This window comes from Klebsiella sp. 141240, from assembly GCF_050600805.1.
Lineage (GTDB): Bacteria > Pseudomonadota > Gammaproteobacteria > Enterobacterales > Enterobacteriaceae > Klebsiella > Klebsiella aerogenes.
The window spans coordinates 1-98,542 of sequence record NZ_JAQIRK010000014.1 but is presented as its reverse complement, the minus strand read 5'-3'; the positions used below and the strand labels follow the sequence as shown (position 1 = coordinate 98,542).

The 98,542-nt window shown below is 53.5% G+C and carries 101 protein-coding genes, 1 other RNA gene, 3 pseudogenes and 1 other annotated feature; of the genes and pseudogenes, 55 read left to right on the top strand and 50 right to left on the bottom strand.

The window, feature by feature from the left end; translation table 11 throughout:
• Positions 1 to 367: 367 nt before the first annotated feature.
• The 6 genes from PGQ95_RS20815 to PGQ95_RS20790 all read left to right on the top strand — a co-directional run bounded on the left by PGQ95_RS20815 (position 368) and on the right by PGQ95_RS20790 (position 4,917).
• Positions 368 to 682: a BON domain-containing protein gene (locus PGQ95_RS20815; protein ID WP_015370060.1), complete on the top strand. Its 315-nt coding sequence runs from the start codon at positions 368 to 370 to the stop codon at positions 680 to 682.
• A gap of 125 nt (positions 683 to 807) precedes the next feature.
• Positions 808 to 1,374, top strand: coding sequence for a fructose-1-phosphate/6-phosphogluconate phosphatase (yqaB, locus tag PGQ95_RS20810; RefSeq protein WP_045395223.1), 567 nt, complete (start codon positions 808 to 810; stop codon positions 1,372 to 1,374).
• Complete coding sequence (locus PGQ95_RS20805) at positions 1,371 to 1,799, top strand: YqaA family protein (protein WP_047044328.1); 429 nt, start codon at positions 1,371 to 1,373, stop codon at positions 1,797 to 1,799. Before yqaB ends, PGQ95_RS20805 begins: the two co-directional genes overlap by 4 nt.
• 66 nt (positions 1,800 to 1,865) lie before the next feature.
• Positions 1,866 to 3,422 carry a glutamate--cysteine ligase gene (gshA, locus tag PGQ95_RS20800; RefSeq protein ID WP_213317207.1) on the top strand — a complete coding sequence of 519 codons (1,557 nt, stop codon included), beginning with the start codon at positions 1,866 to 1,868 and terminating at the stop codon, positions 3,420 to 3,422.
• 163 nt (positions 3,423 to 3,585) lie between these two features.
• Positions 3,586 to 4,101: an S-ribosylhomocysteine lyase gene (gene luxS, locus PGQ95_RS20795; RefSeq protein ID WP_015370064.1), complete on the top strand. Its 516-nt coding sequence runs from the start codon at positions 3,586 to 3,588 to the stop codon at positions 4,099 to 4,101.
• A 48-nt stretch (positions 4,102 to 4,149) separates the two neighbouring features.
• A complete protein-coding gene (locus tag PGQ95_RS20790) occupies positions 4,150 to 4,917 on the top strand; it encodes an AraC family transcriptional regulator (protein WP_087858684.1) in 768 nt (255 codons plus the stop codon).
• On the opposite strand, the gene leuA is transcribed toward PGQ95_RS20790, so the two are convergent.
• The 13 genes and pseudogenes from leuA to PGQ95_RS20725 form a co-directional block, all read right to left on the bottom strand.
• Entirely contained in the window at positions 4,914 to 6,572 is a 1,659-nt protein-coding gene (gene leuA / locus PGQ95_RS20785; protein ID WP_430919203.1) for a 2-isopropylmalate synthase, read from the bottom strand. The genes PGQ95_RS20790 and leuA overlap by 4 nt on opposite strands.
• Positions 6,573 to 6,709: 137 nt before the next feature.
• Entirely contained in the window at positions 6,710 to 8,248 is a 1,539-nt protein-coding gene (emrB, locus tag PGQ95_RS20780) for a multidrug efflux MFS transporter permease subunit EmrB (RefSeq protein ID WP_045395214.1), read from the bottom strand.
• Positions 8,249 to 8,263: 15 nt separating this feature from the next.
• A complete protein-coding gene (gene emrA / locus PGQ95_RS20775; protein WP_015370068.1) occupies positions 8,264 to 9,436 on the bottom strand; it encodes a multidrug efflux MFS transporter periplasmic adaptor subunit EmrA in 1,173 nt (390 codons plus the stop codon).
• A 131-nt stretch (positions 9,437 to 9,567) separates the two neighbouring features.
• Positions 9,568 to 10,098: a transcriptional repressor MprA gene (gene mprA, locus PGQ95_RS20770; RefSeq protein WP_015370069.1), complete on the bottom strand. Its 531-nt coding sequence runs from the start codon at positions 10,096 to 10,098 to the stop codon at positions 9,568 to 9,570.
• Between the two features lie 63 nt (positions 10,099 to 10,161).
• Positions 10,162 to 10,317: pseudogene (locus PGQ95_RS20765) on the bottom strand (hypothetical protein); the annotation flags it as partial.
• A 225-nt stretch (positions 10,318 to 10,542) separates the two neighbouring features.
• On the bottom strand, positions 10,543 to 11,538 hold the full coding sequence (gene proX / locus PGQ95_RS20760) for a glycine betaine/L-proline ABC transporter substrate-binding protein ProX (protein ID WP_087858681.1): 996 nt from the start codon (positions 11,536 to 11,538) through the stop codon (positions 10,543 to 10,545).
• Between the two features lie 14 nt (positions 11,539 to 11,552).
• A complete protein-coding gene (gene proW, locus PGQ95_RS20755) occupies positions 11,553 to 12,617 on the bottom strand; it encodes a glycine betaine/L-proline ABC transporter permease ProW (RefSeq protein WP_087858680.1) in 1,065 nt (354 codons plus the stop codon).
• Entirely contained in the window at positions 12,610 to 13,812 is a 1,203-nt protein-coding gene (gene proV / locus PGQ95_RS20750; protein ID WP_430919201.1) for a glycine betaine/L-proline ABC transporter ATP-binding protein ProV, read from the bottom strand. The genes proW and proV overlap by 8 nt, the downstream gene beginning before the upstream one ends.
• Before the next feature lie 345 nt (positions 13,813 to 14,157).
• Positions 14,158 to 15,120, bottom strand: coding sequence for a class 1b ribonucleoside-diphosphate reductase subunit beta (gene nrdF / locus PGQ95_RS20745; RefSeq protein WP_015370074.1), 963 nt, complete (start codon positions 15,118 to 15,120; stop codon positions 14,158 to 14,160).
• Positions 15,121 to 15,130: 10 nt separating this feature from the next.
• Positions 15,131 to 17,275, bottom strand: a complete 2,145-nt coding sequence (gene nrdE / locus PGQ95_RS20740; protein WP_430919199.1) for a class 1b ribonucleoside-diphosphate reductase subunit alpha — start codon at positions 17,273 to 17,275, stop codon at positions 15,131 to 15,133.
• Positions 17,248 to 17,658, bottom strand: a complete 411-nt coding sequence (gene nrdI, locus PGQ95_RS20735) for a class Ib ribonucleoside-diphosphate reductase assembly flavoprotein NrdI (protein WP_045395202.1) — start codon at positions 17,656 to 17,658, stop codon at positions 17,248 to 17,250. Before nrdI ends, nrdE begins: the two co-directional genes overlap by 28 nt.
• The gene (nrdH, locus tag PGQ95_RS20730) at positions 17,655 to 17,900 is read right to left on the bottom strand and encodes a glutaredoxin-like protein NrdH (RefSeq protein ID WP_015370077.1); all 246 of its coding nucleotides are present in this window, start codon (positions 17,898 to 17,900) and stop codon (positions 17,655 to 17,657) included. Before nrdH ends, nrdI begins: the two co-directional genes overlap by 4 nt.
• 183 nt (positions 17,901 to 18,083) lie before the next feature.
• Positions 18,084 to 18,515, bottom strand: coding sequence for a carboxymuconolactone decarboxylase family protein (locus tag PGQ95_RS20725; RefSeq protein ID WP_308957879.1), 432 nt, complete (start codon positions 18,513 to 18,515; stop codon positions 18,084 to 18,086).
• Between the two features lie 90 nt (positions 18,516 to 18,605).
• On the opposite strand from PGQ95_RS20725, the gene PGQ95_RS20720 reads away from it, so the two are divergent.
• Positions 18,606 to 19,964 (top strand): PLP-dependent aminotransferase family protein, encoded by a 1,359-nt coding sequence (locus tag PGQ95_RS20720; protein WP_430919197.1) that lies wholly within the window; start codon positions 18,606 to 18,608, stop codon positions 19,962 to 19,964.
• 76 nt (positions 19,965 to 20,040) lie between these two features.
• Here PGQ95_RS20720 and PGQ95_RS20715 read toward each other — a convergent pair whose 3' ends face one another.
• Positions 20,041 to 20,388, bottom strand: coding sequence for a DUF883 family protein (locus PGQ95_RS20715; protein ID WP_015370080.1), 348 nt, complete (start codon positions 20,386 to 20,388; stop codon positions 20,041 to 20,043).
• Positions 20,389 to 20,537: 149 nt separating this feature from the next.
• Between PGQ95_RS20715 and PGQ95_RS20710 the strand changes: the two genes are divergently transcribed.
• A complete protein-coding gene (locus PGQ95_RS20710) occupies positions 20,538 to 20,900 on the top strand; it encodes a DUF2002 family protein (protein WP_015370081.1) in 363 nt (120 codons plus the stop codon).
• Positions 20,901 to 20,964: 64 nt separating this feature from the next.
• On the opposite strand, the gene alaE is transcribed toward PGQ95_RS20710, so the two are convergent.
• Positions 20,965 to 21,414 (bottom strand): L-alanine exporter AlaE, encoded by a 450-nt coding sequence (gene alaE / locus PGQ95_RS20705; RefSeq protein ID WP_015370082.1) that lies wholly within the window; start codon positions 21,412 to 21,414, stop codon positions 20,965 to 20,967.
• 703 nt (positions 21,415 to 22,117) lie between these two features.
• Here alaE and stpA point away from each other — a divergent pair.
• Complete coding sequence (gene stpA, locus PGQ95_RS20700; RefSeq protein ID WP_213793435.1) at positions 22,118 to 22,519, top strand: DNA-binding protein StpA; 402 nt, start codon at positions 22,118 to 22,120, stop codon at positions 22,517 to 22,519.
• Positions 22,520 to 22,559: 40 nt separating this feature from the next.
• Here stpA and PGQ95_RS20695 read toward each other — a convergent pair whose 3' ends face one another.
• Positions 22,560 to 22,739, bottom strand: coding sequence for a hypothetical protein (locus PGQ95_RS20695; protein WP_087858676.1), 180 nt, complete (start codon positions 22,737 to 22,739; stop codon positions 22,560 to 22,562).
• A gap of 208 nt (positions 22,740 to 22,947) precedes the next feature.
• Here PGQ95_RS20695 and lpxO point away from each other — a divergent pair, with 208 nt between their 5' ends.
• Positions 22,948 to 23,850 (top strand): lipid A hydroxylase LpxO, encoded by a 903-nt coding sequence (lpxO, locus tag PGQ95_RS20690; RefSeq protein WP_045395192.1) that lies wholly within the window; start codon positions 22,948 to 22,950, stop codon positions 23,848 to 23,850.
• Here the strand turns inward: lpxO and PGQ95_RS20685 are convergent.
• The 3 genes from PGQ95_RS20685 to PGQ95_RS20675 form a co-directional block, all read right to left on the bottom strand.
• A complete protein-coding gene (locus PGQ95_RS20685; protein ID WP_063447421.1) occupies positions 23,847 to 24,368 on the bottom strand; it encodes a rhodanese family protein in 522 nt (173 codons plus the stop codon). The two genes, lpxO and PGQ95_RS20685, sit on opposite strands and share 4 nt — an antisense overlap.
• A gap of 9 nt (positions 24,369 to 24,377) precedes the next feature.
• Positions 24,378 to 24,677, bottom strand: coding sequence for an ArsR/SmtB family transcription factor (locus PGQ95_RS20680; protein WP_045395188.1), 300 nt, complete (start codon positions 24,675 to 24,677; stop codon positions 24,378 to 24,380).
• Positions 24,678 to 24,755: 78 nt separating this feature from the next.
• The gene (locus PGQ95_RS20675) at positions 24,756 to 25,361 is read right to left on the bottom strand and encodes an FMN-dependent NADH-azoreductase (RefSeq protein WP_087858673.1); all 606 of its coding nucleotides are present in this window, start codon (positions 25,359 to 25,361) and stop codon (positions 24,756 to 24,758) included.
• A 102-nt stretch (positions 25,362 to 25,463) separates the two neighbouring features.
• On the opposite strand from PGQ95_RS20675, the gene PGQ95_RS20670 reads away from it, so the two are divergent.
• Both PGQ95_RS20670 and PGQ95_RS20665 read left to right on the top strand, forming a co-directional pair.
• Positions 25,464 to 26,402, top strand: a complete 939-nt coding sequence (locus tag PGQ95_RS20670) for a LysR family transcriptional regulator (RefSeq protein ID WP_087858672.1) — start codon at positions 25,464 to 25,466, stop codon at positions 26,400 to 26,402.
• Positions 26,403 to 26,461: 59 nt separating this feature from the next.
• On the top strand, positions 26,462 to 27,058 hold the full coding sequence (locus PGQ95_RS20665; RefSeq protein ID WP_087858671.1) for an undecaprenyl-diphosphatase: 597 nt from the start codon (positions 26,462 to 26,464) through the stop codon (positions 27,056 to 27,058).
• Here the strand turns inward: PGQ95_RS20665 and PGQ95_RS20660 are convergent, their stop codons facing one another.
• Positions 27,059 to 28,840 carry a sigma-54-dependent Fis family transcriptional regulator gene (locus PGQ95_RS20660; protein ID WP_316424860.1) on the bottom strand — a complete coding sequence of 594 codons (1,782 nt, stop codon included), beginning with the start codon at positions 28,838 to 28,840 and terminating at the stop codon, positions 27,059 to 27,061. It abuts the gene before it with no gap.
• A 265-nt stretch (positions 28,841 to 29,105) separates the two neighbouring features.
• Here PGQ95_RS20660 and exaC point away from each other — a divergent pair, with 265 nt between their 5' ends.
• Positions 29,106 to 30,626, top strand: a complete 1,521-nt coding sequence (gene exaC / locus PGQ95_RS20655; RefSeq protein ID WP_015703226.1) for an acetaldehyde dehydrogenase ExaC — start codon at positions 29,106 to 29,108, stop codon at positions 30,624 to 30,626.
• A 69-nt stretch (positions 30,627 to 30,695) separates the two neighbouring features.
• Here the strand turns inward: exaC and PGQ95_RS20650 are convergent, their stop codons facing one another.
• Genes PGQ95_RS20650 through PGQ95_RS20620 form a run of 7 tightly spaced genes read right to left on the bottom strand, consistent with a single transcriptional unit; the run spans position 30,696 to position 37,614 of the window.
• Entirely contained in the window at positions 30,696 to 31,640 is a 945-nt protein-coding gene (locus PGQ95_RS20650; protein ID WP_015370095.1) for an oligopeptide/dipeptide ABC transporter ATP-binding protein, read from the bottom strand.
• On the bottom strand, positions 31,633 to 32,622 hold the full coding sequence (locus tag PGQ95_RS20645) for an ABC transporter ATP-binding protein (protein WP_430919193.1): 990 nt from the start codon (positions 32,620 to 32,622) through the stop codon (positions 31,633 to 31,635). The genes PGQ95_RS20650 and PGQ95_RS20645 overlap by 8 nt, the downstream gene beginning before the upstream one ends.
• The gene (ddpC, locus tag PGQ95_RS20640) at positions 32,622 to 33,515 is read right to left on the bottom strand and encodes a D,D-dipeptide ABC transporter permease (protein ID WP_372584999.1); all 894 of its coding nucleotides are present in this window, start codon (positions 33,513 to 33,515) and stop codon (positions 32,622 to 32,624) included. Before ddpC ends, PGQ95_RS20645 begins: the two co-directional genes overlap by 1 nt.
• Positions 33,516 to 34,535 carry an ABC transporter permease gene (locus PGQ95_RS20635; RefSeq protein WP_015370098.1) on the bottom strand — a complete coding sequence of 340 codons (1,020 nt, stop codon included), beginning with the start codon at positions 34,533 to 34,535 and terminating at the stop codon, positions 33,516 to 33,518.
• A 60-nt stretch (positions 34,536 to 34,595) separates the two neighbouring features.
• The gene (locus PGQ95_RS20630) at positions 34,596 to 36,158 is read right to left on the bottom strand and encodes an ABC transporter substrate-binding protein (protein WP_113374610.1); all 1,563 of its coding nucleotides are present in this window, start codon (positions 36,156 to 36,158) and stop codon (positions 34,596 to 34,598) included.
• A complete protein-coding gene (gene ddpX / locus PGQ95_RS20625) occupies positions 36,155 to 36,736 on the bottom strand; it encodes a D-alanyl-D-alanine dipeptidase (RefSeq protein ID WP_113374609.1) in 582 nt (193 codons plus the stop codon). The genes PGQ95_RS20630 and ddpX overlap by 4 nt, the downstream gene beginning before the upstream one ends.
• Positions 36,737 to 36,747: 11 nt before the next feature.
• Positions 36,748 to 37,614: a MurR/RpiR family transcriptional regulator gene (locus PGQ95_RS20620; protein ID WP_087858664.1), complete on the bottom strand. Its 867-nt coding sequence runs from the start codon at positions 37,612 to 37,614 to the stop codon at positions 36,748 to 36,750.
• A gap of 321 nt (positions 37,615 to 37,935) precedes the next feature.
• Here PGQ95_RS20620 and PGQ95_RS20615 point away from each other — a divergent pair, with 321 nt between their 5' ends.
• On the top strand, positions 37,936 to 38,697 hold the full coding sequence (locus PGQ95_RS20615; RefSeq protein ID WP_087858663.1) for a transporter substrate-binding domain-containing protein: 762 nt from the start codon (positions 37,936 to 37,938) through the stop codon (positions 38,695 to 38,697).
• Positions 38,698 to 38,747: 50 nt separating this feature from the next.
• Here PGQ95_RS20615 and PGQ95_RS20610 read toward each other — a convergent pair whose 3' ends face one another.
• Positions 38,748 to 39,356 carry a transporter gene (locus PGQ95_RS20610; protein ID WP_113374606.1) on the bottom strand — a complete coding sequence of 203 codons (609 nt, stop codon included), beginning with the start codon at positions 39,354 to 39,356 and terminating at the stop codon, positions 38,748 to 38,750.
• Between the two features lie 330 nt (positions 39,357 to 39,686).
• Complete coding sequence (locus PGQ95_RS20605; protein ID WP_113374605.1) at positions 39,687 to 40,481, bottom strand: SDR family NAD(P)-dependent oxidoreductase; 795 nt, start codon at positions 40,479 to 40,481, stop codon at positions 39,687 to 39,689.
• A gap of 325 nt (positions 40,482 to 40,806) precedes the next feature.
• Here PGQ95_RS20605 and PGQ95_RS20600 point away from each other — a divergent pair, with 325 nt between their 5' ends.
• The 5 genes from PGQ95_RS20600 (at position 40,807) to PGQ95_RS20580 (ending at position 44,791) form a co-directional block, all read left to right on the top strand.
• Entirely contained in the window at positions 40,807 to 41,589 is a 783-nt protein-coding gene (locus PGQ95_RS20600; protein WP_087858658.1) for an alpha/beta fold hydrolase, read from the top strand.
• A gap of 94 nt (positions 41,590 to 41,683) precedes the next feature.
• Positions 41,684 to 42,247 carry a peptidylprolyl isomerase gene (locus PGQ95_RS20595; protein WP_045395159.1) on the top strand — a complete coding sequence of 188 codons (564 nt, stop codon included), beginning with the start codon at positions 41,684 to 41,686 and terminating at the stop codon, positions 42,245 to 42,247.
• 41 nt (positions 42,248 to 42,288) lie between these two features.
• Complete coding sequence (locus PGQ95_RS20590) at positions 42,289 to 42,615, top strand: hypothetical protein (protein WP_045395158.1); 327 nt, start codon at positions 42,289 to 42,291, stop codon at positions 42,613 to 42,615.
• Positions 42,616 to 42,625: 10 nt separating this feature from the next.
• Complete coding sequence (locus PGQ95_RS20585) at positions 42,626 to 43,462, top strand: MBL fold metallo-hydrolase (protein WP_113374603.1); 837 nt, start codon at positions 42,626 to 42,628, stop codon at positions 43,460 to 43,462.
• A 114-nt stretch (positions 43,463 to 43,576) separates the two neighbouring features.
• A complete protein-coding gene (locus PGQ95_RS20580) occupies positions 43,577 to 44,791 on the top strand; it encodes an acyltransferase family protein (RefSeq protein WP_430919189.1) in 1,215 nt (404 codons plus the stop codon).
• Between the two features lie 218 nt (positions 44,792 to 45,009).
• On the opposite strand, the gene PGQ95_RS20575 is transcribed toward PGQ95_RS20580, so the two are convergent.
• Positions 45,010 to 45,897, bottom strand: a complete 888-nt coding sequence (locus tag PGQ95_RS20575; RefSeq protein WP_047044392.1) for a LysR family transcriptional regulator — start codon at positions 45,895 to 45,897, stop codon at positions 45,010 to 45,012.
• A gap of 411 nt (positions 45,898 to 46,308) precedes the next feature.
• Here PGQ95_RS20575 and PGQ95_RS20570 point away from each other — a divergent pair, with 411 nt between their 5' ends.
• The 15 genes from PGQ95_RS20570 to torA all read left to right on the top strand — a co-directional run bounded on the left by PGQ95_RS20570 (position 46,309) and on the right by torA (position 62,004).
• The gene (locus PGQ95_RS20570; RefSeq protein ID WP_045395151.1) at positions 46,309 to 47,736 is read left to right on the top strand and encodes a bifunctional 2-methylcitrate dehydratase/aconitate hydratase; all 1,428 of its coding nucleotides are present in this window, start codon (positions 46,309 to 46,311) and stop codon (positions 47,734 to 47,736) included.
• A 49-nt stretch (positions 47,737 to 47,785) separates the two neighbouring features.
• Positions 47,786 to 48,928: a hypothetical protein gene (locus PGQ95_RS20565; RefSeq protein ID WP_113374602.1), complete on the top strand. Its 1,143-nt coding sequence runs from the start codon at positions 47,786 to 47,788 to the stop codon at positions 48,926 to 48,928.
• Positions 48,925 to 49,905 carry a hypothetical protein gene (locus tag PGQ95_RS20560; RefSeq protein ID WP_430919186.1) on the top strand — a complete coding sequence of 327 codons (981 nt, stop codon included), beginning with the start codon at positions 48,925 to 48,927 and terminating at the stop codon, positions 49,903 to 49,905. Before PGQ95_RS20565 ends, PGQ95_RS20560 begins: the two co-directional genes overlap by 4 nt.
• 27 nt (positions 49,906 to 49,932) lie before the next feature.
• Complete coding sequence (locus PGQ95_RS20555) at positions 49,933 to 51,315, top strand: MFS transporter (RefSeq protein WP_047050258.1); 1,383 nt, start codon at positions 49,933 to 49,935, stop codon at positions 51,313 to 51,315.
• A gap of 184 nt (positions 51,316 to 51,499) precedes the next feature.
• Positions 51,500 to 52,123 carry a cytochrome c biogenesis heme-transporting ATPase CcmA gene (gene ccmA / locus PGQ95_RS20550; RefSeq protein WP_430919184.1) on the top strand — a complete coding sequence of 208 codons (624 nt, stop codon included), beginning with the start codon at positions 51,500 to 51,502 and terminating at the stop codon, positions 52,121 to 52,123.
• Positions 52,120 to 52,779 (top strand): heme exporter protein CcmB, encoded by a 660-nt coding sequence (gene ccmB / locus PGQ95_RS20545; RefSeq protein WP_015370111.1) that lies wholly within the window; start codon positions 52,120 to 52,122, stop codon positions 52,777 to 52,779. Before ccmA ends, ccmB begins: the two co-directional genes overlap by 4 nt.
• Positions 52,780 to 52,812: 33 nt before the next feature.
• Positions 52,813 to 53,559 carry a heme ABC transporter permease gene (locus tag PGQ95_RS20540; RefSeq protein ID WP_045366782.1) on the top strand — a complete coding sequence of 249 codons (747 nt, stop codon included), beginning with the start codon at positions 52,813 to 52,815 and terminating at the stop codon, positions 53,557 to 53,559.
• Entirely contained in the window at positions 53,556 to 53,780 is a 225-nt protein-coding gene (gene ccmD, locus PGQ95_RS20535; protein WP_006798167.1) for a heme exporter protein CcmD, read from the top strand. Before PGQ95_RS20540 ends, ccmD begins: the two co-directional genes overlap by 4 nt.
• Positions 53,777 to 54,253 (top strand): cytochrome c maturation protein CcmE, encoded by a 477-nt coding sequence (gene ccmE, locus PGQ95_RS20530; protein WP_032706309.1) that lies wholly within the window; start codon positions 53,777 to 53,779, stop codon positions 54,251 to 54,253. The genes ccmD and ccmE overlap by 4 nt, the downstream gene beginning before the upstream one ends.
• Positions 54,250 to 56,202, top strand: coding sequence for a heme lyase CcmF/NrfE family subunit (locus PGQ95_RS20525; RefSeq protein WP_430919181.1), 1,953 nt, complete (start codon positions 54,250 to 54,252; stop codon positions 56,200 to 56,202). The genes ccmE and PGQ95_RS20525 overlap by 4 nt, the downstream gene beginning before the upstream one ends.
• A complete protein-coding gene (locus tag PGQ95_RS20520; RefSeq protein WP_015370115.1) occupies positions 56,202 to 56,759 on the top strand; it encodes a DsbE family thiol:disulfide interchange protein in 558 nt (185 codons plus the stop codon). Before PGQ95_RS20525 ends, PGQ95_RS20520 begins: the two co-directional genes overlap by 1 nt.
• Entirely contained in the window at positions 56,756 to 57,223 is a 468-nt protein-coding gene (locus tag PGQ95_RS20515; RefSeq protein WP_087858644.1) for a cytochrome c-type biogenesis protein, read from the top strand. The genes PGQ95_RS20520 and PGQ95_RS20515 overlap by 4 nt, the downstream gene beginning before the upstream one ends.
• Entirely contained in the window at positions 57,220 to 58,086 is an 867-nt protein-coding gene (gene ccmI / locus PGQ95_RS20510; protein WP_308957871.1) for a c-type cytochrome biogenesis protein CcmI, read from the top strand. The genes PGQ95_RS20515 and ccmI overlap by 4 nt, the downstream gene beginning before the upstream one ends.
• Before the next feature lie 225 nt (positions 58,087 to 58,311).
• Positions 58,312 to 59,475, top strand: coding sequence for a NapC/NirT family cytochrome c (locus PGQ95_RS20505; protein ID WP_006798114.1), 1,164 nt, complete (start codon positions 58,312 to 58,314; stop codon positions 59,473 to 59,475).
• A gap of 9 nt (positions 59,476 to 59,484) precedes the next feature.
• The gene (gene torA, locus PGQ95_RS20500) at positions 59,485 to 62,004 is read left to right on the top strand and encodes a trimethylamine-N-oxide reductase TorA (protein WP_430919178.1); all 2,520 of its coding nucleotides are present in this window, start codon (positions 59,485 to 59,487) and stop codon (positions 62,002 to 62,004) included.
• A 180-nt stretch (positions 62,005 to 62,184) separates the two neighbouring features.
• Here the strand turns inward: torA and PGQ95_RS20495 are convergent, their stop codons facing one another.
• Together PGQ95_RS20495 and PGQ95_RS20490 are read right to left on the bottom strand one after the other, a co-directional pair.
• The gene (locus PGQ95_RS20495) at positions 62,185 to 62,571 is read right to left on the bottom strand and encodes a DUF7079 family protein (protein ID WP_430919176.1); all 387 of its coding nucleotides are present in this window, start codon (positions 62,569 to 62,571) and stop codon (positions 62,185 to 62,187) included.
• A 196-nt stretch (positions 62,572 to 62,767) separates the two neighbouring features.
• Positions 62,768 to 62,899, bottom strand: a complete 132-nt coding sequence (locus tag PGQ95_RS20490) for a hypothetical protein (protein ID WP_323128498.1) — start codon at positions 62,897 to 62,899, stop codon at positions 62,768 to 62,770.
• Between the two features lie 115 nt (positions 62,900 to 63,014).
• Between PGQ95_RS20490 and PGQ95_RS20485 the strand changes: the two genes are divergently transcribed.
• The 5 genes and pseudogenes from PGQ95_RS20485 to PGQ95_RS20465 all read left to right on the top strand — a co-directional run bounded on the left by PGQ95_RS20485 (position 63,015) and on the right by PGQ95_RS20465 (position 66,206).
• Positions 63,015 to 63,242, top strand: coding sequence for a DUF1272 domain-containing protein (locus PGQ95_RS20485; RefSeq protein WP_430919174.1), 228 nt, complete (start codon positions 63,015 to 63,017; stop codon positions 63,240 to 63,242).
• 309 nt (positions 63,243 to 63,551) lie between these two features.
• Positions 63,552 to 64,388: an AraC family transcriptional regulator gene (locus tag PGQ95_RS20480; protein ID WP_430919172.1), complete on the top strand. Its 837-nt coding sequence runs from the start codon at positions 63,552 to 63,554 to the stop codon at positions 64,386 to 64,388.
• Positions 64,389 to 64,463: 75 nt separating this feature from the next.
• On the top strand, positions 64,464 to 64,826 hold the full coding sequence (locus PGQ95_RS20475; protein WP_015370120.1) for a cupin domain-containing protein: 363 nt from the start codon (positions 64,464 to 64,466) through the stop codon (positions 64,824 to 64,826).
• Between the two features lie 199 nt (positions 64,827 to 65,025).
• Positions 65,026 to 65,562, top strand: coding sequence for a dihydrofolate reductase family protein (locus PGQ95_RS20470; RefSeq protein WP_020078145.1), 537 nt, complete (start codon positions 65,026 to 65,028; stop codon positions 65,560 to 65,562).
• Between the two features lie 150 nt (positions 65,563 to 65,712).
• Positions 65,713 to 66,206, top strand: a pseudogene (locus tag PGQ95_RS20465) (phage polarity suppression protein).
• Between the two features lie 632 nt (positions 66,207 to 66,838).
• On the opposite strand, the gene PGQ95_RS20460 reads toward PGQ95_RS20465, so the two are convergent.
• The 6 genes and pseudogenes from PGQ95_RS20460 to smpB form a co-directional block, all read right to left on the bottom strand.
• Complete coding sequence (locus PGQ95_RS20460) at positions 66,839 to 67,747, bottom strand: hypothetical protein (protein WP_430919169.1); 909 nt, start codon at positions 67,745 to 67,747, stop codon at positions 66,839 to 66,841.
• A gap of 2 nt (positions 67,748 to 67,749) precedes the next feature.
• On the bottom strand, positions 67,750 to 68,817 hold the full coding sequence (locus tag PGQ95_RS20455; protein WP_196338343.1) for an AAA family ATPase: 1,068 nt from the start codon (positions 68,815 to 68,817) through the stop codon (positions 67,750 to 67,752).
• Positions 68,810 to 70,006 carry a DUF262 domain-containing protein gene (locus tag PGQ95_RS20450; protein WP_196338344.1) on the bottom strand — a complete coding sequence of 399 codons (1,197 nt, stop codon included), beginning with the start codon at positions 70,004 to 70,006 and terminating at the stop codon, positions 68,810 to 68,812. Before PGQ95_RS20450 ends, PGQ95_RS20455 begins: the two co-directional genes overlap by 8 nt.
• Positions 70,007 to 70,014: 8 nt before the next feature.
• Positions 70,015 to 71,228, bottom strand: a pseudogene (locus PGQ95_RS20445) (integrase domain-containing protein).
• 166 nt (positions 71,229 to 71,394) lie between these two features.
• Positions 71,395 to 71,757, bottom strand: a transfer-messenger RNA (tmRNA) gene (gene ssrA, locus PGQ95_RS20440).
• 144 nt (positions 71,758 to 71,901) lie between these two features.
• Positions 71,902 to 72,384 (bottom strand): SsrA-binding protein SmpB, encoded by a 483-nt coding sequence (gene smpB / locus PGQ95_RS20435; protein WP_015370247.1) that lies wholly within the window; start codon positions 72,382 to 72,384, stop codon positions 71,902 to 71,904.
• Between the two features lie 153 nt (positions 72,385 to 72,537).
• On the opposite strand from smpB, the gene PGQ95_RS20430 reads away from it, so the two are divergent.
• Complete coding sequence (locus tag PGQ95_RS20430) at positions 72,538 to 72,975, top strand: type II toxin-antitoxin system RatA family toxin (protein ID WP_015370248.1); 438 nt, start codon at positions 72,538 to 72,540, stop codon at positions 72,973 to 72,975.
• Complete coding sequence (locus PGQ95_RS20425) at positions 72,965 to 73,255, top strand: RnfH family protein (protein ID WP_015370249.1); 291 nt, start codon at positions 72,965 to 72,967, stop codon at positions 73,253 to 73,255. Before PGQ95_RS20430 ends, PGQ95_RS20425 begins: the two co-directional genes overlap by 11 nt.
• Positions 73,256 to 73,318: 63 nt before the next feature.
• Here PGQ95_RS20425 and bamE read toward each other — a convergent pair whose 3' ends face one another.
• The 3 genes from bamE to nadK form a co-directional block, all read right to left on the bottom strand.
• Positions 73,319 to 73,657, bottom strand: coding sequence for an outer membrane protein assembly factor BamE (gene bamE / locus PGQ95_RS20420; protein ID WP_047044418.1), 339 nt, complete (start codon positions 73,655 to 73,657; stop codon positions 73,319 to 73,321).
• A gap of 147 nt (positions 73,658 to 73,804) precedes the next feature.
• On the bottom strand, positions 73,805 to 75,466 hold the full coding sequence (recN, locus tag PGQ95_RS20415) for a DNA repair protein RecN (RefSeq protein WP_045366812.1): 1,662 nt from the start codon (positions 75,464 to 75,466) through the stop codon (positions 73,805 to 73,807).
• Positions 75,467 to 75,552: 86 nt separating this feature from the next.
• Entirely contained in the window at positions 75,553 to 76,431 is an 879-nt protein-coding gene (nadK, locus tag PGQ95_RS20410) for an NAD(+) kinase (protein WP_015370252.1), read from the bottom strand.
• Positions 76,432 to 76,554: 123 nt separating this feature from the next.
• Between nadK and grpE the strand changes: the two genes are divergently transcribed.
• Complete coding sequence (grpE, locus tag PGQ95_RS20405; protein ID WP_015370253.1) at positions 76,555 to 77,145, top strand: nucleotide exchange factor GrpE; 591 nt, start codon at positions 76,555 to 76,557, stop codon at positions 77,143 to 77,145.
• 102 nt (positions 77,146 to 77,247) lie between these two features.
• Here the strand turns inward: grpE and PGQ95_RS20400 are convergent, their stop codons facing one another.
• On the bottom strand, positions 77,248 to 78,534 hold the full coding sequence (locus PGQ95_RS20400; protein WP_026612238.1) for an HlyC/CorC family transporter: 1,287 nt from the start codon (positions 78,532 to 78,534) through the stop codon (positions 77,248 to 77,250).
• A 17-nt stretch (positions 78,535 to 78,551) separates the two neighbouring features.
• The gene (locus tag PGQ95_RS20395) at positions 78,552 to 79,343 is read right to left on the bottom strand and encodes a cytochrome C assembly family protein (protein WP_015703199.1); all 792 of its coding nucleotides are present in this window, start codon (positions 79,341 to 79,343) and stop codon (positions 78,552 to 78,554) included.
• 166 nt (positions 79,344 to 79,509) lie between these two features.
• Here PGQ95_RS20395 and ffh point away from each other — a divergent pair, with 166 nt between their 5' ends.
• The 7 genes from ffh (at position 79,510) to PGQ95_RS20360 (ending at position 85,111) form a co-directional block, all read left to right on the top strand.
• Positions 79,510 to 80,874, top strand: a complete 1,365-nt coding sequence (ffh, locus tag PGQ95_RS20390) for a signal recognition particle protein (RefSeq protein WP_020078159.1) — start codon at positions 79,510 to 79,512, stop codon at positions 80,872 to 80,874.
• Between the two features lie 238 nt (positions 80,875 to 81,112).
• Positions 81,113 to 81,361: a 30S ribosomal protein S16 gene (gene rpsP / locus PGQ95_RS20385; protein ID WP_015370257.1), complete on the top strand. Its 249-nt coding sequence runs from the start codon at positions 81,113 to 81,115 to the stop codon at positions 81,359 to 81,361.
• 18 nt (positions 81,362 to 81,379) lie between these two features.
• Positions 81,380 to 81,928, top strand: coding sequence for a ribosome maturation factor RimM (gene rimM, locus PGQ95_RS20380; RefSeq protein WP_015703198.1), 549 nt, complete (start codon positions 81,380 to 81,382; stop codon positions 81,926 to 81,928).
• A gap of 31 nt (positions 81,929 to 81,959) precedes the next feature.
• Positions 81,960 to 82,727: a tRNA (guanosine(37)-N1)-methyltransferase TrmD gene (gene trmD / locus PGQ95_RS20375; protein ID WP_008806092.1), complete on the top strand. Its 768-nt coding sequence runs from the start codon at positions 81,960 to 81,962 to the stop codon at positions 82,725 to 82,727.
• Between the two features lie 39 nt (positions 82,728 to 82,766).
• The gene (gene rplS, locus PGQ95_RS20370) at positions 82,767 to 83,114 is read left to right on the top strand and encodes a 50S ribosomal protein L19 (RefSeq protein ID WP_002914145.1); all 348 of its coding nucleotides are present in this window, start codon (positions 82,767 to 82,769) and stop codon (positions 83,112 to 83,114) included.
• A 120-nt stretch (positions 83,115 to 83,234) separates the two neighbouring features.
• Positions 83,235 to 83,684, top strand: a complete 450-nt coding sequence (locus PGQ95_RS20365) for a DUF2946 domain-containing protein (RefSeq protein ID WP_113374586.1) — start codon at positions 83,235 to 83,237, stop codon at positions 83,682 to 83,684.
• 56 nt (positions 83,685 to 83,740) lie between these two features.
• Positions 83,741 to 85,111: a PepSY-associated TM helix domain-containing protein gene (locus PGQ95_RS20360; protein WP_430919166.1), complete on the top strand. Its 1,371-nt coding sequence runs from the start codon at positions 83,741 to 83,743 to the stop codon at positions 85,109 to 85,111.
• A 5-nt stretch (positions 85,112 to 85,116) separates the two neighbouring features.
• On the opposite strand, the gene PGQ95_RS20355 is transcribed toward PGQ95_RS20360, so the two are convergent.
• Genes PGQ95_RS20355 through PGQ95_RS20345 form a run of 3 tightly spaced genes read right to left on the bottom strand, consistent with a single transcriptional unit; the run spans position 85,117 to position 87,334 of the window.
• Positions 85,117 to 85,596 carry an OmpA family protein gene (locus tag PGQ95_RS20355; RefSeq protein ID WP_087858626.1) on the bottom strand — a complete coding sequence of 160 codons (480 nt, stop codon included), beginning with the start codon at positions 85,594 to 85,596 and terminating at the stop codon, positions 85,117 to 85,119.
• Positions 85,597 to 85,608: 12 nt separating this feature from the next.
• Complete coding sequence (dgcN, locus tag PGQ95_RS20350) at positions 85,609 to 86,832, bottom strand: diguanylate cyclase DgcN (RefSeq protein ID WP_087858625.1); 1,224 nt, start codon at positions 86,830 to 86,832, stop codon at positions 85,609 to 85,611.
• Complete coding sequence (locus PGQ95_RS20345; protein WP_026612240.1) at positions 86,825 to 87,334, bottom strand: YfiR family protein; 510 nt, start codon at positions 87,332 to 87,334, stop codon at positions 86,825 to 86,827. The genes dgcN and PGQ95_RS20345 overlap by 8 nt, the downstream gene beginning before the upstream one ends.
• A 343-nt stretch (positions 87,335 to 87,677) precedes the next feature.
• Between PGQ95_RS20345 and aroF the strand changes: the two genes are divergently transcribed.
• From aroF to PGQ95_RS20330, 3 genes are all read left to right on the top strand, one after another.
• Complete coding sequence (aroF, locus tag PGQ95_RS20340) at positions 87,678 to 88,748, top strand: 3-deoxy-7-phosphoheptulonate synthase AroF (protein ID WP_213793409.1); 1,071 nt, start codon at positions 87,678 to 87,680, stop codon at positions 88,746 to 88,748.
• Between the two features lie 9 nt (positions 88,749 to 88,757).
• A complete protein-coding gene (tyrA, locus tag PGQ95_RS20335) occupies positions 88,758 to 89,879 on the top strand; it encodes a bifunctional chorismate mutase/prephenate dehydrogenase (RefSeq protein ID WP_015703194.1) in 1,122 nt (373 codons plus the stop codon).
• A 68-nt stretch (positions 89,880 to 89,947) separates the two neighbouring features.
• Positions 89,948 to 90,820 carry an SMP-30/gluconolactonase/LRE family protein gene (locus PGQ95_RS20330; RefSeq protein ID WP_430919163.1) on the top strand — a complete coding sequence of 291 codons (873 nt, stop codon included), beginning with the start codon at positions 89,948 to 89,950 and terminating at the stop codon, positions 90,818 to 90,820.
• Here the strand turns inward: PGQ95_RS20330 and pheA are convergent.
• The 4 genes from pheA to bamD form a co-directional block, all read right to left on the bottom strand.
• Entirely contained in the window at positions 90,817 to 91,977 is a 1,161-nt protein-coding gene (gene pheA, locus PGQ95_RS20325) for a bifunctional chorismate mutase/prephenate dehydratase (RefSeq protein ID WP_045378394.1), read from the bottom strand. The genes PGQ95_RS20330 and pheA overlap by 4 nt on opposite strands.
• A gap of 25 nt (positions 91,978 to 92,002) precedes the next feature.
• Positions 92,003 to 92,127 (bottom strand) — a sequence feature (Phe leader region).
• The gene (gene pheL, locus PGQ95_RS20320; protein ID WP_100279143.1) at positions 92,079 to 92,126 is read right to left on the bottom strand and encodes a pheA operon leader peptide PheL; all 48 of its coding nucleotides are present in this window, start codon (positions 92,124 to 92,126) and stop codon (positions 92,079 to 92,081) included. (Overlaps the previous feature by 48 nt.)
• 113 nt (positions 92,128 to 92,240) lie before the next feature.
• On the bottom strand, positions 92,241 to 92,576 hold the full coding sequence (raiA, locus tag PGQ95_RS20315) for a ribosome-associated translation inhibitor RaiA (protein ID WP_002914111.1): 336 nt from the start codon (positions 92,574 to 92,576) through the stop codon (positions 92,241 to 92,243).
• A gap of 271 nt (positions 92,577 to 92,847) precedes the next feature.
• A complete protein-coding gene (gene bamD / locus PGQ95_RS20310) occupies positions 92,848 to 93,585 on the bottom strand; it encodes an outer membrane protein assembly factor BamD (RefSeq protein WP_015370268.1) in 738 nt (245 codons plus the stop codon).
• A gap of 131 nt (positions 93,586 to 93,716) precedes the next feature.
• On the opposite strand from bamD, the gene rluD reads away from it, so the two are divergent.
• From rluD to clpB, 3 genes are all read left to right on the top strand, one after another.
• Entirely contained in the window at positions 93,717 to 94,697 is a 981-nt protein-coding gene (gene rluD / locus PGQ95_RS20305; RefSeq protein ID WP_047077159.1) for a 23S rRNA pseudouridine(1911/1915/1917) synthase RluD, read from the top strand.
• A complete protein-coding gene (gene yfiH / locus PGQ95_RS20300) occupies positions 94,694 to 95,425 on the top strand; it encodes a purine nucleoside phosphorylase YfiH (protein WP_113374582.1) in 732 nt (243 codons plus the stop codon). Before rluD ends, yfiH begins: the two co-directional genes overlap by 4 nt.
• A gap of 129 nt (positions 95,426 to 95,554) precedes the next feature.
• Positions 95,555 to 98,128: an ATP-dependent chaperone ClpB gene (gene clpB / locus PGQ95_RS20295; protein WP_015703191.1), complete on the top strand. Its 2,574-nt coding sequence runs from the start codon at positions 95,555 to 95,557 to the stop codon at positions 98,126 to 98,128.
• Positions 98,129 to 98,542 lie beyond the last annotated feature (414 nt).

Below are 98,542 nucleotides of genomic sequence, written 5' to 3'. Positions count from 1 at the left end.
CCGTAGCTCAGCTGGATAGAGTACTCGGCTACGAACCGAGCGGTCGGAGGTTCGAATCCTCCCGGATGCACCATATTCTCCTTAGTAACAGCAATCTCAATGTTGCATGGTATGCGAAATTATCGCGAGTACCAGGGAGGATAACGTTGCGTTAGCAACGGCCCGTAGGGCGAGGCGCAGCCGAGTCATCCTCCCGGATGCACCATCTTCTCTTCAATAAAACTCTCCAATTTTCATCCCATCAGTACGACGCATTTTATCTCCCCGATAATCAACACATTTCTTATTGGCAAGTCGCTCTTTCCACTATAATTTATCCCTGTAGATCTACCTGAACCGGGTGTGATGAATGCAAGGAGAGAAATCAATGAAATGGTTCAAAGCAATACCTGCCTTTTGCGCAACGCTTCTGGTCGCCGTATCTCTGGCAGGCTGTGCCGGATCGTCCACCAAAGAAAGCACCGGCGGTTATATTGACGATACCGTGGTAACCACCAAGGTAAAAAGCGCGCTGTTTAACGAAAAAGATATCAAATCCTCAGAAATTAGCGTGCAGACCTTTAAAGGCCGCGTACAGCTGAGCGGTTTTGTATCGTCGGCTGAGAGCGCTAAACGTGCGGTAGAGGTCACCCGTCGCGTGCAGGGCGTGCGCGTGGTTGAGAACGACCTGCGAATCAAATAATACGGTTTTCGCTATCCCGAGTTGATTAAGGCGCCTGCAGGCGCCTTTGCTGTTTCTGGCCCCCCGCGACAAAACCCGCCTTTTGCGATACAGTAACGTTTCCTTATCCGGTTTGTGAGAACACGATGTACCAACGTTACGCAGGACTGATTTTCGATATGGATGGCACCATCCTCGATACCGAGCCGACGCATCGTAAGGCATGGCGTGAAGTATTGGGCCGTTACGGTATGCGTTTCGATGAGCAGGCCGTGGTCGCGCTCAACGGTTCTCCAACCTGGCGTATTGCCCAGGCGATCATTGAGCTGAATCAGGCTGATTTAGATCCGCATCGTCTGGCGCAGGAAAAAACCGTCGCCGTCAAAGCGATGCTATTGGATAGCGTACGCCCGTTACCGCTGATAGACGTGGTAAAAGAGTGGCATGGGCGTCGACCTATGTCGGTCGGCACCGGTAGCGAAAGCGCCGTCGCCGAAGCGCTACTGGCGCATCTTGGCCTGCGTCACTATTTCTCCGCGGTGGTGGCTGCCGATCACGTGACGCAGCATAAACCCGCGCCCGATACCTTCCTGCTGTGCGCGGAGCGCATGGGCGTCGCGCCGGAAACCTGCGTAGTCTTTGAAGATGCCGACTTCGGTCTCGAAGCGGCGAAGCGCGCGGGTATGGATGCTGTGGATGTGCGTCTGTTGTGAGCGACGCGCTGTCGCTCCTGTCGCTCTTTGCCAGCAGCTTTTTAAGCGCCACTTTACTGCCCGGCAACTCGGAAGTGGTGCTGGTTGCTATGCTTCTTACGGGGGCAAGTCAACCGTGGCTGCTGGTATTAATAGCAACAATCGGCAATAGCCTTGGAGGGGTAACTAACGTTATTCTGGGGCGCCTGTTCCCGCTGCGCAAGCAATCGCGCTGGCAGGAGAGGGCAACCGGCTGGCTTAAACGCTATGGCGCGGTGACATTATTATTGAGCTGGGCGCCTGTTATAGGCGATTTGCTGTGTTTACTGGCGGGATGGATGCGCATTTCCTGGGGACCAGTGCTCTTTTTTTTATGCCTTGGTAAGGCGTTGCGTTATATCGTCATTGCGGCGGCAACCCTTCAGGGCATGACGTGGTGGCACTAATTGGACTGATTGTTCAACCATTACAATTATGCTAATTCAAACGATTTCGACAGGCGGGAGGTCAAATTGATCCCGGATGTATCACAGGCGCTGGCCTGGCTGGAAAAAAATCCGCAGGCGCTGCAAGGCATTAAACGTGGGCTTGAGCGCGAAACGCTGCGCGTTAACGCCGACGGCACATTGGCCACTACCGGCCATCCTTTAGCTTTAGGTTCGGCGCTGACCCATAAATGGATTACCACTGATTTTGCCGAAGCCCTGCTGGAGTTTATTACCCCAGTGGATGGCGATGTCGATCATATGCTGACTTTCCTGCGCGATGTGCATCGCTACACCGCCCGCCAGCTTGGCGACGAGCGGATGTGGCCGCTGAGCATGCCGTGCTATATCGCGCCGGGCCAGGAAATTGAACTGGCGCAGTACGGTACCTCTAACGTTGGTCGGCTGAAGACGTTGTATCGCGAAGGGCTGAAAAATCGCTACGGCGCGCTGATGCAAACCATTTCTGGCGTGCACTATAACTTTTCGCTGCCGATGGCGTTCTGGCAGGCCAAGTGCGGCGTGGAAGACGCGGAAAGCGGCAAAGAGGCGATCTCGGCCGGTTATTTCCGCTCGATTCGTAACTACTACCGTTTCGGTTGGGTAATTCCGTACCTGTTCGGCGCGTCGCCGGCGATTTGCTCCTCGTTCCTGCAAGGCAAACCGACGACTCTGCCGTTTGAGAAGGCCGGAAACGGCATGTATTACCTGCCATACGCCACTTCTCTGCGTCTTAGCGACCTCGGTTATACCAATAAGTCGCAAAGCAATCTCGGAATTACGTTTAACGATCTGCACGAGTATGTGGCAGGATTGAAGCGGGCGATTAAAACGCCATCGGAAGAGTACGCTAAAATCGGGCTTGAGAAAGACGGTAAACATCTGCAGATCAACAGCAACATTCTGCAGATTGAAAACGAGCTGTACGCGCCGATTCGACCGAAACGGGTGACCCGCAGCGGTGAAACGCCATCCGATGCGCTGCTGCGCGGCGGCATTGAGTATATCGAAGTGCGTTCGCTGGATATCAACCCATTCTCGCCGATCGGCGTGGATGAGCAGCAGGTGCGCTTCCTCGATCTGTTTATGGTCTGGTGCGTGCTGGCCGATGCGCCGGAGATGAGCAGCAGCGAACTGCTGTGTACCCGCACTAACTGGAACCGGGTGATTCTTGAGGGCCGTAAACCGGGCCTGACGTTGGGGATTGGCTGTGAAAGCGCGCAGTTCCCGCTGGCGCAGGTGGGTAAAGATCTGTTCCGTGATTTACGTCGCGTGGCGCAAACGCTGGACAGCATCCACGGTGGCGAGGCGTATCAACAGGTGTGCGATGAGCTGCAGGCCTGCTTCGACGATCCGGAATTAACTTTCTCAGCGCGCATTCTGCGTTCTATGATTGAAGAAGGGATTGGCGGTACCGGGCGTAAGCTGGCTGATGAATATCGTACGATGCTGCGCAATGAACCGCTGGAAATTTTAAGCGAAGAAGATTTTATCGCCGAACGTGATGCGTCGGTCGCGCGACAGAAGAAAGTGGAAGCGGAAGATAGCGAGCCGTTCGAGGCGCTTTTAGCACGACACGCGTAGTAAAAAGCGCTACAAAAGAAAAAGGCCACATCACTGTGGCCAAACTTTCATCTCTGATTCAGGGATGATGATGATAATAAATGCGCGTCTTTCATATACTCAGACTCGCTGTTGAACGAAGAGTTCATTTTATTTTAAAAAAAATCACTATCGGAGGTGAAGAATGCCGTTGTTAGATAGTTTCACAGTCGACCATACCCGAATGGAAGCGCCTGCGGTGCGCGTCGCGAAGAAAATGAACACGCCGCACGGCGATCAAATCACCGTTTTCGATCTGCGATTCTGCGTACCGAACCAGGAAGTGATGCCGGAGCGCGGCATTCATACTCTGGAGCACCTGTTTGCTGGTTTCATGCGCGATCACCTGAACGGTAATGGCGTGGAAATTATCGACATCTCTCCGATGGGCTGCCGTACCGGTTTCTACATGAGCCTGATTGGCACGCCGGAAGAGCAACGCGTGGCCGATGCCTGGAAAGCGGCGATGGCTGACGTGCTGAAAGTCAAAGATCAGAATCAGATCCCTGAGCTGAACGTCTACCAGTGCGGAACCTACACCATGCACTCGCTGGAAGAAGCGCAGGATATCGCCCGCCACATCATTGAGCGTGATGTTCGCATCAACAGCAACGATGAGCTGGCGCTGCCGAAAGAAAAACTGCAAGAACTGCACATCTAGTGCGCCTGCGTCGGCCCGGCCATCGCGTCGGGCCGCTCTCCGCTTATCATGTCGACAACGCTCTCCTTTTCCTTCCTGCACCGCGCGCTGGTGCCATTTGCCCATGATTATGCCCACGGCGATAGCGAACCGATGCATAGCCACGACTGCGCTCAGTTATTGCATATTCTCAGCGGCGTGGTTCGGGTGGAGACGCCGGTCGGGTTCTGGGTCGTACCGCCGGGGCGCGGCGTCTGGCTACCGGCACATACGCCGCACGCGTTGCGCATAACCGGCAATGTGGCCGCACGGACGCTATTTATCGATCCACTGGCCCGTGCCGATCTGCCCTCTACCTGCCAGATCGTGCAGATCTCACCGCTGCTGCGTGAGCTTATCGTCGCGTCGCTGGCGCTGGAAGAGCGCTATTTCCCCGGCACCCGCGATGAACGTATCTATGAGCTGATGCTGGATGAAATTCGCGGGATGTCGGTATTACCTTTCGGTTTGCCGGAACCGCATAGCGATAGCCTGCGTCGGTTATGCCAGCGGGTGCGCGAAGCGCCCGGTGAACCGTGGGGCAGCCGTGAGGCAGCGCAAGCAGGCGGAATGAGCGAGCGTACGCTGAACCGCCATTTTCAACAGCAGACCAGCCTGACCTGGAGCGAATGGGTGCGCCGGGCGAAGCTGATGGAGGCGCTGGTTCGCCTGGCGCAGGGGCAGTCGGTACTACGGGTAGCGCTGGATCTGGGTTACGGCAGTCACAGCGCTTTTAGCGCCATGTTCCGCCGGGTAATGGGGACCGCGCCCAGCGACTATTTTCGCCCGTTGGATTAATCCCTGGCGTGAACGGCATTACACAACGCCTGTAACGACGCGCGGGCAACGTCATTATCAATGCCGACGCCCCATCGACTTTCGCCATTGGCAAAGACGCAGCGAATATAGGCAACGGAGCGGCTGTCGCTGCGCGCCCCGAGGGTATGCTCGTGGTAGTCCTTGATAACGAAATGACGTTTTAACAGCGCGCTCAGGCCGTTGGCGGCGGCGGATAACAAACCGTTACCACGTCCGTTCAGGCGGCGGGTTTCGCCATTCATCCGCAGAGCAGCCTGTAACGTCAGTTCGCCATCCTGCTGGCCGTCGCTCTGATAGTCGAGTAACGCCAGCGTCGGCTGCGCCAGCAGGCCGTAACGGCTGCGAAACAGCTGCCATAATGCGTTATGGGTCATTTCTTTACCATGGCTATCCGTTTCTTGCTGAACGTACTGGCTGAAGTCCTGCTGCAATGCCCGCGGCAGCTTAAGACCGTGGTTCTGTTCAATCAGCCATGCGCTGCCGCTTTTACCTGACTGGCTGTTAACGCGGATCACCGCTTCATAGCTGCAGCCGATATCCTGTGGATCGATAGGTAAATACGGCATTTGCCAGCGATCTCCCGGTTTACGGGCATCAAACCCTTTTTTAATGGCATCCTGATGTGAACCGGAAAAGGCGGTGTAGGCCAGACTGCCTGCCCATGGATGACGCGGATGTACCGGGAGCTGATTGCAGTTCTCGACGATCTCTACCACCCGATTCATCTGCATAAAGCGCAACTGCGGATCCACGCCCTGGCTATAGAGATTCATCGCCAGCGTGACCAGACAGACGTTACCGGTACGCTCGCCATTGCCGAACAGACAGCCTTCAACGCGATCGGCGCCGGCCATCACCGCCAGTTCGGCGCTGGCGACGCCGGTACCGCGATCGTTATGCGGATGCACGCTGATACACACATCCTGGCGGCGCGAGAAGTGGCGGCAAAAATATTCAATCCGATCGGCGTAGACGTTCGGCGTGTTGACTTCGACCGTTGCCGGAAGATTAATAATCATTGGCCGTTCGCCGCAGGGCTGCCAGATTTCCGCCACCGCTTCGCAGATTTCAAGGGCGAATTCCGGCTCGGTAAAACAGAAGGTTTCCGGTGAATATTCATATTGCCAACGGGTGTCCGGCTGCTGTTCGCAATGCTGACGAATAAGCCGGGTGGCGCGGGTGGCGAGCTCGATCACTTCGGCCTTTTCCATGCCGAAAACCAGCTCGCGAAACAGCGGCGCGGTGGCATTGTAGAGATGGATGGTTGCCTGTCGGGCGCCGCGCAGCGCTTCAAAGGTTCGCGCTATGAGTTCTTCCCGCGCCTGAGTCAGTACCTGAATGGTGACATCTTCAGGGATGCGCTGCTCGTCAATCAGCTGGCGCACAAAGTTGAAGTCGGTTTGCGAGGCGGAGGGGAAGGCGACCTCTATTTCTTTAAAACCGCACTCCAGCAACAGCTCCCAGAACTGCAGCTTGCGTGCGGCATCCATCGGTTCGGCCAGCGCCTGGTTGCCGTCGCGCAAATCGGTGGAAAGCCAGCGCGGCGCGGTAGTGATTTGCCGCTCGGGCCAGCGACGATCGGGCAGGGCGATAGGCGGATAAGGGCTGTATTTTTCGCAAGGATTGGTCAGCATGGTGTTCTCCTGTAGTCGGAGCTTTATCCTGCATGACATAACCCATCGGCGGCTTTAGCGAAATGGACAGAAGCTAGCGCGAAATGGACAAGGTCGCGGCAATAAAAAAGGGACCCGTAGGTCCCTTTTGTTGATACTTAGTGCGCGCCTCCGCCACCGCCGCCGGCGCTGAACGGCGGCCTGGCGAACCAGACCAGGCTTAGCAGCAGGATAAAGATCCCCGCCGAGACCCAGAAGATTTCGTTGGCGGAGATAATCAACCCCTGGTTGGTTATCTGCTGGGCAATCCAGCCGGAAGCCTGCTGCTGGGTCATTCCCATGCCCTGTAGTTGATCGTACATCTGCTGGGCGTTGGGGTTGAACGGCGTCACCGACTCGGTGAGCTGCGCATGGTGCAGCGCCTCGCGGTTGGTCCACATGGTGGTGGTAATTGAGGTACCGATGGAGCCGGCAAGGGTTCGGGTAAAGTTCGACAAGCTCGACGCCGCCGCCAGCCGCTCCGGCGGGAGGCCAGAGAGAGTGATGGTGGTCAGCGGCATGAAGAAACAGGCCACCGCAAAACCCTGGATAAACTGCGGCCAGGCCGATGCGCCGAAGTCCATTCCCGGTTCAAAGGTCCACGCGCGCCAGTAGAAGCACACCGCATACATAATAAAGCTGAAGGTCACCAGCCGCCGCATATCGAGCTTATGAGCAAAGCGGCCGATAATCGGCGACAGAATGACCGGGATCACCCCGACCGGCGCCGAAGCCAAACCGGCCCAGGTGGCGGTGTAGCCGTATACCTCCTGCAAAAGCTGCGGCAGTAATACAATGGCGCCGAAGTAGAGCATATAGGCCAGGCTGATACACAAACAGCCGATGGTAAAGTTACGCGACTTAAACAGCGACAGGTCGACTATCGGGTTATCGTCGGTCAGCTCCCAGACGATAAGGAAACTTATCGCCACCACCGCCACGATGGTCAGGATGATAATCTCGTTGGAAGCGAACCAGTCGAGCTCTTTACCGCGGTCGAGCATAACCTGCAGGCTGCCGATCCCGATAATCAGCAGCGCCAGCCCGACGCCGTCGATACGCCGCTGTTCGGTGCGGGTTTCGCGGCCGCGCAGGGTTTGCAGCGTCATGAGAACCACCGCCACGCCAATCGGCACGTTGATGAAGAAGATCCAGCCCCAGTGGTAGTTATCGCTGATATAGCCGCCGAGAATTGGGCCGCAAATCGGCGCGACGATGACCGTCATCGACCACAGCGCCAGCGCGATTGAGCGCTTCGCTGGCGGGTAGTTGCTGAGTAGCAGACTCTGCGATAGCGGGATCAGCGGACCGGCGACGATCCCCTGAATCACGCGGAAGAAAATCAGCATCGTCAGGCTATTCGACACCCCGCAGGCCCAGGAGGCGATGGCGAATGCCACCGTCGACCAGACGAAGAGTTTCACTTCGCCGACGCGCTTCGCCAGCCAGCCGGTAATCGGGATGGAGATAGCATTCGCCACCCCAAACGAGGTGATGACCCAGGTTCCCTGACTCAGCGACGAGCCAAGGTTACCGGCAATGGTAGGAATAGCCACGTTGGCGATAGTGGAGTCCAGCACCTGCATGAAAGTCGCCAGCGACAGCGCAATGGTCATGATGACCAGTTGCGCGCCTTCGAGCGGTTTTTGCTGTTGCATTACGCTCACCCCGAATTATCCGGCGTTGGCCTGGATGATACCGTCGATCAGTTTATTTACCGGCTCAAGGCCGATTTCACGGGCATTACTTTCATAGACCGGCGAGCTACGTACCTGGCTTGCCAGCATCTCGCCTTCGCGATTGCTGGTGTCTACTTCAACCAGCGTCGACAGGCCGATGCGCAGCGGATGTTGCGCCAGCTGTTTAGCATCTATCTCGATACGAACCGGCAGACGCTGGACGACTTTGATCCAGTTACCGGTGGCGTTTTGTGCCGGCAGCAGGGAGAAGGCGCTGCCGGTACCCATATCCAGGCCGACCACTTTACCGGTGTACTTCACGTCATCGCCGTAGATATCGCTGACGATGGTCGCCGGCTGGCCGATACGCATATGGGCAAGCTGGGTCTCTTTAAAGTTGGCGTCAACCCACAGGTTGGTGGCCGGAACCACCGCCATCAGCGGGGTAGTGGTGCCAATCTGCGCGCCAGGCTGCACCGAGCGGCGGGAAACGTAGCCGCTAATCGGGCTGACGATTTGCGTACGCTGCAGCGCCAGCCAGGCGTTGCGGACTTCGGTCGCCGCCTGCAGCACCGCAGGCTGCTGTTCCAGTTTGGTGCCCAGTACGATCGCCTGGTTGGCGTTGTACTGCTGAATAGCGACGTCGAGTTCGGCCTGGGCGCTGGCGACGGTGTCACGAGCGTGCTGCAGCTCTTCGCGACCAATCAGGTTCGCGGCGCCCAGCGGGATGCGGCGATTAAGGTCTGCCTGCGCCTGGGCGAGGGCGGTTTTTTTGACGTCAATATTCGCCTGCAGCTGCTTGCTGTTGATCATCTGCTGGCGAGTCTGACGCACGCTTGCCGCCAGCTGGGTTTTGGCTTTTTCAAACGCCTGTTGGGCGTCGGTCTGGTCGAGAGTAACCAGCGGATCGCCTTGTTGCACAAAGTCGGTGTTGTCGGCCCAGACCTTGGTGACGCTACCAGAAACCTGCGCCATGATCTGTACCTGGTTCCCTGCCACATAAGCGTCATCGGTCTCTTCATAATGACGCAGGACTAAAAACCAATAAATGCCGTAGGCTACGGCCACAATAACAAAGAGCAAGGTCAGGAGCAGAAGGGCGCCTTTGCGTTTCCCTTTCTTGCTGCCTGATTGCTGCGGAGTTTGGCTCGCCGCATTTTCGCTCATCTGATTCTCCACAATTTTACATTCTTATTATTTCACATCGGCTGAGCCGACCTGTTTACCAGAAAGGCCAGCAGAAGATCTGCTGGCCTGACCGTGTTCCTTGCAACTCAAAATGTTGTGCGGCTCCGTGCTTAGCGCAGGGATCCCGCCAGCGCGCCGTCTTCTTCCATTTGGTCGAGGCGGCCAAGCAGTTTGCGGGTGATGTGCTCCAGCTGGTCTTTTTCCGCAGTGCTCAAAGAAGACCACAGCTGGTGCAGGCAGTTGTGCTGCGGAGGTAATACCTCGCGCAAGAATTGATGACCTTTGTCGGTTAGCTGCAGATGCAGGCAGCGACGATCGTTGTCGCTTTCACGGCGCTCGATCCAGCCGCGTTTTTCCAGTTCGTCGGCAATGCGGGTGGCATTAGTGCGTGACGAACCCAGCGCACAGCTCAGCTCGGAAGGTTGAATGCTGTGATTTTCCTGAGACTCAAGCGTTATCAGCGCCATAAATAATGTCTCGTTAATCCCTTGCGCTTTCAGCATTTTGTTACGGTTTTCCAGCAGCTTACCCTGCATGTGCATACAGAGACGGGTGAGGAGAATCTCCTGGAAAGGGAAATCTTCATGGCGGCTGGCGCGGAATTTGAGCATCTGCTCAATGGGAGTAAACGAACTATCCATTTGGGTATAACCTCATTAATTACAGCCGATATAATAACTATTGTGACAAATAAAGCAAATGAATTATCGGTCACTATTAATACTTAAAATCTCCGGCGAGTCGCCGATTTTCCATGCCAAACCATAGGCTAAAGCGCTGAGTTGCGTAGGGATAATAATGCTGTTCGCCACCTGTAAGCTCAACCTGAACGCGGCGCAACCTACCCGTGTTGGTAGCCAATGGCGCTGACGTCGGGGAGCAGGCGTTTCCATATCGGTGACTTATTGATAACGCTGGTGAAAATTACGCCTGGAAAGATTTGTTCACCTTAGCAGACGGCGTGACGGCTTCACAATCGCTAAAATGGGAAATCAGAAAATCCCTTTTTAGGCATATCTGTTTCGTATTGGTTCTGGGGAAGGGCGGTCCCCACGACGGTAAACGCCGTGGGGAGAGGGGAGAAATTACTTTTGCGCCGCCAGCGCTTCTTTCACCCAGCCGTCGAACAGCTGCTGGTGGGCTTTAATCCAACCATCAACGTGGCCGTTGATGTCGGCTTCTGAGGCATGGCCGGCATGCATCATCGCGTTTTCGGCGTTGATATCGGCAATCGGCAGCTTCATTAGGCTAAATAGCTTCGCCGCCGCCGGGTTCTTCTCAGCCCAGGCTTTGTTGGCGACGATGTGCATGGTGTTCACCGGGAAGCCATAGTTGACGCCGTTCGGCAGCTTGGTGTCGATATCTTTCTGTTCTCCCGGCAGAGAGGAGAACGGCACCTGCAGCCAGACCACATCTTTACCCGGTTTCAGCACGTCGCTGACCCAGTACGGCGTCCAGGTATAATAAAGAACCGGTTTGCCTTCTTTATAACGGGCGATGGTATCGGCCATCATCGCTGCGTAGTTGCCCTGGTTATGGACCACTTTATTGTTCAACCCATAGGCATCAATCTGATGGTTGATGACCGCTTCGCAGCCCCAGCCGGGGGTACAGCCGGTGAGATCGGCTTTGCCATCGCCGTTGGTATCAAACAGTTTGGCGATCTTCGGATCTTTCAACTGGTCGATGGACTTAATGTGGTACTGCTCGGCGGTTTTCTTGTCGATCAGATAGCCCTGCGCCGCGCCGGTGACGAAGGTTCCTTCACGGTAAAATTTTTTATCGCCGCCCGCCGCCGCGTACATATCATCGTGCAGCGGTTGCCAGTTGGTGGCAATAAAGGTGGCATCGCCGGAGGCGATGGAGGTATAGGCGACGTTATAGTCGACTTCGCTCGGCTTTTCGACGGTATAGCCCAGTTTTTCCAGCGCGCGGCTGACCAGCAGCGTCTGGAAAGTTTCTTCTGAAATGGTACTCTGCGCCGGTTTCACGGTGATGCCTTTACCCGGCAGCTCGGCAGCAAACGCGCTGGTTGTGACGAGGGCGGTAAACGCTGTGGCAAGGAGTGTAGTATGTCGCATCGTTATTCCTTCTCTTATTTACAGAAAGGGCGGGTAATCAGCCCCAGAGGTCCGGTGGTGTACCAGCGGCGGTTACCGCGGCTGCGGGAATCGCGGCCGACGGCCTGCGTCAGGCGGTCAAGGATTATCGCGAGGATAACGATCCCGACCCCGCCGACGCTCGCCAGCCCCATATCCAGGCGGCCAATACCGCGCAGCACCATTTGACCGAGGCCGCCGACGGCGATCATCGAGGCAATAACGACCATCGACAGGGCCAGCATCAGCGTCTGGTTGACGCCGGCCATGATGGTCGGCATCGCCAGCGGCAGCTGGACTTTAAACAGCAGCTGGCGCGGGCTGGCGCCGAAGGAGCGTGAGGCCTCAATGAGGTCTGCCGGCACCTGGTTAATCCCAAGGATCGTCAGGCGGACAATTGGCGGCAGGGCGAAGATAATGGTCACCACCACCCCCGGAACGTTGCCGATACCGAACAGCATGACGATCGGCACCAGGTAGACGAACGCCGGCGTGGTCTGCATCGCGTCAAGTAACGGGCGGATGATTTTCGCCGCTCGCGGGCTACGCGCCAGCCAGATCCCCAGCGGCAGGCCGATTATCATGCAGAACAGCAGCGCGGTAAGCACCAGCGCCAGGGTGACCATCGCCTGCGACCATGCGCCGATAGCGCCGATGGCTACCAGCGAGACCAGAGTGGCTATGCCCATGCCGACGCTGGAGATCTGCCAGGCGATCAGCGCGAAGAGAATAATCGCCACCGGCGCCGGCATTCCCAGCAACAACTGCTGGAAGGCGCTGAGAATATAATCCACCGGCACGCGGATCCCCTGGAACAGCGGACGGAAGTGCAGCACGATCCAGTCGATGGCGTGGGTGACCCAGCTATCGAGCGGGATCAGCGTTTTATGGAACGGATCCATAATATTGAAATGTTCTGGCTGCGGCGCAGGCGCGCTGTTAAGCCAGTCGGCTCCGCCGCCGTCAGCGGGCGCCGGTGTTGGGTTGCCCCAGGCGTCGGCGGACTGCGCCGCGTTATCCGCTGGCGCTGCGGTATCCCATGGGTTTGATTGATCAGCCATTGTTTGCCCCCTCGCGATCTAAAGCCTGTAGCAGCATGCGTTTTGAAATAATGCCGAGATACTGGTGCCCTTCATCCACCACCGGGACGGCGCAGGGCGCCTGGCCAACGTGGGAGAGCAGGTCGCTGAGCGGCGTTTGTGCCTCCACCGCCTGCGGGGAGTCAATTAACGCCGCATCGAGCCCCTGATTTTCGCTCAGCGCGCTTTTCAGGGAGTCGATGGAGACAATGCCGACAAACTTATTACCGCGTTCAATGACGTAGCCATATTCACGGTCTTCATCCTGCAATAATTTCAGCGCTGAACGCGGGCCGAAACCGGGGGTTTTACGAATCAGGCCAACCGGGCTACGGCGGGCTATATCCTTAGCGCTAAATACCTGGCTAATATCGACGCCGCGGAAGAAAGTACGAACGTAATCATTCGCCGGGTTATTTAGAATTTCGTCAGGGGTGCCAATTTGCACCACTTCGCCATTTTGCATAATGGCAATACGATCGCCAATACGCATAGCTTCATCGAGGTCGTGGGAAATAAAAACGATGGTACGTTGATGCTTCGCCTGTAATTTGGTGAGCTCATCCTGCATTTCGGTACGAATTAACGGATCAAGCGCTGAGAAGGCCTCATCCATGAGCAGAATATCGGGATTGATCGCTAATGCGCGGGCTAAGCCGACGCGCTGGCGCATCCCGCCGGAAAGTTCGTCGGGATAGGCGTGAGCGTAATTTTCCAGCCCCACCTGACGTAGCGCATCCAGTGCTTTCTGCTGGCGCTCTTCGGAGGAGACGCCGGCTAGTTCCATACCGAACGCGGTGTTATCCAACACGTTCATATGCGGCATCAGGGCGAATGACTGGAACACCATCGCAATCTTTTTCCTGCGCACCTCGCGAAGCTCGGCATCTGAGATTTTGGCGATATCGACGCCGTCAATCAGCACCTGTCCGCGGGTGGGTTCAATCAGGCGATTGAGAAGGCGAACCATGGTGGATTTCCCTGAACCGGAAAGTCCCATGATGACGAATATCTCGCCTTCTTCAATGGCCAGACTGGCGTCTTTAACGCCAAGCGATAGCCCCGTTTTTTCCAGTATTTTCTCTTTGCTAAGTCCTTTTTCAATATATTTGAACGCGCGTTGCGGGTGCTCGCCAAATATCTTATAGAGATTCTTGATTTCTAATTTAATTGCCATGCAATAAATGATTTCCTGTCTTTAATTATATCGATATCGTACCTGGTGAAGATTATTACCTTTTTACACCCTAACATACTGAGATTCTGTGACAACCCTCGATGTGAATAGCTAGCCAAAATCTGAATAGGGATCTCTGGCTGAATTGCCCGTGATATAAGGGCTGAGCCATCATATACGGCTGGTGATATTTTTTGATTATGCATGAATAATGAATGGGGAAATTGGCTTAAATGAAGGAAATATGACGAGGGAATGGCCAGTGGATTATTTGTGTGATAATAAAGAATAATGTGAAATAGATCACTGGAGAATATGTTGATATATTCCCCAGCGATTGCGAGGTTAAAAGTCCCAATCGTCGTCGGCGGTCGCTTCAGTTTTACCCATGACGTAAGAAGAACCGGAGCCGGAGAAAAAGTCGTGGTTTTCATCGGCGTTTGGCGACAGCGCCGCAAGAATTGCCGGGTTCACGGCGGCCATTTCCGCCGGGAATAGCGCCTCATAGCCAAGGTTCATCAATGCTTTATTGGCGTTGTAACAGAGGAACGCGTTGACGTCGTCAAGCCACGGGCTGTCGGCATACAGTTCGCGGGTATAAGCCAGTTCGTTATCGTATAGATCCATCAGCAGATCAAAGGCGAAATTTTTCAACTCCTCACGCTTTGCGGCGCTGACGATTTCCAGCCCTTTTTGATATTTATAGCCAATATAGTAACCGTGCACCGCTTCGTCGCGAATAATCAGGCGAATTAAATCGGCGGTATTGGTCAGCTTGCCGCGGCTGGAAAAATGCATCGGCAACCAGAACCCCGAATAGAAGAGGAAAGATTCGAGGAACACGCTGGCGATTTTTTTCTTCAGCGGCTCATCGGCCTGGTAGTAATTGAGCATCAACTGCGCTTTGCGCTGTAGCGGAGCGTTCTCCTCGCTCCAGGCGTAGGCGGCATCGACATCTTTGCTCTGGCACAGGGTCGAGAATATCGAACTATAGGAGCGGGCATGCACCGCCTCCATAAAGCTAATGTTCGACAGCACCGCCTCTTCATGTGGAGTGAGGGCGTCGGTCATCAACGCCGGGGCGCCGACGGTATTCTGGATGGTGTCGAGCAGCGTCAGCCCGGTAAAGACGCGGATGGTCAACTGCTGCTCCTGAGCCGTCAGGGTCTGCCAGTGCGGAATGTCGTTGGACAGCGGCACTTTCTCCGGCAACCAGAAATTACTGGTCAGCCGGTTCCACACTTCGAGGTCTTTATCATCCTCGATTTTATTCCAGTTAATGGCGCTGATGCGCGATAAATGGGTCATCCTGTTCTCCTTACAGCGCGCAGGACACGCAGCCTTCGATTTCGGTACCTTCCAGCGCCAGCTGGCGCAGGCGAATGTAATACAGCGTCTTGATACCTTTCTTCCACGCGTAAATTTGCGCTTTGTTGATATCGCGGGTGGTGGCGGTATCCGGGAAGAACAGCGTCAGTGACAGCCCCTGATCGACATGTCGCGTGGCTTCGGCATAGGTATCGATAATTTTTTGCGGGCCAATTTCCCAGGCATCCTGATACAGCGCCAGATTGTCGTTAGTCATAAACGGCGCCGGATAGTACACGCGGCCGGTTTTACCTTCTTTACGGATCTCGATTTTCGCCACAATCGGATGAATGCTGGAGGTGGCATGATTGATGTAAGAGATCGAACCGGTCGGCGGGATCGCCTGCAAATTGCGGTTATAAATGCCGTAGCGCATCACGTCGTCGCGTAGCTGGCGCCACATCTCACGATCGGGCAGGGTAATCCCCGCACGGGCGAACAGTTCGCGCACCGTGGCGGTTTTCGGCTGCCAGTCACCCTGCAAATACTGCTGGAAATAGTCGCCGCTGGCGTAACGCGACTGCTCAAACCCGGCAAAACGCACGCCACGCTCGCGCGCCATTGCCATAGAGGTGCGCAGGGCGTGCCAGGTGACGGTGTAGAAGTAGAGATTAGTGAAGTCCAGCCCTTCGGGGCTGCCGTAGGCGATCCCCTCACGGGCCAGATAGCCGTGCAGGTTCATCTGTCCAAGGCCGATGGCGTGCGATGCGGCGTTACCCGCCGCCACCGAGGGTACCGAGCGGATATCGCTCATATCGGAGACCGCCGTCAGGCCGCGGACCGCTACTTCGACGGTGCGGGCGAAGTCCGGCGAATCAATAGCGTGGGCGATATTCAGCGAGCCGAGATTGCAGGAGATGTCCTCGCCAACGGTGGCGTAATCGAGATTTTCGTCAAAGGTGGAGGCGCTGTTGACCTGCAGGATCTCCGAACACAGGTTGCTCATATTAATGCGCCCGGCGATCGGATTGGCGCGGTTCACCGTATCCTCGAACATGATGTACGGATAGCCGGATTCAAACTGAATTTCCGCCAGCCGCTGGAACAGATCGCGGGCGCGGATCCAGCGTTTGCGAACGCGGTCATCGGCCACCAGTTGCGCATACATCTCGCTGACCGCGATATCGCCAAAGGCTTTGCCGTACAGCCGCTCAACGTCATAGGGCGAGAACAGCGCCATCTGCGCGTCTTCTTTCGCCAGCTGGAAGGTGATATCCGGAATGACTACTCCCAGCGACAGGGTTTTGATGCGGATCTTCTCATCCGCGTTTTCCCGCTTGGTATCGAGGAAACGTAAAATATCGGGGTGATGGGCATGAAGGTAAACCGCGCCGGCCCCCTGACGCGCTCCCAACTGATTGGCGTAAGAGAAGGCGTCTTCCAGCATTTTCATCACCGGCACCACCCCGGAGGATTGGTTTTCGATACGTTTAATCGGCGCGCCCGCTTCGCGCAGGTTGGAGAGCAGGAACGCCACGCCGCCGCCGCGTTTCGACAGCTGCAGGGCGGAGTTCACCGCCCGGCCGATAGACTCCATATTATCTTCGATACGCAGCAGAAAGCAGGAGACCAGTTCGCCGCGCTGCTGTTTACCGGCGTTGAGGAAGGTCGGTGTCGCTGGCTGAAAGCGCCCGGAGAGGATCTCGTCGGCCAGCTGTCGCGCCAGGGTTTCATCGCCCTGCGCCAGGGTCAGCGCCACCATGCAGGCGCGGTCGGCGAAATGCTCCAGGTAGCGTTTGCCGTCGAAAGTGCGTAAGGCATAGCTGGTGTAGAACTTCCACGCGCCGAGGAAAGTACGGAAGCGAAAACCGTGTTGATGCGCGTGGGCGAAGAGGGCCAGCACGAAACGACGTTCATAGCGGGCCAGCACTGCCGGATCATAATAACCTTCGTCGCTCAGCCATTGCAGTTTCTCCTCCAGCCCGGCGAACGGTACGCTGTTGGGGCGCACGTGGCTATGGATAAATGCTTCGACCGCCTGTTGGTCCTTTTCCAGGGGAATGCGGCCATTGCTGTCGTATAAGTTCAGCATCGCATTGAGGGCGTGGAAATCAGACGCCCCGGCGGTTACGCGTTCTGCGGTTGTCGTTGCCAAAATTCGCTTACTCCTTTACGCACGTTGTCGACATCTTGCTGGGTACCCATCAGCTCAAAACGATACAGATACGGCACGCCGCATTTCTGCGCGATGACCTCTCCCGCCCGGCCATAGGCCTCGCCGAAGTTACGGTTACCGGCGGCGATCACGCCGCGAATCAGCCGGCGATTATGCGGGTCGTTTAAAAAGCGGATCGCCTGGCGCGGCACGGCGCCTGCCGTTCCGCCGCCGCCGTAGCTGGGGACGATGAGAATATAGGGTTCGTCTACCTGAATTCGCTCGCGCTCGTTGAGCGGAATGCGCACGGCAGGCAGCGCCAGACGCTGCACAAAGCGATGCGTATTTTCAGAGCTGCTGGAGAAGTAGACGATGAGGCTCATAGGCTGGCCGTAGCCGCGGCGGGACGCAGTCGATTAATCATATCGGGGCGGAAGCCAGACCAGCGGGTTTCCCCGGCCATCACCACCGGTAATTGCTGGAATCCCTGCTCGCGCAGCATGTCGATGGCTTCCGGGTGTTGGTCGATATTGACCATATCGAAGGCGAAACCGCGGCTCTCCATCGCGCGTTTGGTGGCATGGCATTGCACGCAGTCATTTCGAGTGTAAATAATAATGCGCATGATTCGTATTTCCATTTAAGATAACAAGACGGCGTAAAACATCGCGCCGAACGTTATGGGCTTACCGTTCAGGAAATACTAGATGTAGTTATTTAAAACTTCAACCACGCAATATATAGAGTTTTTCGATAAGTTATCCCCCACCAACTAGCCTGGCGGGGGAGGGAAGTCGATACGCGAAAATTACATCCGCATCGCGATCGCCAGACGGTTGAAGGCGTTCATCAGGCTGATGGCGAAGGTTAAATCGCTAATCTGGCGGGGCGTAAAATGCTCTTCTAAAGGCAGGTACACCTCATCTTCGGCGTGGCTGGTTGCGATATCGGTTACCGATTCCGCCCATGCGAGGGCCGCGCGTTCCGCGGCGCTGAAATGGGCGCTTACGCGCCAGCCTGCCAGCGCATCCAGTTTGCTCTGGTCAACGCCGGCTTTGCGTAGCGCTTTGCTGTGCATCTCAAGGCAAAAAGCGCAGCCGTTAATTTGCGACACCCGCAAATAGACCAGCTCCACCATCGTGCTGCCCAATTCGCTTTTTTCCAGCGCTATGCTGGCCTGAACCAACCCCTTATAGATTTCCGGGCTAAGTTCGCTATACGGCTGACGTAATGTGGTCATCTTGCAGTTCTCCTTTCTAAGACCCGGGCAAAATAGCACTATAATGGACTGCATTAGATAGCCATATTGTGATGAAAAAAGCAGACCATAATGGAAGCCAAAAAAGTGCCGCACTACCAGCGTATCGCCCGCCAGCTGAAATCAGCGATTGAGAATGGCGAGCTGGCGCCGGGAAGCCGTCTGCCCGCGAGCAGAGTTTATGCGCAGGAGCTTGGCGTATCGCGGGCGACGATTGAAAATGCCTGGGGCGAGCTGGTGGCCCAGGGCTGGCTGGAGCGCCGCGGCCAGGCGGGCACTTTTGTCAGCGAGCGCCTAAGCCCGCGGCAGGTCACGGCTCAGCGCCCGGCGACGGGCCGGGGATCCGTAGCGCCGCAGCCTTTTCAAATGGGGTTGCCGGCACTGGATCTTTTCCCGCGCGGGCTGTGGGCGCGGGTGATGGGGCGGCGGCTACGGACGCAATCGCGCTTCGACCTCGCGCCCGGCGATCCCTGCGGCGAACCGGTTCTCCGTCAGGCGATTGTCGACTATTTGCGCCTGTCGCGCAGCATCGAGTGCCAGCCGGAGCAGGTTGTGATTAGCGGCAACTATGCGGCCTCGATGGCGTTGATTTTGCGTACCCTTGCGCAGCCGGGGCAGCATATGTGGATGGAGGATCCGGGATATCCGTTCATTCGCCCAGTGGTTAGCGCGGCGGGGGTCAATATCGATCCGGTACCGGTTGACCAACAGGGAATGAATATCGACTGGGCGCAGGCACACTATCCTCAGGCGCGCTTTGCGCTGTTAACTCCAGCGCATCAAAGCCCGCTCGGCGTGGCCCTATCGCTGGAGAGACGTCGACAGATATTACAGTGGGCGGCGCAGCGCGATAGCTGGATTATTGAAGATGACTACGACAGTGAATTTCGCTACCAGGGGAAGCCGCTACCGCCGCTGAAAAGCCTCGATGCGCCGCAGCGGGTACTGTACGCCGGGTCATTTAGTAAATCGATGTTTCCCGCGCTGCGCGTCGCGTGGCTGGTGGTTCCGCTGCCGTTGGCGGCGCGGTTTCGTTGTCAGGCCGAATTGAGCCACTGTAATGTGCCGACCTTATGGCAGCAGACGTTAGCGGACTTCATCAATGACGGGCATTTCTGGCGTCATCTAAAAAAAATGCGCGCCAGCTACGCGTTGCGCAGGCAGTGGCTGGAGTCGGCGCTGCAGGCGCAGGGTTTTCAGGTGGTACCGCAGTCCGGCGGGATCCAACTGGTGATGGCGGTGAAGGGGGACGATCGCGAGCAGGCCCGTCGCTGCCAACGTGCCGGGCTGGCGGTGCAGGCGTTGAGCGACTGGCGCATGCTTAGCCGTGGTGAGGGCGGGCTATTGATGAGTTTTACGAATATCACGTCGGCGGTGATGGCTCGTGAAGTCGTAGGCGAACTTAAACAAGCGCTGGCCAGCGTGAAATAATAAAAAACCCTGCGCACCATTGGGACGCAGGGTTAGACGCGTATTTGTTATCTTCACATGTAGTCTATCGATACTATTATCGACGCAAATTAAGCAAAACGCCAATAAACACCCCAACGGCGGCGGCGGCGCCAACGCTCTGCCAGGGTTTATCACGCACGTAGCTGTCGGCGCAGCCGGCGGCATCGCGGGCGCGTTCAACGGTATCATAGGCTGCCTGGCGCAGGCGGGTATTGCCGTTCAGGCGGGCGCGCGTCTCTTTCAGCAGCGACTGCGCTTTTTTACGCGCGTTCTCAGCTTCATCTTTCGCATCGCTACCCCATGATTTCAGCACTTCTTCCAGCGTATCCGCTAATTGGCTGACTTCGTTATGAATATCCTCGGCGCTTTCATCAATGTCGTTGCGGTTCACACGGTTAGCCATTGGTTTCTCCCTTTGTTCCATTCGAGTGATTAAGTGTAGGACATGATTTTGCATTATGCTTTTGCGGGAGTTTATGGAATTTTCTGAAAGCGCTGCTATTCGTGAATAAGGTAAGGTAAATGTGCGGTAAAAGATAACGAGGAATCAGTATGTATTTAAGACCCGATGAGGTGGCGCGTGTTCTTGAAAAAGCCGGCTTCACCATGGATGTTGTGACACAAAAAGCGTATGGATATCGCCGTGGCGATAATTATGTTTATGTGAACCGCGAAGCGCGCATGGGGCGTACCGCTTTAGTTATTCATCCGGCGCTTAAAGAGCGCAGTAATTCACTGGCTGAACCTGCCAGCGAGATTAAAACTTGTGACCATTATGAACAGTTCCCGCTCTATTTGGCGGGTGATGCGCAGCAGCATTACGGCATTCCACATGGTTTTAGTTCGCGGATGGCGCTTGAGCGTTTTCTGAATGGGCTGTTTGGCGAAGCGCAGCCGCAGATGTCTCACGGCTGAATAGTCTAATGCGGGCTGCTTTGAAGCAGGCGACTGGCAGCGACCAGTCGCCGAAAGAGGGGGATCAGGCTTTAGCTTGCTGATAAGGGCTGACGCGGAACAGGCGGCGGCAGAAGTCGAGGAAGTAGCCGTACACCGCGCCCATCATCATTGATACCAGAATGTTTGAACTGACCGCGGCGGCAATTTGATGCCAGTCCGCGCCTACCGACAATAGAATCAATACATACACCGGTGACTGGAAAGTCACATACGCGACGACATCAGCAATGTTTTTCATCCATCCCGAGGTGCTGATCCGGCGCGCCTGGCGCATGGCGAAGTCGCGATAGAAACCATAAGGCACTGCAATAATAATGTTGACCGGGATCGCGACCAGTCGTGAAGATAACGACTGCTCAAAGGTCATTCCGGAGAGGAAAATTTCGATCATCATGTTGACAACGGTGCAGTAGACCACCATTGCAAAGGTGTCTGCTACCGCATGACGCAAGCGGGATTGAGCAGAGAACATCGGTATGCTCCTCGAAAATGAAGTCAATAACGCCGAAAAGTGCGCATGGTGTAGCGGTTTTGGGCTGCCTGTTTTGATGTGTGTAGAGTATATCTCTGTGTTGTAAGTGACAACTAGCTATAAATTTTTATTTATCGCCTTTTTGTCGATAAAACACTCTGTGAACTGGCGTTTTTCTCAGCTTGCGCTACTTTTGTTCCTTTAATTGATTATGTTGTTTAATATCAATTAGATATGATTTTGTTTTGTCAGGGGGCGAGTACGCATGGCATGAGAAGTAGGGTTGGTAAAGCGGATGCCTGATTGCGTTATGTGATAGTGGTCACTATTGGCGTTATTTACCGTATAAATGCCGATTTTCCAGCATTTACTGCTGCATGCAAAGTGTGTGTTTTATTCTGATTATATGAATTTTAATTCATTACCACAAAGCCATTGGCGTTCCCCTGCATGGGCGTTGATTTTATAACTCACTGACGTGGCTATAAATATATTATTATGTCGCGCTATGCATTATTCATCTGCGCTAGTCAGAGTTTGTGTTCTATTTCGATATTAACCGCCAATAAATTTTAGTGAGTCTATGGGCGCAAACCTGTTCATATTTATTTGAATAATCAAAGGCTGGAAATATATATACATATATATTAAACTGCCCAGGTAATTCTTGTTTTATTTTTTCGATTTGGGATTTTTGATCTTTATGTCTTTTATGTTACAAAAACTGAATAATATTCGCTCACTGCGTGCTATGGCGCGTGAATTCTCCACTGACGTGCTTGAAGAGATGCTGGAAAAACTCAGGATCGTCACTGAAGAAAAACGTGAAGAGCAGCAGAAGATGCAACAGCAGCAGGCGGAATATCAGGAAAAAATTAATACCTGGTTGGAATTAATGGTTGCTGATGGTATTTCACCTGATGAATTAGCGCTGCATGAAATGGCCCCGGCGAAAAGCAGTAAAAAACGTCAGCCGCGCCCGGCTAAATATCGTTATACCGATCATACCGGCGCAGAAAAAACCTGGACTGGTCAGGGACGTATGCCGAAGCCGATCGCTTTGGCTGTCGCGCAAGGGAAATCGCTTGAGAGCTTCCTGATTTAAACAACGTTTGTTTCAACGGTGGGGAAACCCACCGTTTTACTTAGCAGACGCCGAAATCGCCTTCTTCTGTATAAGGCGTGACATCAACCGCTTTCAGAGTAAATTTCTCACCCTGTTCGTTACTTGCCTGAACAACGATCAGACTATCGCCATTCACTTCCACTACCTTCAATTTTGGCCCGCCGACGCGCGGTTGTACCAGATCGCCTGTTGCAAACATGGTGTTTCTCCTGAGCATGGGTAACAACTAAGAACCTAAACGATAGCTCAACGACGCTGACGGATTCAATGGTCGTGCTGCTTTTTGTTAAAACAATTTATGGGTAGATGTATTATCTTTGTTAATGGTTTTTGTGGCGCTGCGGTGAGGGAAACTTATACTGTTGGCGCGGAATGATTCAAAACAGAACATGGTCAGATAAGCGAATATGAAGTATATCATTTTACTGATTATTATAATTGCTGTGCTCTACGTCCATTATCGCGGAAAAGTTCGCTATCGTTTCTGGCGTCAGCTTTCAGACCATTCAACTTTTACTGCCCCACTTAACGGGTTTATGTACCTCTTTTCACGTGTGCCGAACACCCCGTTTCTGCGTCCTGAAACGTTTCCGGAGCTTGCGATATTACAAAAGAACTGGCTGGTTATTCGTGAAGAGGGGATTAACCTGCAGCGACTGGAGCAAATAAAAGCGGCGGAAAAATATAATGATGCCGGATTTAACTCATTCTTTAAAACCGGTTGGAAACGGTTTTACCTGAAATGGTATGAAGATGCACATCCCTCCGCCAGCCAGCTGTGTCCAAAAACGACCGAACTGCTGCGCGGTATTCCTTCGGTTAAAGCTGCGATGTTCGCCACGTTACCCGATGGTAGCCGTTTGCCTCGCCACCGCGATCCCTATGCCGGGTCGCTGCGTTTCCATCTTGGGCTGGCGACGCCGAATGACGATCGCTGTTTTATTGAAGTGGACGGCGAACGCTATAGCTGGCGCGATGGCGAAGGTGTGCTATTTGACGAAACCTATATTCACTATGCGGAAAATACCAGCGGTGAGAACCGGCTGATTCTGTTTTGCGATATCGAACGGCCTATGCGTTACCGTTGGGCGCAGAAGGTAAACCACTGGCTGGGGCGAAATTTAATGAGCGCCGCCGCCGCGCCGAACGATATCGGCGACCGTACCGGCGGGATTAACCGCAGCTTCCGTTACATTTATCAAATCCGCATTGTCGGCAAGCGATTGAAAAAATGGAATAAAACGGTTTACTACATTGTCAAATGGCTATTGTTTGGCGGCATTGCGCTACTCATCTGGCAGGCATTTTAACGTCGGTTCCACGGCATGACCGCCAGCAGGCGCGCCATGCCGCAGAAACCGGTGAGGCCAGCGAAAGTGAGCCCCGCGCCAACGAAACCACTCAGCAAGAAAAAGCCGCTGTTGACGGCGTATCCCAGCACTACTCCCAGCAAAATCAGCGCGCCGGCGGCGATTTGCACCTGGCGCATTAGCGGCAGCGGCTGGGATTTATCTTCGACTATCGGCAAACCCGCCGCTCGCCATGCCTGAATACCGCCAGCCAGCAGCTTAACCTGCGCGGGCGCGGCGGCGGCGGCCAGAAGGCTGGCGTTATTTTGCGTGCGCGAGCCGGCCTGGCAGTGAAAAATGATTGTTTCTCCCGGCTGCGCATTGAGCGCCGCGCCGTGAGTCAGTTGCTCTAATGGCAGTAGCGTCGCCGCCGGAATATGCTCACGAGCGTATTCGTCGGCAGCGCGGATATCAATCAGCCGCGCGCCCTGGGCGATAAGCGCCTGGGCTTCGTTGGCTGTAACGGTGGCGATAGTCATAAGGACTCCTTACGGGCAGTAAATGGTTTTCAGCGTGGCGATGACCTGCTGAACGGCGGGATGGGTAATGAAATAGCGCAGGCGCTGCGCATCACGTTCGCTGTCGATAAGCCCCTCATCGCGCATCCGCGCGAGATGTTGAGAGGTAGCGGAAGGGCTCAGGCCGGTGATTTGCGCCAGTTCTCCCGCGGTTGTACGCGGGGCTTCGCAAAGCATGCACAGAATCAGTAGCCGGTGGGGATTACTCATCGCTTTCAGCAGGACAGCGGCTTCCCCGGCGCTGGCCTGCAGTTGTTGTGCTGTGGTCATTTTATTTTAGTCTTTTCTAAATTTAGATTATTCTAAAATAAAAGCAGACCCTTTACCAGCCCGCAGAAGCAGCGGATCTCACGCCAGCTGAGCGGCCCTGGCAATATGCTGGCGGGCGTGGGCGATGCCCGCGTCGCGGCCGTGCGGGCGAATATCCATCCCTTCAGCATAGATAAATTCGACGTCGCTAATCCCCATCAATCCCAGCACCGCGCGCAGGTAAGGGGTGACCGCATCGCTGGGTTGCCCGTCATGGACGCCGCCGCGCGAACTAATAACCACCGCACGCACGCCTTCAACCAGCCCCTGCGGCCAGGTCTCGGTATAGCGGAAGGTTTCCCGCGCTCGCGCCACCAGATCGAACCAGTTTTTGAGATCGGTTGGCACGTTGAGGTTATACATCGGTGCGCCGATCACTAGCAGATCGCTAGCCTTTAACTCGGCGATGAGTGAATCAGAGAGGGCAACTCCTTGCTGGATCGCCGGGCGCGTATCTTGCGCGCCGCGCAGCGCGGCAAACAGCGCGCCATCGAGTTTCGGCAAGGCGAGGGTGGTCAGATCGTGTTCGACAACCGAGTCCTGATGGCCGGCTTCGCGGCGAATCTGCATATATTCATCTATTAGCTGGTTAGTTAGCGACGCCGGGCCGTTGATGCTGGATTTTAAAATCAATACGTTACTCATGACGGACTCCTCATAAAGTTGATGGTCCGCAGGGTAACACTGTCTTTTTTTCTCCAGTAGTGACATTATTTTTTATAATTGTATCTACTCAGGAACCAATCAATGCGCAGTGACTTGAACGCGATCCCGGTGTTTGTCGCCGTCGTCGAATGCGGTAACTTTGCGCAAGCCGCAGAGAAGCTAAACGTGACGCGATCCGCCGTCGGCAAGACGATTTCCCGGCTGGAGCAGCGGCTCGGCGTCGCGTTGTTCCAGCGCACTACTCGCCGGCAGGCGTTGACCGAAGAAGGCGAGGTTTTTTATCTACAATCCCGCCGGGCGCTGGATAACCTGCGTGATGCGGAAAATGAAATACAGCGTGGAAAAACCCAGGTACAAGGGCGACTGCGAATCAGCCTGCCTGTGCTGTTTGGCCAGCGCTGCGTGGCGCCGATCTTGTTTCCTCTTAGCCAACGTTATCCTGAGCTTAAGCTCGAGCTGTCGTTTAGCGACCGCCAGGTCAATCTGTTTGAAGAAGGATTCGATATGGCGATACGGATCGGCGCGTTGAGCGACTCCAGCTTTCTTAAGGCCCGGCGTTTAGGCCAGCATGGCATGATTCTCTGCGCATCGCCGTTATATCTACGACATCGGCCAGCGCCGCAGGCGCCGGAAGAACTACACGGGCATCTTACCATTGGCTATCTCTACGCCGGGCAGATGCAGAAATGGCATCTGCGCGATGCGCAGGGAGCGGCGATCGCGTTCCGCCCGCAGCCCGGGCTGGCAATGGATGATTTCGCCGCCATCGCCGCGGCGGCGAAAAGCGGACTGGGAATCGCCTGGCTGCCGGATTGGCTGGCGGCAGACGAGATAGCGCGGGGAGAACTTCAGCAAATATTGCCGTCGTCCGTCAGCGGCAGTTTTGCGATTAGCGCCGTCTGGCCGGAAGCGGCATGGGTACCGCAGAAAATTCGCGTAGTGGTAGATGAACTGCTGGCGCGGCTGCCGCAGCAGTTAGCTGGTGGAGAAAACCAGGAGGATTCTTCAGCGCCAGGTTAATCCTGGCTTAAGGTATCCCGGCGATAATGACAGCATGATGACTGTGACGAGAACTCGCCATGAACCTGTTAGAAACGTTTAACCAGAGCGCCTTCCTCGCGCTGAATGCCGGGCCTGGTACGCCGGACAGCCTATTGCTGCTGGCGCGATTCTCCGCCAGCTGGATTATCCTTTTAGTCCCGGCGATATTGCTCGGATTATGGTTCCTCGGCGGTCGTCAGGGACATCGACAGGCGCTGTTTTGCGCCATGACGATTTTGATAGCGTTAGGGCTTGGGTTTGCCTGCGGAACGCTGTGGTTCCATCCGCGGCCGTTTATGATCCCGCTGGGCCATACCTGGATAAGCCACCCGGCGGATAACTCTTTCCCAAGCGATCACGGCACCGTGATGTTCAGCGCCGCTTTCGCGCTGCTATCATTACGCCTGCGCGGCATGGGGCTGCTGGTGCTGGCGGCGGCGCTGCCGGTGGCGTGGGCGCGTATTTTTCTCGGCGTCCATTTCCCGCTGGATATGCTGGGCGCTGCGTTGATTTCAGCACTGGGCGTCTGCGTGGCGAAAGTGGTCTGGCAACGGCTGGGGCAGACGCTAGTGGCCTTGTGCGAAGCGCTGAGTCGCCGTCTCTTCTCCTGGCTGCCGGCGCGCTTTACGCCGTAGTCACTTCCTTTGTACGCGCGCGGCCCGCCGATACAGCGTGCTGCGCGCGACGCCTAACGCCTGCGCCGCTTTACTCACGTTGCCGTTAAAGCTGGCCAGCGTATCGGCAATCAGCTTTGCATCATGTTGTTGAAGCCCGCCTGGAGCGCTGGTTTGCGGCGCGCTTTGATACTCCTCCGGCAGCGCCGCGACGCCCAGGCATTCGCCATCGTCCGCCAGCGCCAACAGAACTTTGAGCAGGCTTTGCAACTGACGCACGTTACCCGGCCAACGGCATAATGTCAGTTGATTAATCAGGGCATCGGAGAGAGTGATATGGCGTTCTGCCGCGCCAAGCGAGCGCCACAGCGCTGGAATAAACTGCTTGAGTTCAGGCCATTGGCGTAGCGGCGGGATGGTAAAAGCATACTCGCGCAGGCGATAGAGCAGGTCTTCGCGAAATGCGCCTTCGGCGACGCGCTGCGCGAGATGACGGTGGGTGGCGCAAATCAAGGCGAAGTTCACCGGCGCGCTGCGATTCCCGCCCAGCGGCATGACCTCTTTTTCCTGCAGCACCCGCAGCAGACGGGTTTGCAGAGCCAGCGGCATATCGCCGATTTCATCGAGAAACAGCACCCCGCCATCGGCTTCGCGAATTTTGCCGATATAGCCGTTTTTATTCGCGCCGGTAAAAGCGCCCGCCTGATAACCGAAAAGCTCCGATTCAATCAGCGATTCGGGGATGGCCGCGCAGTTGATGGCGACGAATTTACCGCTGCGCCAGCGGCTATGTGCATGTAGTTCGCGGCTGAGGAACTCTTTACCGCAGCCGGTTTCTCCTTCGATACACAGCGCGATACCGGCATTGAGCAGGCGGACCATTTTCTCGCCTTCGCCGGACGGGCAAAACGGCAGGTTAAGCGCTGGTTGCGCGGGGACAGCGACGCTGGTGCAGGTTGGCGCACGCAGGCGGTAGTAGTAGCCACGTTGCTGGAAGGTCATCGGCAGCGGCACGCTAACCGCCGTTTGCGTCAGGCGGGGGAACAACTGCTGGAAGGTCATTTGCCCTATCTGACCGGACTGCAGGCCCAGTTCGCGAATGGCCAGCCGATTGGCCGCGGTCAGCAGGTTATCGGAGAAGACCAGCAGCAGCTCTTCGGCGCTATCGAGCTTCTGCACCCGCGAGTGCAGGCTCATTAACCACTGCTGCGGATGCAGGCTCTGTTTCACCCACAGATATTCAATCTGTTTGGCCGCCTCTTTAATCCACGCCAGAGAGTGGGGATGCGGGATATGCGCCGGGCCGGAAATATCCAGCGCCCCGGCAATCTGGCCATCGGGGCTCTGTAGGGGGACCGCCGCGCAGTACAAATCCTGATTACGGGTTAAATAGTGTTGGCGGCCTTCGACTTCACAGCTGTCATCAATCGCCAGCGCGGTACCGATAGCGTTGGTGCCGCGACCGCTTTCGCTCCAGATATTGCCAGGCTCCAGCGCGAAGCTCTGCGCTTTTTTCATTGCCGCGCTATTGCCGAAGGTTTGGAGCACCAGCCCGCTGGCATCGGAAAGAATCACTACCGATTGCAGCCCGGCAGCACGTTGCGCCAGCGGCGTCGCCACCGGTTGCGCCAGCCGTTGCAGGCTGCGGTTGCTTTCCAGCACGTCGGCCAGTTCGCCGCCGCGCAGGCGCGGAAACTCGTCGCTCGTTGGCTGCAGGCCGTAGCGCTGGCTGCGTTGCCAGGAGTCGCTCAGCAGGGCGCTTGACTGCGTCTCGGCGGTGATAGTGAACGGATTTCCTTGCACGGCGCACCTCGTGGTCGGCTGGGTTGTGTTGCAATATTGTAGCTATTTGGTTTTCTTGGTGTTGCGATTCGCAACACAGAAGCGGGATCTTGTGCGACAAAGAGGACGCGAATCGGCAGAGGGATATATGTAATTATTTGGAAGTTATGAATTTTATGTGAAGTACGCAAAATTGGCATAACCCCTGCTACAGGAGAAAGCGTGCAGCGGACAATAGCAAAAACCACTACGCCGCTGCGCCTTAACCCTACAGAAGGAGATTGCAATGCGTTATGTCCATCCTGGCAAACCGGGCGCTTTGGTTTCATTCAAATCGGCCTACGGCAACTTCATAGACGGTAAATTCGTCGAGCCGTTAAGCGGCGAATATTTCATGAATACTTCTCCCGTCGATGGGAGCAACATTGCGCAGTTTCCCCGTTCCGACGCCAAAGATATCGATTTGGCCCTTGATGCGGCACACCGGGCGGCGGACGCTTGGGGGCGAACCTCGGTACAGCAGCGTTCTCATCTTCTGCTGCAGGTCGCTGACCGCATTCAGGAGAACCTCGAGTATCTGGCGGTAGCGGAGAGCTGGGATAACGGCAAACCGATCCGCGAAACCCTGAACGCCGACCTGCCGCTGGCGGTCGATCATTTCCGCTATTTCGCCGGCTGTCTGCGCGCGCAGGAAGGCAGTACCGCCGAAATTGACGACACCACCGTGGCTTATCATTTCCACGAACCGTTGGGCGTGGTCGGACAAATTATTCCGTGGAACTTCCCGCTGCTGATGGCGGCATGGAAACTGGCGCCCGCGCTGGCGGCAGGCAACTGCGTGGTCTTAAAACCGGCGGAGCAGACGCCGCTGAGTATTACTTTGCTGATGGAAATCATCGGCGATCTCTTCCCGGCAGGGGTGTTGAACGTGGTGCAGGGCTTTGGCAAAGAGGCCGGCGAAGCGCTGGCGACGAGCAAGCGGATCGCTAAAATCGCTTTTACCGGTTCGACGCCAGTAGGCCGTCATATTATGGCCTGCGCGGCAGAGAATATTATTCCCTGCACCGTTGAGCTGGGCGGCAAATCGCCGAATATCTATTTCGCCGACGTGATGGATGGCGAGGAGGAGTTTATTGAGAAGGCGGTGGAAGGGCTGGTACTGGGCTTCTTCAATCAGGGGGAAGTTTGTACTTGTCCATCGCGCGCGTTGATCCACGAATCGATCTATGAGCCGTTTATGGAGCGGGTTATGGCGAAAGTGATGCAGATCCGTCGCGGCGATCCGTTTGATACCGAAACGATGATCGGCGCTCAGGCGTCACGTCAGCAGTTCGATAAGATCCTGTCGTATATCAAGATCGCTCGTGATGAAGGCGGGCAGATCCTCACCGGCGGCGATCGGGCGAGCATTACCGCCGAGCTGGATAGCGGCTTCTATATTCAGCCGACGCTGATTAAAGGGCACAACGAGATGCGCAGCTTCCAGGAGGAGATCTTTGGCCCGGTCATCGGCGTGACTACCTTTAAGGACGAGGCGGAGGCGCTGGCTATCGCGAACCAGACGCAGTTTGGTTTAGGGGCCGGGGTATGGACGCGGGATACCAACCTGGCGTACCGCATGGGGCGTGGCATCAAGGCCGGTCGAGTGTGGACCAACTGCTATCACGTTTATCCGGCGCATGCCGCGTTTGGCGGCTATAAGCAGTCCGGCGTCGGGCGAGAAACCCACAAAATGGCGCTGGAAGCCTATCAACAGACCAAAAACCTGCTGGTGAGCTACGGCACCGCGCCGTTGGGGCTGTTCTGATTCATTTATAACGGCTAACCCGGGGGCGGCGTAACCGCCTTCCCCGGGCTACAGGACTGGCGACCGGTCTCATCTTATTGTTTGCGCTTTCCAGCAGCGGACCTGCGCGCCATTCGCTTGTGCCTCCAGCGGCTGCGGCCGTTCGCAGCCCTGGCTGGCGTAAGGACAGCGTTCCCGAAAGTAGCAGCCCGTCGGCAGCCGGCGGTTACCCGGTAGTTCGGTATTGCGCACACCTTCGCCTAATGGCGAACCGATGCGCGGTACCGACTCCATCAATAGCCGGGTATAAGGATGCGCGGGATTATCCAGTACCTGCCGGGCCTCCCCCATCTCAACGATTTGCCCGAGATACATCACCGCCACCCGATCGCTCATATGGCGTATCACCGAGACGTTATGCGAAATCAGCACGTAGGTGAGATTCTGCCGCTGCTGCAGTTCGACCAGTAGATTAAGGATCTGCGCCTGCACCGAGATATCCAGCGCCGAAGTCGGCTCATCGAGCACGATTATCTCCGGCTGTGACGAGAGCGCGCGGGCGATGGCGATACGCTGGCGCTGGCCGCCGGAAAAAGCGTGCGGCAGCCGATCGAGATATTCGCTACGGATCCCCACCTGTAGCGCCAGCTGCTCGGCGAGATCGCGACGCGCCTTTTCAGGCATGCGCGATTGGATCCACACCGGTTCGGTGATGGTGCGCCAGACCGGTAGCCGCGGATCCAGCGATGAGAGCGGATCCTGAAACACCATCTGCATGCGTCCGCTCTGGTTTTCGCCGCGCGCCGGCGCGCGGGTGAAGTGGCCGGAAGAGGGCTTTAACATGCCCATCAGCAGCTTCGCCAGGGTGCTTTTCCCACAGCCGGATTCGCCAACGATTCCTAAGGTTTCGCCGCGCCTGGCCGTCATATCCAGTCCATTTAGCGCATAGACGCGTTCGATGACTTTCCCGCGCCAGTTTTTCTGCGCGGCAAAGGTCAGGTGCACATCATTGAGGGTTAATAGCGTTTCAGACATGGGCGTTCTCCCGTTGCGGGTACCAGCAGGCAGCCTGTCTATCGGCGGCGCTATCATGAGTCTGCAGCGTGGGGGTGATACCGCAGGCTTCACCCGCGGCGAAGCAGCGTTCGCGGAAGGCGCAGCCGGCGGGAAGACGCGCCAGATTCGGCACGGTGCCGGGAATGGAACGTAGCGGCATGCGCGGTTCTCCCTTATCAGGAGCGCTGTTTAACAGGCCAATAGAGTAGGGATGCTGCGGCTGCTGCAGTACTTCTCCGGTGTTGCCGCTTTCAATGACCGCGCCGGCGTACATGACGTACAGCCGATCGCACACCTGAGAGACCACTGCCATATCGTGGCTGATAAACAGCACCGCCGTGCCGGTCGCCCGGGCCTTTTGCTTCAGCAGGCGCAGTACCTGACGCTGCACGGTGACGTCCAGCGCGGTGGTCGGTTCGTCGGCAATCAGCAGGTCGGGCTCGCAGGAGAAGGCGATAGCGATCATCACCCGCTGGCGCATGCCGCCGGAGAGTTCGAAGGGATAGCGCTTGAGCACGCTTTGCGGATCGGCAATTTGCATATCCGCCAGTAGTTCGACGGCGCGGGCGCGCGCTTCACGCAACGACATGGAACGGTGCTGGCGGATGACGTCTACCATCTGCTTACCGATGCGTCGGGTGGGGTTAAGCGCGGTCATCGGCTCCTGAAAAATCATCGCGACCTTGCTGCCGCGAATATCGCGTAGCGTTTTTTCCGTCAGGTTGAGCATATCGTGGCCCATCAGGGTGATAGCGCCGCTATGAATATGATAGCTGCCGGCGGGAAGCAGTCGCATCGCCAGCATCGCGGTCACCGATTTACCAGAACCCGACTCGCCCACCACGCCGACGATTTCACCGCGATCGATGTGCAGCGAGATATTATTCAGCACGTTGACCTGGCCCTGATAGACCGGGAAACTCAGGCGAACGTTATCGATAGTTAAGACCCGATTTTCCATTAGTTGCGCCCTCCGGCTTTGGGATCCAGTAGATCCTGGATGCCATCGCCAAACAGGTTAAAGCCGACGGCGGTGATCAGGATCGCCGCGCCGGGGAAGGCGCAGTACCACCACTGATCGAGCACGTAGTTGCGGCCGTTAGCGACCATCGCGCCCCATTCCGCGGTGGGCTGCTGGGCGCCGAGGCCAATAAAACCGAGCGTGGCGGCCATCAGGATCGCGCTGCCGATATCCAGCGAGGCCTGCACCACCAGCGGCGGCAGGGCGTTACGCAGAATATGCCAGCTGATCAGATGCCAGCGCGAGGCGCCAAACGTCACCGAGGCCTCGACGAAAGTATGCTGACGCACGACCAGCGTCTGGCCGCGGGCCAGCCGCACGTAAAATGGAATACGCACGATGGCGATCGCCAGCATCGCGTTGAAAAGGCTCGGACCTAACGCCGCCGCCAGCGCCATGGTCAGCACCAGAGACGGAATCGACAGCATAATGTCCATCAGACGCATAATCAGCGCGTCGCTGCGCCCGCCAAGCACCCCGGAGAGACAGCCCAGCAGCGAGCCGCTGATCCCGGCGATCAATACCACCGCCAGCCCGGCGGCTACCGACTGCTGGCTGCCGATCAGCACGCGGCTGAACAGATCGCGGCCGACCTCGTCGGTACCAAACCAGTGAGCGAACGACGGCGCCTGCAGACGCGCGGCAAGGTTGATAGCGTTAGGATCGTGCGGCGTCAGCCACGGCGAGAAGATCATTAAAAACAGCATGATCAGCATGATCGCCGCGCCAATTAGCGTTAGAGGACTTTGGCGGATCAACCACCAACGACGCTTCCAGTGGCCGCTTTTTTCAGCCTTTGGCCGTGGAAGCGGTTGTTCCTGAGTCATCATCACTTAGCTTTCTCCCCGACCCATGCGCGGGTCGATCCATAAATAGAGCAGGTCGACTACCAGATTGACCAGTACGTAAGCAAAGGAGACCACGATGGCGAAGCCCATCACGGCGGGGAAATCGAGCGCCTGAATCGAAGACACCACGTAGGCGCCCATCCCCGGCCAGGCGAACACCGTTTCCGTGAGCACCGCGCCGTACAGCAGATCGCCCAGCGCCAGCCCGAGCACGGTGATGGAGGGGATCAGCGCGTTGGGTAGCGCATAGCGCACCACAATGGTGAATTTCGGCAGGCCGCTGGCCAACGCGGTCCGAATGTAATCCTCATTGAGCTGTTCGAGCATCGCCGAGCGGATCTGCCGGGCGACGATGCCAAGATGAACGAAGGCAAGGGTGGCCGCCGGCAAAATGAGGTGCTGCAGGGCATTGAAGAAGACCTCGATATTGCCTTCCAGTAGTGAATCCAGCAGATAAAAGCCGCTGACACGGGTGGGCGGATCGAACCAGTCATCGAGCCTGCCGCTGCCGGGTAGCCAATCGAGCTTGCCGTAAAACAAGACGATCACTCCGAGACCGAGCCAGAACGCCGGGGTTGAAATGCCGGTCAGCGCCATCAGGCGCACCAGGTGATCGGTCCAGCGATTGCGGTATACCGCCGACAGCACGCCGAGCGGGATACCGACCAGCAGGGCAATCAGCAGCGCGCAAAAGGCCAGCTCCAGCGTCGCCGGGAAGAAGGTTTTCAAATCTTCCAGGACCGGGCGGCCGGTGCGAATCGAGGTGCCGAGATCGCCGTGGAGCAGGGCGTCAACGTAGCGGGCAAACTGCTGCCAGAGCGGTAAATCCAGCCCCAGCTGCTGGCGAATATGGCGGACGATTTCATCGCTGGCGCGATCGCCCGCCAGCAGCCGCGCCGGGTCGCCGGGAATCAGGTGCGAAATAATAAACGTAATCACGCAGACGCCGGCGACGACTAAAATCAGCCCCCAACAGCGCTGTCGTATTAAACCCCAGAAACTCATGATGGCGCTCCTCGGCCGGGCCTGCGACGGCCCGACCCGACAAGATGGAGAGACGGCCCGCTACTTGTGCATGTCGGCGATATTGTAAATCTGCTCAAGCATCGGGTTGAAAACGAAGCCTTTCACCTCTTTGTTCATGGCGACCTGATAGTTTTTCTGGAACAGGTAGACGTAGGCGGCGTCATCAATGACGGTCTTTTGCGCCTGCTGATAATCTTTGGTTCGCGCCGCCTGATCGGTGGTGGCGACCGCCTGTTTCAATAACGCATCAACCTGCGGGTTGTCGTAGAATGCGCGGTTTCCCGGCAGCCCTTTTTTGTCCGACTCGAACCAGTAGTTCATAAACATATAGGGATCGGCGAAGTCCGGGCTCCAGTTACCGATAGCGATGTCGTAATCACCTTTACCCACGCGCTCGCGCATGGTGGCGTTGGCCAGTTTCTCCAGCTTGACCTGGATACCCAGCGCCTGCAGGTTGGCCTGAGTGGAGAGCGCAATCGGCTCCCAGTTCGGATCGTTATCGGAGTAGAGGAACGTCAGCGTTTTCGGCTTATCCGCCACCTTATCCAGCGCCGCTTTGGCTTTGTCGGGATCTAATGAATACTGCATGGCGCTGGCGTCGTAGCCCCACATGCCATCGGGGATCGGCCCGCGCATCTGCTTACCGTTACCGCCAAGAATGCCGTCGACCATGCCTTTATAGTCCGTTGCCCACGACACCGCGCGGCGCAGATCCGCCTGGTTCATCGGCGCTTTGCTGTTGTTGAGATACAGGTAGGTGACGCGCAGCGCCGGGTAGTCGTAGACCGCGACCTTGTCCTCTTTCTTCAATGCCGCAAACTGATCGACCGGCAGGGCGTCGGCGATATCCAAATCGCCCTTGGTCAACTGCAGACGACGGGCGGCGCTTTCGCCGATGATTTTCACCGTGACGCGCTTAAAGGCCGGCTTGTTGCCGCTGAAGTGCGGGTTGGGCACCAGCACCAACTGTTGCCCTTTCTGCCAGCGCTGCAGGCTATACGCGCCGGAGCCCGCGGTGTGCTCGGCCAGATAGGCGCGGGCGTCATCGGCGGCGTTGGCTTTCAGCACCGCCGGGTTAATGATGGAGGCGCCGTCATTGGCGAGGGTATGCAGGAACGGCGCGAAAGATTCCGGCAGCGTGAAGCGAACGGTGGCCGGATCGACGGCATCCACCTTCAGCCCGCTGGGAAACGCCTCCGATGGCCCCTGTTTAATGCGCATTAGCCGTTCGAAAGAGAGTTTGACCGCCTCTGCCGTCACCGGCGAGCCGTCGTCAAACTGCGCGCCTTTGCGCAGAGTGAAGGTCCAGGTTTTGCCGTCGTCGGAGGCCTGCCAGTTTTCGGCGAGATCGCCTTCGACATCGGTTGAACCTTTGCCATTATCGGTTTTGTATTTGACCAGCCGCTGATAGGCCGGGTAGGTCACCGTCCAGTCGTTGTTATCGATGGTGACGGCCGGGTCGAGCGTTTGCGGGTCGGCGGCTTTGCCTATCACCAGCATATCTTTCGGCACCGCGGCAAAGGCGGAGGGGACAGCGGCGCAGAGCGCGGCGGCTAACAGTAACGGGCGAAAACCTACGGATGCTGGGCGAGTCATGTTCATGGTGAAACTCCGTCAATCTGAGCGGGGGAGAAACAGGCGAAAACATCATCGAGTAGCGGATAACCGGCCGCGTCCGGTAGTTCGAAGTGCCACCATTCCGTGGTAATACCTTTAAATCCGCCGCCGAACATAATGGCGTTCAGCAACAGGCGATTGCGCTGGGCCTCCTGCGCTACCGCCGGGTGGTAGGGATGAGAGCGATCGTCCATTTCGTCAAAGGCGGTGCCCATGTCGAGTAGGTTGTTGTGGTCATCGAGTAGCGTTACGTCGATGGCGGTGCCGCGGCTGTGGTTGGAGCCGATATTGGCCGGTACGACATAATCCTGGTTCGGGCAGGCATTCCACAGCAGTTGCTGGGCGCGCTGTGGACGATAGGCGTCAAGCACCAGCAGGCGATAGCCCGCCAGCGCGGCGATGGCGATAGATTTCTCCAGCGCGGCGGCCGCGTCGGGGTGCAGCAGGCAGCGGGCTTCGCGATAAATCGGTTGGCCGGTAATGTTATCTGCGGTGGCGTATTTCAGGTCGACAGGCAGCGTGGGAAAACGCGCGGCGATATCCACCAGGGAAAGATGGCTCATCGAAAATTTCCTTAACGTTCAAACTGACCAAATTCCTGCTGCAGCGCGCGGTTCGCGGCAAGGCGGCTGGAGAGGCTCGGCCCCAGCCGTTCCACCACCGCGGAGAGCAGCAGATTAAAAAGACAACCGATCGGCGCCAGTGAATCCCAGAAGTGGCCGGTATCGGTTTTCACCTGTAATAAATCAACCGGATAGTCGCGTGCCCATGGGCACCAGATATCGGTGACCAGCGCGGTGGCAACCCCGCGCTCGCAGGCGACCCGGCAAAACTGGCGCGCGGCGACGGAGTAAGCGCGGGTATCGGTCAGCACCACATAGGGGCGCTGGTATTCAGAATTTAATGATTCCAGCCAGCTACCGGAGCTGCCGTCGGCGTAGGTCACGCGCGGGCGCAGGTATTCCAGATGGCTGAAGAACGTGTTGGCGATGCCGCGGGTCGACTGAATGCCAATGATGATAACCGCGTCGGCTTCGGCGATGCGTTGACTGACGCGGGCGAAGATCGGTTCCTGCGCCAGTTGATAGACATAGCGAATGGCATCCAGCTCCATCTGCAACGACAGGCTGGCGCGATCCGGCTGCGCCTGCTGCTGTGACCAGGAGTCAAGCCGGTCAATCACTCCCCATTGGCGGTAGGGCGTTGAAGCGGGCTCCTTCAGGCTGTGCTTCACGTCATCGAGATTACGATAGCCCAGCTTGCGCAGATAGCGGCCTACGGTTATCCCGCTGGTGCCGGTGGCCTGCGCAATGCTGTCGGCGGTCTCAAACGGGATATGCTCCCGATGGCTTAACAACCAACTGCCAATACGCTTTTCGCTCGGCGTGAGCTGGCTGAAAGTGGATTCAATAATGTGAAACAAGCCGTTGCTATCGTTCATCTCTGCCCTTAATGATAGTTCGCTCTCATTTAACAGAATTCTGATACTCAATTAACAAAGCACGATGCGTGCCAGCTGTGCCAGAAAGCGCTGTTTCCAGCAATATCGCGAATGTAATGGGGAAGTGTCGGATCTTGAGCGTAGATTTTGGCGATTCATTGCACAAAGAAGGTGCAATGAATCCTGGTTGTGCATCACAAAAATAAAACATATGGTTAACAAGGTGGTTATAAGCCGGAGCGGTAGAGAGATATTTTTGCTTGCCGTCAGAGACAGACAGAGTGATAACCAAAAACCTGATGATTAAAAAAGGATCATGAAATGAAAGTGAAGGCGGTGCTTGCCCTGACGCTATCCCTGGCCGCACTGGCGGGCCAGGCGCGCGATATGCAGTCAATTCAACAAAGCGGCGAGTTAAAAGTCGGCGTGCCGGGGGACTACGCGCCGTTGGCCTTTCATAACGGCGCCGGCGAACTTATCGGCTATGACGTCGATATGGCGCACGATCTGGGGAAAACGCTGGGGGTGAAGGTGACGTTTATTATCACCAGCTGGCCAACGCTATCGACTGATTTAAAAGCCGATAAGTTTGATATCGCTATGGGCGGCGTAACGGAGACGGCGGCACGGGCGAAAGATTTCTCCCTGAGCCATCCGGTTGTGGCCAATGGTAAAATCGCCCTGGCGAACTGCAGCGCCGCGCCAGCGCTCGGCAGCCTTGAAAAAATCGACCAGCCGAATGTGAAGGTGATTGTGAACCCCGGCGGTACCAACCAAAGTTTCGTTGATGAGCATATCAAGCATGCGCAGATCATCCGCGTGCAGAACAATGTCGATAATCTGCAGGCGCTGCGGCAAAAAACGGCCGATATGATGGTGACCGACCTGATAGAAGGGGATTACTACCAGAGTAAGGAGCCCGGCGTGTTCTGCGTGGCGAATGAGAAGCCGTTCCCCGGCACCGCCAGCTATAAGGTCTATATGATGAATAAGGATAATCCGGCGCTGCTTGAGAAAGTGAACCAGTGGCTGGATAGCCAGGATAAAAATGTGCTCAAGCGGAAGTGGAAAATTCAGGGGTAATTCATGATTCGCGCAGCCGCCAGAATGCGACATTCTGGCGGCGCAGTGGATTAGCTTTTCTGCCGCGCCTGATAGCGGAAGTAGCAGTAGTAGCCAATCGAGGCGGTCAGGCAAAGCATGTAGCCGAACGATTCGCTACCCTCTTCAACGGTGTTTTTCACCACCCGCGCGTAATTTTCATCGAGTACGGCATACCATAAGCCATGCATGCCGAACAGCCGTGAGAAGACCAGAATCGCCAGCAGGCCGCTTATCATCATGCCGTAGTAGGGCGTGCGGGTGTATTGCGCCAGTTGCGACAGCGTTTGACGAGCGTGGCGCAGCGGAGCGATCAGCGCGGCTATCGTCGCTGCCAGCGCGAACCACACCCAGCTACCGTGAGTAATAAGATCAAACAGCGCATCCAGTTCGCGGATCAGCATCGCCAGGAAGAAGCCGCCAACGAGGATATTACAGTAGCGCAGGAGCTCATATTTTTTCGCCAGCAGGAAGTGAATCAGCACGATTATCGTCAGCACGACCTCCTGCACCACCTCGGTAAGCGAAATCTCCGGAATATCGTTGCCAAACACCCGGATATCCATCCATAGACAAAGTACCGCAATGGCGGAAGCCGCCGCCGCGCCGAGAAAGAAAAGTAAGCTTCTGATGACAGACATTAACACCACTATTTATATTCAAAACAGTAATGATAAATATCGTGAATGTGACTTCCTGTTCACTTTGTGCGACATCGCGGCGTGTTTTAAACCTTTTGAGCTATTTAGCGCTAAATAGCGCAACTGCAGGTGAGAAAGGGGAGCTTTACTCCCCCCAGACTGCTGACAAAGAAGGAAAAAGCGTGGTTTTTCCTTCTTTGTGGTTATCAGCCGAAAACCAATAAATTGATTTTCCTTGTTATTTGTCTCTTGCAATCTGTAAGTCCAACGGTTGCATGAGGTTTGTCATCAATCTCAGGGGAGCTTTGCTCCCCCTGCTTAGCGGGCAATTCAGACAATATCATCGACCACGCCGCCATCGACCCGCAGCGCGGCGCCGGAGGTGGCAGAAGCCTGCTGCGAACAGACGTAGACCACCATATTGGCCACCTCGTCCACCGAGGCTGCACGCTGAATAACGGAAGCGGGGCGCTGCGCCATAACAAACTCTTTCGCTAGTTGTTCCAGCGGCTTACCGGTGCGGGCGACTTCCTCTTTCATCATTTCGGCAAAACCGTCAGAAAGCGTTGGGCCTGGCAGCACGCTGTTTACGGTGACGCCGCTGCCGGCGACGTATTTCGCCAGCCCGCGGGCCAGCGACAGCTGCGCGGTTTTGGTCACGCCGTAGTGGATCATGTCGGCGGGAATATTGCGTGCCGATTCGGAGGAGATAAAGACCACCCGTCCCCAGCCTTTACGCACCATGGCGGGCAGCAGCGCGCGTGACAGGCGAACGCCGGACATCACGTTGGTTTGCCAGTAGTTTTCCCAGGTGGCGTCATCGGTGGCGTAAAAATCCTGCGGGCCGTAAATACCGGCGTTATTCACCAGGATATCGACTTCATTCACCGCCTGCAGCAGTTGACTCACCCCGGCGGCGTCACTGAGATCGGCCACCGCGGGATAGGGCCTGAATCCCGGCACCTCCTGTTGCAGCCGCGCCATCGCCGCATTAACGCTATGTTCGCTGCGGCCGTTGATAATCACTTCCGCACCGCTGGCCGCCAGCCCCTTCGCAATGGCGTAACCAATACCGGCCGTGGATGCCGTCACCAGCGCGACTTTCCCCGATAAATCAATATTCATGGTTGAGCCTTTTTTATGGAATGGAGTAGTAAGCGTAGCAGGTGGGAATTGGGGGGCTTTACCACATCAACAAATTCGATAGCGATATCGAAATTATCCGTTAGAGCACAGGATTAAATTACTCTAATAATACTAGCAGTACTAACAAGATAAGAACATTTATCCGATGTTAATGCGGGAAATAACCTCACGTTTTTCCTGATGAGTGCGCTTGCGGGATAGCTTAAACAGATAAACATTCCTTTGGTATAACCGTGCGTCTGAGCCTGTGTACCGGCATCCGGAGTCAATGATAAAAGTAAAAATAAGCATACGGAGATTTTAAATGTTTATCCGACCACTGAAATTAACTCAGCATGTCGATGTACAGGGCCCAGAAAATGCGACGACAGTGATTCTTCTTCACTCGTTAGGAACGGATATGCATCTTTGGGATCTGCAAATGCCGCGATTAACCGAGCGTTATCGAGTAGTCCGCCTGGATATTCGCGGACATGGGCTCAGTGCCGTCGACGCGTTGCCTTTTTCAATGGAAGATCTTGCCGATGATGTTATTGCTGTCGTCGATCATCTGAACATCAATAAGTTCTATGTCGTCGGTGTTTCAATTGGCGGCACGATAGCACAATGGATTGGCTTCAAATTACCGCAACGCGTACAGGGGATGGTGATTATTGATACTTCGCTGGTGAATGCCGCTCCGCCCTCGCTATGGCGCGCAAGGGCGGAGGATGTTTTCCAGCATGGTCTTGAGCACCTTGAGAGAGGAATTATCAGTAATTGGGTCACGCCGCAATTTATCGACTCGCCTGAGGCTGACGGTCTGAGGAAAATGCTGCGCAATACAACGGTCGAAGCTTTCTCCGGGTGTTCTTTAGCTATTGCCGATACTGATTTGACTAATATGGATATCCATGGCGTTAGTGCGGTTATAGTCAGGGGAGCGGAAGATAAGCTGACTCCGCAAGACTACGCGCAACGTCTGGCGAAAAAGCGTAATGCCGAATTACATGTTATCCCCGGCGCTTCACATTTACCTAATTTAGAAAAACCGGATGCGCTTACCGATGAGATCATTACATTTATTGAGAAAGCGCAAACACATTAATAGATCAATGCCGCGATAAGGGGCCAATCAGCGCGGCTAATGAGCAAATGCAGCGACAGGCGGTAATTTCTGTCGCCAGAATGGAGTAAATGATATGAATCGTCGGTTATTTATTGGCGGCTGCCTGGGATTATGTGCGGGCGCCGTCGCGTTGCCTGCCGCGTTAAAATGGCTAGGTTCTGCAGATGATACTATTGAGATGGAGTTGGATAGTGGTATCGTCACGATAAAGTTATTTTCTGATATTGCCCCTAATCATGTGGCGCGGATTAAGACACTCGTACAGTCTAAATTTTATGATGGTATGCCTTTTTCCAGGGTTATTGATGGGTTTATGGCGCAAACTGGTGAGCCGCTACAAAATACACGGTTTGATCCCCGCGTAATGCCAAAACTGGCTGCGGAGATTAATCATTTGCCGTTTGAACGCGGCACTATTGGCATGGCCAGATCGCGAAATCCGCACAGTGCTTGCCATCAATTTTTTATTACCTCAACCCGCGCTCGATATTTAGATCAAAACTATACCGTCGTTGGTCAGGTTACCAAAGGAATGGAATGGGTGGATAAACTCCGCCGTGGTGATGCCGAGTTGGGCACGGTGGTTAATCCGGATGTGATTAAACGCATGCGTCTGGTGACTACCCATACCGTGTAGTTCCACGTTGCTAAAATACCTGTTGCAGGAGTAGTTTCTAAATGCCCAGTATTACTGTATCTACATCAGCAAGATATCGGTTGGATTCCGCCGCCTTTGCTGAATTTTCGATTGCCCTGGCAAATTTAGCCAAAGAGATACTGCAAGCGAAAGACAATAATATCCACATTACTTATCTCACTGCTGAAATCGGCTATGGTACGCCGGTTTATGTCGAGGCAAAACTCAGACAAGAAATATTTCGTAGCGAACCGGTGATGAATGAATTTTTACATCAGGTAGATTTGTTAATTAAAGAGAGGATCGGCGTTGTGGCGAGAATTCGCTGTTTCCTTTATCAAGCCAATAATATTTTCGCTAAAAATTAAAGGATAAAATATGAATGAAAAATTGCCAATGAAGGACCTTGGGGATGTCTTAGTGACTGCGGTTAGCGATGGCTACTTGCAGGTTGACTTCGGGCTACTGGCAAATGTAGATGAAACGGAGTGCAGGGCCATTCAGCAAAAATCCTGTCCTGAGGAACCAAATTCAGTTCATATCAATACCTTTTTAGTGCAGCAGCAGGGGAAGAATATCCTCATTGATAGCGGTGCTGGTGGCATTAAAGGTTGGGGGGGCGGTTTAGTTAAGAATTTAGCTAAACTGGGCTTGCAACCAGATGATATTGATGCCGTTCTACTCACTCATGCTCATCCCGATCATATTGGTGGCCTGGTTAATGCTCAGGGAGAAGCTATATTTCCTCGCGCGGAGTTATTCATCAGTCGTGATGAATATGATTATCTGCAAGACGATAACCAGTTTGCGACGGTCAGCGATCGCGTTAAAGGTAATTTCCTGTTGGCGCGCAGCGTTTTTAAACAGTATCAAGATCGGCTTCAGTTAATTGATGATGGTGAAGTGCTTGCCGGCATACGTGCTATTCCCTTGAAAGGCCATACACCTGGACATACCGGCTATAGCATTGTCGGGAGTCATAACAGCCTATTGATTTGGGGGGATATTGTGCATTTCCCACATATTCAGCTATTAAAGCCGGATGTCACTATCGCCTTTGATTATGATCCACAGTTGGCAGCGGAGACGCGTGCGCGCATCCTTGAGATGGCCAGCTCCGATCAAGTTCTTGTTGGCGGTATGCATTTTGGTCTGCAGGGTTTTGGTTATATTAAAAAGCTTAACACAGGATATTGCATTATTACCGATGAGTAATAGACATTAATCTGAGTCGATACTGCTTTGCCGTTATTAATTTTTATACCAGTAATCATCTTTCTATTTCAGAATAACTTGGTGATATAAAAATACCATCTGTGGAGGAGTGTAATGAGTTCTGTAATAACAAAAGAAATGAGTAGTGATAAGCTTTACGGTGAAGCACATATCACGCCAGGGATGCAATCAATAGCGGCAGGAGCATTTTCAGTGCGGCCTAAGCTTCCTTCCATCACCGGAAGCAGGTTTTGGGCTGCTTTTTTAGTTTTTTTATTTCATGCATCACTGCCCAGCGATCTCGCCCCATTTGCCAATCCGACGATTCAACATATCTATACCGTTATTGTCGGTAAAGCTGGTTGGCTGGGAGTGTCATACTTCTTTATTTTGAGCGGGTTTATCATGGTATGGTCCGCGAAAGATACGGATACCGTTGGTGATTTTTATCTGCGGCGTTTTGCTAAAATTTATCCAACACATTTCCTGACATGGTTGGTTGCATTTTTAATTGGTGCAGTCAGTGTTTATCAATATAAATTATGGTCGACCAATCTGCTGTTGGTGAATACCTGGTTTAACGATGTACATTACTTTTTTGTTGGTAACCGGCCGAGTTGGTCTTTATGCATCGAAGCGATGTTTTATCTCTCTTTTCCATTCCTTTACCGGATTATGAAGACGATCCCGACAAAGCATGATTTACTTGCCCTGTTGTTGGTCACAATGACATCGTTAGCAGTCCAGGTTGCGATCTATCTGTGGGCTGAACCGAATAAAATGATGGGAGCATTCCCTATTTCTCAACATCATTTCTGGATTTCGTATATTTTCCCTCCGGCACGTATTTTTGAGTTTCTGGCCGGTATGTTTGCTGCACGACTACTCATCAATGGCCGGGCAATTATGTTGTCGAAAACGGTATCACTTGCCTTACTGGTGGCAACGTATATTGCTTCTATGTATATTCCATACCAATTTAGTATGAGTGTCGTATTTATCATTCCTGTTTGCTTGTTAATTACCTCTTTTGCCAGCGATGACTTGAAAACCAGGAAAACTGCATTGAATTCGCCAACCTCGGTTTGGTTAGGAGAGATCTCTTATGCATTCTATATGGTTCATTTCTTAGTACTGTTTTATTTTTTGAATTTAACGGCAGGGAGAAAGTTTGATTTAGCTGAAGGAATAGGGCTTATCGCTGTTGCTCTGGTTCTGTCAATTGCTTTCGCCGCTTTTTTATACAAATACTTCGAAGTACCAATGATGAAAACGATTCTGGCAAAGTTTCGGGAAAGAAGGTTGGTCAGCCTGGGCGAACCCTCATGATGACAGATTGAATATTCAGCATTTCTGGTGGGAGGCATGCGTCAATGAGATGCACTCCCACGCTTTACTGCTTAATCAGTATGAAAGCCATAGCTTTCTACAAGATTTTCCTTGAATGACAACATATCCCCGCTAATCACCTTTACCGATCGTCTTCAATAGGTAGGTGTATTTTATAATGTGGTGCGAGCATAATTTATGCAGTTCAGATGAGTTAGTTAATAACCGATATCGCGCAGCCGAGGATCCTGGAACACAGAGGTCATCATACCGGTGAATTTGGCGATATCCAGATAGGCACAGTCTGTTCGGTACACCAACTCTATTTTGAAGTCATTGAACTGCCCGGAGAGCTGATGAATCTTAATCTTGCTCTTAACTTCACTACTAATAGAACAGCGCAACACCAACGATACCCCTTTACCCGCGGCAATGCTTGAGAACAGCACTGGATAAGATCCGCATTCAACGACACGTTTTGGCGTGATATTGCCTTCATTGAACAGCACATTGAAGTTGCGCGTAGACGTTGCACATTTTTTACTACTGAGCAAAAAGACTTCGCCATCCAGACTGGAGATATCAGTAATGGGAGGTTGATTTTTCTCGGTGATAATTACCAGCTCGCTTGAGAGCAATATGGAACGTGCATGTTGTGTATTGGAAAATCCGGCGCCAATAATTACCGCATCAAATTCGTTTTTATCAAAGGCGCTGAGCAAACTAATTGTGTTGCCGATTGATATATCGATGTTCCAGCCCAGCTCCTGGCCTAAATCAATCAAGGAACTAATAATATAGGGGGGTAAACATTCAATTATTCCAACTCTTATCGTCAACTGACTGCTTTTAGAGTAGGAAATGTTGTTTTTGCAATCGTCCGCCAGGTTCAGAATTTTGAGTGCATACTCATAAAGTATCTGGCCTTGCGCTGTGGGAGTGCATCCTTCGGTTTTCCTGTCTAACAGGGTGACATCCAGGTTGTCCTCGAGACTTCGTATTCGGTGGGAAATGCTTGATTGCACTCGATTCAGGCGCTCTGCGGCTTGGGTTATATTCCCTGTCTCCACCACCGTCACGAACGCAAGAAGTTCACTTAGCTTCATTTGAGACCTCATGCTAAAAGTTAGTTTAATGTTGCAATTGTATTTATAATTTGTGACGTTTGTTTTGTCATCATGTTTCTAATTGCCAGTGTTGGTAGTGCTGGCCAGAGAGCGTCACAGCGAAGACGTTCGACATCAATAAGCTTATTCGTATATCAATTCGTATGTCCTGAATCTCCATTGCAATGAGCCATGCTCTGTTGAATATCATTAAGGTATCAATCTTTTCGATGAATACCTCGATTTTATTCGCTGGTTTTTTATTGCTGCGCCAATTACGATTTAATCAGTAAGGCCAATTATTCATTTTATAATCAAGTGGTTACGCATCCTCTTGTATTCAGTTATCTCGCTTTTCTGGCCTTTATTACTCGTATTGATGAAACCTTCATTTCGTTTATGGGATAAAACATGGCGCACGCTGAGTTTGATAAAATAATGATCGATCTGGTTGATTATGCCTACGAGCAAACAGCCTTTAATAATGAGACGCTCCGGATGGCGCGTTTTTGTCTGCTGGATTCAATTGGCTGCGCGATAGCCGCCTCTACAGATGCCGACTGTTCCAGACTCATGCGCAGCGCGCAATTCAGTCGCAACCCTCAGGGGGTCCCGGTCATGGGGACGCCATTGCGGTTAGGGCCAATCGAAGCGGCTTTTCAAATTGGTTCGATGATCCGCTGGCTTGAGTTTAACGATACCTGGCTTGCGCAAGAGTGGGGACATCCGTCCGATAACCTTGGGGCAATCCTGGCCGCTGCCGCGTGGCGGAGCCTCTCCGATAGCGCCCAGCCAGAGGTGAGTATGGCGGCGGTTCTGAACACCATGGTCAGGGCGTATGAAATTCATGGCGTACTGTGCCTGTCGAACTGTTTTAATGCGCTAGGTATTGATCATGTCGTGCTGGTCAAGGTGGCTTCGGCGATTGCAGCTGCACAGATCATGGGATTATCGAAGGATCAGGCGCTGAGTGCGCTTTCCAACGTGATAATTGATGGCCATGCGCTCAGAACTTACCGACATGCACCTAATGCAGGCACCCGTAAATCATGGGCCGCCGGCGATGCCACAGCTCGCGGACTGCAATTGGCGCTGTTTGCCCAGGCAGATGAGATGGGGTATCCGACGGCGTTAACGGCTAAACGCTGGGGATTTGATGATGCGGTGCTACGCGGTCAGTCGTTCAACCTGACGCGAGATCTCTCAGACTTCGTCATCAATAATATATTGTTTAAAGTTCCCAATCCTGCTGAATATCATGCTCAGACCGCGGTCGAGGCGGCAATTAACCTGCGTGAAAAAATACTTGCCGCCGGTTATTCACCTGAATCAATCGAATATGTTCGCGTAGAAACGACGCGTCCGGCGATTCAAATTATTGATAAATCAGGTGTGCTGAATAACTCAGCCGATCGCGACCACTGCCTGCAATATATGGTAGCGGTAGGGCTACAAACTGGAAATCTGACGATTAGGGATTTCCATGAGCCATTGGCCTGCGATCCGCAACTGGAAGCCTTACGCCACAAAATTACCTGCACTGAACGTCCTTCTTTTACCGAAAGCTACTACGACCCAGAAAAACGCGCGATCCCGAATGCGCTGTACATTAAATGTCGTGGAATGACGGAGGAGATTGCCGAGCTTATTGAATATCCGCTTGGTCACGTCCGCCGTCGTGAGGAGTGTTTTGACGCACTGCTAACCAAATTCCATCTGAATCTTTCAGACAGCCCGCTACGCGATCGGGCGGACAGACTGGCCGATATCCTGACCACTGGCCCGGCGCTTGAGACTATGTCTGTTAATGAGTTCCTGAAACTTTTTTCCTGGCATTAATCCATTTCTGAATCATTGACATAAATTTATAACGCTAAAGGTGAATGAAGTGAAAAAGGCAATACTGGTTGGCTGTGGCGCAGAGATTGGCGCAAATCTGTTGATTCAAAACGATCCGCAGAATGATGGTTTCGTGGTGCAGACCGTAGTAACGAATCCGCCTGCTACTGATAAACACTATCCGGAGTTACGTCCGATTGATGGCATTGTGGCGCGTCTGGCGATGGCGCAACCTGGCATCCAGTCCCGGGTCGAGATAATCAATGACGATACGCTGCAAATTGACGGTCGTGAAATTCATTTCTTCTTTGGCGATTTAGCCAAAGTGTGCCCACCCGTTAACGGGCGCTTTGATATCGGTTTTATTGCCACCAGCAAACAGGATATGGATCAGCACAGTCCTGTGGCTCGCAACATGCAGGAGCTGGCCAATGTAGTTCTGGGTGTCGCTGAGGCTGATAGCCTAAAAAGTATTTATGGCTGCCTTGGCGATCTGACGAGTGACGATATCAGTACGATTCAGCGTAAGGTAGTAAGTTCTGGTATGTACTGTCTGGGTTCCTGCCAGACCAATGGGATGCATGCTTCATTACGTGTTGTGGTTGAGGCACTAAATGCTATCCACGGCAACGCTTCGCAAATTGTGTCGGTTGAAACCGATATTGTGCATCCAGATACGCCGAATGGCGTACTTGGCACTCGCTCCTTTGAAGGCCGTATGCAGGATGCTCGCGACAATCTGCGTCCCAGCTTCTCGCAAATTGCCATGAGCCAGAAAAAAGTTATGCCGTGGGCGCCGTTGGTGAATACGGTGTCGCTTCGCGCGCCAGTTCATGCCCCTGGCTATCAGATTAACCGCTTTATCGTCGAAGATAACGGTGCTTTAACGACTGGTTTAATTGAAGCTGCCATTGAGCGCGTGAACAAGCAGCATCCTCATGTAGTGATGGCCTCGCGGTCGCCTCTTGGGGGACGCGCTTATGCTTATGAGCGCCGCTGTTCGACAATTCTCTCTGACGCTAACCATTTACTCATTCTTCGACCCGCATATCTGGCGAAGCAGAATCTGAGCGAAGTGATTATCCAGTCCTTTGTTAACAATTCGGTAGGGTATACCGCAGTTGTTCGCGCCGTTGCGCGCAATATTGCCCAAGGTCTACCGGTGGCGACCTTTCAGGAGATTGAAAAATGACACGTTCCCATACCGTTGATTTTTTAAATTCTGGTTTTGTGGTGAAAACCGCCATGTCTCCTGATTTCAATAGCAAGCTAAAGGCTGAGGTTGAGCAAATCCGCGCGTTACATGCTCTTTACCCGGAGCTGATGGTGCCGGTGTTACACGAGGGGGTTGCCGCCGGACGTCAGTTTTATGTTATGGAAAAGAAAGCCTCACTTCCGCTATCGGCTATCGTGCTTGATGAACAAAGAACGCTCGCGGCGCGACGCAAAATAGTTCTGAATGCCCTGGAGAACATCCAAACCGCGATTGGACTGGAGATAGAAAACCAACCTGCACGGGGCAGCGATATGCCAGCCAGGTTGCAGGAGGAGTGGGAAGCTACGCGATTTGCGCACGATCTGTTTGATAAACCGGTTTTACTGAATGGCGTCCGTTTTAGCATTACCGCCAGAGAGGTTATCGAAAAAGCGATCGAGATGGCGCGTGGTGAAGAATTCCGATCGGTAGAAAAGGCTCATTTCAATTTTCACTTTGGCAACGTGCTTTATGACGAAGAACGTTCATTGACTCATTTCATCGATCCTGATTTTTCCGTCAGTGGCCTCGATCCCCTTTTCGGCTTTTCGCGCTTTGCTTTTTCGTTCTGGCATGAGCTGGCAGCCGAGGTTGAAGACGCAGTGAAAATGGTTCCGATGTCTGACGCGCTCATGTTTGTTCTGGCGAAACAGGATTACGGCAATATTCTCAGCGAAATTCCGGAAATTGGCGGTATTTCCGGGCTGCTGCCGATAATGGGCGAGAATATGCGTCATCGCTTTTATGTCCTCACCGCTTACTGCTTCCTCAGGAGCATCCGTATTAATGGCAGCAAGCAGCCGTGGAAAACGCCGCGCTCTCCGGTTATCGCCCGGCCTGAGGAGGTACTTATGCTTGGGATGCTGACCTATCTCGAAGGGGCAAGCGTCGCGAGCGAAAGTCTGTGCGCGTAATTTCATTCTAATAAAGGACCTGCGGATATGTCGTTGGTAAGTAGTAGTACTCTTGATCAAGGTTTTGAGGCGCCGAGGCGCTATTTAGCCGCCGCGGCCATATTAATTGGCGTGCTGATGGCGGCGCTGGATAGCTCTATTGTCAATATCGCATTGCCCACCATTGCCAGTGCGTTACAGGTCGATTCGGCGTCCAGTATCTGGATCACCAACGGCTATCAGGTAGCCAGCGCGGCGACGATGCTGATTTGCGCGTCGCTGGGCAGCAGAATCGGTGAGAAGCGTTTTTACACGGCGGGAATGGTGTTATTTACGCTCTCTTCGCTGGGCTGTAGCCTTGCGCCGACCTTTGGCGTACTGGTTACCATGCGGATACTACAAGGGGTAAGTTATGCGGTCATGATAAGCGTGGGGCTGGGATTATATCGGGTTATTTTTCCACCTCGCGCGCTAGGAACGATATTCGGGCTGAATGCGCTGGCCTTTGCGGTTGGCACGGCAATCGGTCCGGCGTTGGGCGGACTTATCATTTCGTATCTTTCCTGGCCGTGGCTTTTCTATATCAATATCCCGCTTGGCGGCGCTGCGATTATTTTCTCCCTGATTTCATTAGGGGCGGATAACGAAAAGGAGAAGGGCTTTGATTGGGCAGGGGCTCTGAGTTCGGCAGCGGCATTGGGCTTGATGGTGGTGGCAGTCGATCAAATTGGCCGCTGGGAGAGCCTGACGCTTATCTATTGCGCGGCGGCGTCAGTGGCGTTATTTGCCTTCTTTATTATCGTCCAGACGCGAGCAAAGCACCCCTTATTGCCGCTTGATATATTTCGTTCACGGCAATATAGCTTTGCGGTGCTTTCATCCGTCTCTATGTTCGTGGCTCAGGGAATGGCGCTGGTCGGCTTACCGTTTGTGTTGCAACATAGCTATCACTATTCAGTACTTGAATCGGCGTTTATCTTTACGCCGTGGCCGGTAGCTGTCGCCTTCTGCGCCCCGGTAGCGGGAAGACTGTCAAACCGTTTTAATCCGACGCAAATTTCTACCGTCGGGGTGGTTATCTTTTGTCTTGGCTTAGGGTCGTTGGCGCTATTGCCGCACGCCGCGACGGTGAATGATTTCTTGTGGCGCGTTGCCGTTTGCGGGGTGGGGTATGGCTTATTCCTGCCGCCAAACAATAAGGAGATGTTTGCCAATGTCTCAGCAAATCGCACGGTAACGGCCTCCGGCGTGCTATCAACGGCCAGGACGACAGGGCAGTCCATCGGTGCGGCGCTGGTGGCGATGGTCATTGCGCTGTTGAACGGCTTAACCGGCCCAGGCGGCGCACAGTTTGCCGTTTATGTGTTTGGCTTCGCCTGCGCTATTGCGGCAATATCCTCTATTGCCAGCACTTTACGCTTGCATCGCTAAAGAAGGGAATGCCGGTAGTGGTGAAAATGCAACCGCTATTGGCACGTTCGATTATGTGTTTTTAGCATTTTTACCCGCTTAGTTCCGGTATAAAAATTTTAATACATTCAGCAAAACAGATTGTTTTCTTTCGTTATAATAAGGCACTTGAATGCGCTGACGCCCGGACTGGACCTGCTTTCTGATGCTGGAAATACAAAATATCGCCTGCCTGCGGGATGAACGAACCCTTTTTACCCACTTATCGTTTTCGGTACAGCCCGGCGAGATTATTCAAATTTCAGGCCCCAACGGCGCGGGAAAAACCTCGTTATTACATCTCTTAACCGGGTTATCGACGCCAGAAGAAGGGGAAATTCTCTGGCAGGGCAAACCGCTGCGGCGCATTCGCGATGGCTGGCATGCGCAGCTCTTATGGCTCGGTCATCAGGTGGGGGTGAAAGGGGCGCTAACGGCGGACGAAAATCTGCGCTTTTACCATCCTGAGGCGACCATTGAGGCGCGCTGGCAGGCGCTGGCGCAGGTTGAGCTGGTGGGCTTTGAGGATGTTCCGGTAGCGCAACTCTCCGCCGGGCAACAGCGGCGCGTCGCGCTGGCGAGACTATGGCTCAGCCGCGCGACGTTCTGGATTTTAGATGAACCCTTCACCGCGCTCGATGCGGCAGGCGTACAAACGCTGACCACCCGGCTGGAGCAGCACGTCGGCCAGGGCGGTGCGGTCATCCTGACCACCCATCAACCCCTGCGCCCGCTCTGCGTTCCCTTACGCACGATTATGTTGAGCGACGATGAGGCGGTCGCGGCATGATCAAGCAGATATTCTGGCGCGACCTGCGCCTCGCCTTTCGCAATTACGCCGAAATTATCAACCCGCTGTGGTTTTTCCTGATTATTATCACCCTGTTCCCCCTCAGTATCGGCCCTGAACCGCAGCTGCTCCGGCAGATTGCGCCGGGCATTGTGTGGGTGGCCGCGTTACTCTCTTCGCTGCTGGCAATGGACCGGCTGTTTCGCGATGACTGGCTGGATGGCTCGCTGCAGCAATTGATGCTGATGCCGGTGCCGCTGTCGCTGGTGGTGCTGGCAAAGATCGCGGCGCATTGGGTGGTCTCCGGGCTGCCGCTGCTGATAATCTCTCCGCTGATCGCCATGTTATTTGGACTTTCGACGGCGGAGTGGCAGGTGCTGGCCCTGACGCTATTGATGGGCACGCCAACGCTGAGCTTTATTGGCGCCATCGGCGTGGGGCTGACCGTCGGCCTGCGGCGCGGCGGCGTATTGCTGAGCCTGCTGGTGCTGCCGCTGATGATTCCGTTACTGATTTTCGCCACCGCCGCCGTGGGCGCGGCGCAGATGCAGTTGCCGGTTGACGGCTATATGGCCATTCTTGGCGCCTTTCTGGCGGGAAGCGCCACCTTAAGTCCGTTTGCTACCGCGGCGGCACTCAGAATTAGCGTGCAATAATTCCCGTTCCCTCGGGGCAATGAGGCAAAAAAAATGTGGAAAGTGTTACATCAACTCGCCATTCCAGAGCGCCTGTATAGCGTATGCGGACGATTCATTCCGCTGATGGCTATCCTCAGCGCGCTGTTTCTGGTGGTGGGCTGCGTCTGGGGATTTGTCTACGCCCCGGCAGATTATCAACAGGGTGAAAGCTATCGCATCATGTATCTGCACGTTCCGGCGGCGATGTGGTCAATGGGGATTTACGGCTCAATGGCCGTGACCGCTTTTGTCGGCCTGGTCTGGCAGATGAAAATGGCGGATAAAGCGGTGATGGCGATGGCGCTGCCAGGCGCGGTTTACACCTTTATTGCGCTGGTGACCGGTTCCGCGTGGGGAAAACCGATGTGGGGAACCTGGTGGGTCTGGGATGCGCGTCTGACATCCGAACTGGTCCTGCTGTTTTTATACGTCGGGGTGATTGGCCTGTATCACGCTTTTGACGATCGCCGGCTGGCCGGGCGCGCCGCCGGGATACTGGTGCTGGTTGGGGTGGTCAACCTGCCGATTATTCATTATTCCGTGGAATGGTGGAACACCCTGCATCAGGGCTCGACCAATATGCAGAAAACCATCGACCCGTCGATGCGCATGCCGTTGCGTTTAACCATTTTCGGTTTCTTATTCCTCTTTATTACTCTGACATTAATGCGTATGCGTAATTTAATTCTGTTGCAGGAGCGCCGCCGTCCGTGGGTCGTGGCGCTGGCTGGCGCTAGTAAGCGCGAGGAGAACTCATGACCAGCGCTTTTCACTCCTGGAGCGATTTCTGGCAGATGGGCGGCTACGCCTTTTATGTCTGGCTGGCGGTTGCAGTGACGGTCATCGCGCTGCTGATTTTGTTCATCCACACCCGCTGGCAGCGCCGGGCGTTGCTGGCGGATGTACGCCGGCAGATGGCGCGCGAGCGGCGGGTATCGGCGGCGCGTAAGCAAAGCACAATGAAGGGAGATGCGTTGTGAATCCTCGGCGTAAAGTACGTCTCTGGCTCGCCTGCGGAGTGATTGGGGGGCTGGCGCTGACCGTTGGTCTGGTGATGTATGCATTAAGCTCCAATATCGATCTCTTCTATACCCCAGGCGAAGTGATATACGGCAAACGGGAAAATGGCCAGAAGCCAGAGCCGGGGCAGCGTCTACGTATCGGCGGCATGGTGATGCCCGGCAGCGTGAAGCGTGACGATAAAACCCTCGATGTGACCTTCAAACTTTATGATGCCCGCGGCGTCGTCGAGGTGAGCTATACCGGGATCCTGCCGGCGTTGTTCCGCGAAGGGCAGGGGGTTGTAGCCCAGGGGACGCTGCAGGACGGAACGCATATCCGCGCGAAGGAAGTGCTGGCGAAACACGATGAAAATTACACCCCTCCGGAAGTGAAAGAAGCGATGGAAGAGAATCATCATCCGGCTGAGAAGCCACAGGGAGCCACGCAATGATCCCTGAAATCGGCCTCTTCCTGCTGTGCCTGGCGCTGGGCATTTCCTGCCTGCTGGCGCTATTTCCCTCCTGGGGCGCGATGCGGCAGGATGCGCGGATGATGGCGCTGGCGAAGCCGCTGTCGGTAGCGATGTTTGCCGCCATCCTCGGGGCGTTTCTCATTCTGGTGTATGCCTTTGTGGTGAATGACTTCACCGTTCTGTATGTCGTCAGTAACTCGAATACGCTGCTGCCGGTGTGGTATCGCGTAGCGGCGACCTGGGGGGCCCACGAGGGATCGTTGCTGCTATGGGTATTGCTGATGAGCGGCTGGACCTGCGCGGTCGCGGCCCTGAGCCGTAATATTCCGCTGGAAGCCTCTTCGCGCGTGCTGGCGGTGATGGGGATGATCTCTTTCTGCTTTCTGGCGTTTATCCTGCTGACCTCAAATCCGTTCGTGCGCACGCTACCTGATTTCCCCATCGAAGGGCGCGATCTGAACCCGATGCTGCAGGATATCGGGCTGATCTTCCACCCGCCGATGCTGTACATGGGCTATGTGGGCTTCTCCGTGGCTTTCGCTTTCGCCATTGCGTCGCTGATGACCGGGCGTCTTGATAGCGCGTGGGCGCGCTGGTCGCGCCCGTGGACGCTGGCGGCGTGGAGCTTTCTGACGGTCGGTATCGTGCTCGGGTCCGCATGGGCCTATTATGAGCTCGGCTGGGGCGGCTGGTGGTTCTGGGATCCGGTAGAAAACGCCTCTCTGATGCCGTGGCTGGCGGGAACGGCGCTGATTCACTCGCTGTCGGTCACCGAAAAGCGCGGCAGCTTTAAATCCTGGACCGTGCTGCTGGCGATTCTGGCGTTCTCGCTGTGCCTGCTGGGCACCTTCCTGGTGCGTTCCGGGGTACTGATTTCCGTACACTCCTTCGCTTCCGATCCCACGCGCGGCATGTTTATTCTGGCGCTGTTGGTGATCACTATCGGCGGTTCGCTGCTGTTATTCGCCATCAAAGGCGGCAAGGTCCGTTCCCGGGTGCGTCACGAACTGTGGTCGCGCGAGTCGCTACTGCTGGGCAACAATGTGCTGCTGATTGCCGCCATGCTGGTGGTACTGCTGGGGACGCTGCTGCCGCTGATACACAAGCTACTGGGGTTAGGCAGCATTTCTATTGGCGAGCCGTTCTTTAATTCCCTCTTTATTGCGCTGATGATCCCGTTCTCGCTGCTGCTTGGTATCGGGCCACTGGTGCGCTGGCGTCGCGATGAATTCCACAAGCTGCGTAAGCGGCTGCTGATTGCCGCGTTGGTCTCTATCGTGCTGGCTGTTGTACTGCCATGGCTGATGCAGGATCGTATTAAAGCCATGACCGTGGTTGGCCTGCTGATGTCGCTGTGGGCATTTGTGCTTACCGTGATGGAAGTGGTGGAGCGCGCCACCGACCGCCACCCCTTCTGGCGCGGGCTGACCCGCCTCGGACGCAGTCACTGGGGAATGGTCGCCGGCCATGTGGGGCTGGTGGTCACCGTCATTGGCATCGCCTTCAGTCAGAATTACAGCATTGAACGCGATGTGCGAATGAAGCCGGGCGATAGCGTCGATATTCACCAGTATCACTTTGTGTTCCGTGACGTGCGGGATATCACCGGGCCGAACTACTTTGGCGGTGAAGGGGTGATCGAAGTTTCGCAGAATGGCCGTCACGTGAGTACGCTGCGGGCGGAGAAACGCATTTACAGCAGCAGCCGGATGGAGATGACCGAAGCCGCCATCGACGGTGGGCTGGCGCGCGACCTGTACGCTGCGCTGGGTGAAGAGCTGGCCGACGGTAGCTGGGCGGTGCGCTTGTACTATAAACCTTTTGTTCGCTGGATCTGGTTCGGCGGGATGTTAATGGCGTTTGGCGGCGTGCTGTGCATTCTGGACCCACGTTATCGCTTACGTAAATCACTGCCGGAGAACGCGTGATGAACCGCAAAGTCTTATATTTACCGCTGGCTATCTTCCTGATTCTGGCGGCGGCGCTGATGTGGCAACTGATGCGCAATAGCGACGGGGACGATCCTACTGTGCTTGAATCTGCGCTGGTGGGTAAACCTCTGCCGGATTTCCGCCTGGCGTCGCTGGAAAAACCGGATGTCATGCTGGATCCCTCTAACATTATCAATGGTAAACCAGTGCTGATTAACGTCTGGGCCACCTGGTGCCCCACCTGTCGGGCGGAGCATCAGTATTTGCGCTCCCTGGCGGCGCAGGGTATTCGCATCGTTGGCATCAACTATAAAGACGATCGCCAGAAAGCGGTGAACTGGCTGCACGAATTGGGCAACCCGTATGCGCTGGGAGTGTTTGACGGCGACGGCATGCTGGGGCTGGATCTTGGCGTGTATGGCGCGCCGGAAACTTTCCTCATCGACGGCAAAGGCATTATCCGCTACCGCCATGCCGGCGATGTGAACGAGCGGGTCTGGCAGCAGGAGATTCTGCCGCTGTGGAATAAATATAGCCAACAGGGGGGCGCGTGAAATTTCTGCTCATCACTTTACTGACGGCGCTGCTCTCGTTTCAGGCGCTGGCGGCGATTGATACCTATCCATTTAAAGATGAAGCCCAGGAGCAGCAGTTCCGCCAGTTGACCGAACAGCTACGCTGCCCGAAATGCCAGAACAACAGTATTGCCGATTCGAACTCGATGATTGCCGCCGACATGCGCAAAAAGGTCTGGCAATTGATGGAGCAGGGACAAAGCAATCAGCAAATCACCGATTACATGGTGGCGCGCTACGGCAACTTCGTGACCTACGAACCGCCGGTGACCCCCGCGACGATTATCCTCTGGCTGCTGCCGGCTTGTTTCGTTGTGGGCGGCGCGCTGGTGATTTTCCGTTTAAGCCGTCGCTCACGGGCTGAACGCATCAGCGAGCTGAGCGCGCAGGAACAGGAACGCTTAAAGGCGCTGCTTGATGACAATAAAAGGACCCTGAAATGATTGTCGCTTTGCTCATCATGTTGGTGTTACTGCTGGGAACCGCGGCGCTGCTGTTTATTCCGTGGAGCGGCAGGCAGCGCGTTGACCGCAATACCATGAACCATATGATTTATCGGGCGCGCCTGCAGGAGCTTGATGAGGACATTTCAGCGGTGAACGCGGCGCAGCAACAGCAGCTGGTTGACGATTTACGCTTGAATTTATTGGAAGATTTGCCCGAATCTGCCGAAACGAATCACAAAAATAGTAGTTATTGGGTGTATATTCTTGGGGTTATTATACTAACCTCTTTATGCGTAGGGGTTTTTATCCGAACGAGTTACATGACTCGCGTGGTTGAGTGGCAGCAAGTCGTCCAGCAAACGCCGCAGCTGATGCAGCGGGTGATGGATCCACAGGGCAAACCGTTGTCGGAAGAAGAGCTGTTTCGACTGGCGCTGGGGCTACGCACCCGCCTGCAGCAATACCCGGCCGACCAGCTGAGCTGGACGATGCTCGGCAGGCTGCAGCTGGTGCTCAATAATCCAGGAGCCGCGTTACAGGCGTTTGATAAGGCGCGACAGCTGGCGCCAGGCAACGCCGATGCGCAACTGGGATATACCGAAGCGTTACTTCACTCTACGGATCCCAACGATAGCCGTGAAGCCCAGCAACTGCTCGATACGTTGCTGAAGAATAACCATAACGATGTACGGGTGCTTAGCCTGGCGGCGTTTAACGCCTTTGAGCACCAGCAGTATGACAAAGCGATCGCGGCGTGGCAGCTGATGCTGCAACTGTTACCGGCGGATGATGTTCAGCGAGAAATTATCATTCGTAGTATTGACCGCGCGAAAAAAGAACAAGCCGCTACACTGAAATAATTAAAATAACGTGAGTATTGCTCGAAGGCATATTGGATTTGCAATGGGTTATCGCTCTGAAATCACAGGATAATCACCCCCGGCTGATTATCCTGGCTCCGAAAATCTCCATAAATACAGTTGGATTAGAAGGTGAGTGCAATCGTTATAGATTTATTTATATAACGATTGCCATCTGGCAGGGACTTTTGCGTCTTTCATTTAGGAAAAGGGTTAAATAATAAGATGAGTAAACTTTCACTGGAACGCTCTGGTAGGCGAAAAATTATATTTATCGCCTTGCTGGTTGGGATCATTATTGGCGTGGTATTGCTGGCTGGTACCGCGACTATTATGCATAAAACCAGCGATACCGAATTTTGTGTGTCATGTCATACCATGCAGCAGCCTCTGGCGGAATATCAGGGCAGCGTGCATTTTCAGAACGATAAAGGTATTCGCGCCGAGTGCGCCGATTGCCACGTTCCTCATCAGCCGATCGATTATATGCTGACCAAAATTGGCGCCCTGAAAGATGTCTGGGGTGAAATGACCGGCAAAATCGACACCCCGGAAAAATACGAGGCGCATAAACTGGCGATGGCCCAGAGCGTCTGGGATGGGTTGAAGAAGAGCGATTCGGCGACCTGCCGTTCCTGCCACGACTATAAAGCGATGGATATTCTGGCGCAAACCCCTGAAGCCCGTAAGCAGCACCCGGTCGCGATCAAAGAAGGCGAAACCTGCATCGACTGCCATAAAGGCGTGGCGCATATTCTGCCGAACATGAGCGGCCTGGCGGCGGCAGGGGCCAGCGAGCTCGCTAACGCGGCGGCGAAAACCCCGGCGACCGCGACCACCCTTTACACCATTCAGACCCAGCCGTTCTGGCTGAGCGAGAAAGCGGGCGACCATAACGACGGTAACCTGATGGCCTCCACTGAAGTGAAAGTGGTGAAACGTGAAGGCGACATGGTGCTGGCGGATGTTCATGGCTGGCAACAGGATGGCGTCACCGAAGCCTTCTACGCCGCGCGCGGCAAACGCATTATGAGCGCGCTGCTGGGCGAAGAAGCTCGCAAAGCGTTAAAAGTGTCTGGCTCCGTTACCGATGAAGAGACCAAACAGGTCTGGCATGAAGTCGATCTGCAGGTCTGGCTGCCGGCGAAAAATCTGATTGGCGATCAGCAAAAAATCTGGAGTTACGCTTCTGAATTAATGGCTAACAACTGTACCGGCTGTCATGGCCTGACCGAGTTGAATCGCTTTAACGCCAACCAGTGGATTGGGGTGGTTAAAGGTATGTCCGGCCGTACTTCACTGACTCAGGAACAGGTTCGTCTCCTGACCCAGTACGTACAAAAACATGCGAGCGACATGCCAGCAGCGGCCAATCAGGACAAACAATAAGGAGCCATGATGAAAAAGAATAACGATTATGACATGGCGGATCAGAGCCAGGAACCCGGTATGAATCTGACGCGTCGCCGTTTTCTGGCTGGCGCCAGCGCCCTGATGGCGGCGCCGCTGCTGGCGGGGCTGTGGCCGCGTTCGGCGCTGGCGGAGGCCATCAGCCAGGCGATGCCGCAGTTTATCGCATTGCGCCAGGCGGAAAGCGGGATTCTCACCGGCGCCCACTGGGGCGCGTTTGAAGCCATCGTCCGCGACGGCAAAATGGTTGACGTTCGCCCGATCAAAGACGATCCGTATCCCAACGAACTGATTACCATGGCGCCGTATCAGGTTCACGCCGAAAACCGGATTAAATATCCGATGGTGCGTAAAAGCTGGTTAGAAGGCGGAGCGAAAAACAGTAAGCCAGAGCTGCGCGGCCGCGATGAGTGGGTCCGCGTCAGCTGGGATAAAGCCCTGCATCTGGTGGCGAGTGAAATCAGCCGTCTGCAAAAAGAGCATGGCCCATCATCTATTTATGCCGGTTCTTACGGCTGGAAAAGCGTCGGGATGTTCCATAACCCGAGAACGCTGCTGCAGCGCATGATGAACCTGGCGGGCGGCTTTGTCGGCTATTCCGGCGACTACTCCACCGGCGCGGCGCAGGTGATTATGCCGCACGTGGTCGGCTCTGTTGAAGTTTACGAACAGCAGACCGCGTGGCCAAACGTGATTGATAACAGCGAGCTGGTGGTGATGATCGGTTGTAACCCCATGATCACGCTGAAAAACAGCTGGAACCTGCCGGATCACGTCGGCCAGACGGGTTTTGAAGCGCTGAAGAAAAAGGGCACCCGGATGATCTGTATCGACCCGGTGCGCAGCGACAGCGCGCGTGAGTTAGGCGCCGAGTGGATCGCCCCGCGCAGCTACACCGACTGCGCGCTGATGGCGGGGGTGGCCCATACGCTGCTGGCAGAAAATCTGCATAACCCAGATTTCCTGAAAACCTACACCGTAGGGTTCGATAAATTTGAAGCTTACCTGAACGGTAAAGAAGATGGCGTCGTCAAAGATGCCAACTGGGCTGCGGATATCAGCGGCGTTGATGCTGAGACCATCAAGCAGCTGGCGCGAGATATGGCGAAGCATCGCACCATGATCATGGGCGGCTGGGGCATTCAGCGTCAGCATCATGGCGAACAGGCCCACTGGATGATGGTGACGCTGGCGGCGATGCTGGGGCAGATTGGCCTGCCCGGCGGCGGTTTCGGCTTTAGCTATCACTACTCTTCCGGCGGTAGCCCAACCGCGCGCGGCGGTATTCTGGCGGGGATCTCCGCCGGTAGCCCAACGTCGCCGGCGGCGAAAGATATTACGCCGTTCCCGGTGGCGCGCATCGCCGATGCGCTGGCGAACCCAGGCAAGACCATCGACTATAACGGCACGAAAGTCACCTATCCGGATATTAAAATGGTGTACGTGGCGGGCGGTAACACCTTCCACCAGCATCAGGATACCAACAACCTGGTGAAAGCCTGGCAGCATCCGGAAACCGTGGTGGTGAACGAACCGTACTGGACGGCGACGGCGAAACACGCGGACATCGTACTGCCGGTGACCACCACCTACGAGCGCAACGACATGGACATGGGCGGCGACTATTCGCAGCTTTATGTCTTCCCGCTGCGCCAGTGCGTACCGCCGCAGAACGAAGCGAAAAACGACTTTGATGTCTTTGCGGGGATTTCCGAGATCCTTGGGGTGCACGAGGCCTTTACCGAAGGCAAAGATGAGATGCTGTGGTTGAAGGGCATGTATGACGAGATGAAAGCCCAGGCGCGCAACGCCCGCGTGGCGCTGCCGCCGTTTGATATGTTCTGGGCTTCCAACAACTACATTCGCTTCCCGATCCCGCAAGAGAACACCCAGTGGGTGCGTTTCGCCGATTTCCGCGAGAACCCGCTGCTCAACCCGCTGGGGACGCCGTCAGGGAAAATCGAGATCTACTCTGACGCCATCGCTAAAATGGGCTACGAGGACTGCAAAGCGATTCCAACCTGGATGCCGCCGCACGAGTGGTATCGCGGGCCGGAAGCCGAGAAATATCCGCTGTCGCTTAATACCGGTCACCCGATTAACCGTCTGCATTCGCAGCTCGATAATACGCCGCTGCGCAAGAAATACGCGGTAGCCGATCGCGAAGCCATCTGGATCCATCCGAAAGATGCGAGCGCGCGCGGCATCAGTGAAGGCGATCTGGTTCGCGCCTTTAACGATCGCGGGCAGATCCTGGTCGGAGCGGTGATTACCGATAACGTTCGCGAAGGTGTGGTGCGCATCAGCGAAGGGGCATGGTTTGATCCGGCCGACCCGTCACAGCCGGGATCGCTGTGTAAAAACGGTAACGTCAACTGTCTGACCTTTGACGTGGGCTCCTCCAGCCTGGCGCAGGGGAACTGTGGCCAGATGTCGCAGTTGCAGATCGAGAAGTACACCGGACCGGCGCTGAAAAACACCGCGCACGATGTGCCGGTAGGCGCGTAACCCGCAGCTGACGTTTGAAAGACAAAACGGACACTTCCGTGAGGGAGTGTCCGTTTATCTGGTGAAAGTGAATATATTCGCGGCATCGCTAATTCCACAACGTTTTATTTCCAGTACTGCATGAGCTTGGTTTTTGGGTGTATACCTAAATGTATGCCAATCGCTTCGCTTAAAACCCTTTCAGAAGCATTTACCCAGCTCATCGAAAAGCTTGGTGAGTTCATCCTGAATATGTTTACGTCGCTGTTTCAGCAGTAAGTGGGTTGGAATAATGCGCTCGATAATTGTCGGCTTCTTATATACATACTCTGTAACGAGCTGTTTAATATCTTCCTCTGACCAACCGTCCATCACCGGCGTTGGGTTGTAGAGAAGATTTGACTGGAGGGCAGGGGCAACCTCCTCATACAGAATCACAAAGATCTCTTCCCGGCTTAAACCAGACTCCTTTAACTTCTGCGCCATCCATCGGTAGTCGTAGTCCTGGAGTTCGCGTCCGGTAAACAGCTCCGATAATGCGTGCCAGACAGGAACGCGGGTCATCAGTTGAGCTTCTGTTAGTTGCATATTAGTTTCTCCCCTGTGGCCGGCAACACCCAATGGCCGATGCTACAGTGTATGTCAGATATCGGAATAAACGGTAGTCAGAAATAGCACCGGACTTACAGGGAAAAAATATCTGGCCTGAATATAAATAACTCGATACTCTGAAATAATATTAACAGTAAGCGATCTTCTTAATGCAGATTAGAACTTACTGAATTCAAGTGGACGAGAACCTGCGCCTGAATTTGCCCTTGAGTTTATTGGCTTTTAATGCGCTACTGATAGCCTTTTCCGCATGTTGTACAGAATAAAATGATGATACAGACCTCATCTGAGGGCTTCGCGCCAGACGTTCCAGTAACTATATGTAAAAAAAAACAATAACATCATATATCGCAGAAGGAGATACGGATAGTTGGCTTTTGGTATATCTAATGATGCCCCTTTAACAATAAGAGAGAACCATGCTTGAACTCCGTCCTAATTGTGAATGCTGTGATAAAGATCTGCCTCCTGAATCGAAAGAGGCATACATCTGTTCATTCGAATGCACATTTTGCATCGATTGTGTGACCCAACGGCTTAATGGTCAGTGCCCGAACTGCGGAGGGGAACTGGTGCGACGTCCAATACGCCCTGAAGCAGCTCTCCGGCGACATCCTGCATCCAGTCAGCGTCACTATAAACAGTAGAGATGAAAACTATGTTCGCTCTTTGCTTATAACGTCCTAAGTGATCCTGCTAGCCGTCCGCTGAGTACCAGAAACGGATCTTATGTATTGGGGCTCCATCATTGTATTGCTTTATGCAACTGCTGATTATGGTTGCTATGGCAGGCATTTTTCCACCGGAAAAAAAGCCGCAACCCAAGATTACAAGGATTTCCCTAAGTTTGAGATGCCCCTTCCTGAAAGATTTCGAAGAAAAACCTTTACGCACTTTCATCATACTTCTTTCAAAACTGCACCCTAAACGTTTATGGTGTGGATTCTCCTACAATTATGAAACAGATGTTATTCATGCCGAATGCGCAAAAGAATAAAGACTGGGTTAAACTTGCACACACGCCAGGGAAAATAGAGCGCCTGGAGGCGTATTTCAGCGGGCATGGTTATGAACCTCATCGTCACGATACATATGCGATCGGCAGGACATTGTCTGGTGTGCAACGTTTCCGTTATCGTGGCAGTAAACAACATAGTTTACCTGGTGGGACGATGGTCTTACACCCGGATGAAATTCATGATGGAGAGGCAGGAACGCTCGAGGGATTTCAGTATCGGATGTTTTATATCGAGCCCGCTTTAATTCAGAAAATTTTAGGCGGCAAACCGTTACCATTTATTCACAGCGGGATCTCATCTGATCCCCTGTTGTTTGCCGCTACCGGGCCGCTTTTAAAAGCGCCAGAAGATTCTATTGATACTCTTGAAGAGGAGGATGCCCTTTACGATCTTGCCCAGACTTTGGCAGTCGTGTCAGGGCAGCGATTTCGTCGATGCCTTGTAGACTATCAGTCGGTCGAGCGCGCTCGCGAATATATACAATCTGAATTCAGCCAGAACATCACGCTGGATACGTTGTCCTCCGTCTGTGGTAAAGATCGCTGGAGCCTGAGCCGGGATTTTCGAACTCTTTTCGGAACGAGTCCTTATCGCTACGTAACAATGCGCCGTCTCGCATACTGTCGACATCTGATTCAGTTAGGCCTGTCACTTACGGAGTCTGCGTTGGAGGCGGGGTTTTCAGATCAAAGTCATATGACACGCCAGTTTATAAAAGCATATGGCATTTCACCGGGTCGTTGGCAAACATTTATTCAAAAACGCCGTCCCTGAGTTGCACGATCGTTCAATACCGGTACCGCAATATTATTTATCCTCGGCGTTTCTTAGCCATTAAGGAATGTCATCATGTACTCACCTGTAAACTTGGAACAGAAGTTCTCTCTCTTCGATACTCACTGGCAACCAAAAGTCATCGCGCAGATGAACGACTACCAATTCAAAATCGTGAAAATAGCGGGCGACTTTATCTGGCACTCACATCCGGAAACCGACGAATCCTTTATCGTAGTTGAGGGGGTTTTGCGTATTGATTTTCGTGACGGGTATGTTCTTGTCAAGCCAGGAGAAATGTTTGTTGTACCTAAAGGTGTTGAGCATAAAACGTCAGCTGAGACGACGGTAAAAATGATGATGATAGAACCCTGTGGTGTCAGGAATACCGGGCATGAAGGTGGGGAACGCACCGCAGAAAACGATATTTGGATTTAATTTGGGGAGATTTTAAGCCAGCCGATCGGCTGGCTTAAATAGTAGAACACAGGTACATCGGCTTTTCTCTTCACTCAGCTTTGCCTCATGCCTGGAGCGGACGTTGCTAACCTGGTGATGTGGCTTTATCGGTGCATATCAATATCGCTAATATTGCTAAACTCAACAAGATATATGCAACCTGAATACGGAGCTCTTGATGGTCACCACACATGTTTTCATTGCGGTCAGTCTTGATGGTTATATCGCCCGACAGGATGGCAATATCGACTGGCTGTTGAAGCGCGATGATCCGACAGAAGATCATGGCTATGCCGCGTTCATCGCGGACAAAGATTGGATCATTATGGGGCGAGGTAGCTATGAGAAGGTGCTGACCTTTGACGAATGGCCTTATGACCGACCCGTGCTGGTGCTTTCCCGGCAGCTAACTGATACTCCCGTGCCCGAAGCGCTGAAGGGTAAGGTGCAGTTTTCATGTTTCACGCCAGGGGAGGCTCTTGCTCACCTGAAGGAGAAAAATGTGCACAGGGTATATATCGACGGCGGGCAGTTAATACAGTCATTCCTGCGCGAAGGCCTGGTTGCCGATATCGTTATCACTACCGTTCCTGTCCTGCTCGGTTCGGGAAAACCGCTGTTCGGAGTCCTGCCCCATGATATCGATTTGACGCTATTATCCAGCCGCAGCTTCCCTTCGGGTCTGGTGCAGTCGCACTATCGGCTGATGTCATAAGCTGAATCTGAGCATAGTGGCGACCTCCGCCGATAACCGCTGTGGTGATTGTGAGATCAGCCGAAAAGGATGCCATCTCTACAGAGACACGTGACCACTGTGACATTGCAGCAGGTCTTTGAGGCCTGTCAGACAAACAAAAACACCTAGCTGAAACGTAAAGCCGAACTGGCAGACCTTGAACGGGAATACCGTGAACAGCTCCTTGCCGGTGACGAACAAATCCCGTGTATAATGCAGGATTTACGCGACAATATTGACGTGAAAAAAAGGGAGATTAATCAGGCCGCCGATCGCTATATCCGCTCACATGAGGAGGTGCAGCTGTAAGCATCCGCAATCGGCTCCATGACTTTATGCATCAGCACGGCGCGGAGCTGGTCCCTGAGCTGATGGGATATAACGAACATCTCCCCGCAGTAAAACAGAGCGCCATGCAGCACTCGGTTGATTATCTGCGTGAAGCCCTGTCGGTGTGGCTGGCCGCAGGTGAAAAAATTAATTATTCCGCGCAGGACAGCGATATTTTAACGGCCATCGGGTTCAGGCCTGATGCAGCCTCGCGGGATGATAATCGCCAGATATTCACCCCGGCACAGAACCTGATTTATACCCGCCTACGTGCAGAACTGGCCGCATGGTAGCACGCAAACAAATCCGCGAAAATTCCGCTATTTTTCCCGAAAAAAGCCATGCATACTTAAGGTGCATGGTTTTGCATGCAAATCCCCATATTTTATTTCCCCCACCACGCCAGTACCGATGCGGCTTGAGCCGGTTCGTGCATCTGCATTAAAAGCGACTTCTTAAGCGGGCGGGCGTGGCGGGGAGAGCATTGCGCGCCAGCAGTAATGTGCATATTTTTACTGTTGTTGTTGAGATTCAAACAAGAGAGCTATAAGTAGTGACAACAAGTTATTGGTAGGTAGGGGGATGTGGGATACTTACAGGACGAGGGGGGCTCGCATCGTGAAGGCATACTTATTGGCGTCATGATCGCAACTCATAGATTTTAGAACGAATTATATGTGTACGTGCAATAATCTATCTTTGCAAATTAGATCCTGACACGTACTCTTACATTAAAATCGGCCCACGATGTAGATTGTGTGATATTTAAGAAGAAATTATTCTGCCGCTATACATGTGAATATTGTTACTGATTTATTTATTTGAAAAAAAAAGTGCTGATTTTTATTAGGGGGGATTCTATTAAAATGAATAGGTGCCACTTATCATGAGTGATTAAAGTGGCAGCTTAATATTGAGGTGCTAATTAAGTTGATAAGTGTTTGCACACAATGCCAACTATTAGATGACCTTCACTTAATTTATTTATTTTTTCGCTCAGGCTTGAGCCTATATGAAAATGGATTCTACCTTTTTCTCTACTGAGTTTGGTGTGTAATTCAAAGAAAAGAGCCTCCTCATTTATTTTTTTTGTTCTTTCTTTAACTGCATCTTGGTTTCGTTTTGTACTACTGCTTTCTCTAGATAGTTCTACACCATGAGAAAGTGCTTTTTGCTCAAACTGTTCTGGATCTATAAGGTAGTCATATTGTGCATGATCATTAAGATATGATAAATGCTTTATAATAACCGAAAGTTTTGTGTCGTTTTTTTCGCTAATATCTGTTTTAGAAAAATCTCTCGCATCATCGAGAAAATATATATTAGGAAAGCATTTCTCTAGATAACTATCAAATTCGTCTAGACCCATATTGTGGTAAATAGGAAGTTTTCGGAATAAAGAAAGTATTTTATCTTGGCAGTCAATTAATATCATAGAACTATCATCCCACCAAGGTAATTCTTCATTTTCTTTATATAAAAGGCCGCCTGTCTTATTATAGTGTAAAGCCGCGTGAGCTTCTGAATTATATGCGTGATTTTCAGGTTTGTCTATTTCATAACTATCAGTTTCATCAATGATTCTTGCCAGTCTTAAAAGGTAATCCCTTAAATCAGGATCTTGAGTTAAAGGGCCATATAAGATGTCACATAAATTATCGTGACCGCATTTAATTATCCATATATTTGAGGTGAGAGAGAGGCTTGAACGTCCGCAGCTTTTCTTAACAGCTTCGGCCAATTCTAAGAAACACTTAAGTTCTTTGGAGTTATCTTGAATATTAGCACATAACTCCACCACCCACCTCTCATCTAAGTAGTTGATTATATTCATTTTTATTTTTTTGCTAATTTAGATAAATTAATTGTGCTTTGGTCAAAGAAACCTTCTGGCCAGCTTGTGAGCTTCCCATCTTCTTTTATTCTGATTTTCTCTATTTTTGTATCCTTATCTTTCTCACGCGTAAAATAATAAATGATACTTTTTTGAGCCAGTGTAGCACCTACGTTTTTGACTGCTAATCGAACGCCATCAATAAAATGGTCACTATGTGTTTCAACAATTATCTGGACACCACAAGAAGATGCTATAGCTAACAATAATCCGAGAGCTGTTTGGCCTTTTGGGTGCAAATGCGCCTCAGGATTTTCTATTATTAAAATTTTATTTTTATTAGAATGCCATGCTTTCATTTTTGACTGCTTGAAGCTATCTAGGGGAGCCTCTGAAGACATTACTAATGCACTTAACACGATCGGGAGTGAATAACTTATTCCAAACCCTGTATTAGTTGCTCTGAAACCATTAACCCCTAGATGGGAAATATCTTGCTCTTTCGTAACGGAGAAATTCAAATCAACACCAGGTGATATTTCTCCCATCCAGTGATTAATTTGATGCTTTAACGTATTTCCTGTTGAATTAGCATGGCGAAGTTTTTCAGGTATTATAACACTTTCAAATTTTGAGTAATAATCTGCAAAGTACTCACCTTTTTCACCAACAGTAATATCATCAATATCCTGAGGCATAATAGGTAATGTTACGCATGGACCATGTCTATCAGCTGAGATATATTCTACCGAAAACCTATCTATTCTTGTTCTGTGTTTGTTTATATTTTCTCTTAGTGATAGATATAGATAGTTTTTCATTTCTTTACTAGAAAGAAGAATCTGCACAGGCTTTTGTTGAGAGGTCAATTTTGATTTGAGATCGGTAAACCCACCAAATCCTTGAATATAAGGTGAGTGGTCTTTATCTACTAATTTGCACATTCTTATTGCTTGTAGAACTGAACTTTTACCACTGCTATTTAGCCCAGTGAGTACAGTTATGTTAGAAAGTTCTAACTTTGAATAGATAAAGGATTTAAATGATTTTAAAACAAGTTTATCAAGCATTGATTACTCTCTTTAGTAAGTCCAAAAGACAATCTTTACGAAATTTAGCGCCTTGTACTCCAGCACCATGTCGGCTTATTGAATTCATAAACTCATAATTTTTAAGAAGGTCTTTATATTCATTCAGTAAAATATCTTTTTTCAAGATGATTTCGTCATATGAGTCTTTTTTAGCTCTTGTTAATAAGTACAACCATAGTTCGAAAAGAGATTTGTTAACGGGTGTTTTTCTGGTATCTCCAGGTAACGATTTTCGAAAAGAATGTTCTCCAAAAATCTCATATGTTCGGTGCAAACCTAATTCGAACGTGTTAATGATAACGTCATCCTCAGGTATATCAATTAAAGGGAGTTCTTTAATTTTCTCATTATTTAAAGCTTTCATTGTGTTTGATAAAAAATCATCCATATCTCCATAATAATTATGGTAGCCGAATAATGTAAAAGCTAAATACCTTAGTATAAGCTCTCTACCAGCCATTCTGTCATCTTTGACTGTTCTACCTACAACATCATTATAAACATCATTTTCAACCATGGATTTCAATAGTATGCTGGCGCGCCCTTGATATAACGCATGTCTAATCTCTTGATTTGATAGCCGCATTCCACCTGTGTTGATTCTCTTGAAAATATTTCTCTTAACTTTTTCTGGTGTTTCAGGGTTTATAATGATGAATGATAGTTCAGTCTCCATAATATTATTGATTATTTTTATATTTTCATCATTCTTCTCTAAATTAAAATAATCATAGCCATCATATGGAGTGCTCCAGAACTCTAATCCAGATAATTTAAATCCTTTACCATCATAGTCTGGTCCTAAAATAAAATCTTTAATAGTAGTAAGGCGCTGCAATCCATCAACAACTTCCCATACACCATTTTTATCTTCAGAAACATAAAACATCGGTAATGGAATCTTCAGCATCATTGATTCAATTAACTGACTTTTCCTTTTTTTATCCCAAACATAACTACGCTGAAAATCTGGAGCTAGTTTTATTGTATTATTTTTTATACGGCGTAAGACAGTATCCAATGCTACTGTCTTAGGAGTAATTGAGATTGAATCTGTATCGAATGGCTCCTTGTCGGAGTTGTCATCCTGAGACATCTCGTCTTCGAGTTCTACGCCTGAGTAGACCCCTTCTCCTGCTAATTCCTCAATTCTATCGAAGTCGCTCATAATTTTATCTACTTACTTGGTTTAACTATTTCCGCCCACCAACTCATCAACTTTCTCCGTTGACTCAAGTAGGTTGACCTGTTGTATGCTCTACGAACTTCATTTTTATCAATATGCGCAAGAGCTGATTCAATGATATCAGCATTCCAACCATGTTCGTTCATGGCCGTACTTGCTATAGAACGTAATCCGTGAGCGACCAGTTTCCCACCATAGCCTATGCGTTTAAGTGCCGCATTAGCCGTCTGACTATTCATATTTTTTAGGATCATTTCTGCTTGGGAAAACATACTCCCTATGTTTACTGATAGGTTCCATTGTATCAAGTAATTCTAATGCTTGTGCTGATAATGGGACAATATGTTCTCGCTTAACCTTCATTCGTTCGGCGGGAATCATCCAGAGTTTGGCATCGAGATCGATCTCTTCCCATCGAGTACCGGAAGCCTCAGAAGGGCGCACAACTGTCAGGAGCTGCCATTCAATAAGGCAACGAGTCGGAACGGATAGGTTTGACATGACCAAAGAACGCATCAGCGTAGGTAATTCTTCTGGTCGTAGCGTGGGCATGTTCTGCTTTTTGGGTTTCTCAAATGCCATTCCAACACCTGATGCAGGGTTAGCATCAATCAGGCCGGTGTTGACTGCGTAAAACATTATTTCGTTAATGCGCTGGACCAAGCGACGAACAGTCTCTAATGCGCCGCGCGCTTTTATTGGCTCCAGTGCTTCGACAATCGTTCTGGCTTTAAGATCCTGCACTGGTATTGCTCCGATCGCAGGGAACACGTCTTTATCTAGTGAGCGCCAAGTCTCTTTCGCATAATCCTCTGTGACGCTTCTGCTTTTTAACTGGAACCAGTTAGCGGCCACAGTTGAGAAAATGCTATCAAGCTCAATCTGACGCTGTTCTGATGCCTGCTCTTGTTGCTGCTGCGGATCTATCTCTTGTGCGAGCGCGGTTAAGTGCTGGCGCGTAACTGACGAGCGGCTGCGACAGTAAGAGCAGGGTATGAGCCGAGACTCAAATTGGTTCGGCTGCCATTGACCGGACGTTGATAGAGGAAGCTCCAGAGTATTTTACCGGTGGTTTTGACGAGCAAGAACAGGCCATCACCATCATTAAGGGTGAAGTCTTTTCCCGAGATTTGGCTTTAAGGATTTCGTTGTTAGTGAGGGGGGGATAAGCGCCATGTCTGGATCCCTTCCATAATTGATACACGTTTAATGGACCACAGTATAGTGTGTACCTAAACGTGGACCGATTTTCTCTGGGTTTAGCCGAATATCCTCGGACAACGATAGGCACAAAAAAACCCGCAGGGCTTGCGCCGTGCGGGCTCTTAGGACTTCATCGGATGACTCTGGTAATCACCGATGGAGAATTTTGGTGGAGCTGGCGGGAGTTGAACCCGCGTCCGAAATTCCTACATCCTCGGTACTACATGCTTAGTTTGTCTTTACATTCGCACGCCAGCTGCGGACAGACACGCCACTAACGAACTAGCCTGATTAGTTTTAGCACTTCAACCCCAGGCAGGGCATCCGCGCGATCTCTTTTGGGTTTGACCTCTCTTGATCCCCGTCCTAAGAGCGGAGGCTAGGGAGAGAGGGCTCTAAGCAGGTTATTAAGCTGCTAAAGCGTAGTTTTCGTCGTTTGCGACTATTTTTTTGCGGCTTTTTACGAGGCCAACCGCCCCTCGGCATGCACCTTGGGTTTCGCGAATCCCGTCGAATCCAGAATCAGCCCCAATGTGTACTTGAAGTATAACAGATTTGTGAAGGTGGTTTCCAGCCCCCGAAGCGAGGATTCTGGTGGCATATCGAATGAAAAAGCAGCGACAACAGCAATATAGCGTGGGGCCAGGGGTAGCTGGCCCGCAGAGAGGGGGAGATTACCGGCCGGCGTTCTTCATGATGCGCGCCTTATCGACCGCCCATTCACGATCTTTCACGTCGGTGCGCTTATCGTGTTGTTTCTTACCTTTCGCCACGCCGATTTTCACTTTGCACCAGGCGTTCTTCCAGTACAACGACAGGGCGACGACGGTATAACCTTCGCGGTTGATGCGGCCGTATAGCGCATCGAGCTCGCGCTGATTGAGCAGCAGCTTGCGGGTACGGGTCGGATCGCAAACGTAATGCGTGGAGGCGACCGCCATTGGCGTAAAGTTGGCGCCGAAAAGATAGGCTTCGCCATCTCTCAGAATGACATAGCTATCGCCGATGTTGGCTTTGCCGGCACGCAGAGATTTCACTTCCCAACCCTGCAGCGCGAGGCCTGCCTCGTATTCATCTTCGATAAAGTATTCGTGACGGGCGCGTTTATTCAGCGCAATGGTGGCTGATCCAGGTTTGTGGGCTTTTTTCTTAGTCATAATGTCCTGAAGTCATCGCTAGTTCTAAACATTGTTACCTCAATCCTTCCTGCGAGGCGTAATGGGCTATCTTAGCACGAGTTATGGTACAGCGTTTTTTTTAGCAGCAGATAAATGATATTATTTGTCCCGTGTTTAAATGTGGAACCTGCTATGCCTCAGATTAGCCGTACTGCGCTGGTGCCTTTCAGCGTGGAACAGATGTATCAACTCGTAAATGATGTGAAGTCCTATCCCGATTTCCTGCCTGGCTGCACCGGTAGCCGAGTGCTGGAGGCCGGGCCGACGCAAATGACGGCGGCGGTTGATGTGTCCAAGGCCGGCATCAGCAAGACTTTCACGACGCGTAATACGCTGACCGATAACCAGAGTATCCTGATGAGCCTGGTCGATGGGCCGTTCAAAAAGCTGATTGGCGGCTGGAAGTTTATTCCGCTCAGCCCGGATGCGTGCAAAATTGAGTTTCATCTCGATTTTGAGTTCACCAACAAGCTGATTGAAATGGCTTTTGGTCGCATCTTTAAAGAGCTGGCCGCCAATATGGTGCAGGCGTTCACCACGCGCGCCAAAGAGGTGTATCGTGTCGGCTAATATTGTGGTTGAAGTCGCCTATGCGCTGCCGGAAAAACAGTACCTGCAACGCGTGAAGCTGCAGGCTGGGGCGACGGTCGAGCAGGCGATTATCTCAAGCGGCATTCTGGCGCTGCGCGAAGATATCGATCTGGCGAAGAATAAAGTCGGCATCTACAGCCGTCCGGTCAAGCTGCACGACGAAGTCCATGATGGCGACCGCGTAGAGATTTATCGCCCGCTGATTGCTGACCCGAAAGAGCTGCGTCGGCAGCGGGCTGAAAAGCACGCTGAGAAATAAGCGGGAATGCACAATTAAAAAAAGCGCTCATTGAGCGCTTTTTGCATTTCTACTGGCCTGAGATTACTTGGTCAGCGCCGGTTTGTTATCAATGTTGGTTAACACACCGCTGCTGTCGAAGGTCAAGGTCAGGGTCTGCTGGGTCACTTTCTCATGGCCCGGCTGCTGGCGGAAAACGTAGAACCAGGTGTTGCTACCAAATGGATCTGACATCATCGGCGTACCCAGCGCATAAGCAACCTGCTGTTGTGTCATGCCGACACGAATTTTTGCGACATCGGTTGGTGCCAGATAGTTACCCTGGTTGATATCAGGACGGTAAACCACTCGTTCCAGAGTGGAACAGCCTGCGGTCAACATAAGGAGAACCGCTGCGGCAGCAGTCAGCGTTTTACAGCGCATAGTGATTTGATTCCTTTTTGGGCCCGAGCAATACGTGGCTCATCTGTAATATGCCGATAATAATAGACCTTTGCCCGGTTGGGAACCTTCGACTGCAGGTCTATTGGCAATTTGCTGTTCACTATGACTCTGTGAAAATCAAAAAGTTTACGCCGCAAGCAACTCTTTCGCGTTCGCCAGGGTGTTGCGGGTCACCTCGCTACCACCCAGTAGACGGGCCAGTTCCTGCAGTCTGGCGCGTTTATCCAGCGCATGCATGTGCGTCTCGGTCATCTCGCCATCGGTCTCTTTGCAGACAAAGAAATGATGGTGACCACAGCCAGCAACCTGCGGCAGGTGAGTCACGCACATGACCTGCGTGGACTCTCCCAACTGGCGGAGCAGTTTGCCGACAACCGCCGCCGTCGGGCCGCTGATGCCGACATCGACCTCATCGAAAATCAGCGCCGGGGTTTCCATTTTACGGGCGGTAATAACCTGAATAGCCAGTGCGATACGCGACAGCTCGCCGCCGGAGGCCACTTTAGCGATCGGCTGCAGAGGTTGCCCCGGGTTGGTGGTGACGCGGAACTCAATATGGTCGGCGCCTTCGGCGGTCAGATGGCGTTCATCAAAGGCGACATCAATGGCAAACACGCCGTGCGGCATAGAAAGTGAGTGCATACTTTCAGTAATCAACTGGGTGAGTTCATCGGCGCTGCGCTGACGCAGGGCGTGCAGTTCTTGCGCCGTTTCCAGCGCCAGGCGGTGATGCTCAACGACCAACTGGCTCAGCGACTCCAGCGAGCCGGCGCTGTCGTCCAGCAGACGCTGCTCATCCAGCATGGCCTGATAGAACGCCGGCAGCTCTTCCGGCGCAATCTGATGCTTACGCGCCAGCGCGATCTGCCGCGAAATGCGTTGCTCCAGTTCGAACAGGCGGTTAGGGTCGAGATCGAGACGGTCATTGTAGTGGCGCAGCTCATCAGTCGCCTCGCTGAGTTGAATAGAGGCTTCTTCCAGCATATCGAGCACGCTGGAGAGTTTGCTATCCATGCCGACCAGCTCGCTAACCAGCTGTTTAGCGGTATAAAGCTGGCTTTGCAAATTGGCCTCTTCGCCGTCGGCCAGTACCGTTAACGCATGCTGACAGGTACTGAGCAACTGGCCGCTGTTGGCCAGACGTTTGTACTCTTCGTCAATCTGTTCGAACTCGCCCGGCAGAGGATTAAATTCGTTCAGCTCTTTGAGCTGGTATTGCAGCAGGTCTGCGCGGGCGGCGCGCTCCTGGCTCTGCTGCTGATGCTGCGCCAGCTCCCGGCAGCTCTGGTGCCACTGGCGGTAGCGTTCCGCCATGCGCTGAGTAAGCGCATACTCACCGGTATAACCATCGAGCAGGGTTTTCTGATGTTCGGCTTTGGTGAGTAACTGATGGGCATGCTGGCCATGGATCTGGATAAGCAACTGGCCCAGCTCGCGAAGCTGAGAAAGAGGCACGGCGGTGCCGTTGATAAAACCGCGGGAGCGACCGTCAGCGCTGATCACGCGGCGAAGTAAACACTCACGCCCGCTCTCCAGTTGGTTCTCTTCCAGCCAGCGCTGGGCAGCAGGGGTATCTTTCAGCGCGAAGCGCGCGCACAGGTCGGCACGGCTGGCGCCGCGGCGCACCATGTCAGCTTCGGCTCGGCCGCCGAGGCACAGCCCCAGCGCGTCGATGGCAATGGATTTCCCGGCGCCGGTTTCCCCGGTGATGGCGGTCATGCCGCTGTGAAAATCAATTTCCAGTTCACGAACGATAGCGAAATTGCTGATGGTGAGTTGCGCCAACATAGCTGCCTTCCTGTATGAAAAACCATTACTGTGTTTTCGTACAGTATAGACTGGTTTTTTATCCAGTAAAGAGGCAGCTTGTAAAATCAGAACAATTTTTTCGACCAGCCCAACTTAGTGCTTAATGTATTGAAATAGCTGTAGTCTTTCGGGTGAATCAGATTGAGGTGATAATCACAGCGGCGGATGAGCACATCTTCGCCGTCCTGGATGGGTAGCGCAATCTGGCTGTCGCAGCTGATTTCCAGATCGTTGCAGCGCTGCGAGAAGCGCAGGCGAATGGTGCTATCGCCGTTAATCACCAGCGGCCGCGCTGATAGCGTATGCGGGAACATCGGTACCAGGGTGATGGCGTCCAGAGAAGGCGTGAGAATAGGGCCGCCGGCCGAGAGCGAATAGGCCGTCGAACCGGTAGGCGTGGAGATAATCAGGCCGTCGGAGCGCTGGGAGAAGGCGAACACTTCATCGATATAGACCTCGAACTCAATCATGTGCGCGACTTTACCCGGGTGCAGCACCACTTCATTGATAGCCGTGCTGATCCGCTTCTGGCAGTCATGCTGGCACACCTGGGCTTCCAGCAGAAAACGTTTTTCTGCGATATAGTGGCCTTCAAGTACGTCGGCCAACTGCTGGAGCGCGTTATCCGGGTCAAGGTCGGTAAGAAAACCAAGATTGCCGCGGTTAATGCCGATGACGTTGATGTCATAGCGCGCCAGGGTACGCGCCGCGCCGAGCATATTGCCGTCGCCGCCGACCACCACCGCCAGATCCGCCTGCTGGCCGATTTCCGCCAGCGTGCCGGTTTTAACATTGCTAAGCTGGAGTTCATGGGCGATTTGCTGCTCGACCAGCACCTCATAGCCTTTGCCGCATAGCCAGCGCCAGAGCATTTCATGTGTGGTCAGGGCGGTTGGGTGACGAGGGTGTCCCACAATGCCGATACACTTGAAATGGTTCTTCATGATCTGGATGTCCTTGGGTTAAATGAATGATGACAATCTGTCTGCTTCCCTTGAATCCCGGAAACTGATCCCCATAATAAGCGAAGTTAGCGAGATGAATGCGAAAAAAACGCGGAGAAATTCATGAGTAGTAAAGAACAGAAAACGCCTGAGGGGCAAGCCCCGGAAGAAATTATCACGGAGCAGCACGACAACGTAGAGGCGGTAGAGCCTGAGGTTTCTGCTGAGCAGGTGGATCCGCGCGATGAAAAAATTGCGAATCTGGAAGCACAGCTGGCCGAAGCGCAAAAGCGTGAACGTGATGTGATGCTGCGCGCAAAAGCGGAAGAAGACAACCTGCGTCGTCGCACCGAACAGGATATCGAGAAAGCGCATAAATTCGCCCTGGAGAAGTTCGTTAACGAACTGCTGCCGGTTATCGATAGCCTGGATCGCGCGCTGGAAGTGGCTGATAAAGCTAACCCGGATATGGCGCCGATGGTTGAAGGGATCGAACTGACTCTGAAATCGATGCTGGACGTCGTGCGTAAGTTTGGCGTGGAAGTGGTTGCCGATACCAACGTACCGCTGGATCCTAACGTGCATCAGGCCATCGCGATGGTCGAGTCTGACGATGTGGCTGCCGGCAACGTGCTGGGCGTGATGCAGAAGGGTTATACCCTGAACGGTCGTACTATTCGCGCCGCGATGGTAACCGTCGCGAAAGCGAAGTAATTCGTTAGTTCGCCAGTAACGGCTGCCTGCGGGTGGCCGTTTTTATTGGCTTTAAATAAAAAACGGCGAACCGAAGTTCACCGTTGTTCTTTGCTGGCTGCGCTATTCCGCCACGCTTTCGCGTAATGATTTCACCGGCATCACTTTCACCTGCTTAATCATATTGTCCTGTACGTCGAGAATATCGATATCATACTGTTCGATACGTACGCGGGTTCCAGGGACTGGGATCTCCTCCAGCGCTTCCAGAATGATGCCGTTTACGGTGCGCGCGTCGTCTTCCGGCAGGTGCCAGTTGAACGCTTTGTTGATTTCCCGCACGTTGGCGCCGCCGTCAATAATCACCGAGCCGTCATTAAGCGGCGTCACTTCTTCGGCAAGGGTCGGCGACATTGAGGTGGTGAAGTCTCCCACGATCTCTTCAAGAATATCTTCAACGGTGACCAGCCCCTGAATATCACCATATTCATCGACCACCAGGCCGACTTTCTTTTTATTACGCTGGAATTTCACCAATTGCGTGCTGAGTGGCGTACCTTCCGGCACAAAGTAAATCTCATCTGCCGCTCGCAACATGATCTCTTTTGTGAACTCTTTCTTTTCCGTCATCAGACGATAGGCTTCACGGACGCGCAGCATGCTGATGGCATCGTCCAGCGAATCACGATACAGCACGATACGGCCATGCGGCGAGTGGGTTAGCTGGCGGACGATAGATTTCCAGTCATCGTTGATATCGATACCGACGATCTCATTGCGCGGCACCATGATGTCATTAACGCTGACCTTTTCCAGATCCAGGACCGACAGCAGCATGTCCTGATTCCGCCGTGAGATTTGTGAACGGGATTCATTCACAATCGTTCGTAGTTCATCTTTGCTTAATGCGCCGCTAATGACGTGATCGGTTTTAATGCCCATCATGCGCATCAGTACGCGGGTAATGGTGTTCAACAGCCACACCAGCGGCATCATCAGTACCTGTAGCGGCGCCAACAGGAAACTGCTGGGGTAGGCGACCTTTTCCGGGTACAGGGCGGCAATGGTTTTAGGTAAGACTTCGGCAAACACCAGCACGACAAAGGTGAGCACGCCGGTGGCGATAGCCACGCCGGCGTCGCCGTACAGACGCATGCCGACGATGGTCCCCAGCGCTGAGGCCAGGATATTGACGAGGTTGTTGCCGATGAGCACCAGGCTAATGAGGCGGTCCGGCTTACGCAGCAGCTTTTCCACGCGCTTAGCCGGGCGGTTGCCTTGTTTCGCCATATGGCGCAGCCGATAGCGGTTCAGCGTCATCATGCCGGTTTCGGAACCGGAGAAATAGGCGGAGATAATCACCATGATGATCAGCGTGACGATCAGCGTGGTGGTAGAAATGTGTTCCAGGAGAGACTCCTTAGTCTTTAACTAACAAACTGCTGCAGGACGCGGCTGCCAAAATAAGCCAGGGTCAGCAACCCGGCTCCGGCGACGTTAAACCAGACCACCCGGCGGCCGCGCCAGCCTTCGTGGTAGTGCCCCCACAGCAGTACGATATAGACAAACCAGGCCACAATAGACAGCACCGCTTTATCAATATTTTCGGTATTGAACAGGTTGTGCATATAGAACAACCCGGTGCACAGCGTCAGGGTCAGCAGCACGACGCCAACCTGGGTGATATGAAACATTTTACGCTCAATACTCATCAGCGGCGGCATTTCGCTGCTGAAAGCCAGCTTTTTATTTTTAAGCTGATAGTCAATCCACGCCAGTTGCAGCGCGTATAGCGCGGCGATGATAAGCGTGGCGTAGGCAAAGAGCGACAGGCCGATATGCACCAACATCCCCGGAGTGGTTTCGAGGTGGGTGATGTACTCGTTAGGCACGAAGGTGGCGAAGGCGAGGTTGATTAGCGCAAACGCGTATACGATCGGTAGCAATAGCCAGCCGCGATTACGCGAGGCGACGATGGTCATCACCGTACAGATCATCAGGCTGACCAGTGAGCCGACGTTAAGTAAGCTGAGATTTTGCCCACCTTCGCCGCCGGGGAAAATACGTGACTCCAGCGCGAAGGCGTGGCAAATCAGCGCTATCGTCGCGGAGAGAATCGCCATCCGCCGCCAGCTGCTGTTTTTTTGCAGCAAGCCAGGGATGATCAGCGCAAGGCTGATGGAGTAGGCGACAAGGGCAAGTAGAGCAAACACAGGCATAGGAGCGTCGACTGTTGACTAAATAAGAAAGAGAAGCAGTATAGCGTCACGCGACGTCTGCTCCAACCGTTGCAGCACATTCAGGTTTATGTCGTGTTATACTGCGCCAAATTCGTATTTTTGTGTCGCTGCGGCGACCGACCGTTTCCACCTCAGGCGAGAGACAATGTTTGATAATTTAACCGATCGTTTGTCGCGTACGCTGCGCAACATTAGCGGCCGCGGACGCCTTACCGAAGACAACATTAAAGACACCCTGCGCGAAGTGCGCATGGCGCTGCTGGAGGCCGACGTCGCGCTTCCGGTGGTGCGTGATTTCATCAGCCGCGTCAAAGAGAGCGCGGTAGGACATGAAGTCAATAAAAGCCTGACGCCAGGTCAGGAGTTCGTCAAGATTGTCCGCAACGAGCTGGTTGCGGCGATGGGCGAAGAAAACCAGACGCTGGATTTAGCCGCGCAGCCGCCGGCCGTCGTCCTGATGGCGGGCCTGCAGGGTGCGGGTAAAACGACCAGCGTCGGTAAGCTGGGTAAATTCCTGCGCGAGAAGCACAAGAAAAAAGTGCTGGTCGTTTCCGCGGACGTATACCGCCCGGCGGCGATTAAACAGCTGGAAACGCTGGCTGAGCAGGTCGGCGTGGATTTCTTCCCGTCCGACGTTGGCCAGAAGCCGGTTGATATCGTCAACGCGGCGCTGAAAGAGGCGAAGCTGAAATTCTACGACGTGCTGCTGGTGGATACCGCCGGCCGTCTGCACGTCGATGAAGCGATGATGGACGAAATCAAACAGGTCCACGCCGCGATTAATCCGGTTGAGACGCTGTTTGTCGTCGATGCGATGACCGGTCAGGATGCGGCGAATACCGCGAAGGCCTTTAACGAAGCGCTGCCTTTGACCGGCGTAGTGCTGACCAAAGTGGACGGCGACGCCCGCGGCGGCGCGGCGCTGTCGATTCGTCATATCACCGGCAAGCCGATTAAATTCCTCGGCGTCGGCGAGAAAACCGAAGCGCTGGAGCCGTTCCATCCGGACCGTATCGCTTCCCGTATTCTCGGCATGGGCGATGTGCTGTCGCTTATCGAAGATATCGAGAGCAAAGTTGACCGCGCGCAGGCCGAGAAGCTGGCATCCAAGCTGAAGAAAGGCGACGGTTTCGATCTGACCGACTTCCTTGAGCAACTGCGCCAGATGAAAAACATGGGCGGCATGGCCAGCCTGATGGGCAAACTGCCGGGCATGGGGCAAATTCCCGATAACGTGAAAGCGCAGATGGACGACAAAGTGCTGGTGCGTATGGAAGCGATCATCAACTCGATGACGATGAAAGAGCGCGCCAAGCCGGAAATCATTAAAGGCTCGCGTAAACGCCGTATCGCCGCCGGTTGCGGGATGCAGGTGCAGGACGTGAACCGCTTGCTGAAGCAGTTCGACGACATGCAGCGCATGATGAAGAAGATGAAGTCGAAAGGCGGCATGATGAAGATGATGCGCGGGATGAAAGGGATGATGCCGCCAGGTTTTCCTGGCCGCTAATACGCGTCATAATTCAAGCCGCAGATGCGTTGGCTGCGTTCGTTCACCCCGGTCACGTACTTGTGTACGCTCCCGGGGATTTACTCACTTGCCGCCTTCCTGCAACTCGAATTATTTAGCGTATGTAGTTTTGAATTGATTTTTGCACAGAAATCAGTAAAATTTTCGGGCTTTTAATATGACACCGGGCTCCGTTCCTCGATGGGGCCCGGTTGTTTTATTCACACAAGAGGATGTTATGGTAACTATTCGTTTAGCACGTCACGGCGCTAAAAAGCGTCCGTTCTACCAGGTTGTTGTCACCGACAGCCGTAATGCACGCAACGGTCGCTTCATCGAGCGCGTTGGCTTCTTCAACCCGATCGCTACCGAGAAAGAAGAAGGCACCCGCCTGGATCTGGATCGTATCGCTCACTGGGTTGGCCAGGGCGCTACTGTTTCCGATCGCGTTGCCGCGCTGATCAAAGCCGCTAACAAAGCAGCTTAATCTGTCACGGTGGTCATGATGAGCAAGCAACACACCGCACAAGCACCTGTTGATCCGATTGTATTGGGCAAAATGGGTTCTTCCTACGGTATCCGTGGTTGGCTCAGAGTGTTTTCCTCCACCGAAGACGCTGAAAGCATTTTTGACTATCAGCCCTGGTTAATCCAGAAGGCGGGTCAGTGGCAGGTTGTTGAGCTGGAAAGCTGGCGCCACCACAATCAGGACATCATCATCAAGCTGAAAGGCATTGACGATCGTGATGCGGCGAATCTCCTGACTAATTGCGAAATTATCGTGGATTCATCGCAGCTGCCGGCGCTGGAAGAGGGCGACTATTACTGGAAAGACCTGATGGGCTGCCAGGTAGTTACCACCGAAGGCTATAGCCTGGGTAAAGTCATTGATATGATGGAAACCGGGTCGAATGACGTTCTCGTCATCAAGGCAAACCTGAAAGATGCATTTGGCATCAAGGAGCGGTTGGTTCCGTTCCTCGATGGGCAGGTTATCAAGAAAGTCGATCTCGCTACTCGTACTATCGAAGTAGATTGGGATCCTGGTTTTTAAATTCTCCGGATAAACGGTAAAAGACGGCGCTATGTGGATTGGCATAATTAGCCTGTTTCCTGAAATGTTCCGCGCAATTACCGATTACGGGGTAACTGGCCGGGCAGTAAAAAATGGCCTGCTGAGCATCGAAAGCTGGAGTCCTCGCGACTTCGCTCATGACCGGCACCGTACCGTGGACGATCGTCCTTACGGCGGCGGACCGGGGATGCTAATGATGGTTCAACCCTTACGGGATGCCATTCATGCAGCAAAAGCCGCGGCAGGTGAAGGCGCAAAGGTGATTTATCTGTCACCTCAGGGACGCAAGCTTGATCAAGCGGGCGTCAGCGAACTGGCAACGAATCAGAAACTGATTCTGGTGTGTGGTCGCTACGAAGGGATAGACGAGCGCGTAATCCAAACCGAAATTGACGAAGAATGGTCAATCGGCGATTACGTTCTCAGCGGTGGTGAGTTACCGGCAATGACGCTGATTGACTCCGTTTCCCGGTTCATTCCGGGAGTACTGGGACATGAAGCATCAGCAACGGAAGATTCCTTTGCTGATGGGTTGCTGGATTGCCCGCACTATACCCGTCCTGAAGTGTTAGAGGAGATGGAAGTACCGCCAGTATTGCTGTCGGGAAACCATGCTGAGATACGTCGCTGGCGTCTGAAGCAGTCGCTGGGCCGCACCTGGCTTAGAAGACCTGAACTTCTGGAAAACCTGGCTCTGACTGAAGAGCAAGCAAAGTTGCTGGCGCAGTTCAAAAGCGAACACGCGCAACAGCAGCATAAACATGATGGGCAGGCGTGAGCCCCCAATATCAGTTTACCCAGGATAAGAGATTAAATTATGAGCAACATTATTAAGCAACTTGAACAAGAACAGATGAAGCAGGACGTACCTTCCTTCCGTCCGGGTGATACCGTGGAAGTGAAAGTATGGGTTGTTGAAGGTTCCAAAAAACGTCTGCAGGCATTCGAGGGCGTGGTTATCGCTATTCGTAACCGCGGTCTGCACTCTGCATTCACTGTTCGTAAAATTTCCAACGGCGAAGGCGTTGAGCGTGTCTTCCAGACTCACTCTCCGGTAGTTGACAGCATTGCTGTTAAACGTCGTGGTGCTGTACGTAAAGCTAAACTGTACTACCTGCGTGAGCGTACCGGTAAGTCTGCTCGTATCAAAGAGCGTCTTAACTAAGATTCGCTTTCGCGACATCCTGATAGAAAGGGCTGGCCAGATGGCTGGCCCTTTTTTTATCTAAATTTTAACTATTTTGATGTAAATCAATTACAATATCGCCCGGATTTCGGAGGGGCGGTGAACGGCACTATTTTCTCACAATCAGCATTTCAACGGCGGGCCGGCTGGCTGGCGCTGTTTGCGATCCTGCTGATCGTGGTGGCGCCGCTGATCTCCATATCGCTACAGAAAGATCCAATGAGCGCAATGCCGGGCATGCATCATGCTATGCCGATGGGCGAGTCTCATGATGGGATGTCCGGGCATGAGATGGCCATGATGCACGGCGCTGACAGCGCGTCACAGCCGGCGCATAGCATGCCGGTTGATCACGCCGAAGCCTGCGGCTATTGCGTGCTATTAGCGCACGTACCGGGGCTGCTGTTCGCGCTGGCGCTGTTCTTCGCCATGATCCTGCGGCGCATTCGCCTGCCGGCTTCTCGCCCGGTATTAAAACACTGGCGCTACTTCCCCTGGCTCTACCCTGAAACCCGCGCGCCGCCGCGGCTGTCTGCTTTTTCCCTTTAATAAAAATGAATCTGCGTACTGCGCAACGACCTCTTTTGCTTTAAAAAAGGAAGAGTATGACAACCTGCACCTCGCGCGCGGCATGGTTAAACCTGCTGCGGCGCCTCCATTTCTATATTGGTCTGTTTATCGGACCATTTATCTTTGTCGCGGCCTTGACCGGCACGCTGTATGTCGCCACGCCGCAGCTGGAAAACTGGCTGTACCATGAGGCCTTACAGGGCTCGCTCAACGGCGAAAAACATCCTCTTAGCGCGCAAATTGCCGTCGCCAAAGAGGCCACGCAAAACAATCTCCGACTGCAGGCCGTGCGCCCGGGTATTACCGCCGGCGAAACGACGCGGGTGATGTTTGCCGACCCGCGGCTGGGGGAATCAGAAAACCGGGCTATTTTTGTTGACCCGGTGACGCTACGGGTCAAAGGCGATCTGACGGTTTACGGTACCAGCGGTATTTTACCGCTGCGCCAGTGGATTGATTACGCGCATAAATCATTGCTGCTGGGCGACGGCGGCAGACTGTACAGCGAACTGGCGGCCTCCTGGATGTGGGTCGCGGCGTTGGGCGGTATTGCGCTATGGGCGATGACCCGTCCGAAACGGCGGATAAATAATCGGCTGCAAAATACCCGCCGTCTGCACGTGATGCTGGGCTGGATGTTACTGGTTGGGATGTTACTGTTTTCCGCCACCGGCTTAACCTGGTCGCAGTGGGCGGGCGGTAACGTCGATAAGATGCGCGCCGCGTTTGGCTGGCTAACGCCGCAGGTCAATACGCAACTTCATGGCGGGGAGGCGATGCCGCCCGATCCGCACGCCGGGCACCACATGGCGCATATGGCAATGGATGAGCCACAGGTGAAAGTGACTGCGGATCGGTTCGATAGCGTATTACAGGTGGCGCAGGCCGCAGGGCTGACGGCCAGCAAGCTGGAGATCCGGCCGCCAAAAAGCGCGGGGATGGCGTGGACGGTGAATGAAATTGACCGTAGCTGGCCGACGTGGGTCGATGCGGTGGCCATCGATGGCGAGACGTTACAAGTCGTGGATCGTACCCGCTTTAGCGATTTCCCGTTAATGGCTAAGCTGACCCGTTGGGGCGTCGATTTTCATATGGGTTTACTGTTCGGGGTGGCGAACCAGTTGCTGTTGGTGGCATTCGGGTTGGCCCTGTGCGTCATGATCGTCGTCGGCTATCGCCTGTGGTGGATCCGCCGTCCGGCGCAGAGTGCGTTTAATCCTGCACAAACGTTGGTGCAAGCGTGGCTGGGGTTAAGTGTCGCCGCCCGGGCGCTTGCGCTGTTAATAGCGCTCCTGCTCGGGCTGGCGGTGCCGCTGATGGGCGTCAGCCTCGCGGCGTGCCTCGTGGTTGATTACCTGCGCTGGCGCGCGGCTTCAGCGATGAGGCTGGCAAAGTCGGTAGACTAACGTACTTAAGGCGTGCTGATCACCACGGTAACGCGGCGGTTTTCAGCACGGCCTGCCGCGGTATCGTTGCTGGCGATGGGGTACTTTTTACCTAACCCGCGGGTGGTTAAATTACTGCGCGGGATCTTCGCGCCTTCAGCCCAGGCATCCGCCACGCTGTTGGCGCGCTTTAATGACAGCGCTTCGTTGTAGCTGTCTTCGCCGTAGTTATCGGTATGACCTTCAAGACGGCTATGGGTAATACCGGTTTCAGCTAACCGTGCGGCCATACTGTGGATTTGCTGCTGGCTGTCGGGACGCAGGCGATAGTCGTTTTTGTCAAACAGAATGCTGTCAGACAAACCTAAAGACCAATCACCGGCGGCTTCGGTAAAGCCGTAAGACTTCATTGCCGCGACCTGTTCTTTCGAGAACTTACCTGGCGCCTGGCACCCAGTGAGGAGAAATGCAGCCAGAAGAGTGGGCGCAATATATTGCCTGAGCATAGTAATTCCTTCTTATTTTTGTGTGTGATGAAAACGCTGGTTTTTCATCCGATACATATTCTGATCGGCCAGTTCCTGCAGCTCCTCCACCGAGGTGTGTTCCCAGGTCAAAGCATAGCCAATACTTAGAGAGAGCGTTGCCGTGTGGCCATTGTGGAGGTTGAATGGCTGAAGAAACTGTTCGGACAGCGTTGCGCAAAGCGCCTGGACTTCGGTTTCTGTATGCACATCGTGCAATAAAATGGCGAATTCATCGCCGCCCAGGCGCCATGCCTGGTGTTGGTCGCCAACGAATGCCATCAGGCGGCTGGCGACCTCAATAAGGACTTTATCGCCGGCAGCGTGTCCCCAGTTATCGTTAATGAGTTTGAAATTATCGCCGTCAAGAAACAGCAGCGCTGAACTATGACGTGCCGCGTCATCGTCCATCAGCTTCCCGATGACGTTGCGAAACGCCGCGCGATTCGCCAATCCCGTTAGTGGATCATGCAACGAGCTGCGCAGCAGTTGCGCATTTTTCGCCTGTAGTTGACGCTGCCAATCCTCCATTTCTCCCAGCAGGCTATTGAAGTCCTGGGCAAAGAGATGGAATTCCTCAATACGCTCTTCCGGTACACGGCGCGAGAAATGGCGGTTTTCGCGGATATCATGTACCACTTCGGTAATACTTTGCAGCGCGGCGACAATACCGCGGTGCAGAGAATGGGTGAGCATCAGGGCGATAACGGACGCCAGCAGAATACTACCGGTCAACACGATCAGCGAAGTACCAAGAAAATGACTGATTAACCGATCGAGCGCCTTCAGACGAAGCTCACCGATTATTTTCCCCTGATGCCAGATTGGCTGGACGGTCGGTTCAGGAAACAGCCATTTACTAATATAACCACTGAATTTTTCGTTTTTAACTAAGGCGTCATTACGCCAATCGGCGAAATGGCGCTGACGGCTGTCCAGCAGCATAGCTTCGGAAAATTGTCCCTGTCTTCCAAGCGTCGCCAGCGTATCTTCTGCGGCGGTAGCATCGCCAAAAACCAGCGCCGCTTCGAGACTGCGGCCCATGGTTGCCGCGGTGAGCTCAAGATTTTTTTGCGCGTACTGTTTTAAAGTGATGACAGAGGCGGCACTGAGCAAAAGCCAGACCAGCGTCATCGAAATCACTACGCTTATCATACTGATTCGGCGTAACGCGTTTTTGAAAGTGGGGCGCGGGGCCTGAGAAAAATCCTTATTCATGTGATTTCTTCCGGGCAAGCATCAGTACGTCCGGATTGACCCGTACACCGCTATGCGTCAGGACATCCAGATTAACGGAAAACCTCACCCTATCGTCATTTATGAGCAAGCAAAAAGCGCTGCCAAAAGAGCAATCGGTATTTTGTTCCGCTATGAGTAATAGAGGACGGGAGCCATATTTTTTTGTTAATGCAGACTGCTGATCCGGGGTTTCGCTGCCGAAATACAAACCGTCGCAGCTGGCCTTTAGGGCTTCCTGTGAATTTCGAACTATCACCGGTTGATAAGGTAAATTTTCCGGCGCTTCCTGAGCCAAACTGCGGATATATCGGGAGGTGGAAAAAACGCATAACTTCGGCGGGCCGGATAAATTTGGCCAGCGCGTATAAGTCACAATCCCCGAAACTATGGCGCGAACGTTCTCAGATGTCTCAGCGGCAAAAGCGGGAACTCCCGCGATGAGCAAAAAGAAAAGCAAAAATAGACGGTAAAACTCTTTCATTAACGGGTCCGTCAAATCGTTATTGCACGGGAAACGCAGTTCGCAGTTGCCTGAGCGGAGAATAGCATTATTGGCAAAAAGCGTCATTAGCTGCCCCGGCCGCTTTGAGATAATCCTTACCAGGAATTTTAGTAAAGGAATGCGTAAAGCGCGGCGGCAAAAAGAGTCTTTCGTTATGTGTACATTTATGTGAACACTTTTCTGCTAATCCAATGTCAATTATTTTGCTGGTGTAAATTAATGTTTACGTAATATGGATTGATATCTTTACTTTATATGGTATGGTTACGTCATGCCCGCTGAGGCAACAACTATCGCAAACGAGCTATACAGGATCGCCATCATGCAAAAAGACGCGCTGAATAACGTACATATTACCGATGAACAAGTTCTGATTACCCCGGATCAGCTGAAAGCCGAATTCCCGTTAACCGTAGAGCAGGAAGCGCAGATCGCGCATTCCCGCCAGACTATTTCCAACATTATTGCCGGCCGCGATCCGCGTCTGTTGGTGGTCTGCGGTCCTTGCTCAATCCACGATCCGGAAGCTGCTATCGAATATGCTCGTCGATTTAAAGCCCTTGCCGCAGAGGTCAGCGATAGCCTCTACCTGGTGATGCGCGTCTATTTTGAAAAGCCACGTACCACCGTTGGCTGGAAAGGGCTGATTAACGATCCGCACATGGATGGCTCGTTTGATGTTGAAGGCGGTCTCAAGATCGCGCGTCGCCTGCTGGTTGATTTGGTCAATATGGGCCTGCCGCTGGCGACAGAAGCGCTCGATCCTAATAGCCCGCAGTACCTTGGCGATCTGTTCAGCTGGTCCGCCATCGGCGCGCGTACCACCGAATCGCAGACTCACCGTGAAATGGCATCCGGTCTGTCGATGCCGGTTGGTTTTAAAAACGGTACCGATGGCAGCCTGGCGACGGCGATCAACGCCATGCGTGCCGCCGCGATGCCGCACCGCTTCGTCGGTATCAACCAGGCCGGCCAGGTTTGTCTGCTGCAGACCCAGGGGAATCCGGATGGTCACGTCATTCTGCGCGGCGGCAAAGCGCCTAACTACGGCCCGGAAGACGTTGAGAAGTGCGAAAAAGAGATGGCGCAGGCGGGACTGAAACCGTCGCTGATGATAGATTGCAGTCATGGTAATTCCAATAAAGACTACCGTCGTCAGCCGGCGGTTGCGGAATCCGTCGTCGCGCAGATCAAAGATGGCAACCGTTCCATCATTGGCCTGATGATTGAGAGCAATATCCACGAAGGCAATCAGTCTTCTGAGCAGCCCCGTTGCGATATGAAGTACGGCGTATCCGTCACCGATGCCTGCATCAGCTGGGAAACTACCGATGCACTGCTGCGCGAGCTCGATTGCGATCTGCGCGGACATCTGGCGGCACGTCTGGGTTAAGAGGATTGTATGGTTGCTGAACTGACCGCATTGCGCGATCAAATTGATGAAGTTGATAAGGCGCTGCTTGATTTGCTGGCAAAGCGCCTGGAGCTGGTGGCGGAAGTTGGCGAGGTTAAGAGTAAATATGGCCTGCCCATTTACGTACCGGAACGCGAAGCCGCGATGCTGGCTTCCCGCCGGGAAGAGGCGGCGGCGCTCGGCGTGCCGCCGGATCTTATCGAGGATGTCCTGCGCCGGGTGATGCGCGAATCGTATTCAAGTGAAAACGACAAAGGCTTCAAAACGCTGCATCCGAACCTGCGCCCGGTGGTCATTGTTGGCGGCGGCGGGCAGATGGGGCGTCTGTTTGAGAAGATGCTGACGCTGTCAGGTTATCAGGTGCGGGTGCTGGAAAAAGAAGACTGGCCGCGGGCGACAGAGATTGTCGCCGATGCCGGGATGGTTATCGTCAGCGTTCCGATCCATACCACAGCAGAGACGATTTCGCGTCTGCCGCCGCTGCCGGCGGATTGCATTCTGGTCGATCTGGCTTCCATCAAAGCCGAGCCGCTGCAGGCGATGCTGGCGGCGCATAACGGCCCGGTATTGGGATTACACCCGATGTTCGGTCCGGATAGCGGCAGCCTGGCGAAACAGGTGGTGGTGTACTGCGACGGGCGTCAGCCGGAAGCGTATCAGTGGTTCCTTGAACAGATTCAGGTCTGGGGCGCGCGACTGCACCGCATCAGCGCCGTTGAGCACGATCAGAACATGGCGTTTATTCAGGCGTTGCGTCACTTTGCCACTTTCGCCTATGGCCTGCATCTGGCCGAAGAGAACGTTCGTCTTGAACAACTATTGGCGCTCTCTTCGCCGATTTATCGGCTGGAGCTGGCGATGGTGGGGCGTCTGTTTGCCCAGGATCCGCAGCTGTATGCCGACATCATTATGTCGTCAGAAAATAATCTGGCGTTGATTAAGCGCTACTACCAGCGTTTCGGCGAAGCGATTGGCCTGCTGGAGCAGGGCGATAAACAGGCGTTTATCGACAGCTTCCGTAAAGTCGAACACTGGTTTGGCGATTACGCCCAGCGCTTCCAGAGCGAAAGCCGCACGCTGCTGCGTCAGGCGAATGATAATCGACAGTAAGTCCGCTAAACGTGTATACAATAAAGCCAGAGGGGTAACCCGCTGGCTTTTTTTATAGGGATGAAAAGATGGCTCAACCGCAACCGCTGTTTGATTACGTCGGGCACCTGCCGGAATGCCCAACCTGGAGCGATGCCGAACAGGCACTGTACTGGGCGGATATTCTGGAGTGCGAAATTCACCGCTACGATACACGCGGTAAAGAACACCAGGTTCTGCAATTTCCCGAAGAAGTGGGCTGTTTTGCTCTGCGCGAGAAGGGCGGTTTTATCGTCGCATTACGTAGCGGTATCTGGCTTTGTGATGCCCGAGGTCTGCTGCAACGCAAAATCTGTGATAACCCAAGTAACCCGGAGCTGGCGCGTTTTAACGACGGCGGCACCGACCGGGATGGCCGTTTTTACGCAGGCACCTTCTGGGGGCCGGGGGATTACAACGGCGCGCTTCTGGTACGGATTGATAATGACCTGACGCCAAAGGTGGTGCAGTGCGATATTCATGGTGCTAATGGTCTGGCGTTTAGCGACGATAAGCGCTGGATGTATACCTCCGATACGCCGAACGCGGTCATTTACCGCACGCCGCTGGATGAGCAGGGCGAGCCGGGCAAACGGGAAGTACTTCGTCGTTTCCATCCGGGAGAGGGGATCCCTGACGGTGCGGCGGTTGATGAAGAAGGCTGTTACTGGAGCGCGATGTTTGACGGCTGGCGGATTGCCCGTTTTTCGCCGAACGGAGAACAACTGGAAGAGTATCGCGTGCCGGTGCGTTGCCCCACGATGGTGTGTTTCGGCGGCGCGGATATGAAAACGCTCTATATCACTACTACCCGGGAAAATATGGACGCCGACGAAGTGGCGCAATATCCGCTTTCCGGCGCCATCTTCACCCTGCCGGTTGCGGTGGCAGGGATGAAGAAACGGCAATTTATTGAACGTTAAGCCGGGTCGACCGGCACGACGTTTTCGCTTGGGTAACAGCCCAGTACTTTCATCGAACGGGTAATTTCGGCCAGCTCTTTTAAAGCCTTACGTAGCGGAAGGGATTCCAGGTTGGCCTGAATATCCAGATAAAACATCTCTTCCCACGGGTTACCGTGGATTGGCCGCGATTCCAGCTTGCTCATGATCAGGTTGTGGTTACGCAGCACCAGTAGCGCTTCAACCAGCGCGCCTGCCTGTTGGCCGGTGGCGATTAACAGCGTCGTTTTCGCCGGCACCTGATCGGATACGTTCACCGCTTTACGCGCCAGTACCAGGAAACGAGTGATGTTTTGCGTCTGGTTAGCCTGGCAGTGCTCCAGCACCTGCAGCCCGTACAGCGCGCCGCCGGCCTCGCTACCCAGCGCGGCAACGGTGGGGGATTTTGCTTGCGCGACCTTTTCCATCGCCGCCGAGGTGCTCTCGGTGTACTCGATTTTCCAGTGCGGATAGCGGCTTAAATACTGGCTGCACTGCTGGAACGGCTGCGGATGGCTATAGACGGTCTTGATCTTATCGGCGTCCGTTGAGGAGGAAACGAGCACACAGTGATCGATTGGCAGCGTCAGTTCGCCGACGATCGACAGACTGGTATGCTGCAGCAGATCGTACACATCGTTGATCCCGCCGGAGCTGGTGTTTTCAATCGGCACGACGGCGTAATCGGCCTGACCGGTTTCGACCTGCTCAAAGATATCGGCGAATTTCGCGCAGCCGCTTTCGATAAATTGCTCAAAATGACGCGCGGCGTACTGGCGCGCGGCAAGATGTGAGTACGAGCCTTTAGGCCCCAGGAAGGCGATACGCGCGGAGTGGGGGTTAATCTTATTAAGATGCTGCTGCAGAAGCGCCTGCTGGGTAAGAACGGAGTCTTCAATAATCAGCTGGAACAGGCGGGTAATGTAGTGGGCGTCCAGATGGTGCTTTTTGCCAAGCGTCATTAAACGCTCCAGCAGGTCGCGTTCGCGGTCGATATCGCGTACCGGACGGTGCGATTCCAGCTTCGCTTTCCCGACCTCCACCGCCAGGCCGCGGCGTTCAGCCAGCAGCGCGAGCAGTTTTTCATCCAGGGCGCTTATTTTGTCGCGCAGGGCCAGTAATGGGTTTTCCTCGGTCATGATTGTGTTGCCTTTCTTGTTATCAATAAAAAAGGCCTCCCGCGTGGGAGGCCTTGTTATTCGTCTTCGCATTCTTTCTTATACGACGAACCGCCTCCCAGTCAGGGGAAGGTAAAAAAGAATGCGAAGAAGAACGGGAGTCGTTTCACGATGAATTCCTTAGGTTAGTGTGGATTACAGTACCTGTACTGTTTTCATCCTGTCAATTAAAAAACGAAAAACGCGCCCGAAGGCGCGTGGCATGACACAACTTAAGTTAAGGATTACTCTTCTTCTTCCACAAAGCCTGCCTCTTTCACCGATGTGGCGGCGCGGCGGGCTTCCCCTTTGTGTTGCACTTTATTCAGCTGCCGTTCCAGCTTGTTGATCAATTCGTTAATGGCGGCGTACATGTCTTCATGACGCGCGCTGGCAACCAGATGACCGTTCGGCGTATTGATGGTTGCGTCAGCAATAAAACCCTGCGGCTCCTTAGAGAGAATGATGTGCGGGTTGATTAAATGAGTTTGCCACTTATCCAGTTTGGCGAGACGGTCTGCGACATGCTGGCGGATTGCCGGAGTAATTTCCATTTGTTTACTGGTAATGTTCATTGTCATAAATTTTACCTCTTGTCTTTCCCGTCTTGGTGAACCCAGCATACCTCGCCCAATGTCAAAATGTGTGATCTAAATCACATTTAAATGTCACTTTTTGTCAACGAATTCATTTTGTGAGACAGGACAGGAACGGATGAGATTTTACTTGTCGAAATGAAGAAAGGGGGCCATATTTGATGAGTTAACTCGGCGCTAAACCGCTTCAGCGCTGGTGTTCATTGAATAAAAAAACGGCAGCCAGGGGCTGCCGTTTTGCTTTCTGCTATCACCCTCAGGTGTTTTTGCCGTTGGCGGCGATGATTTTGGCGACTTTGTCAGCCTGCGCGTTCATTTGCATCTGACGATAGGCGTTTTCCATCTTCGGCAGCGCATCGCGAGTGGCCTGCGTATCCGGGTAGTTACGCAGCATGCCGTCAACGCGGTTCACGACGGCAACCCAGGCGCCGCGGTCGGTGTAATAATCCACCACCGATAGCTCATACTTCGCCAGACGGTCTTTCAGGAACACCAGACGCTTGTAGGCGTCAGTGGCGTACTGACTGTTCGGATAACCGCGAACCAGCTTCGAGAAATCATTGAATGCGTCGCGAGCGTGCTGCGGGTCGCGGTCGGAACGATCGACGCCGAAGAAGCCCTGCAGGGCGCTGTCATCAAGGGCCATGTTAGTCAGGCCGCGCATATAGATGACGTAGTCAATGTTTGGATGCGTAGGATTCAGACGAGCGAAACGATCGATTGCGGCTTGAGCCAGCGGCAAATCGGCATTTTTGTAATACGCATAAATCAGGTCCAGCTGTACCTGTTGGGAGTAAGGACCAAATGGATAGCGATTATCCAACGCTTCCAGTTGCGTTATTGCCTGTTTCCAGTTACCGTCCTGCAACTTTTGCTGGGCGGTCGCGTAAATTTCATTCGGCGGATTATCAGGCACCTCCTCCTTTGAGCCAGAGCAACCCACCAAAGCCAGGCTCAGTGTGGCTGCTGCCACCAGGTATTTCATGCGCGTCATGACGTTTTGACTTCCTCAAAATGTTTATGCGGGAGAATCTCTGTTCCTGCTCCCGATTAAGACCAGCTACAATAGCACACTATATTAAACGGCAAAGCCGTAAAACCCAACGTTAAACGAAGAAGCTGTATATGGCACAACGAGTACAACTCACCGCAACGGTGTCCGAAAATCAACTCGGTCAACGCTTAGATCAGGCTTTGGCCGAATTGTTCCCGGATTATTCACGTTCGCGGATAAAAGAATGGATCCTTGACCAGCGCGTGCTGGTAAACGGCAACGTCATCGACAAGCCGAAAGAAAAAGTTTTTGGCGGCGAGGCCGTCTCTATCGATGTTGAGATCGAGGAAGACGTGCGTTTTGAACCGCAGGATATTCCGCTCAATATCGTCTATGAAGATGACGACATCCTGGTCATCAACAAACCACGTGATTTGGTTGTGCACCCCGGTGCGGGCAACCCTGACGGTACTGTGCTGAATGCGCTGCTGCATTACTATCCGCCCATTGCCGATGTCCCTCGCGCGGGTATTGTTCACCGTCTGGATAAAGACACCACCGGCCTGATGGTCGTGGCGAAGACTATTCCGGCGCAAACGCGTCTGGTCGAGTCGCTGCAGCTGCGCGAAATTACCCGCGAGTATGAAGCGGTGGCCATCGGCCATATGACCGCTGGCGGTACGGTTGAAGAACCAATCAGCCGTCACCCAACCAAGCGTACGCATATGGCGGTTCACCCGATGGGTAAACCGGCGGTGACCCATTACCGCATTATGGAGCATTTCCGTATCCACACCCGTTTGCGCCTGCGTCTGGAAACCGGCCGTACCCACCAGATTCGCGTCCATATGGCGCATATCACCCATCCTCTGGTGGGCGATCAGGTTTACGGCGGCCGCCCGCGTCCGCCGAAAGGGGCATCGGACGAGTTCATCAACGCGCTGCGCAAATTCGATCGCCAGGCATTGCACGCGACCATGCTGCGTTTGTATCACCCAATAACCGGCATTGAGATGGAATGGCACGCGCCGATCCCGCAGGATATGGTGGAACTGATCGACGCCATGCGCGCCGATTTTGAAGCCCATAAGGACGATATTGACTGGCTATGACAAAGCTGATTGTTCCGCAGTGGCCTATGCCGAAAGGCGTAGCGGCCTGTAGTTCTACTCGTTTGGGCGGCGTGAGCCTGCCTCCGTATGACTCGTTGAACCTTGGCGCCCATTGCGGCGACGATCTCCTGCATGTCGAAGAAAACCGCCGGCGGATGTTTGCCGCTGGCGGATTACCCTCTTATCCGGTGTGGCTGGAGCAGGTGCATGGCACCACGGTACTAAAATTGGATGGCGGGCCGTACGTGTCAAAACGCGCCGATGCGTCATACTGTAATAGGCCGGGTACCGTTTGTGCGGTGATGACCGCGGACTGCCTGCCGGTGCTGTTCTGTAACCGCGCCGGAACCGAGGTAGCGGCGGCGCACGCCGGATGGCGCGGCTTATGTGAAGGCGTACTGGAAGAAACGGTCGCCTGCTTTAAAGATAAACCGGAAAATATTCTGGCCTGGCTTGGTCCGGCAATTGGCCCAGAGGCGTTTGAAGTCGGTGCGGAAGTACGCGAGGCTTTCATCGCCAAAGATGCCCAGGCGGAGAGCGCCTTCCGTCCTGCCGGTGAAAAATATTTTGCTAATATCTATCAATTGGCTCGTCAGCGTCTGGCTAACGTCGGCGTTGAGCAGATTTTCGGCGGCGATCGTTGCACTCTAAGTGAAAAGGATGATTTTTTCTCTTATCGTCGCGACAAGACCACAGGTCGTATGGCAAGTTTCATTTGGCTGATATAACCTAGAGAATCAAGACGATCCAGAAGGCAAACTTATTTTTCACATAGTTCAGGTCTTTAACCTTGAATAATTGAGGGATGACCTCATTTAATCTCCAGTAGCAAATTTGACCTGTTTATGGGAGGAGTTATGCGTCTGGATCGTCTTACTAATAAATTCCAGCTTGCTCTTGCCGATGCCCAGTCGCTAGCACTCGGGCACGACAACCAATTCATCGAACCACTTCATCTAATGAGCGCCTTGCTGAATCAGGAAGGGGGATCGGTACATCCTTTATTAACCTCGGCGGGTGTTAACGCCGTGGCGTTACGTAGCCAAATCGAACAGGCGCTGAGCCGTTTACCGCAGGTAGAAGGTACCGGCGGCGACGTGCAGCCGTCTCAGGATCTGGTGCGTATTCTCAATCTTTGCGACAAGCTGGCGCAAAAGAGAAAGGATAACTTTATTTCGTCAGAACTGTTTGTTCTGGCGGCGCTTGAATCACGCGGTACGCTGACCGACCTGCTGAAATCTGCCGGAGCAACAACCGCCAATGTGACTCAGGCGATTGAACAAATGCGCGGAGGTGAAAGCGTGAACGATCAGGGTGCCGAAGACCAACGTCAGGCATTGAAAAAATTTACCGTCGATCTGACCGAACGGGCCGAACAAGGCAAGCTGGACCCGGTGATCGGCCGTGATGAAGAGATCCGTCGTACCATCCAGGTACTTCAGCGCCGTACTAAAAACAACCCGGTGCTGATTGGTGAGCCTGGGGTGGGTAAAACAGCAATCGTCGAAGGACTGGCGCAGCGTATCGTCAACGGCGAAGTACCAGAAGGGCTGAAAGGCCGTCGGGTATTGGCGCTGGATATGGGCGCGCTGGTGGCCGGGGCGAAATATCGCGGTGAATTCGAAGAGCGTCTGAAAGGCGTGCTGAACGATCTGGCGAAACAGGAAGGCAACGTTATCCTGTTTATCGATGAGCTGCACACCATGGTCGGCGCGGGTAAAGCCGACGGCGCGATGGATGCCGGCAACATGCTGAAGCCGGCCCTGGCGCGCGGTGAACTGCACTGCGTCGGTGCCACCACCCTTGATGAATACCGGCAGTACATTGAAAAAGACGCCGCGCTGGAACGTCGTTTCCAGAAAGTGTTCGTTGCCGAGCCGACGGTAGAAGATACCATCGCGATTCTGCGCGGTCTGAAAGAACGTTATGAACTGCACCACCACGTGCAGATCACTGACCCGGCCATCGTGGCGGCGGCGACCCTGTCGCATCGCTATATTGCTGACCGTCAGTTGCCGGATAAAGCCATCGACCTTATCGATGAAGCGGCCTCCAGTATCCGTATGCAGATAGACTCGAAGCCGGAAGAGCTGGACCGTCTCGATCGCCGTATCATCCAGTTGAAGCTGGAACAGCAGGCGCTGAAGAAAGAGGCGGATGAAGCGAGCCTGAAGCGTCTCGATATGCTTAATGAAGAGCTGGCGGACAAAGAAAGTCAGTATTCGGTGCTGGAAGAAGAGTGGAAAGCGGAAAAAGCATCGCTGTCCGGTACGCAGACTATTAAAGCTGAGCTGGAACAAGCCAAAATTGCCATCGAACAAGCACGACGTCTTGGCGACCTCGCGCGGATGTCCGAACTGCAATACGGTAAAATTCCGGAGCTGGAAAAACAGCTGGCGGCAGCCACCCAGTCTGAAGGCAAAACGATGCGCCTGTTACGTAACAAAGTAACCGATGCCGAGATTGCCGAAGTGCTGGCGCGCTGGACCGGGATTCCGGTGGCGCGCATGATGGAAAGCGAGCGTGAGAAACTGCTGCGTATGGAGCAGGATCTACATCATCGCGTCATTGGCCAGGATGAGGCGGTTGAAGCGGTATCCAACGCCATTCGCCGTAGCCGTGCCGGGTTGTCTGACCCGAACCGGCCAATTGGTTCGTTCCTGTTCCTCGGCCCGACCGGGGTGGGTAAAACCGAGCTTTGCAAAACGCTGGCTAACTTCATGTTCGACAGCGACGACGCGATGGTGCGTATCGATATGTCCGAGTTTATGGAGAAACACTCCGTCTCGCGTCTGGTCGGTGCGCCTCCGGGATACGTGGGTTACGAAGAGGGCGGGTATCTGACCGAAGCGGTCCGTCGTCGTCCTTATTCCGTCATCCTGCTGGATGAAGTGGAAAAAGCGCATCCGGATGTATTTAACATTCTGCTGCAGGTGCTTGACGATGGTCGCTTGACCGACGGGCAGGGGAGAACGGTCGACTTCCGTAATACGGTTGTCATCATGACCTCTAACCTCGGTTCCGATCTGATTCAGGAACGTTTCGGCGAGCTGGACTACGGTCATATGAAGGATCTGGTGCTTGGCGTGGTTAGCCAGCGCTTCCGTCCGGAGTTTATCAACCGTATTGATGAAGTGGTGGTCTTCCATCCGTTGGGTGAAAAACACATTGCTTCTATTGCGCAGATCCAACTGCAGCGTTTGTATAAACGTCTGGAAGAGCGCGGCTATGAAGTGCATATGTCCGATGAGGCGCTGAAGCTGCTGAGCGAAAATGGCTACGACCCGGTATACGGTGCGCGTCCATTGAAACGTGCCATCCAGCAACAGATAGAGAACCCGTTAGCCCAGCAAATCCTCTCTGGCGAGCTGGTTCCGGGTAAAACCGTCGAGCTGGTGGTGAAAGACGACCGTATCGTGGCAGTGCAGTAAGTCACAAAACGACAAAAACGGGCCCTCTGGGCTCGTTTTTGTTTAAAAACCAGGCAAGAATTAAAGTCCAAACGATGGTTTGGTTGAAAAGTGAGCGCTTGAATTGTTTTTTTGAATTTATGCTTGTCACTTCAGAATTACTCCCTATAATGCGCCTCCACTGACACGGAACAACGGCAAACAAGCCGCCGGGTCAGCAGGGTTTCAGCAGTGAAATACGACGCTGAAAACCGACAGGGAAAAGCGAAATAAGCGCTTGACTCTGAATGAGGAAAACGTATTATACGGGACCTCGCAACGGTGAGCTGAAAGCCGCCTTGCAACTGCTCTTTAACAATTTATCAGACAATCTGTGTGGGCACTCAAAGTGACATGGATTCTTAACGTCCTCGGACGAAAAATGAATACCAAGTC

What these genes read in the sequence shown, in the direction of transcription:
- PGQ95_RS20815 (WP_015370060.1), top strand. Translation starts at nt 368, where the DNA reads ATGAAATGGTTCAAAGCAATACCTGCCTTTTGCGCAACGCTTCTGGTC.
- yqaB (WP_045395223.1), top strand. Translation starts at nt 808, where the DNA reads ATGTACCAACGTTACGCAGGACTGATTTTCGATATGGATGGCACCATC.
- luxS (WP_015370064.1), top strand. Translation starts at nt 3,586, where the DNA reads ATGCCGTTGTTAGATAGTTTCACAGTCGACCATACCCGAATGGAAGCG.
- PGQ95_RS20790 (WP_087858684.1), top strand. Translation starts at nt 4,150, where the DNA reads ATGTCGACAACGCTCTCCTTTTCCTTCCTGCACCGCGCGCTGGTGCCA.
- leuA (WP_430919203.1), bottom strand. Translation starts at nt 6,572, where the DNA reads ATGCTGACCAATCCTTGCGAAAAATACAGCCCTTATCCGCCTATCGCC.
- emrB (WP_045395214.1), bottom strand. Translation starts at nt 8,248, where the DNA reads ATGCAACAGCAAAAACCGCTCGAAGGCGCGCAACTGGTCATCATGACC.
- emrA (WP_015370068.1), bottom strand. Translation starts at nt 9,436, where the DNA reads ATGAGCGAAAATGCGGCGAGCCAAACTCCGCAGCAATCAGGCAGCAAG.
- mprA (WP_015370069.1), bottom strand. Translation starts at nt 10,098, where the DNA reads ATGGATAGTTCGTTTACTCCCATTGAGCAGATGCTCAAATTCCGCGCC.
- proX (WP_087858681.1), bottom strand. Translation starts at nt 11,538, where the DNA reads ATGCGACATACTACACTCCTTGCCACAGCGTTTACCGCCCTCGTCACA.
- proW (WP_087858680.1), bottom strand. Translation starts at nt 12,617, where the DNA reads ATGGCTGATCAATCAAACCCATGGGATACCGCAGCGCCAGCGGATAAC.
- proV (WP_430919201.1), bottom strand. Translation starts at nt 13,812, where the DNA reads ATGGCAATTAAATTAGAAATCAAGAATCTCTATAAGATATTTGGCGAG.
- nrdF (WP_015370074.1), bottom strand. Translation starts at nt 15,120, where the DNA reads ATGACCCATTTATCGCGCATCAGCGCCATTAACTGGAATAAAATCGAG.
- nrdI (WP_045395202.1), bottom strand. Translation starts at nt 17,658, where the DNA reads ATGAGCCTCATCGTCTACTTCTCCAGCAGCTCTGAAAATACGCATCGC.
- nrdH (WP_015370077.1), bottom strand. Translation starts at nt 17,900, where the DNA reads ATGCGCATTATTATTTACACTCGAAATGACTGCGTGCAATGCCATGCC.
- PGQ95_RS20725 (WP_308957879.1), bottom strand. Translation starts at nt 18,515, where the DNA reads ATGACCACATTACGTCAGCCGTATAGCGAACTTAGCCCGGAAATCTAT.
- PGQ95_RS20720 (WP_430919197.1), top strand. Translation starts at nt 18,606, where the DNA reads ATGGAAGCCAAAAAAGTGCCGCACTACCAGCGTATCGCCCGCCAGCTG.
- PGQ95_RS20715 (WP_015370080.1), bottom strand. Translation starts at nt 20,388, where the DNA reads ATGGCTAACCGTGTGAACCGCAACGACATTGATGAAAGCGCCGAGGAT.
- PGQ95_RS20710 (WP_015370081.1), top strand. Translation starts at nt 20,538, where the DNA reads ATGTATTTAAGACCCGATGAGGTGGCGCGTGTTCTTGAAAAAGCCGGC.
- alaE (WP_015370082.1), bottom strand. Translation starts at nt 21,414, where the DNA reads ATGTTCTCTGCTCAATCCCGCTTGCGTCATGCGGTAGCAGACACCTTT.
- stpA (WP_213793435.1), top strand. Translation starts at nt 22,118, where the DNA reads ATGTCTTTTATGTTACAAAAACTGAATAATATTCGCTCACTGCGTGCT.
- PGQ95_RS20695 (WP_087858676.1), bottom strand. Translation starts at nt 22,739, where the DNA reads ATGTTTGCAACAGGCGATCTGGTACAACCGCGCGTCGGCGGGCCAAAA.
- lpxO (WP_045395192.1), top strand. Translation starts at nt 22,948, where the DNA reads ATGAAGTATATCATTTTACTGATTATTATAATTGCTGTGCTCTACGTC.
- PGQ95_RS20685 (WP_063447421.1), bottom strand. Translation starts at nt 24,368, where the DNA reads ATGACTATCGCCACCGTTACAGCCAACGAAGCCCAGGCGCTTATCGCC.
- PGQ95_RS20680 (WP_045395188.1), bottom strand. Translation starts at nt 24,677, where the DNA reads ATGACCACAGCACAACAACTGCAGGCCAGCGCCGGGGAAGCCGCTGTC.
- PGQ95_RS20675 (WP_087858673.1), bottom strand. Translation starts at nt 25,361, where the DNA reads ATGAGTAACGTATTGATTTTAAAATCCAGCATCAACGGCCCGGCGTCG.
- PGQ95_RS20670 (WP_087858672.1), top strand. Translation starts at nt 25,464, where the DNA reads ATGCGCAGTGACTTGAACGCGATCCCGGTGTTTGTCGCCGTCGTCGAA.
- PGQ95_RS20665 (WP_087858671.1), top strand. Translation starts at nt 26,462, where the DNA reads ATGAACCTGTTAGAAACGTTTAACCAGAGCGCCTTCCTCGCGCTGAAT.
- exaC (WP_015703226.1), top strand. Translation starts at nt 29,106, where the DNA reads ATGCGTTATGTCCATCCTGGCAAACCGGGCGCTTTGGTTTCATTCAAA.
- PGQ95_RS20650 (WP_015370095.1), bottom strand. Translation starts at nt 31,640, where the DNA reads ATGTCTGAAACGCTATTAACCCTCAATGATGTGCACCTGACCTTTGCC.
- PGQ95_RS20645 (WP_430919193.1), bottom strand. Translation starts at nt 32,622, where the DNA reads ATGGAAAATCGGGTCTTAACTATCGATAACGTTCGCCTGAGTTTCCCG.
- PGQ95_RS20635 (WP_015370098.1), bottom strand. Translation starts at nt 34,535, where the DNA reads ATGAGTTTCTGGGGTTTAATACGACAGCGCTGTTGGGGGCTGATTTTA.
- PGQ95_RS20630 (WP_113374610.1), bottom strand. Translation starts at nt 36,158, where the DNA reads ATGAACATGACTCGCCCAGCATCCGTAGGTTTTCGCCCGTTACTGTTA.
- ddpX (WP_113374609.1), bottom strand. Translation starts at nt 36,736, where the DNA reads ATGAGCCATCTTTCCCTGGTGGATATCGCCGCGCGTTTTCCCACGCTG.
- PGQ95_RS20620 (WP_087858664.1), bottom strand. Translation starts at nt 37,614, where the DNA reads ATGAACGATAGCAACGGCTTGTTTCACATTATTGAATCCACTTTCAGC.
- PGQ95_RS20615 (WP_087858663.1), top strand. Translation starts at nt 37,936, where the DNA reads ATGAAAGTGAAGGCGGTGCTTGCCCTGACGCTATCCCTGGCCGCACTG.
- PGQ95_RS20610 (WP_113374606.1), bottom strand. Translation starts at nt 39,356, where the DNA reads ATGTCTGTCATCAGAAGCTTACTTTTCTTTCTCGGCGCGGCGGCGGCT.
- PGQ95_RS20605 (WP_113374605.1), bottom strand. Translation starts at nt 40,481, where the DNA reads ATGAATATTGATTTATCGGGGAAAGTCGCGCTGGTGACGGCATCCACG.
- PGQ95_RS20600 (WP_087858658.1), top strand. Translation starts at nt 40,807, where the DNA reads ATGTTTATCCGACCACTGAAATTAACTCAGCATGTCGATGTACAGGGC.
- PGQ95_RS20595 (WP_045395159.1), top strand. Translation starts at nt 41,684, where the DNA reads ATGAATCGTCGGTTATTTATTGGCGGCTGCCTGGGATTATGTGCGGGC.
- PGQ95_RS20590 (WP_045395158.1), top strand. Translation starts at nt 42,289, where the DNA reads ATGCCCAGTATTACTGTATCTACATCAGCAAGATATCGGTTGGATTCC.
- PGQ95_RS20585 (WP_113374603.1), top strand. Translation starts at nt 42,626, where the DNA reads ATGAATGAAAAATTGCCAATGAAGGACCTTGGGGATGTCTTAGTGACT.
- PGQ95_RS20580 (WP_430919189.1), top strand. Translation starts at nt 43,577, where the DNA reads ATGAGTTCTGTAATAACAAAAGAAATGAGTAGTGATAAGCTTTACGGT.
- PGQ95_RS20575 (WP_047044392.1), bottom strand. Translation starts at nt 45,897, where the DNA reads ATGAAGCTAAGTGAACTTCTTGCGTTCGTGACGGTGGTGGAGACAGGG.
- PGQ95_RS20570 (WP_045395151.1), top strand. Translation starts at nt 46,309, where the DNA reads ATGGCGCACGCTGAGTTTGATAAAATAATGATCGATCTGGTTGATTAT.
- PGQ95_RS20560 (WP_430919186.1), top strand. Translation starts at nt 48,925, where the DNA reads ATGACACGTTCCCATACCGTTGATTTTTTAAATTCTGGTTTTGTGGTG.
- PGQ95_RS20555 (WP_047050258.1), top strand. Translation starts at nt 49,933, where the DNA reads ATGTCGTTGGTAAGTAGTAGTACTCTTGATCAAGGTTTTGAGGCGCCG.
- ccmA (WP_430919184.1), top strand. Translation starts at nt 51,500, where the DNA reads ATGCTGGAAATACAAAATATCGCCTGCCTGCGGGATGAACGAACCCTT.
- ccmB (WP_015370111.1), top strand. Translation starts at nt 52,120, where the DNA reads ATGATCAAGCAGATATTCTGGCGCGACCTGCGCCTCGCCTTTCGCAAT.
- PGQ95_RS20540 (WP_045366782.1), top strand. Translation starts at nt 52,813, where the DNA reads ATGTGGAAAGTGTTACATCAACTCGCCATTCCAGAGCGCCTGTATAGC.
- ccmD (WP_006798167.1), top strand. Translation starts at nt 53,556, where the DNA reads ATGACCAGCGCTTTTCACTCCTGGAGCGATTTCTGGCAGATGGGCGGC.
- PGQ95_RS20525 (WP_430919181.1), top strand. Translation starts at nt 54,250, where the DNA reads ATGATCCCTGAAATCGGCCTCTTCCTGCTGTGCCTGGCGCTGGGCATT.
- PGQ95_RS20520 (WP_015370115.1), top strand. Translation starts at nt 56,202, where the DNA reads ATGAACCGCAAAGTCTTATATTTACCGCTGGCTATCTTCCTGATTCTG.
- ccmI (WP_308957871.1), top strand. Translation starts at nt 57,220, where the DNA reads ATGATTGTCGCTTTGCTCATCATGTTGGTGTTACTGCTGGGAACCGCG.
- PGQ95_RS20505 (WP_006798114.1), top strand. Translation starts at nt 58,312, where the DNA reads ATGAGTAAACTTTCACTGGAACGCTCTGGTAGGCGAAAAATTATATTT.
- torA (WP_430919178.1), top strand. Translation starts at nt 59,485, where the DNA reads ATGAAAAAGAATAACGATTATGACATGGCGGATCAGAGCCAGGAACCC.
- PGQ95_RS20495 (WP_430919176.1), bottom strand. Translation starts at nt 62,571, where the DNA reads ATGCAACTAACAGAAGCTCAACTGATGACCCGCGTTCCTGTCTGGCAC.
- PGQ95_RS20485 (WP_430919174.1), top strand. Translation starts at nt 63,015, where the DNA reads ATGCTTGAACTCCGTCCTAATTGTGAATGCTGTGATAAAGATCTGCCT.
- PGQ95_RS20480 (WP_430919172.1), top strand. Translation starts at nt 63,552, where the DNA reads ATGAAACAGATGTTATTCATGCCGAATGCGCAAAAGAATAAAGACTGG.
- PGQ95_RS20475 (WP_015370120.1), top strand. Translation starts at nt 64,464, where the DNA reads ATGTACTCACCTGTAAACTTGGAACAGAAGTTCTCTCTCTTCGATACT.
- PGQ95_RS20470 (WP_020078145.1), top strand. Translation starts at nt 65,026, where the DNA reads ATGGTCACCACACATGTTTTCATTGCGGTCAGTCTTGATGGTTATATC.
- PGQ95_RS20460 (WP_430919169.1), bottom strand. Translation starts at nt 67,747, where the DNA reads ATGAATATAATCAACTACTTAGATGAGAGGTGGGTGGTGGAGTTATGT.
- PGQ95_RS20455 (WP_196338343.1), bottom strand. Translation starts at nt 68,817, where the DNA reads ATGCTTGATAAACTTGTTTTAAAATCATTTAAATCCTTTATCTATTCA.
- PGQ95_RS20450 (WP_196338344.1), bottom strand. Translation starts at nt 70,006, where the DNA reads ATGAGCGACTTCGATAGAATTGAGGAATTAGCAGGAGAAGGGGTCTAC.
- smpB (WP_015370247.1), bottom strand. Translation starts at nt 72,384, where the DNA reads ATGACTAAGAAAAAAGCCCACAAACCTGGATCAGCCACCATTGCGCTG.
- PGQ95_RS20430 (WP_015370248.1), top strand. Translation starts at nt 72,538, where the DNA reads ATGCCTCAGATTAGCCGTACTGCGCTGGTGCCTTTCAGCGTGGAACAG.
- bamE (WP_047044418.1), bottom strand. Translation starts at nt 73,657, where the DNA reads ATGCGCTGTAAAACGCTGACTGCTGCCGCAGCGGTTCTCCTTATGTTG.
- recN (WP_045366812.1), bottom strand. Translation starts at nt 75,466, where the DNA reads ATGTTGGCGCAACTCACCATCAGCAATTTCGCTATCGTTCGTGAACTG.
- nadK (WP_015370252.1), bottom strand. Translation starts at nt 76,431, where the DNA reads ATGAAGAACCATTTCAAGTGTATCGGCATTGTGGGACACCCTCGTCAC.
- grpE (WP_015370253.1), top strand. Translation starts at nt 76,555, where the DNA reads ATGAGTAGTAAAGAACAGAAAACGCCTGAGGGGCAAGCCCCGGAAGAA.
- PGQ95_RS20395 (WP_015703199.1), bottom strand. Translation starts at nt 79,343, where the DNA reads ATGCCTGTGTTTGCTCTACTTGCCCTTGTCGCCTACTCCATCAGCCTT.
- ffh (WP_020078159.1), top strand. Translation starts at nt 79,510, where the DNA reads ATGTTTGATAATTTAACCGATCGTTTGTCGCGTACGCTGCGCAACATT.
- rpsP (WP_015370257.1), top strand. Translation starts at nt 81,113, where the DNA reads ATGGTAACTATTCGTTTAGCACGTCACGGCGCTAAAAAGCGTCCGTTC.
- rimM (WP_015703198.1), top strand. Translation starts at nt 81,380, where the DNA reads ATGAGCAAGCAACACACCGCACAAGCACCTGTTGATCCGATTGTATTG.
- trmD (WP_008806092.1), top strand. Translation starts at nt 81,960, where the DNA reads ATGTGGATTGGCATAATTAGCCTGTTTCCTGAAATGTTCCGCGCAATT.
- rplS (WP_002914145.1), top strand. Translation starts at nt 82,767, where the DNA reads ATGAGCAACATTATTAAGCAACTTGAACAAGAACAGATGAAGCAGGAC.
- PGQ95_RS20360 (WP_430919166.1), top strand. Translation starts at nt 83,741, where the DNA reads ATGACAACCTGCACCTCGCGCGCGGCATGGTTAAACCTGCTGCGGCGC.
- PGQ95_RS20355 (WP_087858626.1), bottom strand. Translation starts at nt 85,596, where the DNA reads ATGCTCAGGCAATATATTGCGCCCACTCTTCTGGCTGCATTTCTCCTC.
- dgcN (WP_087858625.1), bottom strand. Translation starts at nt 86,832, where the DNA reads ATGAATAAGGATTTTTCTCAGGCCCCGCGCCCCACTTTCAAAAACGCG.
- PGQ95_RS20345 (WP_026612240.1), bottom strand. Translation starts at nt 87,334, where the DNA reads ATGAAAGAGTTTTACCGTCTATTTTTGCTTTTCTTTTTGCTCATCGCG.
- aroF (WP_213793409.1), top strand. Translation starts at nt 87,678, where the DNA reads ATGCAAAAAGACGCGCTGAATAACGTACATATTACCGATGAACAAGTT.
- tyrA (WP_015703194.1), top strand. Translation starts at nt 88,758, where the DNA reads ATGGTTGCTGAACTGACCGCATTGCGCGATCAAATTGATGAAGTTGAT.
- PGQ95_RS20330 (WP_430919163.1), top strand. Translation starts at nt 89,948, where the DNA reads ATGGCTCAACCGCAACCGCTGTTTGATTACGTCGGGCACCTGCCGGAA.
- pheA (WP_045378394.1), bottom strand. Translation starts at nt 91,977, where the DNA reads ATGACCGAGGAAAACCCATTACTGGCCCTGCGCGACAAAATAAGCGCC.
- raiA (WP_002914111.1), bottom strand. Translation starts at nt 92,576, where the DNA reads ATGACAATGAACATTACCAGTAAACAAATGGAAATTACTCCGGCAATC.
- bamD (WP_015370268.1), bottom strand. Translation starts at nt 93,585, where the DNA reads ATGACGCGCATGAAATACCTGGTGGCAGCAGCCACACTGAGCCTGGCT.
- rluD (WP_047077159.1), top strand. Translation starts at nt 93,717, where the DNA reads ATGGCACAACGAGTACAACTCACCGCAACGGTGTCCGAAAATCAACTC.
- yfiH (WP_113374582.1), top strand. Translation starts at nt 94,694, where the DNA reads ATGACAAAGCTGATTGTTCCGCAGTGGCCTATGCCGAAAGGCGTAGCG.
- clpB (WP_015703191.1), top strand. Translation starts at nt 95,555, where the DNA reads ATGCGTCTGGATCGTCTTACTAATAAATTCCAGCTTGCTCTTGCCGAT.